General features: G+C 46.5%; 112 protein-coding genes, 3 tRNA genes and 3 pseudogenes (1 of these 118 cut by a window edge). 60 read left to right on the top strand and 58 right to left on the bottom strand.

What is annotated here, in order from left to right:
• Positions 1-166 precede the first annotated feature (166 nt).
• The 14 genes from flhD (at position 167) to AACH44_RS07290 (ending at position 14,962) form a co-directional block, all read left to right on the top strand.
• Positions 167-517, top strand: coding sequence for a flagellar transcriptional regulator FlhD (gene flhD, locus AACH44_RS07225; RefSeq protein ID WP_014915924.1), 351 nt, complete (start codon positions 167-169; stop codon positions 515-517).
• Positions 518-520: 3 nt separating this feature from the next.
• Positions 521-1,099 carry a flagellar transcriptional regulator FlhC gene (gene flhC, locus AACH44_RS07230; RefSeq protein WP_261847898.1) on the top strand — a complete coding sequence of 193 codons (579 nt, stop codon included), beginning with the start codon at positions 521-523 and terminating at the stop codon, positions 1,097-1,099.
• Positions 1,100-1,235: 136 nt separating this feature from the next.
• A complete protein-coding gene (gene motA / locus AACH44_RS07235; protein WP_261847899.1) occupies positions 1,236-2,123 on the top strand; it encodes a flagellar motor stator protein MotA in 888 nt (295 codons plus the stop codon).
• Entirely contained in the window at positions 2,120-3,172 is a 1,053-nt protein-coding gene (motB, locus tag AACH44_RS07240; protein WP_261847900.1) for a flagellar motor protein MotB, read from the top strand. The genes motA and motB overlap by 4 nt, the downstream gene beginning before the upstream one ends.
• A 39-nt stretch (positions 3,173-3,211) precedes the next feature.
• Positions 3,212-5,197: a chemotaxis protein CheA gene (gene cheA / locus AACH44_RS07245; RefSeq protein WP_261847901.1), complete on the top strand. Its 1,986-nt coding sequence runs from the start codon at positions 3,212-3,214 to the stop codon at positions 5,195-5,197.
• A 31-nt stretch (positions 5,198-5,228) separates the two neighbouring features.
• A complete protein-coding gene (cheW, locus tag AACH44_RS07250) occupies positions 5,229-5,726 on the top strand; it encodes a chemotaxis protein CheW (RefSeq protein ID WP_010279509.1) in 498 nt (165 codons plus the stop codon).
• Positions 5,727-5,861: 135 nt separating this feature from the next.
• Positions 5,862-7,547 (top strand): methyl-accepting chemotaxis protein, encoded by a 1,686-nt coding sequence (locus AACH44_RS07255; RefSeq protein ID WP_261847902.1) that lies wholly within the window; start codon positions 5,862-5,864, stop codon positions 7,545-7,547.
• Positions 7,548-8,066: 519 nt separating this feature from the next.
• A complete protein-coding gene (gene cheR, locus AACH44_RS07260) occupies positions 8,067-8,939 on the top strand; it encodes a protein-glutamate O-methyltransferase CheR (RefSeq protein WP_261847903.1) in 873 nt (290 codons plus the stop codon).
• Positions 8,939-9,991, top strand: coding sequence for a protein-glutamate methylesterase/protein-glutamine glutaminase (locus AACH44_RS07265; protein ID WP_107167792.1), 1,053 nt, complete (start codon positions 8,939-8,941; stop codon positions 9,989-9,991). The genes cheR and AACH44_RS07265 overlap by 1 nt, the downstream gene beginning before the upstream one ends.
• A 38-nt stretch (positions 9,992-10,029) precedes the next feature.
• Complete coding sequence (gene cheY, locus AACH44_RS07270) at positions 10,030-10,419, top strand: chemotaxis response regulator CheY (protein WP_261847904.1); 390 nt, start codon at positions 10,030-10,032, stop codon at positions 10,417-10,419.
• A gap of 10 nt (positions 10,420-10,429) precedes the next feature.
• Positions 10,430-11,074 carry a protein phosphatase CheZ gene (gene cheZ, locus AACH44_RS07275; RefSeq protein ID WP_261847905.1) on the top strand — a complete coding sequence of 215 codons (645 nt, stop codon included), beginning with the start codon at positions 10,430-10,432 and terminating at the stop codon, positions 11,072-11,074.
• A 243-nt stretch (positions 11,075-11,317) separates the two neighbouring features.
• Positions 11,318-12,469: a flagellar biosynthesis protein FlhB gene (gene flhB, locus AACH44_RS07280; RefSeq protein ID WP_261847906.1), complete on the top strand. Its 1,152-nt coding sequence runs from the start codon at positions 11,318-11,320 to the stop codon at positions 12,467-12,469.
• The gene (gene flhA, locus AACH44_RS07285) at positions 12,462-14,543 is read left to right on the top strand and encodes a flagellar biosynthesis protein FlhA (RefSeq protein ID WP_261847907.1); all 2,082 of its coding nucleotides are present in this window, start codon (positions 12,462-12,464) and stop codon (positions 14,541-14,543) included. Before flhB ends, flhA begins: the two co-directional genes overlap by 8 nt.
• A complete protein-coding gene (locus tag AACH44_RS07290; RefSeq protein WP_261847908.1) occupies positions 14,543-14,962 on the top strand; it encodes a flagellar protein FlhE in 420 nt (139 codons plus the stop codon). Before flhA ends, AACH44_RS07290 begins: the two co-directional genes overlap by 1 nt.
• 60 nt (positions 14,963-15,022) lie before the next feature.
• On the opposite strand, the gene AACH44_RS07295 is transcribed toward AACH44_RS07290, so the two are convergent.
• The 3 genes from AACH44_RS07295 to flgA all read right to left on the bottom strand — a co-directional run bounded on the left by AACH44_RS07295 (position 15,023) and on the right by flgA (position 16,572).
• Positions 15,023-15,460, bottom strand: coding sequence for a flagella synthesis protein FlgN (locus AACH44_RS07295; protein WP_338659544.1), 438 nt, complete (start codon positions 15,458-15,460; stop codon positions 15,023-15,025).
• 5 nt (positions 15,461-15,465) lie between these two features.
• Positions 15,466-15,762 (bottom strand): flagellar biosynthesis anti-sigma factor FlgM, encoded by a 297-nt coding sequence (gene flgM / locus AACH44_RS07300; protein ID WP_261847910.1) that lies wholly within the window; start codon positions 15,760-15,762, stop codon positions 15,466-15,468.
• A gap of 141 nt (positions 15,763-15,903) precedes the next feature.
• A complete protein-coding gene (flgA, locus tag AACH44_RS07305; RefSeq protein ID WP_261847911.1) occupies positions 15,904-16,572 on the bottom strand; it encodes a flagellar basal body P-ring formation chaperone FlgA in 669 nt (222 codons plus the stop codon).
• Between the two features lie 163 nt (positions 16,573-16,735).
• Here flgA and flgB point away from each other — a divergent pair, with 163 nt between their 5' ends.
• The 11 genes from flgB (at position 16,736) to flgL (ending at position 26,983) form a co-directional block, all read left to right on the top strand.
• Positions 16,736-17,152: a flagellar basal body rod protein FlgB gene (gene flgB / locus AACH44_RS07310; RefSeq protein ID WP_015840802.1), complete on the top strand. Its 417-nt coding sequence runs from the start codon at positions 16,736-16,738 to the stop codon at positions 17,150-17,152.
• A 28-nt stretch (positions 17,153-17,180) separates the two neighbouring features.
• Positions 17,181-17,585, top strand: a complete 405-nt coding sequence (gene flgC / locus AACH44_RS07315) for a flagellar basal body rod protein FlgC (protein ID WP_015840801.1) — start codon at positions 17,181-17,183, stop codon at positions 17,583-17,585.
• Between the two features lie 15 nt (positions 17,586-17,600).
• Positions 17,601-18,275, top strand: coding sequence for a flagellar hook assembly protein FlgD (gene flgD / locus AACH44_RS07320; protein WP_261847912.1), 675 nt, complete (start codon positions 17,601-17,603; stop codon positions 18,273-18,275).
• A gap of 73 nt (positions 18,276-18,348) precedes the next feature.
• On the top strand, positions 18,349-19,608 hold the full coding sequence (flgE, locus tag AACH44_RS07325; protein ID WP_261847913.1) for a flagellar hook protein FlgE: 1,260 nt from the start codon (positions 18,349-18,351) through the stop codon (positions 19,606-19,608).
• Between the two features lie 21 nt (positions 19,609-19,629).
• Positions 19,630-20,385: a flagellar basal body rod protein FlgF gene (locus AACH44_RS07330; protein ID WP_261847914.1), complete on the top strand. Its 756-nt coding sequence runs from the start codon at positions 19,630-19,632 to the stop codon at positions 20,383-20,385.
• A gap of 27 nt (positions 20,386-20,412) precedes the next feature.
• A complete protein-coding gene (gene flgG / locus AACH44_RS07335; protein WP_039359858.1) occupies positions 20,413-21,195 on the top strand; it encodes a flagellar basal-body rod protein FlgG in 783 nt (260 codons plus the stop codon).
• Positions 21,196-21,372: 177 nt separating this feature from the next.
• On the top strand, positions 21,373-22,086 hold the full coding sequence (locus AACH44_RS07340) for a flagellar basal body L-ring protein FlgH (RefSeq protein WP_107167781.1): 714 nt from the start codon (positions 21,373-21,375) through the stop codon (positions 22,084-22,086).
• Positions 22,087-22,102: 16 nt separating this feature from the next.
• Positions 22,103-23,212, top strand: a complete 1,110-nt coding sequence (locus tag AACH44_RS07345) for a flagellar basal body P-ring protein FlgI (protein ID WP_261847915.1) — start codon at positions 22,103-22,105, stop codon at positions 23,210-23,212.
• A complete protein-coding gene (gene flgJ / locus AACH44_RS07350; RefSeq protein WP_261847916.1) occupies positions 23,212-24,174 on the top strand; it encodes a flagellar assembly peptidoglycan hydrolase FlgJ in 963 nt (320 codons plus the stop codon). Before AACH44_RS07345 ends, flgJ begins: the two co-directional genes overlap by 1 nt.
• A gap of 126 nt (positions 24,175-24,300) precedes the next feature.
• On the top strand, positions 24,301-25,995 hold the full coding sequence (gene flgK, locus AACH44_RS07355) for a flagellar hook-associated protein FlgK (RefSeq protein ID WP_261847917.1): 1,695 nt from the start codon (positions 24,301-24,303) through the stop codon (positions 25,993-25,995).
• Between the two features lie 31 nt (positions 25,996-26,026).
• Positions 26,027-26,983 (top strand): flagellar hook-associated protein FlgL, encoded by a 957-nt coding sequence (gene flgL / locus AACH44_RS07360; RefSeq protein ID WP_261847918.1) that lies wholly within the window; start codon positions 26,027-26,029, stop codon positions 26,981-26,983.
• A 285-nt stretch (positions 26,984-27,268) separates the two neighbouring features.
• Here flgL and fliR read toward each other — a convergent pair whose 3' ends face one another.
• From fliR to fliF, 13 genes are all read right to left on the bottom strand, one after another.
• Positions 27,269-28,054 carry a flagellar biosynthetic protein FliR gene (fliR, locus tag AACH44_RS07365; protein WP_261847919.1) on the bottom strand — a complete coding sequence of 262 codons (786 nt, stop codon included), beginning with the start codon at positions 28,052-28,054 and terminating at the stop codon, positions 27,269-27,271.
• Positions 28,055-28,056: 2 nt separating this feature from the next.
• Complete coding sequence (gene fliQ / locus AACH44_RS07370; protein WP_039273449.1) at positions 28,057-28,326, bottom strand: flagellar biosynthesis protein FliQ; 270 nt, start codon at positions 28,324-28,326, stop codon at positions 28,057-28,059.
• 12 nt (positions 28,327-28,338) lie between these two features.
• Positions 28,339-29,115 (bottom strand): flagellar type III secretion system pore protein FliP, encoded by a 777-nt coding sequence (gene fliP / locus AACH44_RS07375; RefSeq protein ID WP_261847920.1) that lies wholly within the window; start codon positions 29,113-29,115, stop codon positions 28,339-28,341.
• Positions 29,112-29,534: a flagellar biosynthetic protein FliO gene (gene fliO / locus AACH44_RS07380; RefSeq protein ID WP_261847921.1), complete on the bottom strand. Its 423-nt coding sequence runs from the start codon at positions 29,532-29,534 to the stop codon at positions 29,112-29,114. The genes fliP and fliO overlap by 4 nt, the downstream gene beginning before the upstream one ends.
• The gene (fliN, locus tag AACH44_RS07385; protein WP_005970667.1) at positions 29,534-29,947 is read right to left on the bottom strand and encodes a flagellar motor switch protein FliN; all 414 of its coding nucleotides are present in this window, start codon (positions 29,945-29,947) and stop codon (positions 29,534-29,536) included. The genes fliO and fliN overlap by 1 nt, the downstream gene beginning before the upstream one ends.
• A complete protein-coding gene (gene fliM / locus AACH44_RS07390) occupies positions 29,940-30,953 on the bottom strand; it encodes a flagellar motor switch protein FliM (protein WP_261847922.1) in 1,014 nt (337 codons plus the stop codon). Before fliM ends, fliN begins: the two co-directional genes overlap by 8 nt.
• 5 nt (positions 30,954-30,958) lie before the next feature.
• Positions 30,959-31,438 carry a flagellar basal body-associated protein FliL gene (gene fliL / locus AACH44_RS07395; protein WP_261847923.1) on the bottom strand — a complete coding sequence of 160 codons (480 nt, stop codon included), beginning with the start codon at positions 31,436-31,438 and terminating at the stop codon, positions 30,959-30,961.
• Positions 31,439-31,593: 155 nt separating this feature from the next.
• Positions 31,594-32,886 carry a flagellar hook-length control protein FliK gene (locus AACH44_RS07400; RefSeq protein ID WP_261847924.1) on the bottom strand — a complete coding sequence of 431 codons (1,293 nt, stop codon included), beginning with the start codon at positions 32,884-32,886 and terminating at the stop codon, positions 31,594-31,596.
• Positions 32,883-33,329, bottom strand: a complete 447-nt coding sequence (fliJ, locus tag AACH44_RS07405; RefSeq protein ID WP_107167769.1) for a flagellar export protein FliJ — start codon at positions 33,327-33,329, stop codon at positions 32,883-32,885. The genes AACH44_RS07400 and fliJ overlap by 4 nt, the downstream gene beginning before the upstream one ends.
• A gap of 8 nt (positions 33,330-33,337) precedes the next feature.
• Complete coding sequence (gene fliI, locus AACH44_RS07410; RefSeq protein ID WP_107167768.1) at positions 33,338-34,708, bottom strand: flagellar protein export ATPase FliI; 1,371 nt, start codon at positions 34,706-34,708, stop codon at positions 33,338-33,340.
• Positions 34,708-35,430 carry a flagellar assembly protein FliH gene (fliH, locus tag AACH44_RS07415; protein ID WP_261847925.1) on the bottom strand — a complete coding sequence of 241 codons (723 nt, stop codon included), beginning with the start codon at positions 35,428-35,430 and terminating at the stop codon, positions 34,708-34,710. The genes fliI and fliH overlap by 1 nt, the downstream gene beginning before the upstream one ends.
• Positions 35,423-36,415, bottom strand: coding sequence for a flagellar motor switch protein FliG (fliG, locus tag AACH44_RS07420; protein WP_261847926.1), 993 nt, complete (start codon positions 36,413-36,415; stop codon positions 35,423-35,425). Before fliG ends, fliH begins: the two co-directional genes overlap by 8 nt.
• The gene (fliF, locus tag AACH44_RS07425; protein WP_261847927.1) at positions 36,412-38,121 is read right to left on the bottom strand and encodes a flagellar basal-body MS-ring/collar protein FliF; all 1,710 of its coding nucleotides are present in this window, start codon (positions 38,119-38,121) and stop codon (positions 36,412-36,414) included. The genes fliG and fliF overlap by 4 nt, the downstream gene beginning before the upstream one ends.
• 259 nt (positions 38,122-38,380) lie before the next feature.
• Between fliF and fliE the strand changes: the two genes are divergently transcribed.
• Positions 38,381-38,695 (top strand): flagellar hook-basal body complex protein FliE, encoded by a 315-nt coding sequence (gene fliE / locus AACH44_RS07430; protein WP_261847928.1) that lies wholly within the window; start codon positions 38,381-38,383, stop codon positions 38,693-38,695.
• A 271-nt stretch (positions 38,696-38,966) separates the two neighbouring features.
• Here the strand turns inward: fliE and fliT are convergent, their stop codons facing one another.
• From fliT to fliD, 3 genes are read right to left on the bottom strand one after another with little or no spacing between them, the layout of a single operon-like run.
• On the bottom strand, positions 38,967-39,332 hold the full coding sequence (fliT, locus tag AACH44_RS07435) for a flagella biosynthesis regulatory protein FliT (protein WP_261847929.1): 366 nt from the start codon (positions 39,330-39,332) through the stop codon (positions 38,967-38,969).
• The gene (gene fliS, locus AACH44_RS07440; protein ID WP_261847930.1) at positions 39,332-39,742 is read right to left on the bottom strand and encodes a flagellar export chaperone FliS; all 411 of its coding nucleotides are present in this window, start codon (positions 39,740-39,742) and stop codon (positions 39,332-39,334) included. The genes fliT and fliS overlap by 1 nt, the downstream gene beginning before the upstream one ends.
• A 30-nt stretch (positions 39,743-39,772) precedes the next feature.
• Positions 39,773-41,161, bottom strand: a complete 1,389-nt coding sequence (gene fliD / locus AACH44_RS07445; RefSeq protein WP_261847931.1) for a flagellar filament capping protein FliD — start codon at positions 41,159-41,161, stop codon at positions 39,773-39,775.
• Positions 41,162-41,486: 325 nt separating this feature from the next.
• On the opposite strand from fliD, the gene AACH44_RS07450 reads away from it, so the two are divergent.
• From AACH44_RS07450 to ltrA, 6 genes are all read left to right on the top strand, one after another.
• Positions 41,487-42,314, top strand: coding sequence for a flagellin (locus AACH44_RS07450; RefSeq protein WP_338659545.1), 828 nt, complete (start codon positions 41,487-41,489; stop codon positions 42,312-42,314).
• A gap of 184 nt (positions 42,315-42,498) precedes the next feature.
• Positions 42,499-45,936, top strand: coding sequence for a methyltransferase regulatory domain-containing protein (locus AACH44_RS07455; protein ID WP_261847932.1), 3,438 nt, complete (start codon positions 42,499-42,501; stop codon positions 45,934-45,936).
• Positions 45,937-46,036: 100 nt separating this feature from the next.
• A complete protein-coding gene (locus AACH44_RS07460) occupies positions 46,037-47,146 on the top strand; it encodes a DegT/DnrJ/EryC1/StrS family aminotransferase (RefSeq protein ID WP_111778795.1) in 1,110 nt (369 codons plus the stop codon).
• Positions 47,147-47,188: 42 nt separating this feature from the next.
• Positions 47,189-47,836, top strand: coding sequence for an acetyltransferase (locus tag AACH44_RS07465; RefSeq protein WP_261847933.1), 648 nt, complete (start codon positions 47,189-47,191; stop codon positions 47,834-47,836).
• A 41-nt stretch (positions 47,837-47,877) separates the two neighbouring features.
• The gene (locus tag AACH44_RS07470; protein WP_261847934.1) at positions 47,878-49,293 is read left to right on the top strand and encodes a hypothetical protein; all 1,416 of its coding nucleotides are present in this window, start codon (positions 47,878-47,880) and stop codon (positions 49,291-49,293) included.
• 505 nt (positions 49,294-49,798) lie between these two features.
• Positions 49,799-51,187, top strand: coding sequence for a group II intron reverse transcriptase/maturase (gene ltrA / locus AACH44_RS07475; protein ID WP_338659228.1), 1,389 nt, complete (start codon positions 49,799-49,801; stop codon positions 51,185-51,187).
• 67 nt (positions 51,188-51,254) lie between these two features.
• On the opposite strand, the gene AACH44_RS07480 is transcribed toward ltrA, so the two are convergent.
• Complete coding sequence (locus AACH44_RS07480) at positions 51,255-52,310, bottom strand: tetratricopeptide repeat-containing glycosyltransferase family 2 protein (protein WP_261849953.1); 1,056 nt, start codon at positions 52,308-52,310, stop codon at positions 51,255-51,257.
• A gap of 459 nt (positions 52,311-52,769) precedes the next feature.
• Between AACH44_RS07480 and AACH44_RS07485 the strand changes: the two genes are divergently transcribed.
• From AACH44_RS07485 to phoH, 3 genes are all read left to right on the top strand, one after another.
• Positions 52,770-53,492 (top strand): RNA polymerase sigma factor FliA, encoded by a 723-nt coding sequence (locus tag AACH44_RS07485; RefSeq protein WP_137741665.1) that lies wholly within the window; start codon positions 52,770-52,772, stop codon positions 53,490-53,492.
• A 204-nt stretch (positions 53,493-53,696) separates the two neighbouring features.
• On the top strand, positions 53,697-54,212 hold the full coding sequence (gene fliZ, locus AACH44_RS07490; protein ID WP_261849954.1) for a flagella biosynthesis regulatory protein FliZ: 516 nt from the start codon (positions 53,697-53,699) through the stop codon (positions 54,210-54,212).
• 531 nt (positions 54,213-54,743) lie between these two features.
• Positions 54,744-55,532 (top strand): phosphate starvation-inducible protein PhoH, encoded by a 789-nt coding sequence (gene phoH / locus AACH44_RS07495; protein ID WP_005970633.1) that lies wholly within the window; start codon positions 54,744-54,746, stop codon positions 55,530-55,532.
• A 90-nt stretch (positions 55,533-55,622) separates the two neighbouring features.
• Here phoH and AACH44_RS07500 read toward each other — a convergent pair.
• The 3 genes from AACH44_RS07500 to AACH44_RS07510 form a co-directional block, all read right to left on the bottom strand.
• Positions 55,623-55,712 (bottom strand) — tRNA-Ser (locus AACH44_RS07500).
• A gap of 218 nt (positions 55,713-55,930) precedes the next feature.
• Positions 55,931-56,569 carry an RpiB/LacA/LacB family sugar-phosphate isomerase gene (locus tag AACH44_RS07505; protein ID WP_261849955.1) on the bottom strand — a complete coding sequence of 213 codons (639 nt, stop codon included), beginning with the start codon at positions 56,567-56,569 and terminating at the stop codon, positions 55,931-55,933.
• 217 nt (positions 56,570-56,786) lie between these two features.
• A complete protein-coding gene (locus AACH44_RS07510) occupies positions 56,787-58,820 on the bottom strand; it encodes a choline transporter (protein ID WP_261849956.1) in 2,034 nt (677 codons plus the stop codon).
• Positions 58,821-59,171: 351 nt separating this feature from the next.
• Between AACH44_RS07510 and betI the strand changes: the two genes are divergently transcribed.
• From betI to AACH44_RS07530, 4 genes are all read left to right on the top strand, one after another.
• Positions 59,172-59,759 carry a transcriptional regulator BetI gene (betI, locus tag AACH44_RS07515; RefSeq protein WP_261849957.1) on the top strand — a complete coding sequence of 196 codons (588 nt, stop codon included), beginning with the start codon at positions 59,172-59,174 and terminating at the stop codon, positions 59,757-59,759.
• Between the two features lie 68 nt (positions 59,760-59,827).
• Positions 59,828-61,300 carry a betaine-aldehyde dehydrogenase gene (gene betB / locus AACH44_RS07520; protein ID WP_261849958.1) on the top strand — a complete coding sequence of 491 codons (1,473 nt, stop codon included), beginning with the start codon at positions 59,828-59,830 and terminating at the stop codon, positions 61,298-61,300.
• 19 nt (positions 61,301-61,319) lie between these two features.
• Positions 61,320-62,999, top strand: a complete 1,680-nt coding sequence (gene betA, locus AACH44_RS07525) for a choline dehydrogenase (protein WP_261849959.1) — start codon at positions 61,320-61,322, stop codon at positions 62,997-62,999.
• Between the two features lie 146 nt (positions 63,000-63,145).
• On the top strand, positions 63,146-63,799 hold the full coding sequence (locus AACH44_RS07530) for a tellurite resistance TerB family protein (RefSeq protein WP_261849960.1): 654 nt from the start codon (positions 63,146-63,148) through the stop codon (positions 63,797-63,799).
• A 98-nt stretch (positions 63,800-63,897) separates the two neighbouring features.
• On the opposite strand, the gene fabA is transcribed toward AACH44_RS07530, so the two are convergent.
• Both fabA and AACH44_RS07540 read right to left on the bottom strand, forming a co-directional pair.
• Complete coding sequence (fabA, locus tag AACH44_RS07535; RefSeq protein ID WP_261849961.1) at positions 63,898-64,416, bottom strand: bifunctional 3-hydroxydecanoyl-ACP dehydratase/trans-2-decenoyl-ACP isomerase; 519 nt, start codon at positions 64,414-64,416, stop codon at positions 63,898-63,900.
• Between the two features lie 91 nt (positions 64,417-64,507).
• Positions 64,508-66,277 (bottom strand): Lon protease family protein, encoded by a 1,770-nt coding sequence (locus tag AACH44_RS07540; protein ID WP_261849984.1) that lies wholly within the window; start codon positions 66,275-66,277, stop codon positions 64,508-64,510.
• Positions 66,278-66,454: 177 nt separating this feature from the next.
• On the opposite strand from AACH44_RS07540, the gene matP reads away from it, so the two are divergent.
• Positions 66,455-66,913, top strand: a complete 459-nt coding sequence (gene matP, locus AACH44_RS07545; protein ID WP_261849962.1) for a macrodomain Ter protein MatP — start codon at positions 66,455-66,457, stop codon at positions 66,911-66,913.
• Positions 66,914-66,991: 78 nt separating this feature from the next.
• Here the strand turns inward: matP and ompA are convergent, their stop codons facing one another.
• Both ompA and sulA read right to left on the bottom strand, forming a co-directional pair.
• Positions 66,992-68,071, bottom strand: a complete 1,080-nt coding sequence (gene ompA / locus AACH44_RS07550; RefSeq protein WP_261849963.1) for a porin OmpA — start codon at positions 68,069-68,071, stop codon at positions 66,992-66,994.
• A gap of 362 nt (positions 68,072-68,433) precedes the next feature.
• Positions 68,434-68,940, bottom strand: a complete 507-nt coding sequence (gene sulA / locus AACH44_RS07555; RefSeq protein WP_261849964.1) for an SOS-induced cell division inhibitor SulA — start codon at positions 68,938-68,940, stop codon at positions 68,434-68,436.
• A 222-nt stretch (positions 68,941-69,162) separates the two neighbouring features.
• Here sulA and AACH44_RS07560 point away from each other — a divergent pair, with 222 nt between their 5' ends.
• A complete protein-coding gene (locus AACH44_RS07560) occupies positions 69,163-69,783 on the top strand; it encodes a TfoX/Sxy family DNA transformation protein (protein WP_261849965.1) in 621 nt (206 codons plus the stop codon).
• A gap of 15 nt (positions 69,784-69,798) precedes the next feature.
• On the opposite strand, the gene yccS is transcribed toward AACH44_RS07560, so the two are convergent.
• Both yccS and AACH44_RS07570 read right to left on the bottom strand, forming a co-directional pair.
• A complete protein-coding gene (gene yccS / locus AACH44_RS07565) occupies positions 69,799-71,934 on the bottom strand; it encodes a YccS family putative transporter (protein ID WP_261849966.1) in 2,136 nt (711 codons plus the stop codon).
• Between the two features lie 20 nt (positions 71,935-71,954).
• Positions 71,955-72,401, bottom strand: a complete 447-nt coding sequence (locus tag AACH44_RS07570; protein ID WP_261849967.1) for a YccF domain-containing protein — start codon at positions 72,399-72,401, stop codon at positions 71,955-71,957.
• A gap of 186 nt (positions 72,402-72,587) precedes the next feature.
• On the opposite strand from AACH44_RS07570, the gene helD reads away from it, so the two are divergent.
• Complete coding sequence (helD, locus tag AACH44_RS07575; protein ID WP_261849968.1) at positions 72,588-74,645, top strand: DNA helicase IV; 2,058 nt, start codon at positions 72,588-72,590, stop codon at positions 74,643-74,645.
• 78 nt (positions 74,646-74,723) lie between these two features.
• On the opposite strand, the gene AACH44_RS07580 is transcribed toward helD, so the two are convergent.
• Both AACH44_RS07580 and AACH44_RS07585 read right to left on the bottom strand, forming a co-directional pair.
• Positions 74,724-75,182, bottom strand: a complete 459-nt coding sequence (locus AACH44_RS07580; protein ID WP_261849969.1) for a methylglyoxal synthase — start codon at positions 75,180-75,182, stop codon at positions 74,724-74,726.
• A gap of 137 nt (positions 75,183-75,319) precedes the next feature.
• Positions 75,320-75,844 (bottom strand): DUF2057 family protein, encoded by a 525-nt coding sequence (locus AACH44_RS07585; RefSeq protein ID WP_261849970.1) that lies wholly within the window; start codon positions 75,842-75,844, stop codon positions 75,320-75,322.
• Between the two features lie 196 nt (positions 75,845-76,040).
• Here AACH44_RS07585 and AACH44_RS07590 point away from each other — a divergent pair, with 196 nt between their 5' ends.
• Positions 76,041-76,454 carry a CoA-binding protein gene (locus tag AACH44_RS07590; RefSeq protein WP_261849971.1) on the top strand — a complete coding sequence of 138 codons (414 nt, stop codon included), beginning with the start codon at positions 76,041-76,043 and terminating at the stop codon, positions 76,452-76,454.
• 80 nt (positions 76,455-76,534) lie between these two features.
• Here the strand turns inward: AACH44_RS07590 and hspQ are convergent, their stop codons facing one another.
• Positions 76,535-76,843, bottom strand: a complete 309-nt coding sequence (gene hspQ, locus AACH44_RS07595; protein ID WP_261849972.1) for a heat shock protein HspQ — start codon at positions 76,841-76,843, stop codon at positions 76,535-76,537.
• Between the two features lie 230 nt (positions 76,844-77,073).
• Between hspQ and yccX the strand changes: the two genes are divergently transcribed.
• Positions 77,074-77,352 carry an acylphosphatase gene (yccX, locus tag AACH44_RS07600; protein ID WP_261849973.1) on the top strand — a complete coding sequence of 93 codons (279 nt, stop codon included), beginning with the start codon at positions 77,074-77,076 and terminating at the stop codon, positions 77,350-77,352.
• Positions 77,353-77,362: 10 nt separating this feature from the next.
• Here yccX and tusE read toward each other — a convergent pair whose 3' ends face one another.
• On the bottom strand, positions 77,363-77,692 hold the full coding sequence (gene tusE / locus AACH44_RS07605) for a sulfurtransferase TusE (RefSeq protein ID WP_261849974.1): 330 nt from the start codon (positions 77,690-77,692) through the stop codon (positions 77,363-77,365).
• A gap of 155 nt (positions 77,693-77,847) precedes the next feature.
• Positions 77,848-78,507 carry an FtsH protease modulator YccA gene (yccA, locus tag AACH44_RS07610; protein WP_103860384.1) on the bottom strand — a complete coding sequence of 220 codons (660 nt, stop codon included), beginning with the start codon at positions 78,505-78,507 and terminating at the stop codon, positions 77,848-77,850.
• Between the two features lie 288 nt (positions 78,508-78,795).
• Between yccA and AACH44_RS07615 the strand changes: the two genes are divergently transcribed.
• Together AACH44_RS07615 and AACH44_RS07620 are read left to right on the top strand one after the other, a co-directional pair.
• Positions 78,796-78,883: transfer RNA gene (locus AACH44_RS07615), tRNA-Ser, on the top strand.
• A gap of 539 nt (positions 78,884-79,422) precedes the next feature.
• The gene (locus tag AACH44_RS07620; protein ID WP_261849975.1) at positions 79,423-80,295 is read left to right on the top strand and encodes an alpha/beta fold hydrolase; all 873 of its coding nucleotides are present in this window, start codon (positions 79,423-79,425) and stop codon (positions 80,293-80,295) included.
• An 878-nt stretch (positions 80,296-81,173) separates the two neighbouring features.
• Here AACH44_RS07620 and AACH44_RS07625 read toward each other — a convergent pair.
• Complete coding sequence (locus AACH44_RS07625; RefSeq protein ID WP_261849976.1) at positions 81,174-81,479, bottom strand: NAD(P)H-dependent oxidoreductase; 306 nt, start codon at positions 81,477-81,479, stop codon at positions 81,174-81,176.
• A 110-nt stretch (positions 81,480-81,589) separates the two neighbouring features.
• On the opposite strand from AACH44_RS07625, the gene AACH44_RS07630 reads away from it, so the two are divergent.
• Positions 81,590-81,955, top strand: coding sequence for a winged helix-turn-helix transcriptional regulator (locus tag AACH44_RS07630; RefSeq protein ID WP_261849977.1), 366 nt, complete (start codon positions 81,590-81,592; stop codon positions 81,953-81,955).
• Positions 81,956-81,961: 6 nt separating this feature from the next.
• The gene (locus tag AACH44_RS07635; protein WP_261849978.1) at positions 81,962-82,516 is read left to right on the top strand and encodes a histidine phosphatase family protein; all 555 of its coding nucleotides are present in this window, start codon (positions 81,962-81,964) and stop codon (positions 82,514-82,516) included.
• Between the two features lie 314 nt (positions 82,517-82,830).
• On the opposite strand, the gene AACH44_RS07640 is transcribed toward AACH44_RS07635, so the two are convergent.
• Positions 82,831-83,433, bottom strand: a complete 603-nt coding sequence (locus AACH44_RS07640; protein WP_261849979.1) for a class I SAM-dependent DNA methyltransferase — start codon at positions 83,431-83,433, stop codon at positions 82,831-82,833.
• Between the two features lie 257 nt (positions 83,434-83,690).
• Between AACH44_RS07640 and AACH44_RS21215 the strand changes: the two genes are divergently transcribed.
• Complete coding sequence (locus tag AACH44_RS21215) at positions 83,691-83,909, top strand: hypothetical protein (protein WP_425606634.1); 219 nt, start codon at positions 83,691-83,693, stop codon at positions 83,907-83,909.
• 518 nt (positions 83,910-84,427) lie between these two features.
• A pseudogene (locus AACH44_RS07650) lies at positions 84,428-85,047 on the top strand (HD domain-containing protein).
• Here AACH44_RS07650 and AACH44_RS07655 read toward each other — a convergent pair.
• From AACH44_RS07655 to AACH44_RS07670, 4 genes and pseudogenes are all read right to left on the bottom strand, one after another.
• The gene (locus tag AACH44_RS07655; protein ID WP_261849980.1) at positions 85,001-85,927 is read right to left on the bottom strand and encodes an AEC family transporter; all 927 of its coding nucleotides are present in this window, start codon (positions 85,925-85,927) and stop codon (positions 85,001-85,003) included. The pseudogene AACH44_RS07650 and the gene AACH44_RS07655 overlap by 47 nt on opposite strands.
• Complete coding sequence (locus AACH44_RS07660; protein WP_338659546.1) at positions 85,924-86,220, bottom strand: hypothetical protein; 297 nt, start codon at positions 86,218-86,220, stop codon at positions 85,924-85,926. Before AACH44_RS07660 ends, AACH44_RS07655 begins: the two co-directional genes overlap by 4 nt.
• A gap of 41 nt (positions 86,221-86,261) precedes the next feature.
• Positions 86,262-86,859, bottom strand: a pseudogene (locus AACH44_RS07665) (transposase family protein).
• Positions 86,860-87,816: 957 nt separating this feature from the next.
• On the bottom strand, positions 87,817-88,071 hold the full coding sequence (locus AACH44_RS07670; protein WP_261849982.1) for a biofilm/acid-resistance regulator YmgB/AriR: 255 nt from the start codon (positions 88,069-88,071) through the stop codon (positions 87,817-87,819).
• Between the two features lie 480 nt (positions 88,072-88,551).
• Here AACH44_RS07670 and AACH44_RS07675 point away from each other — a divergent pair, with 480 nt between their 5' ends.
• Positions 88,552-88,974 (top strand): NUDIX hydrolase, encoded by a 423-nt coding sequence (locus tag AACH44_RS07675; RefSeq protein WP_261849983.1) that lies wholly within the window; start codon positions 88,552-88,554, stop codon positions 88,972-88,974.
• A gap of 277 nt (positions 88,975-89,251) precedes the next feature.
• Here AACH44_RS07675 and AACH44_RS07680 read toward each other — a convergent pair whose 3' ends face one another.
• Positions 89,252-90,286 (bottom strand): IS110 family transposase, encoded by a 1,035-nt coding sequence (locus AACH44_RS07680; RefSeq protein WP_261850241.1) that lies wholly within the window; start codon positions 90,284-90,286, stop codon positions 89,252-89,254.
• Between the two features lie 154 nt (positions 90,287-90,440).
• Here AACH44_RS07680 and AACH44_RS07685 point away from each other — a divergent pair, with 154 nt between their 5' ends.
• The 3 genes and pseudogenes from AACH44_RS07685 to AACH44_RS07695 all read left to right on the top strand — a co-directional run.
• Positions 90,441-91,472, top strand: coding sequence for an IS630 family transposase (locus tag AACH44_RS07685; RefSeq protein ID WP_338659344.1), 1,032 nt, complete (start codon positions 90,441-90,443; stop codon positions 91,470-91,472).
• 90 nt (positions 91,473-91,562) lie between these two features.
• The gene (locus tag AACH44_RS07690; protein ID WP_261850253.1) at positions 91,563-92,087 is read left to right on the top strand and encodes an isochorismatase family protein; all 525 of its coding nucleotides are present in this window, start codon (positions 91,563-91,565) and stop codon (positions 92,085-92,087) included.
• A 4-nt stretch (positions 92,088-92,091) separates the two neighbouring features.
• A pseudogene (locus tag AACH44_RS07695) lies at positions 92,092-92,265 on the top strand (GNAT family N-acetyltransferase); the annotation flags it as partial.
• 83 nt (positions 92,266-92,348) lie between these two features.
• Here the strand turns inward: AACH44_RS07695 and AACH44_RS07700 are convergent.
• The gene (locus tag AACH44_RS07700; protein ID WP_338659257.1) at positions 92,349-93,386 is read right to left on the bottom strand and encodes an IS630 family transposase; all 1,038 of its coding nucleotides are present in this window, start codon (positions 93,384-93,386) and stop codon (positions 92,349-92,351) included.
• Positions 93,387-93,539: 153 nt separating this feature from the next.
• On the opposite strand from AACH44_RS07700, the gene AACH44_RS07705 reads away from it, so the two are divergent.
• Complete coding sequence (locus AACH44_RS07705; RefSeq protein ID WP_261850241.1) at positions 93,540-94,574, top strand: IS110 family transposase; 1,035 nt, start codon at positions 93,540-93,542, stop codon at positions 94,572-94,574.
• A 242-nt stretch (positions 94,575-94,816) separates the two neighbouring features.
• On the opposite strand, the gene AACH44_RS07710 is transcribed toward AACH44_RS07705, so the two are convergent.
• The 6 genes from AACH44_RS07710 to AACH44_RS07735 all read right to left on the bottom strand — a co-directional run bounded on the left by AACH44_RS07710 (position 94,817) and on the right by AACH44_RS07735 (position 101,101).
• Entirely contained in the window at positions 94,817-95,341 is a 525-nt protein-coding gene (locus AACH44_RS07710) for a DUF2857 domain-containing protein (RefSeq protein WP_338659547.1), read from the bottom strand.
• 119 nt (positions 95,342-95,460) lie between these two features.
• Positions 95,461-95,652, bottom strand: coding sequence for an AlpA family transcriptional regulator (locus AACH44_RS07715; protein ID WP_261848514.1), 192 nt, complete (start codon positions 95,650-95,652; stop codon positions 95,461-95,463).
• Between the two features lie 142 nt (positions 95,653-95,794).
• The gene (locus tag AACH44_RS07720) at positions 95,795-96,721 is read right to left on the bottom strand and encodes a hypothetical protein (protein ID WP_261848602.1); all 927 of its coding nucleotides are present in this window, start codon (positions 96,719-96,721) and stop codon (positions 95,795-95,797) included.
• A 670-nt stretch (positions 96,722-97,391) separates the two neighbouring features.
• Positions 97,392-98,369 (bottom strand): alpha/beta hydrolase, encoded by a 978-nt coding sequence (locus AACH44_RS07725; RefSeq protein ID WP_425606635.1) that lies wholly within the window; start codon positions 98,367-98,369, stop codon positions 97,392-97,394.
• Between the two features lie 80 nt (positions 98,370-98,449).
• Entirely contained in the window at positions 98,450-99,472 is a 1,023-nt protein-coding gene (locus tag AACH44_RS07730) for an NADP-dependent oxidoreductase (RefSeq protein WP_261848515.1), read from the bottom strand.
• 84 nt (positions 99,473-99,556) lie between these two features.
• The gene (locus tag AACH44_RS07735) at positions 99,557-101,101 is read right to left on the bottom strand and encodes an MFS transporter (RefSeq protein ID WP_261848516.1); all 1,545 of its coding nucleotides are present in this window, start codon (positions 101,099-101,101) and stop codon (positions 99,557-99,559) included.
• A 133-nt stretch (positions 101,102-101,234) separates the two neighbouring features.
• On the opposite strand from AACH44_RS07735, the gene AACH44_RS07740 reads away from it, so the two are divergent.
• Both AACH44_RS07740 and AACH44_RS07745 read left to right on the top strand, forming a co-directional pair.
• Positions 101,235-102,221 carry a LysR family transcriptional regulator gene (locus tag AACH44_RS07740; protein ID WP_181498317.1) on the top strand — a complete coding sequence of 329 codons (987 nt, stop codon included), beginning with the start codon at positions 101,235-101,237 and terminating at the stop codon, positions 102,219-102,221.
• Positions 102,222-102,279: 58 nt separating this feature from the next.
• Positions 102,280-103,227 (top strand): ketopantoate reductase family protein, encoded by a 948-nt coding sequence (locus AACH44_RS07745; protein ID WP_261848517.1) that lies wholly within the window; start codon positions 102,280-102,282, stop codon positions 103,225-103,227.
• A 302-nt stretch (positions 103,228-103,529) separates the two neighbouring features.
• Here the strand turns inward: AACH44_RS07745 and AACH44_RS07750 are convergent, their stop codons facing one another.
• Together AACH44_RS07750 and AACH44_RS07755 are read right to left on the bottom strand one after the other, a co-directional pair.
• Complete coding sequence (locus AACH44_RS07750; RefSeq protein WP_261848518.1) at positions 103,530-104,306, bottom strand: SDR family NAD(P)-dependent oxidoreductase; 777 nt, start codon at positions 104,304-104,306, stop codon at positions 103,530-103,532.
• Between the two features lie 46 nt (positions 104,307-104,352).
• Positions 104,353-104,670: an NIPSNAP family protein gene (locus tag AACH44_RS07755; protein ID WP_261848519.1), complete on the bottom strand. Its 318-nt coding sequence runs from the start codon at positions 104,668-104,670 to the stop codon at positions 104,353-104,355.
• Between the two features lie 116 nt (positions 104,671-104,786).
• On the opposite strand from AACH44_RS07755, the gene AACH44_RS07760 reads away from it, so the two are divergent.
• Positions 104,787-105,692, top strand: a complete 906-nt coding sequence (locus AACH44_RS07760; protein WP_261848520.1) for a LysR family transcriptional regulator — start codon at positions 104,787-104,789, stop codon at positions 105,690-105,692.
• A 151-nt stretch (positions 105,693-105,843) separates the two neighbouring features.
• Here the strand turns inward: AACH44_RS07760 and AACH44_RS07765 are convergent, their stop codons facing one another.
• The 5 genes from AACH44_RS07765 to AACH44_RS07785 form a co-directional block, all read right to left on the bottom strand.
• Positions 105,844-107,112 carry a tyrosine-type recombinase/integrase gene (locus tag AACH44_RS07765; protein WP_261848521.1) on the bottom strand — a complete coding sequence of 423 codons (1,269 nt, stop codon included), beginning with the start codon at positions 107,110-107,112 and terminating at the stop codon, positions 105,844-105,846.
• A 161-nt stretch (positions 107,113-107,273) separates the two neighbouring features.
• Positions 107,274-107,349 (bottom strand) — tRNA-Asn (locus AACH44_RS07770).
• A gap of 110 nt (positions 107,350-107,459) precedes the next feature.
• The gene (mtfA, locus tag AACH44_RS07775; protein ID WP_261848522.1) at positions 107,460-108,257 is read right to left on the bottom strand and encodes a DgsA anti-repressor MtfA; all 798 of its coding nucleotides are present in this window, start codon (positions 108,255-108,257) and stop codon (positions 107,460-107,462) included.
• A 238-nt stretch (positions 108,258-108,495) separates the two neighbouring features.
• A complete protein-coding gene (locus AACH44_RS07780) occupies positions 108,496-108,882 on the bottom strand; it encodes a lysozyme inhibitor LprI family protein (protein ID WP_261848523.1) in 387 nt (128 codons plus the stop codon).
• 49 nt (positions 108,883-108,931) lie between these two features.
• Positions 108,932-109,915, bottom strand: coding sequence for a hypothetical protein (locus AACH44_RS07785; RefSeq protein WP_261848524.1), 984 nt, complete (start codon positions 109,913-109,915; stop codon positions 108,932-108,934).
• 484 nt (positions 109,916-110,399) lie between these two features.
• Here AACH44_RS07785 and AACH44_RS07790 point away from each other — a divergent pair, with 484 nt between their 5' ends.
• Positions 110,400-110,567, top strand: coding sequence for a YqaE/Pmp3 family membrane protein (locus AACH44_RS07790; protein ID WP_010280855.1), 168 nt, complete (start codon positions 110,400-110,402; stop codon positions 110,565-110,567).
• 87 nt (positions 110,568-110,654) lie between these two features.
• On the opposite strand, the gene AACH44_RS07795 is transcribed toward AACH44_RS07790, so the two are convergent.
• Entirely contained in the window at positions 110,655-112,076 is a 1,422-nt protein-coding gene (locus tag AACH44_RS07795; protein ID WP_261848525.1) for an anion permease, read from the bottom strand.
• Positions 112,077-112,222: 146 nt separating this feature from the next.
• The gene (locus tag AACH44_RS07800; RefSeq protein WP_261848526.1) at positions 112,223-113,572 is read right to left on the bottom strand and encodes a class-II fumarase/aspartase family protein; all 1,350 of its coding nucleotides are present in this window, start codon (positions 113,570-113,572) and stop codon (positions 112,223-112,225) included.
• Positions 113,573-113,798: 226 nt separating this feature from the next.
• On the opposite strand from AACH44_RS07800, the gene AACH44_RS07805 reads away from it, so the two are divergent.
• Positions 113,799-114,533, top strand: coding sequence for a GntR family transcriptional regulator (locus tag AACH44_RS07805; RefSeq protein ID WP_261848527.1), 735 nt, complete (start codon positions 113,799-113,801; stop codon positions 114,531-114,533).
• 93 nt (positions 114,534-114,626) lie between these two features.
• Here AACH44_RS07805 and AACH44_RS07810 read toward each other — a convergent pair whose 3' ends face one another.
• Positions 114,627-115,343, bottom strand: partial view of a sensor domain-containing diguanylate cyclase gene (locus AACH44_RS07810; RefSeq protein WP_261848528.1) — the end only. The gene runs 756 nt beyond the window's last position; the window shows 717 of its 1,473 coding nt (coding positions 757-1,473); its start codon lies off the right edge, out of view; it ends in the stop codon at positions 114,627-114,629.

Below are 115,343 nucleotides of genomic sequence, written 5' to 3' on the forward strand. Positions count from 1 at the left end.
AAGGTTGGCAAGTAGCGATTGCCCGAATAAGAAATGATGAAGTAGTAACTTGCAGTATCTGGCACCGATAGTTTTTTATGCCATCAATGGAGAGTGATTTTCGAATTGGGCGATATGGTCTATCACCTAACTTATGTTTTAAACATAGCCTGTCGGGATGGGAAATATGGGTACCTCTGAATTACTCAAACACATTTATGACATTAATCTGTCTTATTTGTTACTGGCGCAACGCTTAATTAATGATGAAAAAGCTTCTGCGATGTTTCGTCTAGGAATCAATGATGAGATGGCAGATATCTTGATGCAATTGACTCTGCCGCAGATGGTGAAACTGGCAGAAACTAACCAGTTGATATGCCATTTTCGTTTTAACGATCACAATACAATCAAAGTGTTGACTCAGGAGTCGCGTGTGGATGATTTACAGCAAATTCATACTGGGATTTTGTTGTCGAGCCACTTATTACAACAGTTAACTTCGAAAGAAGAAAACCTGCCTAAGAAAAGGGCATAAGTGATGGCGGAGAAAAGTATTGTTCAGGAAGCGAAAGATATCCAGTTGGCGATGGAGCTCATTTCGCTTGGTGCTCGTTTACAGATGTTAGAAAGTGAGACTCAGCTAAGTCGCGGGCGTTTGATCAAGCTGTATAAAGAACTTAGAGGAAGCCCGCCACCAAAGGGAATGTTACCTTTTTCAACGGATTGGTTTATGACTTGGGAACAGAATATTCATTCATCAATGTTTTACAACGCTTACAATTTTTTAATTAAAAATGGGCCGTGTAGCGGTGTTGAAGCAGTCATTAAATCTTATCGATTGTACTTGGAACAGTGTGCACCTCAGAGTGATTCTCCACTGTTGGCATTGACTCGGGCTTGGACATTAGTCCGGTTTGTTGACAGCGGTATGCTGCAACTGTCGTCATGTAATTGCTGTAAAGGGATGTTTATTACTCACGCTCATCAGCCTAAAAACAGTTTTGTTTGTAGTTTATGCCAACCGCCTTCCAGAGCGGTAAAAAGGCGTAAACTTTCGCAAAATCTTGCCGATATAATACCTCAACTGCTGGATGAACAGGTAAAACACGCAGTCTGAGCCTGTAGCGCGATTTGTGAATCTATCACTGTTGGTTGTGAAAGCAGTGATAGGTTTTTTCCTCAAGAACGTCTTGGCTATGGCTCCGCAGTTTTATCTCACCTTCCGCCCACCTTTTTTATTATAAGGATTTCTTGTGCTGGTTATATTGGGTTATATCGTAATTGTGGCCTCGATACTCGGCGGTTATCTCATGGTCGGTGGGACCTTGGGTGCGCTTTATCAGCCTGCGGAGTTACTGATTATCGGTGGTGCTGCGCTGGGCGCTTTCATTGTCGGCAACAATGGAAAGGCGATAAAAGCAACACTGCGAGCGTTACCTCTTTTGGTCAAAGGTTCCAAGTACAATAAAGCGTTGTATATGGATCTTATGGCCTTGCTCTTTCGTGTGATGGCCAAATCTCGTCAGCAAGGGATGCTTTCGTTGGAGTTTGATATTGATAATCCTCGCGATAGCGAGATCTTCTCAAGCTATCCGAACATCCTTTCCGACAACAATATTGTTGAATTTATCACCGATTATTTACGTTTGATGGTCAGTGGTAACATGAATGCGTTTGAGATTGAAACGTTGATGGACGAAGAGATCGAAACGATTGAACATGAAAGTGAAGTACCCGCAAGTAGTTTGACAATGATGGGCGACGGCCTCCCCGCATTTGGTATTGTCGCTGCAGTTATGGGGGTTGTTCACTCATTAGCTTATGTTGACCGACCTGCCGCTGAGCTAGGGATGATGATTGCCCATGCCATGGTGGGAACTTTTCTTGGTATCCTACTGGCTTACGGTTTCGTCTCTCCATTAGCAGCCTTACTGCGTCAAAAAAATGCAGAAAAAATCAAGATATTGCAGTGTGTTAAAGTGACTTTACTGTCGAGTCTTAATGGCTATGCACCGCAGATTGCTGTGGAGTTTGGACGTAAAACGCTGTACTCAACGGAGCGGCCTTCTTTTACCGAATTGGAAGAACATATTCGTCGTGTAAAATCGCCGACCCAGCAAGCGTCGGATAGTAACGCATGAAACATCAGCATCCCATTATTCGCAAAAAGCGCAAATCCGGGCATGGGGGTCACCATGGTGGCTCTTGGAAGATTGCCTACGCTGACTTTATGACAGCAATGATGGCATTGTTTCTGGTTATGTGGCTCATCGCCATCTCTACACCTATGCAGTTGGCCCAAATCGCGGAGTATTTTCGTACCCCTTTAAAGGTTGCATTAACTTCAGGCTCTAAATCAAGCGACAGTTCCAGCCCAATCCCTGGTGGGGGAAATGATCCAACTCAACAAGATGGTGAAGTGAAGAAAGACATCAAAATAGATAGCGTAGAAAAGAAACTTGATCAGGCTAGACTTAACAAACTGCGTGAGCGCCTGGATCAGTTAATTGAGGCAGATCCCCGATTACGCGCACTCCGTCCACATTTGCTAATTGAGATGATTGAGGAAGGGTTGCGTATCCAAATCATTGATAGCCAAAATCGCCCTATGTTTAAAACCGGGAGTGCACAGGTTGAGCCTTATATGCGGGATATTCTGCGTGCGATAGCCCCTATTTTGAATGACTTTCCCAATAAACTGAGTATTTCAGGTCATACCGATGATGTTCAGTATACGACAGGGGAACGCGGTTATAGCAACTGGGAATTATCTGCTGATCGCGCCAATGCATCACGCCGAGAGCTGATTTTCGGTGGTTTGTCTGATGGAAAAGTTCTGCGCGTTGTGGGCATGGCTGCGACAATGAGCCTCAAACAAGCGACAAGCGGAAATGATGCGATTAATCGACGTATCAGCCTCTTGGTACTGAGCAAACAAGCTCAGAAGGATATTGAAGAAGAAAATGCAGAAAGCTCTGCTGTAAATATAGATAAAGCAGAAAATTTACAAAATATGGGGTTGGATAAGCCTAAACCTACCACGCCGACTGCCGAAAATAGTGATAACAATACGGGTGAAAGTGGTGAGGCATTGCCACAACCAACAAATGGAGTTCCTGCTCCAGAGCGTCAACAGCCAACTACTGCGTTGCCTGCTGCGCCGGATAGCCAGGCGACGCCTTCTCAATAAGTCGCGATTCACAGCTGAGGTGACCACGTGAGCATGGACATGAGTGCTTTCTATCAAACTTTCTTTGATGAAGCAGATGAATTACTGGCAGATATGGAACAACATTTATTGTTGTTGGATCCTTCAGAGCCTGATATCGAACAATTGAATGCGATTTTCCGTGCAGCTCACTCCATAAAAGGAGGTGCGGGTACGTTCGGTTTTAAAATATTGCAGGAAACTACGCACCTTTTAGAAAATCTACTCGATGGGGCAAGACGTAGTGAAATGCGTCTTAGCACTGATATCATTAACTTGTTTCTGGAAACAAAAGACATCATGCAGGATCAGTTGGACGCTTATAAAACCGCACAGGAACCCAATGCTGAGAGCTTTGAGTACATCTGTCAGGCTCTGCGCCAGCTCGCACTGGAGTCTAAAGCAGATGGCGACACAACCCAGTCTGACACATCGTCTACAACCCCGCACTCTGTCAGCCCTGTAAGTAAAGGTGAAATGCGTATCGCATTAACCGGCCTGAAATCTCAGGAAATACCTCAGATGCTGGAAGAACTTGGTAATCTGGGAACCGTTAAAGACGCTCACCAGACTGACACTAGCGTAGAGGTGACATTAGTCACTTCTGAAAGTGAAGACGATATTAGTGCTGTGCTGTGTTTTGTTCTTGAGCCAGAGCAAATCAGTTTCAAGTCGGCCGTAGCCAGTCAACCCGTTGTCGCTGAGATCGCAGAGACGTTAACTGTTGTTGAAGCACCCGTTGTGCCAATAGCACCGTCGGCGCCCGTTGCAGCAAAACCGCACTCTGCCCCGGAAAATGGAAAAAATAAAGCAAAAACCGGTGATACCAGTATTCGTGTAGCGGTTGAGAAAGTTGACCAACTTATCAACCTTGTTGGTGAGTTAGTGATTACGCAATCTATGCTGGCACAGCGCTCAAGTGAGCTTGACCCTGTGGCGCACGGCGATCTGCTCAATAGCATGGGACAGTTGGAACGCAACGCCCGCGACCTGCAAGAGTCGGTTATGTCCATTCGTATGATGCCAATGGAATATGTATTTAGTCGTTTCCCTCGTTTGGTGCGTGATTTGGCTGCCAAGTTGGATAAGCAGGTTGAGCTAACGCTGATGGGGAGTTCGACCGAATTGGATAAGAGTTTGATCGAACGTATTATTGATCCTCTGACACACTTGGTGCGCAACAGCCTTGATCACGGTATTGAGTCTCCAGATAAACGCGTTGCTGCCGGTAAGTCTGCCGTGGGTAACCTGACGCTTTCTGCGGAACATCAAGGCGGTAACATCTGCATTGAAGTTATCGACGATGGGGCAGGGCTTAACCGTGAAAAAATTCTTGCCAAAGCCCTGTCTCAAGGGTTGGCAGTGAGCGATGCCATGTCTGATGAAGAAGTGGGCATGTTGATTTTTGCTCCTGGCTTCTCTACCGCAGAGAAGGTCACAGACGTTTCTGGCCGTGGTGTCGGCATGGATGTCGTGAAGCGAAATATCCAGGAAATGGGGGGACATGTCGAAATCCACTTCCAGGCTGGAAAAGGTACAACGATAAGAATCTTGTTACCATTAACGCTGGCCATCCTTGATGGTATGTCCGTTAAAGTTAACAATGAAGTCTTTATCCTACCACTTAACGCCGTGATGGAATCTTTGCAACCTCAGTCCGAAGACCTGTACCCGCTAGCGGGGGGGGAGCGTGTGCTACAAGTTCGTGGTGAATATTTACCTCTCGTTGAACTATTCCATATCTTTGATGTGGACGGCGCTAAAACGGATGCTACTCAGGGTATAGTCGTTATTCTACAAAGCGCAGGTCGACGTTATGCCTTGTTGGTCGATCAGTTGATTGGACAACATCAAGTCGTCGTCAAAAACTTGGAAAGTAATTATCGCAAGGTACCAGGCGTTTCAGCCGCTACCATTCTTGGTGATGGTAGCGTTGCGCTGATTGTGGATGTTTCAGCGTTGCAAGCGCTTAATCGTGAAAAGCGTGTGGTTGAAACTGCTGCTTAATAAAACAGATCGTTAATAAAGGGTGGAAAACATGACTGGACTTGCAAGCGTCACCAAATTAACTGGCGAAACCGTGGGACAGGAATTCCTGATTTTTACGCTGGGTGACGAAGAGTACGGCGTTGATATTTTAAAAGTACAAGAAATTCGCGGTTATGATCAAGTAACACGTATTGCCAATACACCTTCTTTTATTAAGGGTGTGACCAATCTACGTGGTGTTATTGTCCCTATCGTTGACTTGCGCATTAAATTTGCCAAGCAAGATGTTGAATATGATGACAACACAGTTGTTATTGTTCTGAACCTTGGCCAGCGTGTTGTCGGCATCGTTGTCGATGGTGTGTCTGATGTATTGTCATTGACAGCAGATCAAATTCGACCAGCACCAGAATTTGCCGTAACACTGTCAACAGAGTACCTGACTGGTTTGGGTTCTCTGGGTGAGAGAATGCTGATTTTGGTTGATATTGAAAAACTGTTGAGCAGCGAAGAAATGGCGCTGGTTGATAGCGTATTGAAAGTCTAATTCATCGGCCTTCAGGGGCTACGAAAGTGGCCCCGAAAATCTTCCTTAGCCATATCCTTGTCAGTTCAGAAATTCGTAAAGATATCCAGAATAATGCCGATATCATCGGTGGTTGGTCTACTCAAAAGGCGTTGTATGTTTAACCGTATAAAAGTTGTCACAGGTTTGATGCTTGTGCTGGTGTTGTTTGGAGCCCTTCAGCTTATTTCTGGTGGTTTATTTTTTAATGCATTAAAAAATGATAAGGATATCTTCAGCTCAACGCAGGTTATTAACCAGAAGCGTTCTGAACTGGATTCAGCATGGTCATATTTGTTACAGACCCGCAATACACTTAACCGTGCTGGCACGCGTTTTGCCCTTGATGTCAGTGGTACGGGCACGGGGGCCGGGGGGAAAGAGCTTTTGGCTTCTGCTCAAAAGCAACTGTCTGTAGCAAACGATTTTTTCTCACAGTATGAGAAAGTGCCGCAGGATTCACGTCAGGGTGAAAGTGTTGCTCGGAGCGTAAAAGAGAATTATGTTGCTCTGAATGGCGCGTTGATTGAATTAATTCAATTCTTGAACGCTGGGGAATTTAAGAAATTTATTGACCAGCCGACACAGCGTTTTCAGGATAACTTTGAAAAAGCGTATTACACCTATAAAGCCGAAAGTGACAAACTTTATCAGGCTGGCATAACTAAAAATGATGAGGCTTACGATTCGGCACTTTGGATACTTGGCTTCATTACCGTGCTGGTTTTTGCGTTAGCCTTGATTTCGTGGATTGGTATTCAACAATTATTAATGAAGCCGCTAAATAATATTGTTGAACATATTCGTCATATTGCGAAAGGTGATTTGACAAAGACGACCAATTTTCATAGCAGCAATGAGATGGGGATTCTCGCTGACAGTATTCGTCATATGCAAAACGAGTTTGTTGCAACGGTCAGTGCGGTTCGACAAGGTGCTGATGCTATTTATACTGGTGCGACGGAAATAAGTGCCGGGAATAACGATCTTTCATCGCGTACAGAACAACAGGCTGCTTCGTTAGAAGAAACGGCTGCCAGCATGGAGCAACTGACGGCAACGGTTAAACAGAATGCGGAAAATGCCCGCCAAGCCAGTCAGTTGGCACTAAGTGCGTCAGAGACTGCGCAGAAGGGCGGCAAGGTTGTCGATAATGTCGTCAAAACCATGCACAATATTGCTGGAAGTTCGAAAAAAATTGCCGATATTACTAGTGTGATTGATGGCATCGCTTTCCAAACCAATATCCTTGCGCTGAATGCGGCGGTTGAAGCTGCCAGAGCCGGGGAGCAGGGGCGTGGGTTTGCGGTTGTTGCAGGAGAAGTTCGCAATTTGGCACAGCGTAGTGCTCAGGCTGCGAAAGAAATCAAAAGTCTGATTGAAGATTCAGTCAACCGAGTCGATGAAGGTTCTGTACTGGTTGAAAGTGCGGGCGAGACGATGGGAGAAATCGTCAGTGCAGTCACTCGTGTAACAGATATTATGGGCGAAATTGCCTCGGCCTCTGATGAGCAAAGTAAAGGCATCGATCAGGTTGGCCAGGCGGTTACTGAAATGGATCGCGTAACGCAACAGAACGCCTCCTTGGTTGAAGAATCTGCTGCGGCTGCGGTTGCTTTGGAAGAGCAAGTTAAAGTGCTAAACCAAGCTGTTGCGGTATTCCGGCTGTCTGAAGATGTGAGTTCATTTAGAAGAACAACATCGGCAGCAATTGATCAAAAGCCTGCATTGTTGGCTCCATCAGCAAATGGTGGTAAGAAAGCGAAAGAAGGTTCTTCAACCGATAATTGGGAAACGTTCTGATAAAAATCGTGGTATAGCGGCTATAAATAAGCCCAAGATGTAAAATATTTCTAGTAAGCCAATGCCCAGCCACTTGTGTGTTGGTGGCTGGGTGATTGTTTGCCATATTAATTTAAAAAGATCAGCGTGAAGGTCATTTATTTGTGCACATTTGCCGTTTACGGTGATGTAGCGCTTGGCGCTTTGGAGTAGGGTAATTCATGGTATTGTTCAATCTGTAACTTATGTTATGGATATGATGGGTGACGTTGACTTTGGTATAAAAGCCAGAGGGTAAAGCAAGCAGGTAGCACAGCTGTAACGAGAGGGACAATGCCACCCTACAGCATGTGGCTTTGGTAGAACAGACACGCTGGCCGTTCTGCTTTCAGAACTTGCGGGAGTGTATTACCAATACAGTGTCAATTTTAATCGCAATGCGATGCAATTGGCGAATGACAATAAAAACCTGCGTTAGCTGTAAAGGAACGTTCAGATTGAAAAACACCATAGCAAAACACACTATTCGAGCGGTTTGATATGAAAAGTATACCATCGCAAAATCGCCCCGAATCTGCGTCTATTCTGACGCAGATGGTTGATCGGTTGCCGTTGTCGGACACACATTTTCGACGAATCAGCCAATTAATATATCAACGTGCTGGAATTGTCTTAGCCGATCACAAACGCGAAATGGTTTATAACCGTTTGGTTAGGCGTCTCCGTTTACTTGGAATCAATGATTTTGGCCAATATTTAGCACTCTTGGAGTCAGATCCTAACAGCGCGGAATGGCAAGCTTTCGTTAATGCGTTAACCACTAACCTGACTGCATTTTTTCGCGAAGCTCACCATTTTCCTATATTGGCAGAACATGCTAGAAAGCGCCCAAATGGCTATACGATTTGGAGTACAGCGGCTTCCACGGGAGAAGAACCTTATTCATTGGCGATGACACTTGCTGAGGTTTTAGGTAATAAAGCGAGTGGATGTCAGGTGTGGGCCAGTGATATCGATACTCAAGTGTTAGAAAAGGCAACGGCTGGCATCTACCGTCAGGAAGAATTACGTTCTCTTTCTCCACAGCAGCTACAGAAGTTTTTTTTACGCGGTACCGGGCCGCATAGTGGTTTAGTTCGTGTTCGCCCGGAACTTGCCTCTATGGTGCATTTCCAGCAACTCAATCTGCTCGCCCCCGATTGGTCTGCCCCTGCGCCATTCGATGCTATTTTTTGTCGCAATGTAATGATTTATTTCGATAAAGAAACCCAAGAGCGTATTCTCCGTCGATTCGTCCCGATGCTCAAGCCGGGCGGATTGCTATTTGCTGGACATTCAGAGAATTTCAGCCAGATTAGTCGAGAATTCTATTTGCGTGGGCAAACTGTATATGGGCTGGCTAAGGAAAGATAATGAGCAAAATAAGAGTATTATGCGTTGATGATTCTGCCCTAATGCGCCAGATCATGACTGAAATAATTAATAGCCATCCTGATATGGAAGTTGTAGCGACCGCACCAGACCCATTAGTTGCTCGTGATTTGATTAAAAAATTCAATCCTCAGGTGTTAACGTTGGATGTTGAAATGCCGCGCATGGATGGATTGGATTTTCTTGAAAAACTGATGCGCCTGCGCCCGATGCCTGTTGTCATGGTATCGTCGCTGACGGGAAAAGGATCAGAAATTACGCTTCGCGCATTGGAGCTTGGTGCTATTGATTTTGTCACCAAACCGCAACTGGGTATTCGCGAAGGAATGCTGGCATACAGTGAACTGATTGCGGAAAAAATTCGCATGGCGGCGAAAGCGCGTCTGCCGCAACGTAGCACTGTAGCAGAGCCGACAAAAATTATTCAACACATGCCACTGCTCAGTAGTGAGAAGCTGATTGCGATTGGTGCATCCACGGGGGGAACGGAAGCGATACGCCATGTATTACAGCCTCTGCCGCCAACAAGTCCTGCACTATTGATTACACAACATATGCCCCCTGGTTTTACGAAGTCTTTTGCCGAACGCTTAAACAAGCTATGTCAGATTACGGTGAAAGAAGCGGAGGATGGGGAACGCGTGCTTCCTGGTCATGCTTACATTGCTCCAGGGGCTCGGCATCTTGAATTGGCTCGTAGTGGGGCAAACTATCAAGTACGTTTAAATGATGGGCCTCCAGTTAATCGGCATCGTCCATCAGTTGATGTGTTATTCCGTTCGGTTGCGCAATATGCCGGGCGAAATGCCGTAGGGGTAATCCTTACTGGAATGGGGAATGATGGGGCGGCCGGCATGCTGGAACTCCATCAGGCTGGTGCTTATACGCTGGCTCAAAATGAAGCAAGTTGTGTGGTTTTCGGAATGCCACGCGAAGCGATAGCGATGGGTGGTGTCGATGAAGTGGTGGATTTGCACCAGGTGAGCCAGCGAATGTTGGCACAAATCTCTGCCGGACAGGCATTACGTATATAAGCAGCTCTCGGTGAGCAATAAATATTTTAGGAGTAGGTATGGCCGATAAAGAACTCAGATTTCTGGTAGTGGATGATTTTTCGACAATGCGCCGAATTGTCCGTAACCTGCTTAAGGAACTGGGCTTTAATAACGTAGAAGAGGCAGAGGATGGTGCCGATGCACTGAATAAGCTTCGCTCCAGTACTTTTGATTTCGTTATTTCTGACTGGAATATGCCCAATATGGATGGACTTGAGCTGTTGCAGACTATCCGTGCTGACGGCGCGCTTTCCCGCCTCCCTGTGCTGATGGTAACGGCTGAAGCGAAGAAAGAGAACATTATCGCTGCAGCACAAGCGGGTGCTAGCGGCTATGTAGTTAAACCATTTACTGCAGCTACCCTCGAAGAAAAACTGAGTAAAATTTTCGAAAAACTGGGTATGTAAGGGGGATCTTATGACGCCACATATGCCGTCAGTTAACGACACAGCTTCAGTAACCGAGATCATTTCGCGCATTGGCCAATTGACTCGTATGCTGCGTGACAGTTTGAAAGAGCTGGGTCTGGATAATGCGATAGCAGAAGCTGCAGAGGCTATTCCTGATGCCCGCGATCGTCTTGACTATGTTGTCCAGATGACCGCGCAAGCGGCGGAGCGAGCCCTGAACTGTGTAGAAGCTGCGCAACCTCGCCAGAATCAACTAGAATCAGGCGCAAAATCCCTGAAGGTTCGTTGGGATGAATGGTTTGAAAACCCAATCGAACTCGCGGATGCGCGCGAATTAGTGACGGATACGCGTAGCTATCTTGAAGATGTGCCACAACATACCTCATTTACCAACGCTCAACTGTTGGAAATTATGATGGCGCAAGATTTCCAGGACCTTACTGGCCAGGTAATCAAGCGTATGATGGATGTTGTTCAGGAGATCGAAAAACAATTGCTGATGGTATTGCTGGAAAATATCCCAGAAAAACCTGATGCACCTAAGCGTGCCAATGATGGCCTTCTGAATGGACCACAATTGAACAAAGGTGCAGCAGGTATTGTAGCCAATCAGGATCAGGTTGATGATCTTCTGGATAGTCTCGGGTTCTAATAAGCCTTGCTTTAAGAAAAAGAATCATTTTCTTTTTTAAAAAGCTAGAGTGTTGCTGTTTCGGTTATTTATGGTCAGATTTATGGCCATAAATAGCTACTCTTGATTTCCCCTTTCCCCCTCATTCTCACTATGCGTTAAAGAAGCGCTGGTTTTTCTCGTTGTTCCAGCCATAAAATTTTTCTGTATTTGTCATGCTAGGTAGCAAATTCCTATCCCGGAAGTCGTAACAGGAACATCGCCGTGGCTGAAGATAGCGATCTGGAAAAAACAGAAGCCCCCACTCCCCAAAAGGAGGAGAAGGCGCGAGAAGAAGGCCAAGTTCCACGTTCTCGAGAGTTGACTTCCGTTTTGATGATGGTCGCAGGATTGGCTATTTTATGGATGGGGGGGGATGCAATGGCTGGTAGGCTGACCAAAATTGTTGCACAGTCACTAAATTTTGATTATGCAACGATTAGCGATGATACCCAAATGCTACGCCATGTCGGTTCATTATTGCACCAGGCTGCATTCACATTGATACCGATTATGCTCGGGGCGGTGTTGGTGGCGTTGTCTGCTCCGATGCTGCTGGGGGGAGTATTATTTAGCACTAAGTCATTAAAAGTTGATTTCAAAAAGCTAGATCCTATTTCTGGTTTAAAACGTTTGTTTTCTGCCCAGTCATTGGCTGAACTTTTCAAGGCGATATTAAAATCGGTTATGGTTGGGATCATTAGTACCTTGTTCCTGATTCATAACTGGCCGAAAATATTGCATTTGGTATCTGAAGCGCCGATTGCAGCGTTAGGTGATGCATTGGAATTGGCCGTAATGTGTGGCTTTCTTATCATCATGGGCCTTATTCCCATGGTTGCATTTGATGTGTTCTGGCAAATCTGGAGCCACATCAAGAAACTACGAATGACGAAGCAGGAAATTCGTGACGAGCATAAGCAGAGCGAAGGCGATCCTCATGTTAAAGGTCGTATTCGTCAGCAACAAAGGGCATTTGCCCAACGTAGGATGATGGCGGATGTTCCTAAGGCTGATGTAATAGTCACTAACCCGACACATTATGCGGTGGCATTGCGATATGATGATAAAAAAATGAATGCGCCGAAAGTGTTGGCTAAAGGGGCTGGTGAAATCGCTTTGCGTATTCGTGAGCTGGGGACCGAGCATCGCGTTCCTATTTTAGAAGCGCCGCCGTTGGCGCGAGCGTTATTTCGTCATTCAGAGATCGGAGAACATATACCTGCTGCGTTGTATGCTGCCGTTGCAGAAGTCTTAGCTTGGGTTTATCAACTGAAACGCTGGAAGCGGGAAGGGGGATTAATCCCTAGAAAACCGAAACATCTACCGGTGCCCGATGCACTGGATTTTGCTAAAGAGAATACTACTGATGGCTAATTTGGCCTCTTTGCTTCGTTTACCAAGTAATATGAAAGGTAGCCAATGGCAAATATTAGCCGGACCTATACTGATCCTGCTGATACTTTCTATGATGGTATTGCCGCTGCCACCATTCATTCTGGATCTGCTATTTACCTTTAATATCGCACTATCAATCATGGTCTTGCTGGTTGCGATGTTTACGCAACGGACGCTGGAGTTCGCTGCATTCCCTACAATCCTGCTGTTTTCTACATTACTGCGCTTGTCACTTAACGTCGCCTCTACCCGTATTATTTTGCTGGAAGGGCACACGGGGACTGCCGCAGCAGGGAAGGTTGTCGAAGCATTTGGACACTTCCTTGTTGGTGGGAATTTTGCCATTGGTATTGTGGTATTTATCATTCTCGTTTTAATCAACTTCATGGTTATCACTAAAGGTGCTGGTCGTATTGCCGAAGTTGGTGCCCGCTTTGTATTGGATGGTATGCCAGGTAAACAGATGGCGATCGATGCCGATCTTAACGCTGGGATAATTGGTGAGGAAGAAGCGAAAAAGCGCCGTGCAGAGGTAACTCAGGAGTCAGACTTTTATGGTTCTATGGATGGTGCTAGTAAGTTCGTGCGTGGTGACGCTGTCGCTGGGCTGATTATCATGGTCATCAACATTGTTGGTGGATTGATCGTGGGTGTCGTTCAGCATGGGATGCCAGTAGGGCAGGCGGCGGAAAGCTATACCTTGCTTACTATCGGTGACGGCTTGGTTGCTCAGATCCCTGCTCTTATTATTTCTACCGCTGCCGGTGTTATTGTTACTCGTGTGAGTACCGATCAGGATGTTGGTCAGCAAATGGTCACTCAGCTATTCAATAATCCACGGGTTATGGTGCTGAGTGCGGCAGTAATTGGGCTTATTGGACTGGTTCCTGGAATGCCTAATTTTGTCTTTTTGTTATTCACTGCATCTTTGTTGGGGCTTGCTTGGTGGATGCGTGGGGAACAGACCAAAGAACCCGCTATGCAGCCTATACCTGCATCAGTGGATAAGCATCAGGTTATTGAGGCTAGTTGGTCTGACGTACAACTTGAAGATCCGCTAGGTATGGAAGTGGGTTATCGCTTGATCCCAATGGTTGACGCACAGCAAGATGGCGAATTATTGGCCAGAATTCGTAGTATCAGGAAGAAATTTGCTCAGGAAATGGGATACCTGCCACCAGTGGTTCATATTAGGGATAACCTAGAGCTCCAGCCTGCCAGTTACCGCATATTAATGAAAGGTGTTGAGGTGGGGAGCGGTGAGGCTCATCCTGGCCGGTGGATGGCAATAAATCCGGGGAATGCGGTCGGTTCTTTATCTGGAGATATCACACAGGACCCTGCGTTTGGGCTACCAGCCGTTTGGATTGATAATGCTCTGAAAGATCAGGCTCAAGCTCAAGGATTCACTGTTGTAGAGGCCAGCACGGTGGTGGCAACGCACTTGAACCATTTAATTGCACTACATGCTAGCGAGCTGTTTGGCAGACAAGAGGCTCAGCAGTTGATGGAGCGTGTGGCGCAGGAAATGCCAAAACTGACAGAAGATTTTATTCCAGGCGTTGTGACGCTAACCACATTGCACAAGGTTTTGCAAAATCTGCTCAGTGAGCGGGTTTCTATTAGGGATATGCGTACCATCATGGAGACATTGGCTGAGCATGCGCCTGTGCAACCAGATCCCTATGAATTGACCACAGTGGTCAGGGTTGCATTAGGACGTGCTATTACTCAGCAGTGGTTCCCGGGAGACAGCGAACTTCAGGTTATTGGTCTGGAAGGGGCGTTGGAACGCCTTTTACTACAGGCTCTTCAGGGAGGCGGCGGTCTCGAACCGGGGCTTGCCGATCGCCTGCTTGAACAGGCAAAACAAGCGCTACAGCGGCAGGAAATGCTGGGTGCTCCACCGGTTCTGCTGGTGAATCATGCTTTACGTGCTTTACTCGCTCGATTCCTGCATCGTAGTTTGCCCAATATGGCTGTACTTTCTAATTTGGAAATCAGCGATCATCGCCAAATCCGTATGACATCGGTTATAGGGGAAGCTCAATAATGAGAAAGTTGTTTTGTTCTCTAGCCGCAACAGTGCTGGTTCTTCCGCTTTGTGTCAGTGCAACGCCGGGGAGTTGGAACGGGAGTCAGCCTGGGGTAAAACTTGATTACCGTGGTGAAATGATTACGACATCGGCCTTTGTCCCTAACATTACAGTTAAGCCAGATGAAACCATTACTACAATATATTGGCGGCATCTTATTGATTCAGAGATACCGACAGGGCTTGTGGTTAAACTCTGTTCACAATCGCCGCAGCGCTGTGTTGATTTAGGCGGAAGTGGTGATGGACAAACTCAGGCATTTGAAGGGCTGGCAGCTAACAATGAGTTTCGCTTTGTCTACTACATTGCAGGGAATGGACGTATTAATCATACGTTCAGCATTCGTACGATAGATATTGCGGTCAATTATAAATAGTTATTTTAAATAAGACGTCGTCATTAAAGAATGAGAAGTCTCTGCTGAAACGCAGAGACTTTATAATGTGATTTTCCTACCACCCACGATAACACTTTTAGATTGACCATCAGGACCATACAGTCCTTGACCATGACGAGGCCTCAGTATATTGATGGCTTCATTGGTATAGGCAATATGGCGGTTAAGCAGAAGGCCATTATGCTTATTCTGATCGTTTAAACGTCTAGTTAGGTCCTGGACTTGCTGCCAGTAATCAGATAGCTTTTCAACACTGTCGTAAGGTGCCTGCAATTTGAGTGTTGATTCTGTTGTGTGGCGTCGAACCTCCAAATGCTGCATAGTTGCCAGCAAGGATGTCTTCTTCTCTGTTACCTGTTGCAGAGCAACGCTATTAATATGACCCGCGCAAAGTAAGGTTTGCTCTTCAGACATAACCACATCAAGCTCACGCAGATTGTTGAGTAGTTGTTCTAAGATCGATTGTAGATTTTCCATACGTGCTAATTACCTGCTAAAAAATCCTGCGTTTCTTTAAGTAACGCATCAGCAATTTTTCCGGCATCAATTTTAAGTGAGCCATCACGAATTGCTTGTTTCAAGGTTTCAACGCGAGCCATGTCTATATCCTGCGTACCAGGCTGCATCAATTTTGCCTGTGCGTCACTCAGTTTTACCTGTGTTGCGCTGACTTCAGACTGCGCTTCAGCCTGTTTGCGTTTAGTCTTAACGATATCGCCAGATTCGCGTTGTTGCACTTGACTGACCGGCTTCAGTGATTGTGTGCGATCAATGCTCATAATACATCCCTCTGATTTGAGGATAAATAGTTAGTTACCAACGTGTCATGAGATGTTAATCACATTGGTATTCAATTTTAAAACGTCGTCAGTAATGACTCTGTAGCTATCATCGGCAAACATGCGCAAATCTTTAATTAATTACTGTGAGATCAGAATAATCCCATCTTCGCTCGTAATTCCGCTGATTATTTGTCCATTTGCCGTTCTGACTCTAACTGCTTGCCCAGCGGCCGCGTTGTTCATGGCTTTCCCTTCGCCATTAATCATGAAACCGTCACCTTGGGCGATAATTTGCACCGACTGACCTGCCTTTACTACCCAAGCGCGTCTGATCATGGAGGCGGTAATAACCTGACCGGGTGTTAAATCGCGCAAAAGAACCGCACCCTGTGCACTTTGTAACGTCAGTACAGGGCGCAGCGGTAATAAATCGAGCCTGCCTTTTGTCAAACCAATGTCTTTTTCCGTCAGTGTTGTCCCACGATTTATAGGCCGTGAACTGGTGACATAGTTCCCTGTCACTTGAACTTCGGTTTGAATGAAGCGACGCTGCTGCTCACAACGTACGGACAGGCTCACATTTCCCCACATTTTTGTATTTCCGGGCAGCGTGATTTGGGGGGCTTCACACTGTGGCCATTGCGATTCTGGCGATTTTATCAGAACGTTAACGGTATTGGTGCTTTCCTGGAAGCGTGAGGCAAAAAATTGATTGATCTGTGCTGGAAGGTCGTTCGCATTGATTGGGGCACATAAGATGAAAAAACAGGGCGTTGCCAGGCAGAGATAATAATATATTTTTTTCATTCCAGTTCAGCTCTCCTGATTCCGATCGTGTCGACATAAGTGTAACGGTGTCAGCGTAAGGTTAAGGCAATAAATAGCGCTGCATTTGGTGCCTATTCGTTCGATGGTATAGCCATAATGAGAATTATCCTACTCACTCCAAATTCTAACTTGCGGAGGGAGCATGCTTGATAAATTAGACGCCTCATTACGGTTTCAGCAGGAAGCGTTGAACTTGCGTGCCCAGCGGCAGGAAATTCTGGCCGCGAATATTGCTAATGCGGATACACCAGGCTATCAGGCCAGAGATATCGATTTTGCCAGCCAGCTCAGTAAAACGATGGAGCAAGGGCGAGTGAATGGTACGGGTATCGCGCTGAAAACTACATCTGTACGGCATATACCGGCACAGAATTTTCAGCCGCCGGAACTAGATTTGCTCTATCGCGTACCCGATCAGCCAGCATTAGACGGTAATACAGTCGATATGGACCGGGAACGCACTAATTTTGCCGATAATAGCCTGAAATATCAAACCAGCCTGACCGTTCTGGGTGGACAGATTAAAGGCATGATGTCGGTCTTGCAGTCAGGTTCATGATCGTAGCGCGATGGGAAGGTAAAGATTCATGTCGTTATTAAATATATTCGAAATCTCAGGCTCAGCACTTTCAGCGCAATCACAGCGTCTGAATGTGAGTGCCAGCAATCTGGCTAATGCAGACAGCGTAACAGGTCCAGATGGTGAACCTTATCGCGCCAAGCAGGTTGTATTCGAAGTGAATGCGGCTCCGGGGCAGTCAACTGGCGGTGTGCGCGTTGCTAATGTGATCGAAGACCCATCGCCTGCTCGTCTGGTTTATGAACCGGGCAACCCGCTGGCTGATGGACAGGGATACGTTCGCATGCCGAATGTTGACCCAGTGGCAGAAATGGTGAACACCATTTCTGCATCGCGTAGTTATCAGGCAAACGTCGAAGTCTTGAATACGACAAAATCGATGATGCTGAAGACATTGACGATCGGGCAATAATCGGGAGACGAATAAATGTCTGTAACAATTAATGATGCTTCCTCTGCGAATAGCATCCAAAGTACCTCGTCGACAACGGCGATAGAGAAGAACAGCAGTGCCGACCTACAGAATCAGTTTCTGACACTTCTGGTAGCGCAGTTGAAGAATCAGGACCCAACGAATCCGATGAGCAACGATCAGCTGGTAAGCCAGCTTGCTCAGCTCAATACGGTCAGCGGTATTGAAAAATTGAACACCACGCTCGGTTCTATCTCCGGCCAGATCAATAACAATCAATCTATGCAAGCAACAACGCTGATTGGCCACAGTGTCATGATTCCAGGAAAAGAAATCCTTGTTGGTAAGGAGATTAGCACCCCCTTTGGTGTTGAACTGGAAAAAGCAGCGGAAGTTGTCACCGTCACCGTCAATGATGCAATGGGTAAAGCGGTTCGTACGATCGAACTGGGGACGCTTTCTGCTGGCGTTCACTCATTCAACTGGGATAGTAAGCTTTCTGATGGCTCAGTTGCGCCTGATGGTGCTTATACCTTCACAGTTGCTGCCAGCACGGGGGGGGCGCAACAGGTTGTTCAGCCATTGAGTTATGCGGTTGTAAATAGTGTTGTTCGCGGCGATAGCGGTGCATTGCTGGATTTAGGGCTGCGCGGCAGAGCCACCATGGACGATGTCAGGCAAATTCTGTAACGGTATAAATTTCATAGTATTCCAGTGAATTCACTATCTGGAATATGACTTAATCAATACTTTGGAGAGCGACATGGGTTTTTCTCAGGCGGTCAGTGGTTTAAACGCGGCATCTAATAACCTAGATGTTATCGGTAATAACATCGCTAACTCAGCGACAGTGGGTTTTAAATCTGGGGCCGTCACATTCGCTGATATGTTTGCGGGTTCTAAAGTCGGTATGGGTGTGAAGGTCGCATCGGTATTGCAGGATTTTGGTAACGGTACTGTAACTTCATCCTCACGAGACTTGGATGTTGCGATTAGCGGCGGTGGTTTTTACCGTCTGCAAGATACCAACGGTTCTACCTATTACAGCCGTAATGGTCAATTTATGCTGAACGGCCGTAATATCGTCAACGCGCAAGGCATGCAACTGACGGGGTATCCGGTTGCGGGTACGCCGCCAACGGTTCAAACGGGGGCTGACCCAGTACCGTTGACGATTCCTGATGGCGATATGTTGGCGAGCCAAACGACGATTGCCTCACTCAAGGCTAACCTAAAATCCTCAGATGCTATTCCAACAAACTCTTGGGCTACAACGCCTGGTGCAGAAGGCACGTATAACAGCAAGACAGCGCTGACAACTTATGACAGCCAAGGTAACGTGCATAACTTTACCCTGTATTTTGTTAAAACAAATGATAATACTTGGCAGACTTACGCCAAAGATGACTCAATCAGCCCTGCTGTGTATCAAAATGCGGGGGCGCTGAATTTTGGTGCGAATGGCGCATTGTTATCACACTCGGTAACGACACCACCTGTTCCTCCAGCAACGGCACCGACCACGACACAGGTTCCATCATTCACGCTCAATCTTGTTGGTGCGAATGGTGCGGCGACTAATGGTCAATTTACTCTCGATTTCACTGGCAGCGTGCAGCAAAACACAGAATATAGCTATAAGAGCCCAACTCAGAACGGTTTCGCTCCAGGCTCGCTGACTGGTTTTGCTATCAATGACGATGGCACGATCGAAGGTAGCTACAGCAATGGTCAAAAGCAGGCGCTGGGTCAGATCCTTCTGGCTAGCTTTGCCAACCCAGAAGGTTTATCGCCTGAAGGCGATAACGCCTGGTCTGAAACGGCGAGCTCTGGTCAGGCGGTGGTTGGTCTGGCAGGTACCGGAAGTCTGGGTAAACTGATCGGCAAATCTACCGAAAGTTCAAACGTTGACCTGAGTAAAGAGTTGGTCAACATGATTGTTGCGCAGCGTAATTACCAGTCAAACGCGCAAACCATCAAAACGCAGGATTCCATTCTGCAAACGCTGGTTAGCCTGCGTTAATTATCCTAACGGGGACATTGCATGGATCACGCAATTTATACGGCAATGGGTGGTGCGAGCCAGTCATTGGAAAAGCAGGCGATTACTGCGAACAACTTGGCTAATGCCTCAACGCCGGGTTTCCGTGCACAGCTATCAGCTCTGCGTGCTGTGCCGGTAAATGGGTTGACCTTGCCCACCCGAACGCTGGTTGTCGCTTCAACGCCTGGCGCTGATATGACCGAAGGCGTGATGAATTATACTGGTCGTGCAATGGATGTCGCTTTACCGAAAGAGAGTTGGTTGGCAGTGCAAACAGCTAATGGCGGTGAGGCGTACACTCGTAATGGTAATATGGAGATCAGCGCTGATGGGCAGTTGACCATCCAGGGGCGTGTGGTGATGGGCGATGGTGGACCAATTGACATTCCCCCTCAAGCCCAAGTCAGTATTTCTCCTGATGGCACTATTTCTGTACTGAATGCTGGTGACCCGCCGAATACTATTGCCCAGTTGGGGCGCCTGAAGCTCGTTAAGGCGACGGGACAAGAAGTGGAGCGGTCTGATGACGGATTATTCCGCTTGACGCAACAGGCTCAGCAACAACGTGGTAATGTGCTGCAAAACGATCCCACCGTGCGAATTATGCCGGGTGTAATTGAAGGCAGTAATGTGAACACGGTCGATACTATGGTCGATATGATTGCCAATGCTCGCCGCTTTGAAATGCAGATGAAAATCATTAGCAGCGTTGACGATAATGCACAACGTGCTAATCAGATATTAGCAATGGGTTAAGCGCCGAGTGCGCACAGGAGTGAATAAATGATCCGTTCTTTGTGGATTGCAAAAACCGGCTTGAACGCTCAGCAAACTAATATGGACGTTATTTCCAATAACTTGGCAAACGTCAGTACTAATGGTTTCAAGCGTCAGCGTGCGGTATTTGAAGACCTGATGTATCAAACCGTTCGTCAGCCCGGAGCTCAGTCTTCAGAACAAACCATGCTACCGTCTGGTTTGCAGTTAGGTACCGGGGTTCGCCCGGTATCAACAGAGCGTATTCATACTCAAGGAACGTTTTCCGAGACGGGCAACTCGAAGGATGTTGCGATTAAAGGTCAGGGATTCTTTCAGGTTCAACTGCCTGATGGTACGACTGCTTACACGCGTGACGGTGCTTTCCAGCTTGACGGTAACGGCCAGTTAGTGACGTCCAGCGGCTATCAGGTTCAGCCAGCCATTACGGTTCCAGCGAATGCAACTGAACTCAATATTGGTCGTGACGGTATTGTCAGCGTTAAATTGCAGGGACAGGCGGCAACAAACCAGATTGGCCAGTTGACGCTGACGACCTTTATTAATGATAGCGGCCTTGAGAGTATGGGTGAAAACCTGTATTTGGAAACGGCCAGCTCTGGTGCGCCGAATGAAACGAACCCAGGTTTGAACGGTGCGGGTCTGCTATATCAAAAATATGTCGAAACCTCCAATGTCAATGTGGCGGAGGAACTGGTATCGATGATTCAGACTCAGCGTGCTTATGAGATCAACAGTAAAGCAATTTCGTCTTCTGACCAGATGTTGCAGAAATTGACTCAGTTGTAATGTTGTAATCCGCTAATTTCAGTAATGAGGGCAAACGCTCTGATGGTTTGGCGGTGGCAGCATAGATAGTGTTTAACGGGGTAATGAAGACCATAAGCAACCGGAATGGGGATATGGTTTTGATTTACCCCGTGAATATGTGAAATAGATTAATTTAAGGCGATATCCGCAGTGATAATGAATGCAAAGTCGGTTATCAAACCACTCCGCCGACCTCGTCTGTTGGCATTGATCGCGATGTTAGCACTTAACGGCTGCGCCTATATTCCGCATGATAAAGTTGTCACTGGGCCTACAACTGCCCAGCCGGGATCGCCAGTACTAGCAGGTCCTAATGGTTCTATTTTTCAAACCGTGCAGCCGATGAATTATGGCTATCAGCCGATGTTTGAGGATCGTCGCCCACGTAATATTGGCGATACATTGACGATCGTGTTGCAGGAAAACGTCAGTGCCAGTAAAAGCTCATCAGCGAATGCTGCTCGTAATGGTGCGTCGACGTTTGGTGTGGCTACGACACCACGCTACCTCGAAGGGCCATTAGGCAATAATCGTGCAGCGCTGAATGCTACGGGCACAAATGATTTCACAGGTCAAGGTGGTGCCAATGCCAATAACACGTTTAGCGGAACGATTACGGTTACGGTAGGTCAGGTGTTAGCAAATGGTAACCTGAGCGTCGTTGGTGAAAAACAAATTGCAATTAATCAGGGAACTGAGTTTATCCGTTTCTCTGGGGTTGTTAATCCGAGAACCATTAGTGGTAACAACTCGGTGCCATCAACTCAGGTTGCGGATGCGCGCATTGAATATGTCGGTAATGGCTATATTAACGAAGCGCAAAACATGGGCTGGTTGCAGCGGTTCTTCCTCAATGTTTCTCCGTTCTAAGTTTAAGAGGCCTGTCATGCGGATTACATCATTTTTCACTGTACTACTGATGTTACTGACGCTGAATATTGCTCCTGCGTCGGCAGAGAGAATTCGCGATCTGGTTAATATCCAGGGCGTACGTGGTAATGCGTTGATTGGTTACGGTTTAGTTGTTGGATTGGATGGTTCTGGTGATCAGACCATGCAAACACCGTTTACTACACAAAGCTTAACCAACATGCTTTCCCAGTTAGGGATCACCGTTCCTGCCGGAACGAACATGCAATTGAAGAATGTCGCGGCGGTGATGGTAACGGCGGAACTTCCACCTTTTGGTAGAACAGGCCAAAATATTGATATCGTGGTGTCTTCACTCGGTAATGCGAAGAGCTTGCGTGGTGGGACGCTGCTAATGACTCCACTAAAAGGGGTCGATAATCAAGTGTATGCTTTGGCTCAGGGGAACGTTTTGGTTGGCGGTGCAGGCGCTTCTGCTGGTGGAAGCAGTGTTCAGGTTAACCAGCTTGCAGGCGGCAGAATTAGCAACGGTGCCGTGATTGAGAGAGAATTGCCAAGTACGTTTGGCACATCAAATACGATAATGTTGCAACTGAAGAACGACGATTTCTCGATGGCGCAGAAAGTGAGTGATGCGATTAACCGTTCTGGATACGGCGGTACCGCAAGCCCAGTAGACTCACGGACTATCCAGGTACTTGCCCCGCATGGCAATAGCTCTCAGGTTCGCTTTTTAGCGGATATCCAGAATATTGACGTTAACATCGGTATTCAGGACGCCAAGGTTATTATCAACTCTCGCACTGGTTCTGTCGTGATGAATCGCGATGTTACCTTGGATAGCTGTGCTATTGCCCAGGGTAACCTTTCTGTAACGATTAATCAGCAAGCTAATGTCAGTCAGCCGAACACGCCATTCGGTGGCGGTCAGACGGTAGTGACTCCACAAACTGAGATTTCAGTTCAGCAAGCAGGTGGTGCGTTACAGCGAGTCAATTCCAGCGCCAATCTCAACAATGTTGTGCGTGCACTGAACTCCTTGGGTGCAACGCCGATGGAACTGATGTCTATTCTGCAGGCGATGCAAAGTGCCGGCTGCTTGCGTGCCAAACTGGAAATTATCTGATGAGTGATATGCAGACGCTGAATAACGCGGCCTATGATGCACAGTCCCTGAATACGTTGAAGCGTGAGGTTTCAGGTAACCCTCAAAGTAAAGAGGGTATCAGGGCCGTGGCGCAACAAATGGAAGGCGTGTTTGTACAATTAATGATGAAAAGTATGCGCTCTGCGATTCCGCAGGACGGGCTCTTCAGCAGCGATCAGACGCGTCTGTATACCTCAATGTATGACCAGCAAATTGCTCAAGAGATTTCAACGAAGGGCAAAGGACTAGGGCTCGCGGATGTCATGGTTGAGCAATTGACCCGACAATCCCCAGATGCTACGGCGGCTAAAGTTGCTGTGCCCTCGGTTCCATTAACATTCGATGGTGACGTACTTAAAAGTATGCCAACTGCGGCTGTGGAGCAAATGGTGCGTAAAGCGCTCCCCAAATTGCCAAATACTGGGTCAGCGCTGCCGCTATCCAATAGTAACTTTGTATCTCAGATTTCCTTACCGGCTCAGATTGCCAGTCAGCATAGCGGTATACCTCATCACCTTATCATCGCCCAAGCCGCGCTTGAGTCTGGCTGGGGGCAGCGTGAAATTCCTACCGAAGATGGGCGACCAAGCCACAATCTATTCGGTATCAAAGCCGGTGGCAGTTGGAATGGGCCGACAACTGAGATAACCACGACCGAGTATGATCAAGGCGTGGCTAAAAAGGTAAAGGCCAGTTTCAGGGTTTACGATTCCTATATTGAAGCGGTTGGCGACTATGTGAAATTGCTGACTAATAACCCACGCTATTCTGCGGTGATGAACGCAGGAACGGCTGAGCAAGCGGCTCATGCGTTGCAAAAAGCAGGTTATGCAACGGACCCGCAATATGCTCAGAAGCTGGTCAGTATGATCCAGCAAATGAAGAGTTCAGGTGAGAAAGTAGCGAAAGCTTATACCCACGATTTGAGTCGGCTATTTTGATTTTTTTATTCAAGATTTGCACTTTCTGACCGATAAAGTAATTAACTTATGTAGCAGACTTGCTGCTTTCAGCATTTAGTTAACTGCGCAGAGCGAAGAGAGCCTGTGTAAAAGGAACAACACCCTATGTCCAATTTAATTAACACCGCGATGAGTGGCTTAAAAGGTGCGCAGGTTGCGCTGAATACCGTGAGTAATAACATTAGTAATCAGGCTGTTATTGGATATAGTCGGCAGAATACGATAATTGAACAAGCGATTAGTAGCAGCACATCTGCTGGGTATATGGGCAACGGTGTTAATGTTGTTCGTGTCGATCGTCAATATAATGACTTTATTAACAACCAATTACGTTCTGCACAAACGACAAGCAGTTCGATTTCTGCGCACTATGATCAGATATCTAAGATTGATAATTTGCTGGCCAGTAGTACCACCAGTCTTTCATCGGCGATACAAGAATTCTTTTCTAACTTACAGAACCTCACCAGTAATTCCGGCGATAGCTCTACTCGCCAAACCGTGCTAGGTAAAGCTGAAGGGCTGGTAAACCAATTTAAAGTCACGGATAAGTATTTGCGTGACATGGACAGTGGCCTGAATACACAGATTCAAAGTACTGTTGGCCAAATTAATACGTATACCGACCAAATTGCATCGTTAAACAACGAAATCACGAAACTAATGGGCGCAAATAGCGGTACGATGCCTAATGATTTGCTCGATCAGCGCGATCTTCTTGTCGATCAACTTAACAAATTGGTGGGCGTTGAGATTACCGTTCAGGATGGAACCGTCTATAACGTAGCATTGAAAAATGGTACCAACTTGGTTCAGGCTGGAACAAGCAATGAGCTAGTAGCCATCGGTTCAAGCAATGATCCAACGCGTCTGACTATAGGATATAGAGACCAGACAAACGATGTCGTCTCGCTGAATGAGAGTACGTTAACAGGTGGGTCTCTAGGCGGCTTACTTTCTTTCCGCACTGAAACGCTAGATGAAACACGCGGCCAGTTAGGGCAGTTAGCACTGGCATTTGCTGATACGTTTAATACTCAACATCAGCAAGGTTACGATCGTAATGGTGTCAAAGGCGGCGATTTCTTCTCTTTTGGTAAGGCTGTAGTTCTGAACGACAGCAAGAACGGGGGAAATGCAGTGTTAACTCCGTCTTACACCAATACCAAAGACGTGCAGGCAACTAATTATGCGATTAAGTACGATGGCGCTAATTGGCAAGTAACCCGTTTGTCTGATAATTCAAAGTTCACGGCGGCGGTGGATACCTCTGATAACAGTCTGAACTTTGATGGCATCAAAATGGCTATCACAGGGACGCCTGCAACGAATGACGGCTTCCTGCTTAAGCCGGTTAATGACGTCATTATCGATATGGCCGTGGCTGTTTCCGATCCTAATAAACTTGCAGCAGCATCCGTTAAATTAGATGAAAATGGTGCTCCGGTTTTGGATGGAAGTGGCAATCCCGTGTTTGGTGGTGTGAGCGATAATACCAATGCTAAGGCTCTGCTTGCCCTACAAAATGAGAAAATTGTGGGCGGAAAGGCCAGCGTTTCAGGGGCATACGCCAGTCTGGTTGGCGCGATTGGTAACCAGACTAGCACACTGAAGATCAATAACACATCGCAGCAAAATGTGGTTAAGCAACTGACGGCAGAACAGCAGTCTGTATCTGGTGTGAATCTAGATGAAGAGTATGGTGATCTGATGCGTTATCAACAATATTACATGGCAAATGCACAGGTCATCAAAACAGCACAATCCGTATTTGATGCCCTTTTAGCAGCCCGTGGCTAATCTGACCCGTTAAGAAAGAGGAATTGATACCATGCGCTTAAGCACTAGCATGATATACCAGCAAAATATGCAAGGCATTGTTAATGGTCAGGCAACGTGGCAAAAAACAGGTGAGCAGTTGTCAACTGGTAAGCGCGTCGTTAATCCGTCGGATGATCCGATAGCGGCTGCGAATGTTGTTATGCTTGGTCAAGCCCAATCAGAAAACAGTCAGTACACGTTGGCACGTACGTTTGCTAAGCAAAGCATGTCCTTAGAAGAATCTATTTTAGGTAAAAGCATTACGACGATCACTTCCGCATTAAGTGAGGTTATTAAGGTTGGCGGGACAAATAACGATGATAACCGTAGTTCAATTGCGATCTCATTACGTGGGATGAAAGCTGAATTACTGAATATGGCTAACAGTACTGACGGCAATGGTAATTATATCTTTGCTGGATATCAGACAGATAAACCCCCTTTTGTTGAAGGTGCTTCTGGTGTCGAGTATCAAGGTGGATATCAGGCTATTTCACAACAAGTTGATTCGGCTCGTTCTATGACTGTAGGACACATTGGTTCTGACGTTTTCATCCGTGCCACAGGGGGCGCAAAAACAGAGCCTGATGGTAGTGTGCAAGCTGATTTATTTGAAAGTCTTGATCTTGCTATCCAAGCTCTTGAAACGCCGCTCGATGGTGCTGATGATGCAACAAAAGCCAGTGTCGCTGCTGCAATAGATACTGCAAACCGTGGTTTAAATAACTCGCTGAGTAATATTTCCTCCGTCCGTGCAGAGCTGGGTATCCAGCTCAATGAAATTGATAATCTTGATGCTATTGGTAAAGATCGTGATGTAGCGAACAAAACGACGCTGTCGCAATTGCAAGATACCGATTGGGTTGAGGCGATTTCGTCTTACATGATGCAGCAATCTTCTTTGCAGGCGTCTTATACAGCATTTCAGAATATGCAAGGCATGTCGTTGTTTCAGATAAATCGGTAATAAGTGAAACTGATCGATACTCTTTGCATTCAAATTTGAATACGCTTAAACCGGGCGTATTTTTTTGGCATGTCACTCCTTCATTATACTGAAGGGTGACATGCCGTTTTTTATTAATCATGAATTTAACCTCTTTCTGCTGTTCCTCTTTATGTAATTCCTAGCACTTTTAGTGCATCGACACTGATGTCTTTATTATCTGAATATTGTTTATCTCAATCACCGTCTGTATAGCCCCATATAACGAATACGGCTATCGGTGCGGAATTTGTGTTATAGGTATCTCTACGAACCTGATAGCTGGCTAAGAATATCAGCGAGTAAATCGAATACCTCACTGAATAAATGCTCTGCGAATGGTGGAATGAGCGGGAGTAATAAACCTAGCGTCATGATTCCAACTGTTAGGGTAATCGGGAAGCCAACAACAAATATTGAGAGTTGAGGTGCCATGCGGTTAAGCATGCCTAACGCCAAGTTGATAGTTAGCAAGAGGGTTATGATGGGTAGCGCCAGCATCAATCCGTTAATAAAAATCAATCCACCGGCGCGAGCAAGCGCGAGGAAAGCATGGCTATTAATGGGAGCAGTACCGATGGGCAAGGTATAGAAGCTATCTGCCAATAACGAGATCAGCCAGAGGTGTCCATCAAAGGTTAAGAACAATAATATGGCGAGAATATTCAGAAAGCGTGCTATTACTGGCATATTCGGGCCGCCAGTCGGATCAAAGAAAGTCGCAAAGGCGAGACCCATCTGTAGACCAATGAGTTCCCCGGCATGGCGAATAGCAGCAAATGCCAACTGCATTGACAAACCGAGAGTGACACCGATGAGGATTTGCTGTATCAGCAGCCACACGCCCGCAACAGAAAAAATGGGCGTTGTATTTAGTGGTAAATAGGGTGCGACGAGTAGGGTAATCAGCACTCCCAGACCTATTTTCACTCGGTTTCCGACTGCTCTTTCGTTAAAGACTGGCGCAGTACTGATCAGTGCGAGGATCCTGACAAAAGGCCAGAAAAACTGGCTAACCCAATTCACCATATCCCAACTGTTAAACGTCAGCATGTTTACCCAATAATATTAGGTAACTGGCCGAATAACGTACGCATATAATCCAGCATCAGGTTTAACATCCAGGGACCAGCGATCACTAAGGTGAAAAATACGGTTAGGATTTTAGGAATAAACGATAATGTCATTTCGTTGATTTGGGTTGCCGCCTGCAAAAGGCTAATAGTCAGACCGCTTAGCAGCGCCGCCATCAGAGGAGGTGCTGCTAGTGCTAATGCGACTTTCATTGCTTCATAGCCAAGTGCCATCACCGATTCTGGTGTCATAGTCGCATTCCTCTAACTGTAAAAACTTTGGGCTAATGAACCAAGTAGCAGTTGCCAGCCATCGACTAATACGAAAAGCATGAGCTTAAAAGGCAAAGAAATGGTAGCCGGAGGAACCATCATCATCCCCAGAGCCATCAATACACTGGCAACAACGAGGTCGATGATAAGAAAGGGAATAAAAACGGTGAAACCAATTTGGAAAGCTGTTTTTAATTCACTTGTCACAAACGCGGGGAGAAGTACGCGCATAGGTACCGCTTCAGGTCCCTGAATCTCTGGGATTTCTGCGAGCTTTGTAAACAGTGCCAGATCGGTTTCCCTCGTTTGTCGCAGCATGAATTCACGTACGGGTTCCGCGCCGCGTTCGATGGCGACCTCCATGCTGATTTTATCCTGGCTGAATGGAAGATAAGCTTCGTCATAAACACGGTTTAATACGGGTGACATGACAAAAAATGTCAGGAACAGCGTCAATCCTAGTAACACTTGGTTTGGCGGTGCAGTGGGTGTACCCAACGCATTACGTAACAAACTTAGTACAATGATGATTCGGGTAAAGCTGGTCATCATTAGCAATGCGGCAGGAATAAACGTTAAGGACGTGAGGAACACCAACGTCTGTACTGATAGCGTCCAGCTCTGTCCACCATTAGGTAACGGTTGGGTCACAATACCGGGAAGCTGAGCCCATACTGATGGTGCGATGAATAATAAACTGATAGCTACGCTATAGCGCAGTGTATGAAGCAAGGTAATGATACGAAAATATTTAGACAACGCTCTCATTCCGATTTTTCCGGACGCTTTAAAACTCTCTTTAACAGTTGATTGAAATCTGCTGGCTTGCTATCGCTTACAGATGAACTGTTATCGGTTGGTTGTGCCGGGAGCGTATGCAGTGGCGTGATTTGCTGAGGAGTAACACCTAACACTAACCAGGTATCATCAACTTCGACAATAACGACACGCTCACGTTGGCCAACTGAGCAACTGGATACAACTTTTAGCAACTTGTTTTGCTTGGTTTGCGGAGCAAAGCCGAGTTTACGGGCAAGCCAGGCAATCAGTAGAATAAATAATAAAATGCCAGCAAGTACGCTACCGACCTGTGTCAGTAGCATGCTGCCAGTAAGTGGTGGCTCAGTAACAAGAGTTGATTGTTGGCTTGCTACTGAAGTAGGAGACGATACCGAAACTGTTGCCATTAACGACTCAAGCGGCGCATACGTTCGGAAGGTGTCATGATATCGGTAATACGAACACCATACTTGTCAGAGACGACGACGACTTCCCCCTGAGCGATCAAATAACCATTGATCAGAATATCCAGCGGTTCACCAGCTAAGCCATCAAGTGCAACAACCGATCCCTGAGTCAGGCGCAGGAGTTCCTTTATCGTCATTTTGGTCCGACCAAGCTCAACGGTGAGTTTGACTGGAATATCCAATATCAGATCGATATCTTGCAGCGCGCCCAGCGGGTCATGACCGTCTAGCGACTTAAAAATACCTTCCGTTGTTGCGGCCGGTTTTTCTGCTGCCTGCTGCTCGTTAAATGCATCAGCCCACAGATCGTCCACTGATTCCTTATCGTCGGACGGCTTCTTGGTGTCACTCATGGGGCTGTTCCTCGTTATCCAGAGAATTCAATATAGGGTTAATCAAATGTTCAACACGTAGAGCATATTGCCCGTTCAATGTACCATATTGGCTGGTCAGCACGGGTACACCGTCAACATGGGCAACGATCTTTTCAGGTTTGTCGATTGGTAACACATCGCCGGGTTGTAACTTCAGAATTTTGGAAAGTCGCAACGGAATATCTACAAAATTTGCGACTAATTCCAGCTCGGAATGTTGTACCTGCTTGGCTAAGGTATCTCGCCAACTCTGATCTTCTTGTCGTGAGTTTTCCAATGGTGGATTTGCGAGCAGCTCACGTAGCGGCTCTATCATTGAAAAAGGAATACAGATATTAAACTCACCAGTTAATGAGCCGATTTCAACATGGAACGGCGTGTTCACGACAATATCATTAGGCGACGTCGTAATGTTGGTGAACTTAACCTGCATTTCTGAACGTACGTATTCGATATCAAGTTTATAAATCGCATTCCAGGCTTCACCATAGGCTTCCAGTGCCAGACGTAACATCCGTTTAACAACACGCTGCTCAGTATGGGTAAATTCACGCCCTTCTACTTTTGTCGGGAAACGTCCATCGCCACCGAAGAGGTTATCTACAGCGATAAATACCAAACTTGGCGAGAAGACAAACAGCGCAGTGCCACGTAGTGGTTTTAAATGAATCAAGTTCAGGTTCGTCGGTACCGGAAGGTTCCTGGCAAACTCGTGGTAAGGCTGTATTTTTATCCCCCCGACAGTAATGTCAGGGCTACGGCGCAGTAGGTTAAACAGCGCCATACGAAACTGGCGAGCAAAACGCTCATTAATAATTTCTAATGCTTGTAAACGCTCACGGATAACGCGGCGTTGGGTATTCGGATCATAGGGCTTTATATCCCCATCCGTTTTTGATGATGCATGTGCCTCAGCGTCACTATCACCGCTGTCGCCATTTAATAATGCATCAATCTCTGCTTGTGAAAGAATACTATCGCCCATAATGGTTACCGCAGTATAAAGGCCGTGAACAGAACATCAGTGACGACCTGGTTAGGTTGACCAGGAACTAATGGTGGGCTTAGCACTTGCTTGATTTGCTCTATCAGCTTCTGTTTACCTTGCTCATTGGCAAGCGCGATGGCGTCCTGACGAGAAAGTAACAGTAATAGTCTGCTGCGAACTTCAGGCAGGTAATTCGTAAACCTCGTGCGAGTTGCTTCATCTGGCAAACGCAGCGTGAATCCTACATACAATACACGGTCAGGGTCATTATCTGCATTGACGAGATTAACGGTAAAGGTATCCAGTGGCATGAAAACAGGCTCTGGCGGTGGCGGTGCTTCCTGCTCAGCCGTAGCTGCATTTTTCTGACTTAATAGCCACCAAGTAGCGCCCGCAGCAGCACTTGCCGCGAGAGCAACGATTATCAGTAGTATTAGCCAAACAGACCGTTTACGTCCTGGTCGGACTTGCATATCAGACATAGCCAAAGATAGTTCCCGTTACTTATCGATATTTATTGCAGGGAGAAATTAACAATAAATAAATGCGTAATGTCGATGATTATCCTGCCTATTGCAATGTTCAATACAGAGAATAGACAGGGAAAACCGTGCTAACTTATTCGTTTACTTCACTTTCAAGCAAAAATATCAACGCCGTTTACTGATGATGCCATTGATTTTAGCTGTTCTGGTACGTTTAATGATTCATTTGTGCTTTCTGCTGAATGACCAAATTGTTGCTGGTAAGACGGGCCGCGGTTGTTGCCATCATGGTTATTACTCGCCATTTGCTGCTGCCAGGCCGATGAGTCACTGCCGACACTGCTCTGCCCAAGGTTAATGCCGCTCTCTGCCATCGTATTACGTAAATGTGGCAATGCAGCCTCCAACGCTGAGCGAACCTGGCTGCTTGCGGAAGCTAGGTGAATTTGCGCCTGGTTATCATCGATTTTTAGGCTGATGTGTAGGGGGCCGAGTTCTTGTGGATTCAAACGCAGTTCTGCGGTCTGCTGACCATTACGGCTGAACATAACGATTTGCTGACCCAATGCGTCTTGCCACTGTGGGGAGCCAAACGGTGCGTTCAGTTGCATGTTTGCTGTCTGAGGGGCTGGAGTAGTACTTCCCACGGCTGCCGGCTGAACGTGCATAGCCTGAACTACAGGCGACGTTGTTTGAGACGTGCTATTGCCTAAAGTGGAAACCGATTCAGAGGCATCACGATCGCCAGTAAAGGAATGTAGTGCAGTCAGTGAAAATTTTGCCACATCATCCTTAGACTCGGCCGGAGTCGCTTGCTTAGCTACATGAGGAAGATCGCGTGATAGGTCAGCACCTTTATCTGACGCGATTGATATGCCTGGCAGTGTTGCCAGAGTACTTTTGGCATTTTCATCTGCACTGCGTAGTACCGATGTGGAGGCTTCATTCTGGCGGTTAGCATCTATAAGTCCTGGAATAGCTAACCTATTATTAACGGCCGTAGCTTCGATACCATCAGGGATGGTCTGCTTAGGCAGTGGCGCAGTTTGCAACATGGCAAACAGTGTCTGTATTGCAATCGCGTCGTCTGCGGTATTGTCATCCTCTTTTTGGTTCAGATTTTTCAACTTCATCTGATCTGCAATTTCTGAGGGGGGTTTATTAGACGCAATAGCTACCCCAGTCAGAGAACTGAAGGAAGAAAGAAAGGCGTTTAAATTGTCACGACTGAGCAAGGTATTATCCTTACCCAAGGCATTTAACAAAGCATCTTCATCCACTTTGTCAAGCGTCTTTTTATTTGATGTATCAGCTGCTTGTGATATGCGTTTGCTCAACAGATCAACAAAATCTTTTGGCAGCTCACCCTGTGTCAGCAAAGAAGCAGAGGAACCGCTCGTATCACTGGCAGCGGTCGCAGCTATAGGTAATGCGGACAGATTCATGATTCTGTTTTCCTCTGTGAGGCCCGTTGGGCAAATTCATCCATTTGTTTTTGTTCTATTTTATTCTCTTTGGCAAGCTGCCTTGTCAGTTCACGATCTTGCAGTTTTTCAAAAGCGTTCAATCTCTGCTGCTTTTCTTGCCACGTCTTCATTGCTAAATCTAAACGTGATGTCCACTGAGAAAGCTGTTGCCTGTGTTGTTCAATTGCACTGTCCAACGTTCGGATGAACTGCTGATAATTTTGCCAACTATTATTCGCCATGCCAGAAGACATCGTCGAATTTAATTTTTGACGATAGTCATCCTGATAGTTTAACAGCATATCGAGCTGTTGCTCAGCCTGTTGATGAGCCTGACGCACCTGACCCAACTGACCTGCGGCTTTCTCAACGTCCTTCTGCGCCAGTTCGCGTAGTGTAACCAGCGGTGACTGGGTTTTCATCTGCTCTCCTACTCGTTACGAGGGAAAATAGTGTGCAACGCCTGGCAGGATTCATCATAGTCACTTTGTTCAAACATACCCTGTTGCAAGAAGGCTTCCAAATAGGGATAGAGCCGAATTGCTTTATCGAGCATAGGGTCACTGCCTGCGGCGTAGGCACCCACACTGACTAAATCACGGTTACGTTGGTAACTGGATAGTAACTGTTTAAACTGCCTTACAGAAGCATAGTGACTTTCATCAATCAGTGCTGTCATCGCACGACTAATCGATGCTTCAATATCAATTGCCGGATAATGGCCAGACTCTGCGAGTTGACGAGATAACACGATATGTCCGTCAAGGATAGCTCGAGCGGAGTCGGCTATAGGATCCTGCTGATCGTCACCTTCTGTCAGAACAGTATAGAAGGCGGTGACAGAGCCTCCTCCATGAATACCATTTCCTGCGCGTTCTACCAGAGCAGGTAATTTGGCGAAGACAGAAGGTGGATAACCCTTGGTTGCCGGTGGTTCACCAATTGCTAAGGCAATTTCACGTTGCGCCATAGCATAACGCGTGAGTGAATCCATGATTAGCAGTACGTGATGACCACGATCGCGAAAATCTTCAGCAATACGTGTGGCATATGCCGCCCCTTGCATCCTTAATAATGGAGAAACATCCGCCGGGGCAGCGATAACGACAGAGCGTGCCCGTCCTTCCGTGCCTAGGATATTCTCGATGAAATCTTTCACTTCTCGACCACGTTCGCCGATAAGGCCAACGACAATGACGTCAGCCTGAGTATAGCGCGCCATCATGCCCAACAGCACGCTTTTACCAACACCTGAACCTGCAAACAAGCCCATTCGCTGCCCTCGACCTACGGTGAGCAAGGCATTGATGGCTCGAACCCCCACATCAAGAACACTCTCGATTGGCGTTCTTTGCAATGGGTTGAATGGTGGCGTAATCAGTGGTGCACGATAGCCTGTATCGGGTGCGGGTAAACCATCCAGCGGTTTTGCGCTACCGTCTAACACTCGGCCTAGTAATTCAGGGCCTAAGGGTAATTGCTTTCCTTGGCTGCTGCTGTCTTGGCCAACGCGAGCGTAAACACGCGCACCAGGGGTAATACCTTCAACTTCTTCCAGCGGCATAAGAAAGAGTTTTTGCCCGTTGAAACCGACAACTTCGCTTTCGATTTCTTCAACTTGAGAACCGTTCTGCCGTTCGATGAGACAGGTTGCGCCCAGCGGCATATGTAGCCCTGTTGCTTCCAATACTAAACCTGTTGCCCGGGTTAAGCGACCATAGCGACGCACTGAAGGGGTGTCGTCAATACGCTTCTCAAATGAATCGAGAGAAGAGAGCCAGCGCCCAAGGCGTGAAGTCATCATAGTTCTCCCGGTGCAGCTAAACGGCAAAGTTCATGCCAGCGCGTCGCCAGGCTGGCATCCAGATCGCCTTCCTCAGCGCTGACCTTACAACCACCAGGGTGGAGTTGCCCATCAGCCAGCAATCTCCAGCCGTGTAAGCTGAGTGTTGGACCCAAATATTGTTCAACGCGTTCTAAATCTGAAGGATGAACGCGCAATTGTGTTTTACCTGAAAACATCGGTTCTTGTTGGATCAATTGCTGTATCTGAGCAAGTAAAGCGTTACCATCGCATACCGGAGGCTGCCCTAGAATCTGTTTGGCTGCGGTCAGTGCTAGCTGCATCAGGCGGGCAGGGATAACACTGTCAAGCGTATCCAACGTCTGCTGGAATTCAGTGACCATATTTTGCATCTGTTCAATCATCGGTTGCTGCTGTAGCAAGGCATTCTGCAAGCCTTGCTGTTGACCTTGAGCTAAACCTTCTTGATAACCTGCGTCATACCCTTGTTGATGACCTTGTGCAAAACCAGTTTCTCGAGCCTGTTGCATTGTACTTTCGCGCAGAGACTCCAGTTCATCCTCTGCGGAGAATAAGGAGTTCTCTTCACTTGAACTCGCTACATCAGGAAAATCTGGCTCATCATTTACCTGGTATGTTGGGGCTGCTTTTGACACGGGGTCAGCCAGCTCGTTGAGCTGCCAGGGCTGCCAGGCTAGATTTTTTGAGGCGTTAGACATAAGCATCCTCGCCGCCACCGATAATCATCTCGCCACTGTCTGCCAGTCGACGAACGATAAGCAGGATCGCTTTCTGTTCGTTTTCGACCTGCGACATACGCACTGGACCACGTGTAGACAGATCGTCGCGAAGGATTTCCGCCGCACGCTGGGACATATTGCGCAGGAATTTCTCGCGCAAAGGTTCTTCGGCACCTTTCAATGCCAACAATAGCGACTCGGACTCGACTTCTTGCAGAAGGCGCTGGATGCTGCGATCGTCCACGTCCACCAGGTTTTCGAACAGGAACATTTCGTCGATGATTTTTTGTGCCAATTCGCCATCGAACTCGCGTACAGCATCGATAACGGCTTCTTCTTGCTGACTTTTCATCAAGTTGATAATTTCAGCCGCAGTGCGCACACCACCCATCTTGCTGCGTTTGATATTTTGCCCATCCAGCAAGCCATTCAGCACGTCAGTCAGTTCTGCCAGAGCTGAAGGCTGAACGCCGCCGAAGGTTGCGATACGCAGCATGACATCATGGCGAAGACGTTCGTCAAACAGGGCTAAGATATCGGCAGCCTGAGCGCGTTTCAGATGCACCAAAATGGTTGCGATAATCTGTGGATGTTCATCGCGAATAAGATCTGCGGCAATCTGCGGCTCCATAAAGTTGAGCGTTTCCATACCGCTGGATGTTTCGCGACTTTCCAGAATATCTTCCAGCAGGCTAGACGCGCGCTCTTCACCCAGTGCTTTGACAAGCACGGCGCGCAGGTAGTCACTAGCATTAACACTCAGTGCTGCATATTGCTCAGAATCAGCTTCAAATTCCTTGAGAATATCTACTAATTGTTGATGTGAAACCTGGCGCATATTAGCCATTGCCGCACTGAGGTGTTGTACTTCTTTGGTTGAAAGATGAGTAAACACCTCTGCAGCACGGTCTTCACCGATTGTCATCAATAAGATGGCGCTTTTTTCTGTTCCTGTCAGGGTCATAGTTCACTACTCATCCATTGGCGAATCACCAGAGCAACCACGCGCGGGTCATTTTCGGCCAGTTCACGTATCCGGTTACTTTGCATTTCCGCACTAACGCGTTGTTGAGATTTCCGTTGTTGCTCAATTTCAGAGGTACTGAGATTCACAACGACATCATCATTACCCTTATTCAGGGCGGCCGCCGCCAATGCCGCTTCTTGTTGCTGAGATTTTCTCTGTAGTTGCGGACGAACTAACTTACGCCACAGAATCCAGGCAACAATCAGAACCAACAACCAACGACCCGCTTCCATCAGGAGATCGAAGAAAGCTTGTTTTTGCCAGAAGGGGAGTTCACTAGAGCCTTCGGCACCGTCCATAAATGGCGTGTTAACGACATTCAATGTATCACCACGCTCAGCAGAGAACCCCATCGCTTCGCGTGCTACCGTTTCAATCTGTTTGATCTGATCTTCCGTCAGCGCAACGGGTTTACCATCCTCACCTGGAGGCTGATAGTTAACGATAACAGCCGCAGACAAGCGTTTCACACCACCCGTGCTATGTTTGGTATGTAAAATCGTCTTGTCGACTTCATAGTTGGTCGTTGCATCATTGCGAACATTTGATGTCTGAATGACTGCATTGGCAGAATTAGCTGGTGTACCCGCGGCATTGTTTGGGTTCTGCTGACCAGCCTGGTTGTTTGCATTGGCATTATTTGGCGCGGTTGCAATAGGGGCTGTCGGGGCTGGTGCCGGCTGATTGGTCAATGCCCCAGGAACACCACCGACATTCGGACCTCCTTTCTGCTCACTCTGGCTGGTTTGTTGGGAGCGAACAGCTGCTTTATCCGGCGGTTGATTGGGTTGATATTGTTCGTCAGTTTGTTCGCGAGCAGAAAAATCGATTTGCGCAGTGACCTGAGCATGTACGTTGCCCATACCGACCATTGGCGCGATGATTGACTCTATACGGCGCTGGTACATTGCTTCGACTTCGTTGCTGTACTTAAGCTGCGCAGCATTCAGATCTCGGCCGCTACCACCCGCCTGAGTTAATAGGCGTCCGGTTTGATCGACGACAGTAACATTATCCGGCGGCAGACCCGCAACGCTACTGGAAACCATGTAAACAATAGAGTTGATTTGACCTTCATCTAAAGCACGACCTGGTTGCAATGTCAGGGTGACAGAAGATGAGGGAGATTTTTGCTCACGAACGAACAGTGAAGGCTTCGGTATGGCAAGGTGAACTCGCGCGTTTTGTACGGGGCCCAGTGTTTCTATCGTTCTGGATAGTTCACCTTCTAGCGCGCGTTGGTAATTAATTTGTTCGCTGAATTGGCTGATGCCAAATTTTTCCTTATCGAGCAATTCAAAGCCAACAGCGCCGCCTTTTGGTAGTCCCAGTTGGGCAAGTCGGAGTCGAGTCTCATAGACATTTGCGGCGGGAATCATGATCGCGCCACCACTTTCTGCAAAGCGATAAGGGATATTCAGCTTTGTTAATTCGCTGACAATCGCTCCGCCATCCCGATCGTTTATATTGCTATAAAGTACCCGATAATCTGGGCCTTTAGCCCATAACGTCAATGCGACAACAATGGCAATTGTCGCTGCTGCTGCGATGAGTAGCGGAATCTTCGGATTGGCGCGTAACCGGCTGAGTATTTCGCCAAAGCTATTTTTACCGGTAGCGAAGCCGGTTAATGAGGCGTTCATACTCTATCTCTGCTTGGTTGTTGAACGATATACTTAACGTTGTGACGTGACAAAACAGAACTCCCTGATTGCGCAATCAATAAAACACTTCGCCCACATTTGTCGGCATGTCATTATTTTCCGTAAAAGAAAAATCGATGGGTCGATAAGGTGGCATTTTTCACGCTAATTACCCCATTAAGACTAAATGGGGTGTGGTAGGGTATCGCTGTCATAAATGTGCATAGAAAGCCTAATTAGTCAGGTTTAGCGAGGTAACATGTCGATTCAAGGTATTAATGGTGTTCTACAACAAATGCAGGTGAACGCTCTGCAAGCTTCGGGTACGCCAATAGCCAGACCGTCGGTAGAACCTGGTTTTGCCAGTGAGTTAAAATCGGCGATTGATAAGATCAGCGATACACAACAAGTCGCTCGTGCGCAAGGTGAAAAATTCACTATGGGCGTACCGGGTGTAGCATTGAATGATGTAATGGTGGATTTGCAAAAGTCATCCATTTCAATGCAGATGGGCATCCAGGTGCGTAATAAACTGGTATCGGCGTATCAGGAAGTAATGAATATGTCTGTTTGATGTCGTTTAATGGCGTCTTACTGTAATGATTAAAGTTATTGCACGTCATCTCACTGTTAAGCAATAGGATGACGTGCGATATTTATTTGTGCCAACTTCTGCTTGTCTATTTCTTGTCTTCACGTCCTTTACTCTTTAAATTCTTAACGTGTACTGATTTCGTTATGCCGATAGTTTGAGTATGCAGAGTAAAAGCACCGTTTGTGGGTAAAAAACGTGCCCGTATCAGGCGGAGATAGGGCGCGGAGTGTCGTATATAACGAGTATAAAATTATGAATTTGGCTCACCTGGAAGCAGTCGCTGCCCAGCAAATTCGCTATAAGTTGTATTAATGGACTTTTGCTTCAGTGATTGCCCCATTAACGAACTTAACTCATCCATCCGCTTCTGTAGAAGTTGTTTTACTTTCGCTTCATTATCCATCACTTCCTGCAAAATCTGTCGCAGATGCAAACGCATCACGCTGTCGATTTCGTCAGGAATTGGCGTGTTAACTAAGCCTTCAACGGACTGAACATAAAAAATCTCTTGCTCAACCAACGTATCCCATTGGCCGCTGACGGCCAAATGAAGAATTTTTTGACTCAGAGACAAAAGCTGTTGGTAATCTTTTAGAAGCCGATGGGGGGAGGCCATTAACGTACTTCCTGCTCTGGTTTGTAATTAGGGCCGATTTGCCGCCAGGCATCAGCGATATTTTCCAGTAACACTTCGACTTCTTCTATCGCTTTGGCATCGTTATGTAAATTAGCAATTAACAAACGCTGAGACATGTAGTCATACAGGGCGGACAGGTTTTCAACCAGTTCACCACCTCTTTCCATATCTAGTCCAGCTTTGAGCCCATTATTAATAATGTCGATTGCTTTAGATAACGCCATGCCTTTGCCGGGGATATCACCTTGCTCCATGAGGATGCGTGCGCGCACCATTGCACTGCGCGCACCATCAAACAGCATAACAATAAGCTGGTGCGGGCTTGCGCTCATCACACTGCTTTCAAGGCCTACCTGAGCATAGGCCTGACTGCCTTTCATATTGTACATCTCGTTACCTATCTACTTAATCTGCAAACTTTAGAGTTTGGAGAACATGTTGGTCAACTGGTTGACTGTACTGCTCATATCAGACATGGCTTTATCTAATTCAGTAAATTGCTTTTGGTATCGAGCAATCGTCTGCTCGATACTATCACTGACCCTAGTGTATTGAGTATCTAACGATTTCAATGTGTTGTTTATGCTATCTTCTTTCGTCTTAATCGTTCCCTCTTTTGTATCGAGAACTTCTTTCAAATAGCTTCGGGTCTGTGTTGCAAAACCGGTTTTATTATTGTCCCCTACGAAAAACGCTTGCACTTTTCCTGGTTCTTCTTTCAGCGCTTTGTCGAGAGTGGTATTGTTTATTTCAAGCTTGCCTGTCTTAAAGTTTTGCGTAATACCTAAGTCAGCAAGAATGCGGAATTCGCCACTTGCGCTCTGAACGGTCGTCAACTGGGCTTTGAGTTCATCCTGAATACCTCGGACGGTTGAGTCGCCTATTAAAGCGCCGTTGCTACTGGACTGTTCTTCTCCCGCCTCAACTGAGGTGTATTTAGTTTGTGATATAATGGTGTCTTGCAAAGCATTATAGGCATCAACCCATGCCTTAACCGCGTCCTGCATTGCAGTAATATCTTGATCGATGGTCAAGGTTTCAGGTTTGTCAATTTCTGTTTTTGCTTGCAATGTCAGTGTTACGCCCTCGAATGCATCATCGATCGTATTACTTTGGCGTTCAATTTCGATACCGTTTGCTATGATTACTGAGTTTTGTGCCGCGACTTTCTCGGTCGTTGAACCCAAAACACTGTTGCTATCAGTTAATGTAATCTCACCTTTTTCACCACTATTTTTAGCGGTTATCATCAAATAGTATTCGTTGTCTTTCGCCTTCACTACGCTAGCGATGACTCCACCATTCGCTTTGTTAATCGCATCACGGACATCATTGAGCGAAGTTTCTCCCCCTTTAATATCAATGGTTAGTGATTTTCCGTCAGCTTGAGCAACCTTTAGCGTAGTATCCGTTGCGCTTAATGCAGTGGTTGCACTGGTTTGAACTGAGGAAGTAATTGAGTGTGCTTGCGCTAATTGTTTGACTTCTACGCTATAGCTACCTGCAACTGACTTGCTAGCCGTTGTCGCTGTAAAAGCCTTATTGGTGCTGGAGACTTTGGTATTAGTAATGCCGTCAATAGAACCCGTTACGGTACCAAAAGATTCAGACTTGGCTAAGGTATTGTTAGCGGTATTGAACTTGTCGAGGGCACTTTTAAGTGAGCTAACACCTGTAAGCTGAGCTTTATAACTGCTTTGCTGAGTAGTAATTGGGGTCAGACGCTGGTTTTCAGCAGTTCTTAGATTAGTTAGCAGTGTTGATAAATCCAGACCTGAGCCTACACCTAATGAGGAAATACTTGCCATGATCGAATCCTTTTATTCCGAGTTTAGCTGTCTATGTGGAAGTTATCGGCAGTATCAATAATAAGTTTAGCAGGTAAGATGATGTAACTTTTACTGTGCCATACCTTCCCTTAGTGGGGCCTCCTCATCATGTCGTAGTTCTGACTGTGGATGAAGCAAAATTACAAGATGACTTGGGCACTTATTAGAAGATGAGAATCTGTTTAAAAATAAATTTGGCAAAAAAATTAAAGCTTCTGAAAAGCGTTCCGATAAATGTTAGCGACGGGGATGAACCCGTGGGTCTAACCCGAAACTTACATCTCATCGATTAAGGAAATTTATTATGGCCGGTATTAACACTAACGTAATGTCTCTGATCACTCAGAACAACCTGAACAAATCTCAATCTTCTCTGGGTACTGCTATCGAGCGTCTGTCTTCTGGCCTGCGTATCAACAGTGCTAAAGACGATGCTGCTGGTCAGGCGATTGCGAACGGCATGACTGCACAGATTAAAGGCTTGACCCAGGCTGCCCGTAACTCTAACGATGGTATTTCTCTGGTTCAGACCGCTGAAGCTAACCTTAACGAAATCAATAACAACCTGCAACGTATCCGTGAACTGTCAGTTCAGGCAGCAAGTGACACCAACACCACTGAAAACCGTGAATCAATCGCACTTGAAATCTCTCAACGTGTTTCTGAAATCGACCGTATCACCAATACCGCTAAATTCAACGGTATCGAGCTGCTGAAAGGTGGTGCTGACATTTCTATTCAGGTTGGTGCGAATACCGGACCGGACGATGCCATCGCTATCGGTTCAAGCGCGCTGATTGCTTCTTCTTCTGGCGATCTGGGTGTTACTGGTCTGGATGTTTCAACCGCTGCAGGTGCAACAGCATCAATCAGCGCGGTTGATGCTGCTCTGAAACAGGTTGACACTGCACGTAGTAACTTGGGTGCGATTCAGAACCGTTTCGAATCTACCATTACTAACCTGAATAACACGGTTAACAACCTGTCTGCTGCTCGTGGCCGTATCGAAGATGCTGACTATGCAACTGAAGTGTCCAACATGAGCAAGGCTAACATCCTGCAACAGGCTGGTACTTCTGTATTGTCTCAGGCTAACCAGGTTCCACAAAACGTCTTGTCTCTGCTGCGTTAATTTTTCGACGCACATCCTTATCAGGATAATGATAATGCTGAACCAGCCCTCGGGCTGGTTTTTTTATATGTATTGCAGTGATGCTGATAATTGCCCTGCTAAGGCAGCGCTGTTCTTTCGATTGTTATTCCTGATTTTTGTTAGGTTAATAGGCTATTGTGAATAGAGATAGGTCTGCTCCCTAATGGTTCGTAATACGCCCTCATCTGTTGGTATTCCTCCATCTGCCAATAACGCTGCTGCTTCTAATATCCTTCCTTATACCTCGCCGGCGCATTTACAAGCCGTCGCATGGTTACACGGCGTAAAATGTGCTGTACCTGAAAACGCAAGGGTGCTAGAGCTTGGGTGTATGGCTGGGGAGAATCTTTTTCCTTTTGCACTGGCCTATCCCCAGAGCTCGTCTATCGGCATCGATTTGGACGTGGAAAAGGTTGAAGAAGGGCAACAACTGCTGATTGAGTTTGGCGTTGAAAATCTTCAACTTGCAGCGATGGATTTAAACACCCTGCTGGAAAGCGAGTTAGGGCAGTTCGATTATATCATTGTGCATGGCATTTTTGGCTTAGTGAGTGGTGAAGCTCGAACTGCATTACTGCAATTTTGCCAGAAGCATCTTTCTCCTGTTGGCACGGTAAGCTTCAAATACGCTACGTATCCCGGTGGGAAAACAGCGGAGGTATTGAAGGATGCATTAAGCCTTCATACAAGCTTGGCCGAAACAGTGGAACAACAGCAAGAAAGTGCCAGAGCTATGCTGACTTATCTGTCATTAGGGTTGTCTCCTCATAATACTCAGGAAAAGGCGCTACGGAAATGGGTCGAGCAGGCTGAACAGCAGAGTGATGTTCAGCTAGCGCTGAATTATCTACAGGGCCTGAATGAGCCATGCTATCTGTTAGATTTTAACACATTAGCCACTGGGGCCGGCCTGGCCTATGTTGGCGATATTCAGCCACATACAGAATTAGCTGAACATTATGGTGAAAATGTTTCTAGCATGCATCAGGTCATTTGTGCGTCGATGCACAAAGTGTTGAAGCAACAATATCTTGATTTTGCTGTCGGAAGAGAAAGTAGATTTAGTTTACTTGTGTCACAAGAACGTTTAGAAGAAGTTTTACCCGAGCCGGATTGGTCGCGGTTAGCCGATTTTCACTGGGCTGGCAGTTTCCTTCCGTTTTATACAGAGCAGGGTACAAGTACTAATAGGTGGCGTTCTGCCTCTGGCGTCATGGTTACAACCAGCCATCCTCTGACGCAACGTGTGTTAACTACGTTAGGTGAATCTTGGCCATTAGCTCAGTCTTTTCAGCAACTTTTATTTAATACTCGTGAACCAGAAAAACCTGAAACCGATGAACGAGTTAACGTGCAAAATGCATTGAAGGCTTTGTTTATCAAAGGATTAGGTGAGTTGCATTTTAGACTTGGTGGATGTGTTTATCAGAAGAGCTCATCGCCTGCGCTTTGCCTGTTGCCTGGTGTCCTAAAGGCAAAAAACAACTTTAACTTCTGGCATGAGCCCGTATCGCTAGAGTTGTCGGATGCTGAAAAAATATCTCTGGCTTCTTGGGATTTGTGGAGTGGTCAGCAAGATGAAAATTACTTCCCTCTTATGCGGCGTTTACATCAGCATGGTGTTTTACAAGGGAGGGTTCGTGCATGGCATCGCTACTTCCAGAATGCATTACTAGCAAGTTCCGGCATAAAGGAGATTATGTCGTATATCGGTGCATTAGTGTTTTATGTCAGCGATCCTAAAACTGGTGGTGTGTACAAATCACCCTTACTCACAAATGGATATGCGGTAAAAGCGGTTAAGATTGCTGAAAAAACGGTGCAGGAGATCGCTTGGTTAATTTCCAATGGTGACTTTATTCAGGCAAGGTATATTGCAGAGCGATTGACACAAAAAGATCCTGAGAATATTGAAAACTGGAACCTGCTCGCCGACACATTAAGAAAAACAGGGGACGCAGAAGGCGCTTCCTTAGCATTAGTACAAATTATCTCCCGACATTTGTTCAGTTGGAGTGTCTATTACGATCTGGCAACCCAAAGCCAGGACGCCGGACTAAAGCGTGAAACATTAAATCTGGTACGAAAAATTATCCGATGCGACCCTGAAAATGCGCAGGCCTGGAATCTTTTAACCGTTATTCATTTAAGTCTCTATAACTTAGAGCAAGCAGAATTTTGCGGAAAAAAAGCTATTGGCCTGAATGAAAATGATGTATCTATATTGAATAGCATGGCGGCTATTTACGAATCACATTCTCAACAGGATGAAGCAAACAATTATTATCGGCGTATTATGGAGCTCTCTCCTAACGCTTCGAATCTGCATAGTAACTTTCTCTTTGGCCTAACGCACAGTAGTACGATTTCACCAGAAACCCTTTTCCAGGAACACCGGGAATTTGGTCTGCGTACTGAGGCGAGAGTAGAGAAATTGAAGCTACAACTCCCTGTGCGCCAGTATGATAAAAATCCTAATCGGGTTTTACGTATCGGTTTTGTCTCTGGGGATTTAGGGTTGCACCCGGTGACTAATTTTCTTGAACCGGTTTGGAATTCAATTAATCTCGACTGTTTTTCATTATATGTCTATGCGACATCAACATTGCATGATGAAGTAACCCAGCGTTTAAAAGAAAAAACAGCTGCTTGGCATTTTGTAAGAGATAAAAGCGATGTTGATCTGGCAAAGCTGATTGGTGAAGACAAGATAGATATCTTATTCGATCTTTCGGGCCATACTGCGTATAACCGTTTACCCATGTTTGCATTGAAGCCAGCGCCAATACAGATTAGCTGGATCGGTTATCCAGGAACAACAGGGTTACAGGCAATGGATTATTTTATGAATATTAACCATGCCCCGCAGCCTGAAATTTTCGATCATCAGTTTATTGAAAAAATACTTTATGTACCATTTACCCAACAGTTTCAAGTAATCACAGACAGTCCTGATGTCGGGAAGTTACCCGCTCTTGATAAGGGCTACTTTACGTTTGCCAGTTTTAATCGTCCAAAAAAAATCAACGATCAGGTTTTAACAGCATGGTCAAAGATTCTGATGGCGCTTCCTACTAGTAAGATGATTATTGGTGCACTTTCAGGGCAACAGGTTATCGATAATATTCGCAATAAGATGGTGTCTATGGGGGTGTTAGCTGAGCAATTAATATTCCGTGAAAGAACCAACATAACGGGATATTTAGCCATGCATAATGAAATCGATCTCCTATTGGACACCTTCCCTTATACTGGCGGAACGACGACAAACTATGCTTTGTGGATGGGAGTTCCCACGCTGACGATAGCAGGTGATACACTTGCTACCCGTCAAGGTGTAGCGACATTGAATGCTGCAGGATTATCCGAGTTTATCGCAACCTCTGAAGAGGATTATATCCAGCGGTCAATCAACTGGAGTCTGCGTCTCGACGAGTTAGCGTTAGTTCGTGCTAACTTACGTGCTCGGTTAGCTAATGATTATAATGAAAAAGTAACCCCTGCAACCTATTTTGAGCGTGCTTTGCAGATAGCTTGGCAGCGTTATTGTGCAGGAGAGGCGACGATAAGTTTTTCTATTGAGCGCGATTCGTATAATTAAAATGTATTGAGCACAGCTTTGCTGTGCTCTTTGCTCGTTACTTGGTCGGTTATATACCTTTGTGTTGTAACTACGGATGTTAATTTCTGCGAGAACGATAATGAAAAATCCGATATATGTAACAAGCCCATTACTTCCGCCGTTGGAGGAGTTTACGCCATATTTGGAAGAAATTTGGAAAAATAAATATTTGACAAATAACGGCGCATTCCATCAACGCTTGGAAAATGAATTGGCCCAATATCTGGGGGTCGAGTATCTGAGCTTATTTAGTAATGGCACATTGGCACTGCTTACTGCGCTGCAAACGCTCCGCATCACTGGAGAAGTTATTACAACACCTTATTCTTTTGTGGCAACATCACATAGCTTGTTGTGGAATGGACTAAAACCAGTATTTGTCGATATCGACCCTGTTACCTGTAACCTTGATCCAGATAAAATAGAAGAAGCGATTACCCCCGCAACTTCTGCTATTTTGCCTGTGCATTGCTACGGTATCCCCGCTAACGTCGAAAGAATTCAGCAACTCGCTGATAATTATGGTTTACGTGTAATTTATGATGCTGCGCATGCTTTCGGTGTTAAAAAGGATGGTGTCAGTGTTTTGAATCATGGTGATTTGTCTATTCTCAGTTTTCATGCAACTAAAGTATTTAACACCATTGAGGGGGGGGCAATTATTTGTCCTGATGCTAAAACCAAAAAACGTATCGATTATTTAAAGAATTTTGGTTTTGCAGATGAGTTAACAGTCGTTGCCCCTGGTATCAATGGTAAGATGAATGAAGTACAGGCTGCTTTTGGCTTATTACAGTTAAATTATATTGATAGCGCTTTGCTAAATCGTGAAAAAATATACAATCGTTACTGTGAGCGATTGATCGATATTCCGGGTATCCGACTGATTAATGTCCCTAAAAATGTCACATGGAATTATGCATATTGCCCAATATTCGTCGATTCGTCGTTTCCTGTCGATCGTGAAGTGCTATATGAAAAATTGAAAGAGAAGAATATTTATACTCGGCGTTATTTTTATCCACTGATTAGTTCATTTCCTATGTACCGAGGTTTAGAAAGTGTGATAAAAAATGATCTTTCTGTTGCTAACTATATTTCTAATATGGTTTTATGCTTGCCAATATACTCTGACTTGGCAGAGGATGAGCAAGATCAGATTATTAATGAAATTCTATCTTTTCTATAATGTTATAATAATCGGGTTTTCTGAACGTTTGAGGTGACATGAATGATACTAGGTATTTATGGAGCTGGGGGGTTGGGGCGTGAAACACTAATGCTAGCTCAACTTATCAACGCGAAAGAAAAACGATGGGAAGAGATTCTCTTTATCGATGATATCAATCCTGAACGTGTATTGAAAAACATCTCGGTTAAATCGTTCGATCAGGTAAAAAATATAAAATTTCTAGAAGTAGTTATTGCAATTGGCGAACCTGCAATTAGAGCTTCGATGGCTGAAAAAATCAGGGGTAGCGGAGTTAATTTAGCCACACTGATTGATCCATCTGCTTATATTTCACCGTGTAGTAAGATAGGGGAAGGCGTTGTTATTTATCAGGGAGTGAATATTTCATGTGATACCTGTATCGAAGATAACGTGATCATGCAGGCTTTTTCTAGTATTAGTCATGACTGTCACATTGCCGCTCATTCAATAACGTCTACTTATTCTGCTATGGCTGGGGCTGTTTATGTTGGCACCAGAACATTTATTGGCATGGGAGCGTTGATTAAGGAAAAAATTCGTATCGGTAATGATGTTATTGTCGGGATGGGAGCTAACGTGGTTTCATCAGTACCTGACAAAATGGTAGTTTTAGGGAACCCTGCGAAAATAGTAAGAGAAAATGACAGCAATAGAGTGTTTAGGTAGTTTTCTTTTTAATGAAGGATCTTCATCTAGGAGTATGATGTATGACTGAGTATAAACATGCAAAATCGATGCCTCAGTTTTATCGTGATGTTTTTTCCCGTGAATTGGATCTAGGGGATATTGGGAGTTTACCCCAAGAATTTGTTACCGCTATCATAGAGGGAAATACAGATACTCTGTTAATTAATAAAAAAATTTATGGTTATGATAGTGGATTAGAAACAAGTCATGATGAAGCTTTAAAGCAGCTGTTACTTACTATATCACTGGCAAATATAGCATTTGATGGGAAATTTGAAGGGAAGAACGTAAGATTACCAGTGGATTATATTGCGAATATACGAAATTCATTGGTGGAGATAATAAACCTTAAACCTTGTGTAGAATATCTTGTTGTTGCTATTCAATTACTATTTCGCATTGGTGATGTAGAAGCTGCAGTCACACTAATCAATAATAATTTCTCCGTCCTGAGCGATTCTCCCGCTGCATTTAGAATACTGCTCATGATTTGTATGATCGAAGAGGATTATGATCTGGCACTTCCATTAGTGCAAGAAATGACAACCAAGCAACACCTCATTGGTGAACATTGGTTTACATTATTAATGGTGACTTGTGCCATTTATAAACTAGGCGGGCACCCTGAATCTTATATAGATTTTCGTCCACTTTTAAAAGGTAATAAATTTCCTTCCGATGATAATTATAAATGGCTAATCAAGCAGGAGGGAAATAATGGAAAGATAACTGTAATTATTTCGTGTGACGTAAAATATTATTATGAACATGCGATATCAGCGTTGTATTCAATATACGAGACTAATAAAGATAATTTTAATGTACATTTTCATGTCTATAATATAGATGATGCAACCTATAATGATATATTAAAGAAAAAATCCTCTTTCCCAGAGTTAAATATTTCGTGTACAACTGAATATTTTTCTGGAATGAAGGGGATGAATGTTCACTATGCGTCAAGGCGTTTTGTTTTTTCTCGTCATGCGTTGTCAGTTTTAAATTCACCCGTTTTAATACTTGATGCTGATTGTTTATTTAGAAAAAATTTTTCAGAAACCATTAAGCAATGGCAGTCAACTGATCTTGTGTTAACAGAAAGTGAAAGTGCTCCATTTTGGGAGAAAGCTTTGGGAGGGTTTATTTATCTGGGTGGTGGACTAACCTCAAAAACATTTATCGATAAGACGGCCTCTTTTATTCATACTAATCTGCTGAGTGATAATAGTGTCTGGTTTTTAGATCAGGTTGCGCTCTCTGCTGCTATTGATGCTGTCGGTATGCCTGGTGATATTTCCAGAATAGACCCTGCTATCGTTTGTGATGTAAGTCATGTGAGTTATTCATTACTATGGATGGTGACGACTGTGAAAAATGCAGAAGGGAAATACTCCGATTATAAAAAACGGCTAATCGAAAAATATCATATCGTTTAAAACTTTTTGTGTAAAAGTAAGGCGAATTTTGCCTTACTTATTTCTATTTGTGCGCCGGGCATGGCGCGTAGCGCCTTGACGGGCGCTGTCCGTTGACTGTAGTGGTCAAGGGGCGACTTGGCGGTGAAAGTCCTCTACACACCCGGCAAGGGGAAGTGTTAGCCGAACGGCAAGGGTGCCCACCGCGAGGTGGGATCTGAAGGAAGCTGAAGGCAAAATGCTGGCCTGACGAACAGGAAGCAGTTTAGGCGGCACAGCGGGGTAAGGTGGCAAATATCATCAAAGCCCAATACTTGCACAGAACGCTGTGACGTAAAGCTGACAGGCATAAGCAGGAAGGTCGCGCGAATTACCCCGGGAGGGCTGCACGTTTGCTTCAGGGCTACCGAGCGTCGAGAGGCGACGGGATGAACGTGCAGCAGTCAGCCGAAGCCGTAGTAGTGCTGCATAACTGGCAGCATGAAGGGCTGAACATGATTAACCGTGATTAGGACACCGATACTCGATGGGAATTAATGAGGCACAAGCGCAGAGCACTGCGGCCAGCGGCAGAGGAGACGGACAGTATCCGTCAGTGCTGCATGAGGGTGCTGAAATCCCCACGGCGGTCGGTGGGCAAACGAAAGCGGAAATGCCGTTGACGATGGAAACGGTGATAACGAGAGAGAACCTGATGCTGGCCTATCAGCGCGTGGTGGAAAACAACGGCGCGGCAGGGGTAGATAACCTGAAAGTGACGGAGTTGAAGCCGTGGCTGAAACAGAACTGGGCGAGTATCAGGCAGGCATTGATTACGGGCGCCTACCAGCCGCAGGCGATACGCAGAGTGGATATCCCAAAGCCGGACGGCGGCGTGAGAACCCTGGGTATCCCGACGGTAGTGGACAGGCTTATCCAGCAGGCGATAGCACAACAACTCAGTCCGGTCGTGGAGCCGCACTTCTGCGAATCGAGTTACGGGTTCAGAAGTAACCGCAATGCGTGGCAGGCAGTGCAACAGGCACAGCGCTACATACAAAGCGGGAAACGCTGGGTGGTCGATCTGGATCTGGAAAAGTTCTTTGACCGGGTGGATCATGACATTTTGATGTCACGTCTGGCGAGGCATGTCAGGGATAAACGGCTGTTGAAACTGATACGTCGCTACCTTGAAGCGGAAATGACGAACGGGTGCGAGACAGAGAAGCGAGGTAAGGGAATGCCGCAGGGCGGACCGTTGTCGCCGCTACTGTCGAACATTCTGCTGGATGAACTGGATAAAGAACTGGAGCGTCGAGGTCACAGCTTCTGTCGCTATGCGGATGACTGCAACATTTACGTGAGCAGTCGCAAAGCAGGCGAGCATATCTTTAGGGCAATCAGGGTGTACCTGAGAGACATACTGAAGCTAAAGGTCAATGAGCAGAAGAGTGCGGTGGCGCGACCGTGGGAGCGTAAGTTCCTGGGATACAGCGTGACACGGCACAAACAGACCCGACTGAAGATCGCAGGGAGCAGTGTCGAGAGGCTGAAGGAGAAGATCCGTAGCCTGACGACAGGGCACGCGACGAAATCAGTGAAAGGCGTAATCAATGAACTCACACCGATACTGCGAGGCTGGATGAGCTACTTCAGATACACGGAAGTAAAAGGAGTTCTGGAGAAGATTGACGGCTGGGTCAGGCGTAAACTGCGCAGTCTACTGTGGCGGCAATGGAAACGAACGTATACGCGAGCCCGAATGCTAATGCGAGCGGGCTTGTGTGAAAAGCGAGCGTGGAGGTCGGCGAGTAACCAGCGAGGAGCGTGGTGGAACGCGGGGTCGAGTCACATGAATGATGCGATAAAGACGGCGCAGTTCAGACGACTCGGCTTGATATCACTAGTGGAGCAGCAACGGCAGTTCCAGAGTTAACATGAACCGCCGTATGCGGAACCGCACGTACGGTGGTGTGAGAGGACGGCGGGAGTAATCTCGCCTCCTACTCGATTAGGAGGCGAGCTATTCCTGCTTTTGCTGGTGTATAATTCCCACATTTTTCATAAAATGCAACAGCCTCATCAAGCATGTTATGACACTCTAGTATTACTGCAATATTGTGGTTGGCTTTGTAAGAATTGACGCCGCTTTTTCTTCCTGGAGGCATACTAATACATTGCTGAAAATTATCTAATGCTCCCTGAAAATCAGAGTTATTCATAAGGATTAAAGCTTTTAGAAAAATAAAATCAGTAGATGGGTAATATTTTTCATATTTTAATACATCTAATGATTCTTTATATTTTCCAGTGTTTATAAGGCTATATCCATAGCATTCAATTAAGTTTTCATTATAGGTAAGAAAGAAGTTACTTTGAAGTTTAATTGCTATGGAAAAGCTATTTATAGCTGAAATATAATCTTTTCTCAGGTAATGACTTTTCCCTAATTGATAATGAAGATAAGGTTCTTTTGGCGTATCACTGATAGCTTTTTCTAGCATGCTAATGTTTCTTGCTATCTTATTTGTTTGACGAAGAACCTCTTGCTGGTAACCAATATGGTTTAATACTATTGGCGCAGTAAAACGTTTTGTTGTGTGCGTGTTAGTTGTTCTTGGAACAATCTGCTCGTGAATGCTTCCTTCATAATAATAGAGATCTTTCCGGAAAAGACGACTGAAATTTTCTTTAACAATACTATTTTCACCGTCCTCATCTATATGATCCAGTCTTTCGATGTTGCCGATTTTAGTAGCATGCTGGTGAAGGAGTTTGGATAATTCAGCCATATCAATTAATTCAATTTCTTCATCAGCATCAATGACCAGTACCCAGTCATGTTTTGTAAATTGTAGGGCGTAATTTCTTGCGGCGGAAAAATCGGCTATCCATTCAAAGTCATAAACTTTGTCAGTAAAAACCCTGGCGATATTTTTTGAGTCATCGGTCGAACCAGTATCTACGACAACAATGTCGTCGAAATATTTTACAATCTCTTTCAGTGCGTTGCCTAAGTGTAAAGCTTCGTTTTTTACGATCATGCAGACTGATATCATTTATGTACCACATTTTTAAAGGTTTGATATTACTCAATACTATATGATTTTATCAGTGATAACAATTTGATACTTGCTCGCCATCGCTGATGATAAAAGGGTGAATGAGTGACCGTAGACTTTCATATTATTGATTGTAATGCTTCTGGCATCATTAGCGTTTATATTTATCTGTACTAAAGGTTTCACACTGATGTTGACTTCTAAAGGGGAAAGTACGATTTATCTATTTATGTCTGCGCTAAAACATGTCCCCTCTAGAGAGATATACATCACAGATTTTGTGTCGCATTGAACCCTCTGTACGGGCCATTTGTGTTTCTCTCCGCAGACTCCTTACTCAATCCTGTCATACATGGCATGAATAACCTCCTTTTTTTGACGCTATTCAGGCGATTGGCTACCCTACCTAAAAGCATAATAGTGTCGATAACACTATCATCGTAGGTATTTGTCACTGTGAGCGATTTGTATACCGCCGAAGGCACAATGGATAAAAATTCCCTTTGGAAGCGCTATGTTCCACTAGTGCGCCATGAAGCCTTGCGTTTACAGGTTCGTCTCCCCGCGAGTGTTGAACTTGACGATCTGCTACAGGCCGGCGGTATTGGCCTGTTAAGCGCCGTTGAGCGTTATGATTCGTTACAGGGTACGGCGTTTACCACCTATGCCGTTCAGCGAATTCGTGGCTCGATGTTGGATGAATTACGCAGTCGTGATTGGGCTCCACGCAGCGTACGGCGTAATGCGCGGGAAGTGGCACAAGCAATGCAACAAGCTGAACAGCAGCTCGGTCGTACTCCAACGGAACAGGAAGTTGCGCAGACCCTGAATATCACGCTTGAGGATTATCGTCAGATATTGCTGGATACGAACAATAGCCAGCTTTTTTCTTACGATGAATGGCGTGAAGAACATGGTGATAGCGCAGAGGCGTTACTGGAAGGCAATGAAGATGCGAATCCATTGCATCAATTGATGGAAGGCAATTTGCGTCATCGAGTGATGGATGCGATTGAAAGCCTGCCAGAGCGTGAGAAATTGGTGTTGACGCTCTACTATCAGGAAGAGTTGAACCTGAAAGAGATCGGTGCCGTTCTTGAAGTGGGGGAGTCGAGAGTCAGTCAGTTGCATAGCCAGGCGATAAAGCGCCTGCGCGTGAAATTAATGAATGATATCTAATTGCGTCGCGTAGGAATATTGTTATCAACATATATCTTCAGCTACTGAAGTTGTAAGCCATAGCAATTTTTGAATATTGATAAGTGTCTTGCACCAGTATTCAACTGATTAATGCTACCTGTTTTCAGTTCGCCAGGTTCCTCTGGCGTCATGAAAAATGCTACTGCTTCACGTTGAGATTATGTATTGTCATGGAATGGATTCATGCACTCATCAATTCGGAAGAAACAGCTGTTAAGCCGTTATCTGAAAGACTTCAAACATAGACAGACCAACTGTTCCCAGTGCGATAAAGAGCTTGATCGTGTTTCACTGGTATTTCGCAATCAGCTTATTAATAAAAAATCGATTGGCAGCATCGATAGGCTTATCGATGACGAAATATGGTCTGGCCTGCAACAGGAGTTAATCCCTCTTTGCCGCTTTTGTAGCGAAATATTATGCAATACCACTGCTAGCTATTTCGATATAAAAGCTTTCACGCAATATCTGATCGAGCAAACTGAAGTTCGCCACAGCACGATGCGCGAGTATGTCATTCGTCTGCGGCGCTTAGATGAGTTGTTGGCTGCCAATAATTATCCCGCAGAAACCTTTTCTCGGCACCGTGATGGAGTGCAGCAGCGCGTATGTGATTATCTTCCCAGCATTGAGCAAAATATTTACCGTAGCGCCTTACGAAAATACGATCAATATCTGGATTGGCAGCGGCATTTCTGACGTGTATCAAGCGTCGTTCTCGTGCTGACATTGCCAAATCATGGGATACTGACTATACGTAAATATTATGACAGTGTAAAAAATGCTTGCATTGCAGGAGCAAATTATTGCACTGTCATACAACTGAAATCATTCGACACTAATTTTTAGGTAAGGGTTAGCAGTAGTTCTACGATGCGATCAATCATTATTCAGTGGAATAGTTGTTGTCACAGTGAGGAACGCGAATGGTAATGTCCTTTTTTGGACTTGGTAGTCGATGTCAAGATTCTACGTTGCTGACTCGCCGATGCGAGGGATTTTTCTCCCACCTATTTTCTATACTGCGCCACTCTCTTTTTACCCAAGTTCTTCGTTTATTTTCTTTTTTTATCCATGAATGCTCGACCCGTTTTTTGCTCGGTTCGTGGGTGACTCGTGTATATTCTCCGTCCGCTATTGGCTTAATAAGGAAGCCTAACCTCGTTAGTGAGTTAAACGTCACGCGCTGCAAAGCAGTGCGGTAAGTGAAACAAACTGTAAGGTGCCACTATGGGAAGACAAAAAGCAGTGATCAAAGCTCGTCGTGAAGCCAAACGTGTTATCCGTCGTGATTCGCGTAGCCATCGTCAGCGTGAGGAAGAATCGGTCACTTCTCTGGTACAGATGGGCGGGATTGAAGCAATCGGAATGGCGCGAGAAAACCGTGATAATTCCGTCATTCAAGCTCGTACCGCCGCCCAGGAACATTACTTGTCTGCGATAGAAAACAAACAGTTGATTTTTGCCACAGGCGAAGCTGGCTGCGGTAAAACGTATCTGAGCGCTGCGAAAGCGGCGGAGGCACTAATCCATAAAGAGGTTGAGCGTATTATTGTTACGCGGCCAGTCTTGCAGGCTGACGAGGATCTTGGTTTTTTACCCGGAGATATTTCGGAGAAGTTCGCGCCTTATTTCCGACCTGTTTATGACATACTCTTGCGGAGGCTGGGATCGTCTTTCATGCAGTATTGCTTACGGCCGGAAATTGGCAAAGTCGAAATCGCGCCTTTTGCCTATATGCGCGGACGGACATTTGAAAATGCGGTTGTGATTCTGGATGAAGCGCAAAACGTGACGGTGAACCAAATGAAAATGTTCCTGACGCGTTTAGGAGAGAATGTCACCGTTATCGTTAATGGTGATGTGACGCAGTGTGATTTGCCAGCAGGGGTTAAATCCGGGCTGCGTGATGCACTGGAGCGTTTTGTTGAGGATGACATGATTGGCGTGGTCTCTTTCGGTAAAGAGGACTGTGTGCGTTCGGCGCTGTGCCAGCGTACGCTTCATGCCTATGGCTGATATCTGCGTAGCTGGGAAATGAACATTCCTGTGCTATAGCCATATAAAAGAAAACGCCCCTGACTTGCGTCAAGGGCGTTTTCTTTTATATGGCGGTGAGGAAGGGATTCGAACCCTTGATACGTTTTCACGTATACACACTTTCCAGGCGTGCTCCTTCAGCCTCTCGGACACCTCACCGGGGTTGCCTATAAGAGGCAACGGGGCGCTACTATAGGGAGTCACTTAGCTCCGGTCAAGCAGTATTTAGCGTGAACGGTGCGTCTGGCTAAGCATTGAACGGTAATGGATAGTCCGCATGACGGTGTCGTGAAAAGGCAGGTAAAATAGACAGGGAATGAGCATAAAAAAAACCACAGACCGCGATGGCCTATGGTTTTTTTGCAGCTATCGGACGATTACGCCAGCAGCGTTTTGATGTAGCTGGTCAGTGCTTCGTCTTTGCTGTTAGCGAAGAAGTATTCCTGGAATTTAGGACCAGCAATCGCGCCTTTAACCAGATCCTGATCGAGATTTTTCAGGATGGTGATCAGATCGTTGTAGGTTACGGCTTTTACCGCATCCAGGATTTTCTTGTTACGTTGTTGAGGAGCAACGCGATCGCTCGGATAGCCTCTGCCACCTTCTTCTTTGAACAACTGGGTAAACAGGTTTTCCAGGTTCAGTTCAGCGCCCCAGCCAAAGCCTTTAGCGTAAGGAACGGATACCGCATTACCGTTGTTGATCTGAGAGAACAGGTAAGCATCAGATGGGTCAACAACCAGACCACAAATTACGCCAGGGAAAGAGTTACAAGCCAACATTGCGCCCTGGCCAGTACCACAACCGGTCACAACGAAATCAGCCGCGCCAGAGTTTAGTAGGATAGCTGCCAGAATACCGTTTTGGATGTAAGTCAACTGCGCTGCATCTTCAACGGCGTATTGGCCGTAGTTGTGTACAGTGTGGCCGAACGGTACAACCGCTTTAGTTAGCGACTCGGCGATGATAGCGTTTTTGGCAGCCTGGCTGTTTTCATTAATCAGTGCAATTTTCATGTTCGTTCCTTTTCTGTGACGGACAAATACATTTTTTAAAACTGTATTTCAAATTGATGTGAGCAGTATACCGTTTCAAAAATAAAGCGCAAATCGTCGAAGCAAAGAATGCGGCACAGCCCATAAATTCGGGAAAAGCACGATGAAGAAAAAATGAATGATGTGGAGATAATTAATTGAAAAATGGCGCTATATTTCAGCGCCATCGGGTTGGAAGTCATGCATCAGGGAAGGTGAGCGTATTGCCCGGCGCTTCTCGATTAAGATGAAGAAAATTCAGGTGTCGTTCGTACTGATCCAAAATGTCGTTAATCACCTGTTCTTTGCTGTAATCCATAAGGTCATTCCCCTGGCTTCCTTCCAGCAGGAAGGTTTCAAGCCGGTAATAATCTGATTTTCCTGACCGAGCACGGTAAGTAAACGCCGGGACGCTATAACGCTGTGGCCAAATTTGATAAAGAAAGTTCTGTTCATCGCCTAAATCCACCAGCAGTTCAAGGTGGTTCAAGCGTTCATCTTCGACAGGCGGCAACTCGTTGACTACAACGCTGGCACCTCGCAGGCGCAGTTCACGCGCGACGTCATTCATCGCGGCTTTACAGACGTTCTCCAGCATTTTCTGTGTATGCGTTGTGCCGGGGAAATTCATGACGCGTGAGATGCGTTGTTTCCAGTTCAGGCGATCGTCGCCTGAGATTGGCATCGGAGCTGGGGTTTGCAAGGAACTGGCTTTACGGTAATCCTCAACCCGCAATGATTTATATAATCCCGCCATGATAAAGAACATCACAAAACTAAACGGTAACCCCATGATGACGGTGGTGTTCTGTAATGCTGAGACACCGTTTGTCATCAGCATGCCCAACGTCAGCAGGCCAATGGCAACTGACCAGAAAATCCGCAGCCAGTTTGGTGCATCATTGTTGATATCGCCAAGGCGAGAGGTGAAGTTACCCAATACCAATGAACCGGAATCGGCAGACGTGACATAAAACAACAAGCCGGTAATGGTGGCGACAGATGCGCTCAGGCTGAAGCCAGGATACTGAGCCAGCAGGCTGTAGAAACCACGTTCAGGGTGTTGCATGACTTCATTAGCAAAGTCCAGATTACCGTGGATCACCTGATAAAGCGCGCTGTTGCCGAAAATGGAGAGCCACAGCAGCGTAAAGACAAACGGGATGATCAGCGTGCCGACGACGAACTGGCGAATCGTTCTGCCGCGTGAAATTCGTGCCAGAAACAGCCCGACAAACGGTGCCCATGCGACCCACCAGGCCCAGAAAAATAGCGTCCAGCTATTCATCCACTCTGTCGGGCGATCAAACGCAAAGCTGTTGAGCGTCATGCCCGTAAAGCGATTGATGTAATCCCCCACGTTAAGTACCAAGGCGTTTAGCAGAAACTCAGTATCACCCCAGAAGAGCAGAAAAAGAATCAAGCCCAGTGCGAGCAGAACGTTAAGTTCGGAGAGGAAGCGAATACCGCGATTGACACCGGACGTCACGGAAACCGTCGCCATGATCACGGAAAGCAGGATGAGCGAGGCCTGAACGGTGAGATTTTCTGGGATCTGGAACAGCACTTTCAACCCATAATTAAGCTGAACGACGCCGATACCCAGTGTGGTCGCGATACCGAAAATGGTTCCGAGCACGGCTGCGATATCGACGCTGTGTCCAATCGGGCCATTGATGCGTTTGCCAAAGATGGGGTACAGGGCAGAGCGAATCGTCAGCGGCAAATTATAGCGGTAGCTGAAGTAGCCCAGCGCGATTCCCATCAGCGCGTACATTGACCAGCCGGTTAGTCCATAGTGAAACAGCGTCCATACCATAGCCTGTCGTGCCGCTTCCATCGTCTGGCCTTGTCCCTCCGGCGGCATCATATATTGCGTAATCGGCTCCGCGACGGAAAAAAACATTAAATCGATACCGATCCCCGCCGCAAACAGCATTGCTGCCCAACTCATCAGGCTAAATTCAGGCTTCGACTGCTCTGGCCCGAGCTTAATTGAACCGAATCGAGACGATGCGATGAAGATGACGAACACGATGTAGAGCGTGGCGGCGAGCAGGTAGTACCAACCAAAGGTGGCGGAAACCCAGTTGAGTGCGTGGGTAATCCAGTCGTTCGCTTCTTTGTTAAACAGCATGGTCATCAGCGAGAAGGTCAGAATGAGCCCCGCTGATGTGTAGAATACGACAGGATTTAGGCGATCCTGTTGGGGCGTAGTTTCTGTGGCTGGCATGGTTATCCCTTGCATTATGTGAACCGATACTCTGATTTCTTTCTCCACGAAGCGTGCTTAGCGCATACCAAGAACAGGCGCAGGATATCCGCTGAGTACACTTTCTGTTGAAGCTAGTTATCAGAACAAAAAAGAAAATATTGCTTTTAAGTTAGAGTTAACGTCTGAGCTCAAACCGTTTTTCATGATAATTGATACAGATTTTTAACCTTTCAGCAATAAAAGATATTCATTTTTTATTGAACGTTCAATCAAAAAAAAGTTTAATGGGATAAATCGGATCATAAGTCATCGTCTTTTACCGTGATTTATCATGCAAAAATGAAGGGGAGAAAATGAAGAGGAAGTGCCGTGCCTAAAGTCGGAATGCAGCCCATCAGACGGCAGCAACTCATCGAAGCGACGCTGGCAGCGATTAATGACGTGGGGATGCACGATGCCTCGATCGTACAGATTGCCCGACGTGCCGGTGTTTCTAATGGGATTATCAGCCATTACTTCCGCGATAAAAATGGCTTACTGGAAGCGACGATGCGCTACCTGATTAGTCATCTGGGGCTGGCGGTGAAATCAAGATTGCTGAACCTGACAGAAAACACGCCTCGTGCACGTTTGCGGGCGATTGTTCAGGGGAATTTTGATGATAGCCAGACGAATAGCGCAGCGATGAAAACCTGGCTGGCGTTCTGGGCCAGTAGCCTGCATTCCCCCATGCTCCATCGGCTACAGCAGGTTAACGATCGGCGGCTTTACTCCAACCTGTGTGTCGAATTCAGCCACTGCTTGTCGAAGGACAACGCGCGTATTGCGGCAAAAGGGCTGGCAGGTCTGATCGATGGGCTATGGCTGCGTGGTGCGCTCAGCCATGACGCCTTCAACCGCGAAGAAGCGCTGGGCATTACCTACGCCTATATTGAGCAGCAGCTCGTCCGCGCGTAATCCTTCTTTATCATTTTGCCTTCACTGCCTGGAACCTGTGTTTGGGCAGCCATCAGACAGGAGAATTTATGTCTCACTACGGTTTACAACAGCTTTATATCAACGGCACTTATGTTGATAGCACGGGTGACGAGACGTTTGATGCGGTGAACCCTGCAAATGGCGACATTATTGCCCAGCTTCAGTCGGCCACTGCTGCTGACGTTGATCGCGCCGTCAGCGCCGCTACCGCAGGGCAGAAGATATGGGCGGCGCTGACGGCGATGGAGCGTTCGCGAATTTTACGCCGCGCCGTGGATATCCTGCGTGAGCGCAACGATGAACTCGCGTTACTCGAAACGCACGATACCGGCAAGCCACTCTCGGAAACACGCACTGTTGATATCGTGACTGGCGCGGATGTTTTGGAGTACTACGCGGGGCTGATTCCGATGCTAGAAGGGCAGCAGATCCCCCTGCGCGATACCTCATTCGTCTATACCCGGCGCGAACCGCTTGGCGTGGTCGCGGGTATCGGTGCCTGGAACTATCCCATCCAGATTGCATTGTGGAAATCGGCGCCCGCGCTGGCGGCAGGTAACGCAATGATTTTCAAACCGAGTGAAGTCACGTCGCTTACCGCGCTAAAACTGGCGAAAATCTACAGCGAAGCTGGATTGCCGGCTGGCGTATTCAACGTGCTGACGGGAACGGGGAAATCCGTTGGTCAGGCGCTGACCACACATCCGGGGATTGCCAAAGTTTCTTTCACCGGTGGGGTCGCCAGTGGGAAAACAGTCATGGCCAATGCAGCAGGCTCGACACTGAAAGAGGTCACAATGGAACTGGGAGGGAAGTCGCCGCTGGTTATCTTTGATGATGCCGATCTGGATAAGGCCGCGGATATCGCCATGATGGCGAATTTCTTCAGCTCCGGTCAGGTGTGTACTAACGGTACCCGCGTCTTCATTCCGCAGGTATTGCAGGCGCAGTTTGAGGAAAAAATTCTGGCGCGTGTTCAACGCATCCGTATCGGCGATCCAACTGACGAACAGGTGAATTTTGGTCCGCTGGTCAGCTTCCCGCACCGGGAATCCGTACTGCGTTACATCGAAAGCGGGAAACGCGAAGGCGCTCGTGTGCTGGTGGGCGGCGAACCGATGACTGACGCAAAGTATGCACAAGGCGCCTACGTTGCGCCTACGGTGTTCACTGACTGTCGGGATGATATGAAGATTGTCCGAGAAGAAATCTTCGGCCCGGTCATGAGCATTTTGACGTATCAGGATGAAGATGAGGTTATCCGTCGTGCTAATGATAGCGAATACGGTCTGGCGGCTGGCATCGTGACCTGCGATCTGAATCGAGCTCATCGGGTTATTCATCAACTTGAGGCCGGGATTTGTTGGATCAACACCTGGGGAGAATCTCCGGCTGAAATGCCTGTGGGCGGCTACAAACATTCGGGTGTCGGACGTGAAAATGGCATAACAACGTTGGAACACTACACGCAAATTAAATCTGTACAGGTTGAACTGGGTGAATTCCACTCGGTATTTTAAACGAAGGGGAGAAAGCCTAATGGAATATGATTACATCATTATCGGGGCCGGTTCCGCTGGTAATGTGCTGGCAATGCGCTTAACAGAAGAAAGTGATGTGAGTGTGCTGCTGCTTGAAGCGGGTGGCCCGGATTATCGGTTGGATTTTCGTACGCAAATGCCTGCCGCGTTAGCTTTTCCATTACAGGGGAAACGTTATAACTGGGCGTACGAAACCGATCCCGAACCTCATATGAATAATCGCCGTATGGAATGTGGCCGTGGTAAGGGATTGGGCGGATCGTCGCTGATTAACGGCATGTGTTACATTCGTGGTAATGCAATGGATTTTGATCACTGGGCGACGATGCCAGGTCTGGAAGACTGGAGCTACCTTGATTGCCTGCCGTATTTTCGTAAAGCGGAAACGCGCGATGTAGGGTCGAATGACTACCATGGTGCGTCGGGTCCGGTTTCGGTGGCAACGCCGAAGATGGGAAACAACGAACTGTTTCATGCGATGGTCGAAGCGGGCGTCCAGGCGGGTTATCCGCGTACGGACGATCTCAACGGGTATCAGCAGGAAGGCTTTGGGCCGATGGACAGAACCGTTACGCCAAAGGGGCGTCGCGCCAGTACCGCGCGAGGCTATTTGGATCAGGCGAAAGGCCGTAAAAATCTGACCATCGTGACACATGCGTTAACCGACAAGATTCTCTTTGACGGAAAACGTGCCGTTGGCGTCGCTTACTTTAAAGGCGAAAGCACGCAGACAGCAAGGGCACGCCGCGAAGTGCTGTTGTGTGCAGGGGCAATTGCCTCGCCGCAAATCCTACAACGTTCCGGCGTGGGACCGAAAGCGTTGCTCCAGGGGCTCGAGATTCCTGTGGTGCATGATTTGCCAGGAGTCGGTGAGAATTTACAAGATCACCTGGAAATGTATTTGCAATACGCCTGCAAAGAATCGGTATCGCTGTATCCGGCGTTGCAGTGGTTTAATCAGCCGAAAATCGGTGCGGAATGGCTGTTTAATGGCTCGGGTATTGGTGCCAGCAATCAGTTCGAAGCTGGTGGTTTTATTCGCAGCCGTGATGAGTTCACCTGGCCGAATATTCAATACCATTTCCTGCCCGTTGCGATTAATTACAACGGTAGTAATGCGGTGAAAGAGCACGGATTTCAGGCGCACGTCGGTTCCATGCGCTCACTCAGTCGAGGACGTGTGCAGGTGCGGTCGAAAGATGTGCATGAACATCCCAGCATTCTGTTCAACTACATGTCGACGGAACAAGATTGGCAGGAGTTTCGCGATGCTATTCGTATTACGCGTGAAATCATGGCACAGCCAGCGCTGGATAAATATCGTGGGCGAGAGATCAGTCCTGGCCTAGAGGTTCAGACTGATGAGGAATTGGATGAATTCATCCGTACTCACGCTGAAACGGCATTCCATCCTTCCTGTTCCTGCAAGATGGGAGAGGACGATATGGCGGTTGTCGATGGGCAAGGTCGTGTCCACGGTATAAACGGATTACGCGTGGTGGATGCCTCCATCATGCCACAAATTATTACCGGTAATCTGAATGCGACAACCATCATGATTGCCGAAAAAATCGCTGACCGAATCCGTCGGCGTCAGCCGCTGCCGCGTAGTAAGGCGCGTTACTATGTTGCTGGAAATACACCAGTGAGAAAACCCCCGCTGAAACCTGCCTCGTGACGTTCCCTGCATAGCCAGATGGACCGCATAGAAACTGCGGTCCATACTTTTCATTGTTATACACAATCTGACAAACAAACGCCTTCCGCACCATTACTATAAGTGACAACACCATTAGTGATGTCACTTTTCCTTGAGGAATGAAAATGAATAATTGGCTGCAACAAATTCAGGGCTTATTAGGTTCCGCTAGCAAGCAGGGGAGCCATCATCAAGGGGGAAAAAACGGTAATTTGGGTGACATGCTGAAGCCCGCAGCGCTGGGTGGTTTGGCTGGCGTCTTACTGTCAAATAAGTCCACGCGGAAAATCATCGGTTCATTGGGTAAAAATGCCCTGATCATTGGTGGCAGTGCGGCGGCGGGTGTCGTGTTGTGGAACCAATATAAGAAACGCATTCGCGACACACATCAGGATGATCCGCAGTTCGGTACCGAGTCTTCTACTGACAATATTCGTGCACGGCGTTTGATTCAGGCTCTGGTCTTTGCTGCCAAGAGCGATGGTCATATTGATACAACGGAAAAGCAGCGTATTGATGACAATATTCAGCAACTGCAATTGGGCAGCGAGGCGCAACGCTGGGTACAGGAAGCCATAGAACAACCACTGGATCCGATTTTGCTAGCGAAAGACGTTAAGAATGAAGAAGAGGCACTTGAGGTCTATTTCCTCAGCTGCGCGGTCATTGATGTTGATCACTTCATGGAAAAAAGCTATCTGGATGCGTTAGCGACAGCGCTGAAGATACCGCAAGATGTGCGCCAGTCGATCACCAATGAACTTAAAAGCCCAATATGATGGGGCTGAGAGTTTAAGCTGCGGTGAGATAACATCGGAGAAATAAACGGATACGGATAAAGCGGGCGAAAATCTTCGCCCGCAGTGCTATCTGGTGCTTAGAAAGCGCTGGTGTCTTTGAACAGACCGACTTTCAGTTCGTCAGCAGTATAGATCTGTTGACCATCAACCAGCACTTCACCATCAGCAATACCCATTACCAAACGGCGATTGATCACGCGTTTGAAGTGAATGCGATAAGTGACTTTCTTAGCCGTTGGCAGAACTTGCCCAGTGAATTTGACTTCACCCACGCCGAGTGCGCGGCCTTTGCCTTCGCCACCCAACCAGCCCAGATAGAAGCCGACGAGCTGCCACATGGCATCCAGACCAAGGCAGCCCGGCATCACTGGATCGCCAATGAAATGGCAACCGAAGAACCACTGGTCAGGCGTGATATCCAATTCGGCTTCCACATAGCCTTTGCCGTATTTACCGCCGTCTTCGGTCATTTTAACGACGCGGTCCATCATTAGCATGTTAGGGGCGGGCAACTGAGGGCCTTGGGGGCCGAACAGCTCACCACGACTGGAGGCAAGGAGGTCTTCTTTTGTATAGGATTCGCGTTTATCTACCATGGTCTCTGTAAGCCTTGTTTTAATGAAGGACGCAGGTTAGCGTACACCTGTACGCTGGGCAAGTCTGTTGCGTCTGGTTGAACCAGTTGGGTTAACGAAAAAACCAAGGAAAGCGTCTACGCTCCTGCGGTAAAAGTTGTCCAATGCGTTCACGAATCGCCGCTAACAGATTGGGCTGCTGCTCATCGTCATAAGCAAAATTGGTCAGTAATGACACCGCTTCCGGTGCGGTTTCTACTGGGAACAAGTGGAATTTTCCTTCACGTACCGCCTCAACCACATCCTCCTGTAAACAGAGGTGACGTAGGTTAGCCGCAGGTAAAATCACGCCCTGAGTTCCCGTTAGTCCACGACGCTGACAAACCTCAAAGAACCCTTCGATTTTCTCATTCACGCCGCCAATTGGCTGTACGCGACCAAATTGATCGACGGAACCGGTGACGGCGAACTGCTGATTGATTGGTCGCAAGGACAAAGCACTAATCAGCGCGCACAGTTCTGCCAGTGAGGCGCTGTCACCATCAACTTCGCTGTACGATTGCTCGAAGACCATGGAGGCTGAAAAAGGAAGCTGTTGATCAAGTTCCAGTTCGGTAATCAGGAACGCCTGCATGATCATCATGCCCTTAGCGTGTAAATTGCCAGCAAGTTCAGCTTTGCGTTCGACATCAGTGAACTCACCGTCGCCGGCATGAACGACACAAGTGATACGTGTCGGTTCGCCAAAAGCAACGGGATAGCCAGGGAATTCTAATACGGAAAGCCCGTTAACCTGACCAACAACGTCGCCTTCCGTTTCGATCAGGATCTGGCCGAGTTCTATTTCATCCTGCATGCGCTCACGAAGATAGCCTTCACGCCATTGGCGTGCGGCAATCGCGTCGACCAACGCCTGTTCTGTGATCTGACCGTCTCTGGCGTATAGCGACGCATATTTTAACTGGCTGATTAGCCAGCGTGGGCATAATGGCAAATTACCCTGATCGCCGCTGTAACGTACCGCACTGTTTACGAAGGCTGGCCAGGCATCTGCATCCAGTAGCGGCAGTTGATTTTCGCTGCATAATGCATTGATGTAAGTACACCAGCGCGCCATGTCATCGGTTTCAATCAACTGTAGTTGCGACTCGAACTCACCGTAAATGGCGTGTTCGCCTAATTCCGGCTCCATATCATGAATGTCCGCCAGGCTTTCCCGATCCCCGAGAATAATCAGACGAATATCAAGTGGCATCGGTGGGACATCAACGGGAAGTGGTTTACGCTCGTCTGGCGATAGCCAACGATAGATTCCCTCAGCCATAATCTGCTTCAGACGCAGCCACATTAACGGCTGAGCCAGCAGTGCTCTGGCGGACAGGATCAACGTCCCCCCATTAACCTGATGAATCAACCCTGGATGCAGTGTGATTTCATCGTGAAAATTGCGCAGACAGCCGAAGAGTTGCTCAGGTTCAATCCATTCCTGATAGCCACAGAGCTGCTGGGCAGCAAAATTATCCGCAGACTGTGTGGCGGGTTCGACCCGGATATGACGACCCTCAATGATATATTTACTGCCATGTATCGCCCCGGAGTCTGGCCTGATGGCGCTCAGCGCACGGGCGACCAATGCCATATATTCATCGTTCTCTTGCGCTTTTAACAGCATAAAGCGAGAAGGGGAACGAGGGTGGCAAAAGAGCGTCAGACTGTCTGCCAGACGCGACTGAATAGCGGAAAATTCAGCAGGAGCAAGCTGAGCTGCCTGGGTGAATAGCGTTTGATAAGGCGTATTATTGGGCAGTAAGTGCTGCCATGAGAGTCGGTTACTGGTCAAAGTATCAATGTAATCGTCTAAAGGAAAAGCGTGATTATACAAGAATAATACGGACTGCACATAAGGAGAGTCATCTCTCCGTCATCTTTCACTCGTCGAAGATCAGAACCTGTTTGGCTAATCGTCTTAAAAGCCACGAGAAAACCGCCAGAAAGCGGCTAAAATCAGGGAAAACTGTTATGCTGGAAGCAACGTTACGCGGTCACTGAAGAATTTAATATGAAATATCAACAACTAGAAAATCTTGAGTGCGGATGGAAATGGAAATACCTGGTGAAAAAACATCGCGAGGGAGAAGCGGTTACGCGTTTTCTGGAGCAAAGTGCGGCGGATGATGCAGTGCAGGCATTGCTTAAAATGGAAAACCAGCCAGTGAAAGTGTTGGAGTGGATTGCGCAATGTATGAACCCCACCTTAGAAAATCGAATGAAGCAAACGATCCGCGCACGGCGTAAGCGCCATTTTAATGCGGAACACCAACATACGCGCAAGAAATCAATCGATTTGGAATATTTGGTATGGCAGCGTCTTGCGGCTCTCGCTCAGAGGCGTGGGATCACCTTGTCAGAAACGATTGTGCAGTTAATTGAAGATGCCGAGCATAAAGAGAAATATGCCAGCCAGATGTCGCTGCTCAAGCAGGATCTTAAAGCTATTCTGAATGAAGGCGAAAAATGATTGGTATTTGTCATTTATCTTGCCGAAAAACAGGCATAAAAAAACCTCGCCGAAGCGAGGTTTTTTTTCGTTAATAACTTAAGCCTGAGGCTGAGTTACAACGTCTTTGATGCCTTTAACTTCGATCTCTACGCGACGATCCGGTGCCAGGCAGTCGATCAGCGCAGCACGAGGTTTCACGTTGTCACAGGTAGAACCAGTAACTGGTTGAGATTTACCCAAGCCACGAGCAGAGACTTTATTCGCAGGGATACCTTTAGAAATCAGGTAATCCACTACGCTCTGAGCACGTTTTTCAGACAGAGCTTGGTTGTATTGCTCTGAACCTAAACGGTCAGTGAAGCCCAGAACAACAACAGAACCGTCTTTCGGATCCAGAGAGCTCAACTGGGTGTACAGCTGATCCAGTGATTGTTGGCCTTCTGATTTCAGTGTTGCTTTGTTGAAGTTGAACAGGACGTCAGATTTCAGAGTGAAACGCTTGGTTTCAACAACTGGAGCGGGTGCTGGAGCTGGGGCAACAACCGGTGCAACACGGTCATCTTGGCCGAAGCGATAAGACAGGCCAACGCTTATCAGCAGGTTGTCTGGACGGGCACCAACGGTACCAGCATCACCAATGTTGCTTACCCATTGGTAGTCAACACGGGTAGCCCAGTTTTTGTCGATCGCATATTCAACACCGATTGCTGCCAGCGGGGAAACGCCAGTGTCGTTGTTGTTGACATCGCCACCGTTGATAGCCGCGTGGCTGTCAGTACGCCATACCAGACCACCCAGACGGGTATAAACGTCCAGCTCAGGTGCAACTGGGTAGCTCAGTTTAGCTGCCAGTTGGATGCCCTGTGCTTTGAAGCTTGCGCTGTCAGTGCCGTTATTAGCAGAACCAGCATACTTCAGACGGCCTAGCCAGTCGTAGCCCAGTTCAAAGCCCAGGTACGGGTTGGCTTGATAACCAACAAATGCACCAGCGCCTAACTTGCTTTTGATTGGGTTGTTGTTTACACCAGTGTAACCATTTCCGTAGAAACCAGTATCGTGGAATTGAGACACGCCCAGTTTACCACCGGTGTACCAGGTATTGTCTTTAGGAGCTGCTTGCGCGACGGTCGCGAAGCTAGCCAGTGCCACTGCAACTGCGATAGCTGTTTTTTTCATTTTACGCCTCATTATCATCCAAATCGGCAATTAACCTGGAGGGCTAATAAACCTTTGGTTAAAATCCTTTGGTTGGAGACTTTGCCCTTATTTATGACTCACTGTCAGTCAACTGACGTTATAAAAGAGCAACTCCAGCGAGTTAAAGTCTACAACGTGATGAGAAAGTTACAAGTATGATGTGACTTACGTCATAGGAAAAACGCACGAATCATACACACTTGCTAACAAATAGTAGATGGTTTTGACAGATCTAACGTCTTTTGTTTGTATTAAATATAACCAAAAAGCCCGCAGAATACCGCTTTGCGGCGATCCATTGGACATATGACGTAATTGAGCTGAGAAAAATCTTAATTTACTTAATGATACAATGTCGAATGAATTTTAAGGCTAGGAAACAGTCTATAGGCGTCCCCATTGGCACTTTCTGGCCGCATAATAAAGCCGTATGTATTCCCCACCTGTGCAGCGTCCCGTAACCGAACCTTCTCCTCTTCCGTTAATTCGTGCGGCAACCAGCACAAAACGGCGCTGTAATTCCCTGTCAGTAACGCTCTCTCCATGGCATCAACGGTAAACAAGGGGTTGATATGGTTGAGCTGTACTATTTTATCCAGCGGCAATCCAGATTGCTGTACCCAGGGGCGACTCAATTTTTGCTGAGGAGAGAGCCATAGCAACCAACGAGACTGTGTGCCTAGCTGCTGTAAGAGCGGCAATAGTAGGTGTGTGACTATGGGTTGATCGGCGTTGTACACGACTTCGCTGATAATACCGCCTGTGGCCACCGAAGATCCTACTGTGTGTTGATTGGCAGAAAACGATGATGACTGAACGTTGTGAGATCTGATTGATTGCGTACGCATAAGGAGTTCTACCCATAGTGTTACTGTATGAATATACAGTAGCTGCTGTGTGCGCGAAAATCAACCTGATTTTTTGAAAGCGCTTCGCATATTCTTTATGCAAGAGACAGTAAACACATTTACTGTTTGAAGCCACCTCGGGGGTGTGGTTAATTAGTTGTTCCTGCTACGAATATTTTAACCGTTCAGGAAGAGATTATTTCAATACTAAGGATTATAGCAATGAAGCAATTATGCAAAAAAAGGATTTTGCAATCTCAGCATTCTTTTTCGTCTTTAGGGGATATCACATCGCGTTCCCAATTTGGTGGCTATAGCATCGCAGCAAATAAAACGATTTTTGGATTGGTGTCGGAAGGGGAGCTTTATCTTCGCGCCAGTAAAAAAGATGAAAAATATTTTCAGCAGCGCGATATGCCGCATCTGATTTATACCAAACGCGGTATGCCACTACCGCTGAACTACTTCCTTGTCGATGAAGTATTATGGCAAGAACCTCTACAGCTATTATATTTTGCTCGACTGGCATTGGCAGGTGCGCAGCATGATTTGGCTCTCAAATGCATGAGCGGGCGTTTAAAAGATCTCCCTAATCTTAACCACGACATTGAAAGGTTGCTGTGGAAAGCGGGGATAAAGAATATTGATGAATTACAGCATTATGGTGCGAAAAATAGCTATCTTGAGTTGCGAAAGGTGCGCGCTAATTTAAGCGTGAACGTGTTATTAGCGCTTGCTGGCGCAATTTGTGGTACGCATCAGGCTGCGCTTCCCCGCGGTGTTCGTAATGAGCTTTTAGAGTGGTATAAAAACAATGCCGTTTCCAAAGGGCCAAAACACTAAGAAAGCGTCCCTGTTTTACTGGGAGATCATGTCATTTTTTAGCTGTATGAGTTCAGGTAAAAGGCCGATCAGCAGGCCGATCTGCTGAATAATTAATGATTCTTTACTGTCTGACTCAAGTGAAAGGGATTGAATGCTGGTGGCAATAGTTTTCAATCCCTGATTGATTCGTAGGCTGTCCTCTTCTCGACAGTGCAGCGCGTCATCAACATGACACACGGTATCATCCAGAAATTGCAGCGTTTCCGATGAAGTAATTTTCCCTCGGTGTGCGCCGAGCGTCGAAATATAGCTTAGCAACGTATGATTCAGGCACATGAAGCGGAATGCTCCGTCCAGCTTGCTTCTGGTCGCATGAGGCTCTGAAGACATATTCGACACAACGGATGCCAGTTCAGCATCGCAGTTATGCGCATCTCGGCGGGCAATGCGGTAGGGCAGGCTATTATCTTTTCCCTGATGATATTGAACCATAATTGCATCAAGATAGCGGCAGTTGGCGTCTAGTGTCTTATTGATGACGATAGGCAGGCCGCGGAAACGCCAATCTGGCCAGATAAAGCTCACGGCAGCCCATGCGATGGCGCACCCCAACAAGGTATCAAAAATACGCGGTACCGCAACTTCAAATCCCTCGCCCAAAAGGTTGAAACAAAGTAGGACAAGTAGCGTAATAAACATGGTCGCATGTGCGTATTGCACGTTGCGAAAGGCAAAAAACAGTACGCCGCTAATGACGATCAGCGTCAACTGTCCTTCCAGCGAAGGAACAAAGTATAAGATAGGCAAGCCGAGTAAAATACCGGTTAATGTCCCGATAATCCTCAGCGTCAGCCGCCGTCGAGTCGCATTATAGTTAGGCTGACAAACGAACAAACTGGTCAGCAGGATCCAATAACCGTGTTGTAAGCCTGTAACCTGAATCAACGCGTAGCCACTACAGAGCAGCACGGACATACGAATGGCATGGCGAAACAGCGCTGACTGAGGTGTCAGGTGGCGGCTAATGCGCAACCGGATATCGCTCCACCCCGTGATTTTGTCATCGGCCAGCGTGTTTTCTGGGTTGTTTTCTTGCTCAATGGCTTGTTCGGATTCGATGGTCGCTAATTGCGCATCAATAGCACGCAGATTGTTCAATAGATAAGTGAGTGCCTTAATTTGTGCGGGATCTGCCATGTTGTTGGCTGCGATGCGTGCAATAGCAGATTCAAGATGCACAAAAGCCCGCTCAATGCGGTTGTCGTGCTGATATTTTTGGTGCAACAGAATGGATTGCGATAACTGCTGGCAGGCTTTGGCCTGCATGCTCAGCAGACGTTGAAAGCGAAATAGGACGTCGCTATAACGCAGTTTCTCACGCAATTGTGGATAGTAGACATGCGATGAACTGGCACGTTCGTGAATATCCTGAGCGACAAAATAGTAGTGCAGTGTCTGGCGTGTTCCGCGTTGTCCGCGATCGCCACGCAGGCGCGTTAACAATGATGATTTGGTTTGGTTGAGCGTCGCAACCAGTTGGCTGTTTGCCATCGCGACGTCAATCAAGGGTTTATTGGTGTCTTCTTCAATATCGGGATCGAATAGATTGGCTTTTGCATCCAGATAGCGAGACAGCTGTAGATAACACTGTGCGAGATTATCCTGCAACGGGCGGATCGGGAAGAGCAGGTGCCCGAATAGCGTCAGCAGATTGTACCAAGAGGCTCCGATCAACAGCATGATGGGCTGCTGATACCAGTTGTCGTAAAGGGATATCCCGAGCATGGTGTAAATCGCGATCAGCAGTGCGCCGAATGCGATCGTCGCATAGCGCTGCCCCAATGCGCCGAGCAGGATAAAGCCGCAGGTTGAGACCGCCAGACCAATGCTGAACAGCCAAGGATAAGGAAAAAGCAATTCGATCGAAACGGAAGCAACAAAAAAACAGGACAGCGTAATAAACAAATTACGTAGCCGCCCAGTGAGGCGATCGTCGAGGTCGGTAAGCGCAGCGGCGACAACACCCAGAGTAACCGGAATCGTCGATGTTGGTTGACCTAGCCACCAGGGAACAGCCGCCGCGCCACTGAGTGCAATAAGAATGCGGATGCTATACAGCCAGCTACTGTTATAGACATAGCGGCGAATTCCTGGGGCGACGGTGAGCAACGTAATATCCTTAGATGCTGTTAGCGATAGTGACGGCGGGCGTTATTTTCCCGCGCAGCCTGCGCGAGTTCGACGGAAACCACGCGACGTCCGACAGGCCATAGCGCAATGGCTGCAATTTTAAAATTAGCGATGCCGACTGGAATGCCAATGATCGTAATACACTGCGCGATACCGGTAATGATATGTGACAGGCAAAGCCACCAGCCAAAAAAAATGAACCAGAAGATATTGAGTAGGGAACCGCCAGCGCTGAGAATGACGCTCTTTTCATCGGGGCGTAACTCATCAACATGGATGGCTTCATTGCCATAAGGAAAAAGCGACAATTTGGTAATTTCCCAACATGAGCGCGTTAGCGGCAACGTGAAGATCAGCAACACGCTGACGATGGTTGCCAGAAGCCAGGCTAGTGTGGTGAAAAAACCACCCAGTACGAAATTAAGGATGTTCAACGCAGTACGCATAGTTTCTCCTGTGCTTGCAAGGTAACCAAACTTGCTGATGGTAAAAGAATTATCACATTAAGCATCAGGATATCCTAACCTGTTTTTAAGGCTAGAGTGTGAAGTCTGATAACGGGTAAACTAGGAAGCTGAGAAACGCTAATAAATGTACCAATGTCCCTCTCACATAGTCATGGCGCGAACATCATGGAACTGAAATCTACCTCATTAGGTAAATATCTGGCTCAGCATCCTTACAACCGGGTGCGGTTACTGAATGCCGGTGTCGAAGTGAGTGGCGATAAGCATGAATACCTAATCCCTTTTAATCAGTTGCTGAATATTCACTGTAAAAGAGGGTTGGTGTGGGGAGAGCTAGAGTTTGAATTGCCAGCCGGAAAAGTGGTGCGTTTGCATGGCACTGAGTGGCAGGAAACGCAGGCTTTTTACCGCCACCTTCTCAAATCCTGGCTTGGCTGGAGCGAGGAGATGAGTCTGATCTGTGCTGAGGTTTTGCTGCGGCAAATGGACAGCATTCATACGCTGACACAGCAGGATAAATGGTTTAGCCGTCAGGCTCTGTTGACGTTGCAGAACGCGGTTCGCGATTCGCTAGCGTCTCTGCCTCTCCCTGTTGCTCGTCTTGATACCTTTGATAACTGCCGTGATAGCTATCAACATTGCTTGCGTTGGCTTGAGCAGGGTGACGAGATGCGTACTGCGGCGAATCAGGCATGGATGGATCGCACGCTGGCGGCAGAGCAGCCTTTCTTTGAAACGGTAGAGAGTTCGCCATTAAATGTGTCTCAGAGTAAAGCCGTGATTAATGGCGAAGAGGGCGTACTGGTGCTGGCGGGGGCTGGCAGTGGTAAGACTTCCGTGCTGGTGGCGCGTGCAGCCTGGCTAATGCATCGCCAAGAGGCAGCACCCGATCAGATTTTGCTGCTGGCATTTGGTCGTAAAGCGGCAGAAGAGATGAATGAACGCATCCATGAGCGGCTCCATACGGATGAAATTCAGGCTAAGACATTCCATGCGCTGGCATTGCACATCATTCAGCAGGCTAGCCGCAAAGCTCCGATGATAAGCCAGCTTGAAAGTGATGCAAAACAGCGCCGCGAACTGTTGATTTCACACTGGCAACAGCAATGTGCCGAGAAAAAAACGCAGGCTAACGGATGGCGACGTTGGTTAACGGAAGAGTTGGAGTGGGATGTACCAGAAGGCGATTTCTGGAATGATTCGACGCTGGCGAGTCGGCTGGCTGGGCGACTTGAGCGATGGCTGGGGTTGATGCGTATGCACGGTGGTAGTCAGAGCGAAATGATTGAACAAGCGCCAGAATCGATTAGGGCTGAATTTCAGCAACGTATTCGCCTGATGGCACCGTTATTGAAAGCCTGGAAAAAAGCGCTCAAGGACGAAAACGCGGTCGACTTCTCCGGCCTTATCCATCAGGCCGTGAACTTGTTGGATAAAGGGCGTTTTGTCAGTCCCTGGAAACATATTTTGGTCGATGAATTTCAGGATATTTCACCACAGCGCGCGAGTTTGCTTGTTGCACTGCGGCGACAAAATAGTCGTACCTGCCTGTTTGCCGTAGGAGATGACTGGCAGGCAATTTATCGTTTCAGTGGTGCGGAGTTGGCGCTAACGACGGCATTTGAACAGCATTTTGGCGTAGGCGAACAGTGCGCGCTAGATACGACCTATCGTTTTAATGAACGTATTGGTGAAATTGCCAACACGTTCATACAACAGAATCCGTATCAGTTAAAGAAACCGCTTAATAGCCTGAGTAAGGGGGATAAAAAAGCGGTGACTATCCTACCTCAGGATCAACTTGAACCACTCTTGGATAAGCTGAGCGGCTTTGCTAACGCCGATGAGCGTATTCTCGTGCTTGCCCGCTATCACCATTTACGCCCTGCTATTTTAGAGAAGGCGGCGACCAAATGGCCGAATTTACACATTGATTTCATGACGGTGCATGCCAGTAAAGGTCAACAGGCTGAATATGTCATTATTGTAGGGATGCATGAGGGCAAGGATGGATTCCCCGCTCCGGCAAGAGAATCTGTGATTGAGGCGGTACTGTTACCTGAACCGGAGAATTTCCCCGATGCGGAAGAGCGTCGCTTGCTGTATGTCGCGTTGACGAGAGCAAAGCATCGCGTCTGGCTGTTACAGGACGTGATGACCCCCTCAGTGTTTGTTGAGTATCTTCGGCGTTTAGGCGTGCCAGCACAGCGTAAGCCTGGATAACGAAAAATAGAGAAGTTGAACAGTAGAGACCAGTGCCGAGTGTGCAACTCGGTGCTGGTCTATTTTTATGTGTTCTTGCTATTTGAGGCGGTCTTGCAGGTAGCGCTGATAATCAGGAATAGTTATCTGAACAGGTTCTTTAAATAGCGCAGAATTAACCAGGAAATCCGCCGTTGCACGATTGGTGGCAACAGGAATATTCCAGACAGTAGCGAGTCTCAGTAGCGCTTTTACATCGGGATCGTGCGGCACGGCATTAAGTGGATCCCAAAAGAAGATCATTAAATCAATTTTCCCTTCGGAGATGAGTGCACCAACTTGCTGGTCGCCCCCCATCGGCCCACTCAGCATGCTTTTTACGGGCAGGCTCGTATTTAACTGAATCAGGTTCCCGGTAGTACCGGTGGCGTAAAGCGTGTGCTCTTTGAGCTGTTCTTTATTCGTACCAACCCAATCCAGCAAGGATTGTTTACAGTGGTCGTGTGCTACCAGCGCAATATGTTTTTGCGCGGCGATGGTTCGGGTGGTGAACTCCATGGTTACGTCCTTCAATCTGGTGTAGTAAAGCTGACGCTAGGGTACAGACAGATTACGGAAACGCTGTTTCAGTGCAAAGCGATAAAAGCAGGAAAAGACGAACGGGTATCAAAAATCTGATGTGACTGCGCGTTAAATCACCAGGTTACGGATTCATTCAGTGCGCTAGCAAAACCAGCAACGGAAGCCCCTTTTGCTGCTGCGTTGTATTCCGACATTTTTCGCTCTATATCGAGTAGCTCATTGCCTGCGATGACAAACGCATCGGTACGCATGGGGATAGCCTGATTTTTTTCATCAAGCAGTTGATATTGAGGAAGCGCCGTGAAGTTTTGGCGATCCTGAAGGGTTTGTAGCGGCGGCAGCTTAAATGACACCGACGCCACTTTTTCGGTGTTGAAGGTCGCAATAAACGTTGAGGGAAAATAGGTCGCTGGCGCGCCAGTCTGCGCATCGACAGTATCGACAACTTTGAACAGGATCTGGTGTTGTCCACTGCCAAGTTCGAGGCTATCGGCACCTTTCAGCAACGAGCCTGACATCTTTTGCCCGTCAACCATCAGGAGATCGATTTTCTGATCTAATTTCAACGTTGTTGCCGCAATTGCCGAGGTACTTAAACCTGCAATAAAAAGGCAGACAGTGATGAAGCCGAATTTCATAATTTTCTCAGATGGTACGTAATTCGGGTATTGTTGAGGAATTGTCTGAATGTGTCAAAGGTTTCAATTTGAAACAGGCTGTTATGGCATTTTTCGTGTCATGCTGCATGAGCATCGTGGGTGCTGTAAGCCATTTCCCGCCATTCGTCGAATGTGAGATACACTGTAATCAATCACGCAAGAGAGGCTGAATAGCATGAATGACAGTGATATTGAATCGGTACTGAAAACGGTAAAAACCATTGCGTTAGTGGGCGCCAGCGATAAACCGTCCCGTCCAAGTTATGGTGTAATGGCCTATTTACTTGAGCAGGGCTATAACGTCATACCCGTCAGCCCTAAGCTGGCTGGGCAGACACTTTTAGGCCAAAAAACGTATTCCAGCTTGGCGGATATTCCTGCCCCTGTTGATATGGTTGATGTTTTTCGTCAGCCGGAAGCGGCCTATGAGGTGGCTAAAGAGGCTATCGCCATCGGCGCGACGGTTCTGTGGTTACAGATTGGCGTTATTAATGAGGAAGCGGCAATTTTGGCCCATGATGCGGGGTTGAAAGTTGTGATGGATCGTTGCCCGAAAATTGAAATCCCACGGCTGGGTTTGGATAAATAAACGGTAGGCATTGGGCGATGCTGACTATCACAACATCACCGATGCCTGACTGTAGTGCCAATATCCGTTTTTGATGACAGTTAGTGGCGCAACTGTGGTGCGCGACGTTGAATGACCTCGGCTAACTCATTTAGCGTAGGATGATCGTGTTCAGAAAGCTCTTCCTTCATCAACTGTGCTTCTGCCAAATAAGTATGTATCGGTTGGCCTTCGTCATCTTCCATCACAACGTGATACCACGGTTCGGATCGCGGTGTGCCATTGCCACTAATTTCTTCCCAGGTGGGCGTTTCTAGTGAATATTCGGGATCGATATCGATAATGACGCCTGGAAACCCTAGAAGCCTATGACGAATCTGTTGCCCGATGCCAAATTTGCTGATGATCATATAACCCCCTGGAAATTGATTATACTTTCTACTCGCTGCAGATTTTGCGGAGAGGGGATAACTGTATCCGATAACGTTTTTTCGCGCTGAGAGGTTTTTCAAGTAATGATGCCATGTGCTCGTTAGTGCATCACCGACTGAACACATTATTAACAGTATGGTGTAAATTTTTAGAAGATACAGTCCCGCTAATAAATGTTGCCTGGCGGTTTGGGGGGAAGGTGGAGAAGATGCCAACGATAGCGACGGCGGCCTATGTTTATGGTGTGGTTCAGGGGGTTGGTTTTCGTTACAGTACGCAACGTCAGGCAATGCAACTTGGCCTCAATGGGTATGTACGCAATTGTAATGATGGCAGCGTGGAGGTGGTGGCAAGTGGCGAACGTCATGCGGTAGACGCGTTGATTGAGTGGCTGAAGCAAGGTGGCTCACGAAGCGCCAGAGTTGATAAGGTGCTTATTGAGCCACATGGTAAGACAGGCTACGAAGGCTTTACGATCCGTTATTGACACGGGGAAGCTAGATGCATTTCACGGGTTTAGGTAAACCCGCGATTTTGGTGGCCTGCTTTGCTGGCCCTTTTGGAAACAGTTTATACAGATAGCGGCTATTTCCTTTCTCTTCACCGTATTTTTGTGCCATCGCTTTAACCAGCATGCGTATAGCGGGGGAGGTATTAAACTCCTGATAAAAATTTCGCACGAACCGGACGACTTCCCAATGTGGTTCTGTCAACGCGATGCCTTCCTGTTCAGCTAACACGAGAGCCAATGCTTCACTCCACGTTGTGCTGTCCATCAGGTAACCCTGTGCGTCTGTTGCTATCATTCGCCCTTCAAACTCCAACATCTTCTCTCCGGCTGCGATATCTCCGCCGCAGTTTAACAAACTTTTCTTTATGTACCTGAATAAAAAAACACCCTGTCAGCGTTCTGCTCGCAGGGTGGAGTGATTATCTCATTCGTGCACCCGCTGGTTTTTCTCAGTGCGGGGACTCACTAACTTTAGTCGTTACGCATGATGCCCAAGATGCTCAACAGACTAACGAAGATATTGTATATTGCGACATACAGGCTAACCGTTGCACGGATGTAGTTGGTTTCGCCGCCGTGGATGATGTTACTGGTTTCCCACAGAATGGCGCCTGCAGAGAACAGGATAAACAGGGCGCTGATTGCCAAATGCAATGCCGGAATCTGTAAGAACAGATTAGCAATGACGGCAACAACCAGAACAACGAAGCCAGCCATCATCATGCCAGACAGGAAGGACATATCCTTACGCGTTGTTAAGACATAGGCTGAACAGCAGAAGAACACCACAGCCGTACCGCCAAGCGCGAGCATGACAATGTCACCAGCACCGGAAGAAATCAGCGAACTTAAGATCGGGCCCAGCGTATAACCCATAAATCCAGTCAGTGCGAATGCCGCCAAAATACCGGCAGGGCTGTTCGCGAGTTTATGTGTCAGAAACATCAGACCATAAAACCCAACGAGCATCAGAATTAAACCAGGAGCTGGTAGGTTAAGTACAGTACTTGCGGTTGCGGTAACGGCGGAAAAACCCAGTGTTAGCGACAGCAGGAAATAGGTATTACGCAACACTTTGTGAGTGCTGAGTAACGAACTTTCACGGGTAGAAGAAACAACAATACGATCCATATCAGCGACTCTCTCTTCAGGGTGCTATTATTCAATGTCAAAGAATAAATAGTTTCAAGACGTTATTAAAGATGGTTTACCCTTCTTTACGCTGTAAATTCGTCATACTCCGTACCTGCGTTCGTGTTTTACCCTGTCCTTCTTATGATGGTGAGGATAAATTGCTCTATTTTGTGTATTGTGTGACGATTTTACGCGCAATCACGTTGCGTTAGATTGTTTTTCAAGCAATTGAGCGCTGCGATGCTTTACAAGATCCCCCACACTGTTTATAGTTCGCGTCATTGCGGAGGAGTGGCCGAGTGGTTGAAGGCACCGGTCTTGAAAACCGGCGACGCGAAAGTGTTCTAGAGTTCGAATCTCTACTCCTCCGCCACACATTCAATAGAATCAATGGGTTATGAGTTTTTTTTGATTCTGTCCTGCATAAAGTGCAGCATAAAAGCTTCCTTAACCGGAGGCTTTTTTTGTATTTGGCCTACCTGTTTTTTCATCTTATTTCTCCCAATCTCCTCTTGTCCATATCGTCAAAAATTCCTCTTTAGCTGTTGCCAAGCGTTGAAATCGATAGAAAATGGATTGATATATTTCAGCTAACAGCAAAGAAGGGATGGCGGTGAAAGCAAGCGAAGTCATAAAGCGGTAAAACGTGATTTTTTCATAAGAATCTCCTGCGTTTAGATTACGAGAAAATTCTACTTATGAATACTCTGCTTTTTTTGGGGTATTACCGTTTGTGAACGGCCTAATTTTTGGCTGTTCATATAAAGAATTTCTGTGAATCTTAATATTTTCATATTTTAACTATCGTGCTTATATGTTATTTTGTGATAATAAAGTATTTTTCACACACACTAATTTTGAAAAATGTATTTTTGTGATATGGTTTATATCTACTAAAAAATAGGAAGTGGTATGGAAAAATATATTAAAACAGATGATGGCTTATCTTTGTGGTCGGAATGTTTTGGAGATGCCAGAAAACCAGCCATATTACTTATTATGGGGGCAATGAATCAGGGAATACATTGGCCTGATGACTTTTGTAAAAAATTAGATGATGCCGGTTTTTTTGTTATTAGATATGACCACCGAGATACGGGTAAGTCTGATGGTGTTGATTTTTTATCTAAACCATATGACTTAAAAAGACTTTCTCAGGATGCTATATGTGTCCTTACAGAGTATGGCATTAAACGAGCCAATGTTATAGGCTTCTCTATGGGGGGGTATATATCCCAAATTATCGCTATCCACTATCCTGATTTAGTTGAAAATTTAGTTTTAATATCAACTACTGCTGATCATCGTCCACATATTCAAGCGATCACTGGGGGAGACCATAAAAATTTTATTCTTCCGTCGCCTGATGAAGGCTATCTGAGAAAATTAACCGAGTTAATAAAGAAACAACCACGAACGAAACCAGAGTTTCATGAATATTTTGTTAAACTTTGGAAAATCGCTTATGGAGGGACTCACCCTTTTCCATTAAAAGAGATTAGCAGTATTTTGCATTCCTCGGAAGAAAGAGAGTCTACCACTTTATCACCCATTAACCATGTATCAGCAATGGTTAAATCTGAAGATAGGCTAAAAGAAATAGAAAAAATAAAAGCAAGAGTATTGATTATACATGGTAAGTATGACCCATGCCTGCCATTAGAACATGGGGAATATTTAGCTAACTGTATTCCTGATTCACAAATTAAACTATTAAATATGGGGCATTTCTTTCAATGGTCATTGTCAGATGATATTTTGTCCGAAGTGATTAGATTTATTTGATGACTGATTCGATAAATTTCTAACAATTATATTTAATAATAGATGATTAATTGCATTATCATCGATTAGAGCTTACAATTATAGATGCTCCCAGCATTTCTGATTATCTACACCATGATATTTCATTGCGTGTTTTCAGATGTATATGGCAGTGGATACGTGCTTAATGGATAAATGTGATATGGATATCTTCCTGTTTGTCAGTCTGTTGGCTTATCTCTGTTGCACTGGGAGTAATACTTATGCTGGCTCTCTTGCACCATCAGCAAGCCCATAAACAGATTATTATCAGCCTACCAAAGAATATGAAACACAATCACAAATTGACTACGACTTTGCTGTGAAGAGACCAAGTGTTCTGTCTGATCCCAGTCTGAGCATCGTTGAGCAACAGCGTTATAGGAATGCAATTAGAAATAGAGCTGGTGGTTAGTCATACGACTATATTATTATAAATTAAAGCCGGGGTTCCAGCTTTAATTTATAATAATATTTTAAAAATATCCTTTACTAAAAATCAACAAAGTGTCCGTGAATGAACCTCATTTCATATATTCTCTGGGTGAGATATGAAATTTACAGTTTTGTATTATATGGCTGTTAATCCAAAGCTTCTATTGTACACATAAAAATGATTCTTATTTTACCATGTGGTTAATAGTTTCTATTAATTTTTTACTATGGTTTTTTGCTTTATCTCTAATTTCTAATTCAGTATGGCCCGATACTATTGAAATGTCATACAAAATAACGGGTTCAATATAGTTCATTTGAGCATATTCAGCAGATTTTTTTATCGGCATCAATAAACTGTCAATTAATGGACTGTGATCCTCTTTTTTGAAATTATATTCTGGTTGACCTACTGTAAGGCTTGGCTACAGGCTTTTATTTTTAAGCTTATCTCCCTTTGAACCATAGGCAAACTGATAAGTAAATACCTGATCGAACCAGATTTTCAAAATGGCAGGTGTATTATACCAATACATAGGGTATTGTAGAATAATAAGATTATGACGTAATAAAGCGGCTTGTTCTTCTTTTACGTTAATCTTGTAATTTGGGTTTAACTGAAAAATATCACGGATTTCTATATCAGAAAGACTATGTTGTAATTCAGTTGTGATAGACTTATTTGCTATAGAGTTTTCGATGTTAGGATGTGCCAATATAACTAACGCCATAAGATCTCACTTAATAACAGTCGATAACTATCAAAATGATAGGTGGTGTGGTAAGTTTACCGCATAGCTTGTCATTGACAATAACTATCAAGATCGATAGTGGAGATAGCATGAAGACAAAAATCACTAAAAATGCAGCTTGTCAGGTTTTTTTGAATGAAAAAATCTATCCATGTCCGGTTAGTCTGGTTATGGATTTAATCGGTGGAAAATGGAGAGGCGTTATTCTCTACTATTTAAAAGATAGAAATAAAAGATTCAGTGAGCTACGCAAAAATATTCCACACATTACTGAAATGACGTTAAGTTTACAGCTTAAAAAACTGGAAAAAGATGGGCTTATTACGCGAAAAGTTTTCGGTGAAAAACCACCATTAAAAGTTATTTATTCCCTTTCTGAGTTTGGGCAATCATTCAAACCCGTTCTTGAGGCTATTTCATCGTGGACGGATACTGAGATAATAGAGAGAGTGTGAAGTATTATGAAGATAATATTAATTCGACATGGTAAACCTGATGTTGACATAACGAAAAAATTATCCTCAAATGAGATGGCATTATGGATAGATGATTATGATAAAAGTGAGGTAAGTGAAAACCCTCCGCCATACCTTTTTATAAACGGCAATGTTGGTAAGAGTTTTTTCATCGCTAGTTCATTACCAAGAACATTAACGTCGTTGGAAATGATGGGCATTAATCCTGATATGATTGACCCAATATTTCGTGAGGCTCAATTACCTTCATTTAACCGTTCTTTGTTGAGGTTATCACCAATGACATATATTTTTATATTTCGTATGTTATGGTTGGTAGGGTTTTCTAAAAATGTCGAATCATATTATTCAGCTAAACTTCGTTCTAAATTGGCTGCAACAAAATTAATAAACTTTACCCAAAAAGAAAAATCGGTTTCTTTAATGGGACATGGGATTATGAATCGTATGATTGGCTCCCAGCTTGAAAGGAAAGGATTCAGAAAAACAAAAACATTAGGTAAAAACTACTGGGAACTAACTATTTATGAGAAACGCTGACTGGTAGGTTATTTTTGTGGAATACGATACCAATTCGACCATTATTTAATAATGGTATTTTATATATAATAAATATCACGTTTGCAATCATTAGTGTTGAGTTTTGTTCGTTTTTCATACTCAGTGCGTGGCATATAGATACCTTACACTTCGTCAAAAAGTATACGCTTATCGTATTTAACATCAGTGCTAACAGGCTTCTTTTTACTTTTAACAGGAGTGCGCTTTAGTTATAAAACATCTGAAGTCAGATGAAAAATATCAAGTGAAATGATGACATGGATTTTATATTTTCGATATACATGATTAATATTTTACCGAAATTTTGCTAACCAGATCGTTCTATCACAACTCGGATCGTTTTGGACATGTTCAACGACAGTGAAGTCATTACTATCTAATAGGTTGCGATATTCTTCTGGCGATAAACTCGCATGGTATAGATCATCACCAAGAAATTTTCCGATAACTTCTCCATCATGGGTTCCGCTGGTAAACATTAACATAGCTCCTTTGCGAGAATGTGCCTTAAAGACCGAAAACATTTTCCTTTGGTAATCTTGAGTGAGATGAAAGAAACTATCCCAAGCAATGATGCCATCAAAGGATTTATTCAGTGATAGCGTGCGCATGTCGCCAATAATCCAGTTATGGGAAGGATGGCGTTTTATGCAGAGTTCAATTAATGGTGAAGATGAGTCAATCCCTGTAAGATTATATCCTTGATTGATTATATATCCGCCTAGCGGATTACCAGAGCCACAGCCTATATCAAGTATATCGCTATTCGGTGGCGTGCCTGATAAAAACCGATCTATCCAAGGTTTCTCGTGGAAATGTTTTTTCCTTATTTCATCAAATTTATGAGCATGTTTTTTATAAAATTCAATGGTGGTTTCTGATATAGGGTTTGGCATAAAACCTCAGTTGGCAACAAGATTTATATATACTAAATACCATATTTTTTCTGTTCAATCCAATCGTTTGTTTTACATTCAATCGTGATGATAACCTGGCGGTTTCAACAGTGGTGCTGGTGATTTCCTATCCCCCGAAAGAGTAGGTATGTAGTCCAGAGTGTTATCTGGTTACTCCTGTCTGGAGCGACTTGGAAGACAGGTGATTTAGTCGGGGGTAAGTCAGTTTTGTTTTTCAATTGGTTGTAGTAAAGAATATGGTTTTATCAATAGATGATTACGAAAAATTTTGGCAAGGAGCTATCTTAAAAAAATTCTCATTTGTTAACGATGCCGCTGAAAGGGAATACAAAGCACCTCCTGCTGATGTGCAAGATGAGATAATTGGCGTAAAATCCCTGTTTTTATCTAATACTGGTTGCTCCTGTCTGGGACGACTTGGAAAGCGTCTAATCTCATCAGGTGTTGGCTTGTAGCCATCAGTGTTAAATTTTACTCGCTTCTTAGTAACCGAACGGTGAGCTCGCGTTGTGTGATTAAAATAATGTAATAAGCTGAGGGTGACAACAACCTTGACACTGATCGTAGTCGTGTGGCATGAAAACAGACTCATCACTTTCGACAGCACATGAGATTTAGATCATAGAGGATGGTGATTTTCAAAAAAGAGGTTAGTGAAATAAAAAGGAAAGCTTCGAAATAAAAAATACACCTTGTACATAATAACAACCAATCATTTTTAATGTTGAAACCCTGTATGGCGATCATAACAATCGCCCGGTTTCTTTTAATCCTCTTAAATATTATCTCTTACTTCTTGCAAAATTAAATTAAGAAATAATCAGCCTGTAGCCCTTACAGTATAAGGATTAGGAGGAAAATATGCGACTGACTGTACGGTCAGTGTTCCGGACTCTATACCCAATAAACCTCAAACCTGCGTCTTGAGGTTTATTGGGTATAGAGTGTATATTAAAATTTTTAGGGCAAATGTATGAAACTAAGCGAACGAGCCAGAATCTTTGCAACGCAGGCTCATACCGAAGCAGGGCAAACGAGGAAATTTACAGGCGAACCCTATATTGTTCACCCGACAGCCGTTGTCGAACTATTGAAGTGTGCAAATCCTACCGAAGAAATGATCGCTGCCGCATGGCTTCATGATGTCGTTGAAGATACAGATATTACACTGGATTTAATTGGCGTCCAGTTTGGTTCTCTGGTGAAACGATACGTTGAAATGTTAACTGATGTTCGTCCCAGAAGAAGCGGTGGCGAACGTATTACCCGCAAAAATGCTAATCTTATTCACAGTGCTCAGGCAAATCCAGAAGCCCAGACGATAAAGTTGTGTGACCTTATTGATAATGCCGGTTGTATTGTAGACAGAGATCCTGTTTTTGCCTGTAAATATCTTATTGAAATGAAAAGATTATTAAGTGTTATGACTGCCGGTCATTCAGGATTGTATTTACATGTGATGAAGGCATTGCCCGGTTACACCAGCAGCAGGGCAATGATAAGTGGTTTATTCAAAGCTGGGAACAATATGAACAACATACGCAACTTAGTTCGGTGACAAAGTTGTCAGGAACAGGATTGCTGGAATCGTGACAGCTGCCAGCACTGTCTGGACAGAGATAATACCCGCAGATAAGCGATAATCACCGCCAAGTAGTTTGGACATGATATAAGCAGAAGGTGTACAGGGAAGTGCATTAAATAGCACGACCGTTGCCAGAACAGGACCACTAATACCTGAGCATATTCCAATAATTAATGTCATCAGAGGAACCAGAAGTAGCTTTACAAATGTGGACTGCAACACGGCTCCATGAGAAGCACGGGCAGCACGGAGATCCAGTCCAGTACCAACAGCCAGCAAACCCAGCGGAAGTGAAGCGCCACCCAGTATATGCAAAATATCTCGTACTGTCTGCGGCAGGTTCAGATGCGAGGCATTAAACAGAAGTCCCGCAAGCACTGAAATAATAACAGGGTTACGCACTAATGCCCGCACTATCTGCGATGCGGCTGGTTTTGTTCCCTGACCGTAATACATCAATATAATAATAGATGCTACGTTGAGCAGAGGAATTGCAACTGCGATGCTGATAGAAGTTACAGTCAGGCCGATATTGCCATAAGTAGCTACGGCAGCAGCTACACCGATATACGTATTAGGGCGCAACGCGCCCTGAATAACAGAAGAAAATACTGGACCGGACTGTTTACTCACCCCCCGCCAAATCCATAGAGACAATGCACCCATGATTACAGCCCCCAGAAGAGACCACGCAATGGGTTTTATCGGAAATTCTCCAAAATCTGCTGTGGCAACCTGCGAGAACATCAGAGCAGGAAACAGCCAGAAATAATTGAGTTTTTCACAGGGTAGCCAGAACTGCATATCAATAAGGTTACGTGAGCGTAATACATAACCCAATACGATAAGAAACATGACTGGAATAAGTGCCAGAAGAGTTGTCATCATTGTTGCCAGATATACCTCTTAGTCAATACCACAATACCATATACCACAATAAACCCTGTCAGCAGGCCTTCATATACGGTAGCACTGGTACGACGAAACAAAATTTTCCCCACGGCCCAGTAAATTAATAAAGCAAGTGGTGCGGCGAGAAAACCAGAAACACTAATAGACTGAGGTTTAAGGATAATAAGTGTCATCAACTGGATGATGCCAAACATCAAATAATAACGAGATACAACATTGCGTATGGCTGTTTTCTCACTTTGTGTTGTGGATGCGTAGAGGGCAAGCAAAGCCCCCCCCATACAGGGCGGGATTCCACTTTGTCGATAAATTAACCAAATATAACCTCGCTGCGAAAATCTCCTGACCACCCAGCACATTGCCGTTTGCCCGCTCTGCTATCTTTTCTGCCTTGATGCTGTTTCAGGACACTCAACGCGACTCTCTGTGTACCGTTTTTCCCCGTTCGCCACGCTCACTCACTACTTCTATTAACGTACGGATTGTTGGCCAGCGTTGTGTTAGTTCGTCGGGAAAGTCCGCACTTATCTGCATTATCTGACGATGCTCCGCCCGCCCATGAGCCTGATTATTTTCCGTATGCGTCGCCAGCCCCTCATCGTCATAACATGAAGAAAAACGTTGCTTAACAAATTCATACAGCTTAACAGTGCCGATATCAGAGACTCGCTATCTAATGCCTTGATAATATTGGCGATACAATGACGTTTGGGAATGCCGTTAATAAAAGGGGAATGCAGCCTTAGCCACGGGAGCTGACACTCGCCGAACTGCTGTATGGCTTTCCATCCCGATGCGCCACTGAGCACGGCAGCAAAGGTGAGGAAGATGACGTCCATCAATTCATGCTTTTTGTTCGTTTCGCAACGTGGGTCGGGTATTTCGTTGATATAATTAAAGAGCGACATTATCTTTCACTGTGTTTTTGGGGATAAAGCTCAGATCAATGAAATCGAAATAAATTCTCTATTTCAATAAGTAAAGTGGGATCCCGCACTGGGACCAATAGTGGCAATAACACGAGAATATGTCATAAACAACTCCTTTGTAAGTTAATTTTTTTATGACATCATGATAAATATTTTTTAGGAATTGAATAGATGAAATAACTATTAAGAAGAAAATCACGTGTAGAGACTAGTAATAGCAACATTCCCATTATCATACTTTTTATATGCGAATTTTTAATAACTAAGAGATATGGCTTCCCCTGATATGTAAGTTACAGGGAGAATAAATACGATTGAACTTTATGTAATGAAAGTGTTATAAATTTTTGTGAAAAAAGCAAGTTCATGTGAACTCTGGCTTACTGGTGAATATTTATGACACGGAAACGTTATGGATGTTCGGTGCTCGCTCTGTTGTGCTCCGCCTCAGCTATGATGTTTCCGCATTGCTAAATAGCCGCACGGAATAGTAGATCCCTTTGAGGGAACTCAGCTCGGATTGTGCAATTTGATCAATCTCAGCATGGTCTGGCTAAAGTGGAGCGGTATTAGGCGAAGTTATTTATCCCGTTTTCGTTGCTGTAGTCGAATCTAATATCGTCTTTTTATTGTGGTGTTTTTATTTCTGCCAGAGTCGGCATGCGCTAAGTGGCTTAAATCTGGACGAGTGCCGCGCGAGAGTTTTTCATCGCGTATTTATTTGGAAATGGTCACTAACGATTAGCAAAAAATAAATATATGTCATGTCGGGATTTTAATGTATTCATTCGTGATGGAGGAAAATATGACAATGAATATATTTTCATTTTCCCGACTTAGTCTATTCATTATCGATGGAACCGTTAATTAAATAAAATAGTATCTTGGTAATACGTAAATCTTACCGGGGTGATGGTCGAATGTCTTGACGGGGCATTAAATCAGGAAATCGTCCTGAGTTTTAGAAACCACCAACTCCAGCAAGGCGCGGTACTTTTCCTGAAAAACGCTATTGGCCTCCTTTTCAATTTTGTTAACTAATTTAGCAATGATGGCCTTGTTACTAACGGAATGACCGGATTGAATGATTTCTTCCACAATGTTGCCGAGTATCTCGATATCACTAGCCTGAGAATCAAGACCACGATCACCCGATGTGGGGTGCTCGTTTGGGGACACCTCTGGATGCATTGCCTCTCCTCACTTTCACGTTTTGGATTGAGTTTACGCACACACTGCCAGACAGTGCTAATACACCATCCACCAAATGTGAAGAAACGGTTAGTTAACTTTAGCGCATCACGTGCATAAAACCAGTCAATAGGATAAATAAACACAGCATTACTCGGCAGCTTGTACGATCGTGAAAGGATGATGGTGATCAATGGTCAGGTGAATAAATATGAATTTGCTATTTCTCACCAATAATATGTCTGGAATAATTATATGAGATGACATGGCTTCAATAAGTTAAACATGGCGTGATGCTCGGAGGTTGAGAGATTAGCTGAACATAAAAACTGTTAATGTATTTGGATCACGTCCTATAGACCTTTATCTGTACAAGAACGTGACATTTTTCTGTGGCACATATCATTTTATCAAAAATGTCTTTTTATCAAAAATGTCTTTTTATCAAAAACAGTACGGTAGTTTACCTGGAGCGTTGGCATGCAAAAGATCAGAGCAAAAGCCGTTTGTCTTTTCCGGAACCATAACAAAATTCTATTAGCTGAAGGGTATGACCCCATAAAAGATGAGCATTATGTGTTACCACTCGGCGGTGGCATTGAATTTGGCGAGTCGTCACAGGCGGCTGCGGAGAGAGAAGTTCAGGAGGAAATTAGTGCTGCGACCCAGGGCTTTTCGCTATTGGGCGTTTCAGAAAATATCTTTTCCTACAATGGCAAGGCAGGGCATGAAATTGTCTTTGTCTATGAAGCTCGTTTTCAGGATGAGTCGCTTTATCAGCAAGATATCATTCATGGTATCGAGACAAATGGTGTTCCGATCGTTACCCGCTGGTTTGATATTGATTTGCTGCGCTCCGGGAAAATCAATTTTTATCCTCATGGTATAGTGGATATGATCTAGCGGGTGTAGAACGACTAAATAGCTTTCCGAAATAATAGATCATATATGGACGTCCCGTGGCGTACAAGTACTGACGTGATACGGTTTGCTGTCATATATCCGGCGTCTTTTTGGGAAAATTTTCCCGCGCCATGATGTCATCCGCACCCTGTTTCCTTATCACTTGACCGGTATTTTCTACCTGGATCTACTTCAGGTTATTACAGGGTTGGTTTACCGTTTTCTCATCAGTGCCTGCAAACTCAGGAAATCTTTTACTTTGTGCCGAACTAAATCATTACTTCATCGCAAATGCCTTATCCATATTGAAATCAACCGGTTCAGACAGCAACCGCCAGACAATACGTGTTAACTTATTTGCCAGCGCCACGGTGGCTTTCATTTTTCCCCGTCGCTCAGTGACATGATTAAGCCATCTTCCAAGACGGTCATCCCGCTTTTGGGCACAGCGCATGACCGCTCTGGCTCCATGAATGATGAGTGTCCGAAGGTCGCAGTTACCATTTTTAGTCATCGAAGTGAGGATGTGTTTCCCGCCGGAACTATGTTGCCGGGGAACCAGACCACACCAGGCGGAAAGTTGTCTTCCGTTAGCAAATTGTTCTGCATCAACCTCACTTAAAAAAGCGGCGGCGATGAGCGGGCCAACACCCGGTATAGTCATCAGTGCTCGATACCGGGGTTGCTGTTGACACAATGCTGCGATTTCATATTCTGTTGAACGAATATATTCATTCAGTGTGTGGATGTTTTCCAATAAAGTGGAAAGCAAATGGCGTAATACCGGAGACACAGGCTTTTCCGCATCTTCAATCAAATCGGGTAATCGCTGTTGCAAAGTGTGTATCCCAACCGGGAACTCGAAGCCCTGCTCAGCGGCCAGAGCACGAATTTGATTGGCGGCGGCGGTGCGCTGTTCGACCATCAACTGACGGGCACAACGCAGCGCTTTGATATCTTGCTGCTCAAGAGTTTTTACAGCAACAAAGTGAATCCCCGGACGAAATGCCGTCTCACATATTGCTAGAGCATCATTGGCATCATTTTTCTGATGACGAGTTAACGCCTTTACATGTTGGGTTGGAATGAGCCGGATGGCGTATCCCATGGATTGGAAAGTCCGCCCCCAGTAATGCGAGGTTGCACAAGCTTCCATTGCGATAAGTGTATCCGGCGGGAATTGACGAACAGTATCTAACAGCTTGCTGCGAGAAACTTTTCGATTCCAGGCAACGGTCCCATCATTCATCCAGACACAAAGCTGAAAAACGGATTTAGCCAGATCGATACCGACGACTTTTATCGTGTTCATGATGTTGTTCCTCTATAAATGGGACGGCTCAACATAAGTGTGGCAGGATTATGTTGAGGAGGGACGTCCATCACATCACTTGGGGGGGAACTCAGTCCAAGTTGAGCGATCTGATCAATCGCTGAATATCCCAAATCACCAACCGGACTGAGTCATGCCGATCATAACACCTATCCAACCCGACGAGCGTCAATTGATGCAGAAAACCATGCAGACGACACGCGACAAGAACCATTATCGCAGGCTTGCCGCTCTACTAATGCTTGATGATGGCATCTCCGTTTCCGATGTGGCTAAACACCTTCAGGCTGCTCGTTCCACCGTCGGACGCTGGATAAACTGGTTTACCCAAAGTGGCGCCGAAGGACTGGAAAGCCGACCCGCAGGACGACCGCCGAAATGGTCGCCAGAGCCTGTATTGCCGCTGCTATCTCATCTGGTTGATTACTCGCCACAGGATGTCGGATGGCTACGCTCGCGCTGGAGTCTGGAATTGCTGACCATGGAGATAAATGGTTTTTTCAACATTAATGCCTCACGAAGTACCCTGTATCGCTGGGTTAAGATGGCCGGTCTTGTCTGGCGTCGGGCTGCCCCCACACTGAAGCTCTCCGACCCAGATTACGATGAAAAAATGACCGCTATTCAGGCCGCGCTGGCTGTCAACAGTTCGGAACATCCCGTGTTTTATCAGGATGAGGTTGATATTGCCCTCAACCCGAAAATCGGCGCTGACTGGAGCCAGAAAGGTAACCAAAAACGGATAGTGACGCCGGGCCAGAATCAGAAACATTATCTGGCTGGCGCACTGCACGCGGACACAGGAAAGGTGACCTATATAGGCGGAATAAAGAAGACATCAAAATTGTTTATAAATCTGTTGGTTAAACTGAAACGCACATACCGGCACGCCAGCATTATCACACTGATAGTAGATAACTACATCATTCATAAAAGTAAGGAAACCCAGCGCTGGCTGGCAGAGAATCCGAAGTTCAACCTGCTGTTTTTGCCGACTTACTCGCCCTGGCTGAACAGAATAGAAGGGCTCTGGCATAAGTTGCATGAAACGGTAACACGAAATCATCACTGTCATTACATGTGGCAGTTATTGCAGAACGTAGCCCAGTTCATGGAGGCTGCTTCGCCTTTCCCTGGAAATGCACCGGGAAAGGCAAGGGTGTAGCAGTATTATGAAAAGCTATTTAGGATGATGGTTTGCTACTGCCTCCGTGATGATGAGATGCTGATATTAAGCGCCGAAAAAGGAAAGAAAATGCACGTGCTGATAGTCATTGATATGCAGAATGCCGTTTTCGCAACGCCGAGAGCGCGAAAGGCGCAGACGGTCGCATTGATAAACCAACTTTCAGACGCAGCAGACCAGACGATTTTTATTCAGCATGAAGAGGACGGTATATTGTCAGGCAGTGACGGATGGCAATTGTTACCTGAACTCCATCAACCCGAAGGCAGTGTGTTTGTCACGAAAACGGCATGCGATGCGTTTTATCGTACGCCGTTAGCTGATGTGTTGACTGAATTGAATGTTAACCACCTTACGATTTGCGGGTGTGCGACGGATTATTGTGTTGATGCGACGATTAAAAATGCAGCTAGCCGAGGCTATGCGTTGACGATCGCAGCAGATGCCCACACGACGGCCAATCGTGGCGAACTGAATGCAGAACAGTTAATCACACACTACAACGAGGTGTGGCAGAATTTTATTATTCCTGGCAACACGATTACGCTCCAAACAACGGAACATATCGTCGCGTCATGGAAGAGGCATCGCTAACCTCATGCTGAATATCATTTCGATCCGAAATCGCCCTGAATACAAAGAACGGGCGATCCATTATTTCCAACGCCACTGGGCATCAGAGGAAACGCTGATGCTTTATGAAAACTGCATTAGCCATTGCATTGATGCCGAAAACCCATTGCCTGATTGGTATTTGTTGGAAGAGAATGGGCTATCATCCTTGGGGGGAATCGTCACGTATCTATACCCGAGCGCTTTAAAGCAACTCGGCAGTTAGCTAAATAGCTTTGCATATTACCGCTCCACTTTGGTCAGTCCGTGCTGATTACCCGGAAACGGTGAGGCGGCCTTCATAAACTGAGTAACACGGTTGAGTAATTGCCACATATACCGACATTGATGATTACGCGTTACCGTTTCATGTAACGACAACCATAGCCGCTCTATCGGGTTTAGCCACGGAGAATAGATTGGCAAAAACAGTATCCTGAACTTTTTATTACCTGCTAACCATCGTTCGACCTTGCGGCTTTTGTGAATGATATAATTGTCAACCACCAACGTTATCGTTCTGGCCCGCCGATATGTTCGTTTCAATATTACTAACAGATTGATAAATAAGTCAGAGTTCTTACTGCTGCCGCTGACATAATGGACTTGTCCTGTCCCTGCATGCAGCGCGCCCGCCAGGTAATGTTTTTGATTTATCCCCGGCGTGGCGATGCGTTTTTGCTGTCCTTTTAGACACCAGTCCGAGCCAATTTTCGGGTTTAAATCGATATCGACTTCATCTTGATAAAACACCGGATTATCAACCGAGTTTTGCACCAGAGCTTGCTCGATGGCTGTCCGTTTTTCCTCATATTGAGGGTCTTTTATCTTCAGTGTCGGCGCGGCTCTGCGCCAGACAAGGCCAGCCTGTCGCAGGTAGCGGTGCAATGTGACGGGATGAAGCGAGATATCAAAAAGCCGATTAACGACAAGCGCCAAAAGTTCGGTACTCCAGCGGGAGCGCAGCCAGCCGAAATCCTGTGGTGAACGCTGCACAAGAAGCGGCAGAATGCGCAAGATATCATCAACCGGCCACTGTGGCTCACGACCGGGCTTGAGACTTTTTAATCCATTAACACCATATAAAGTAAACAAATTAATCCACCGACCTACCGAGGAACGAGCCGCACACAATATTCTGGCGACCTCAGTAACGGTCATTCCTTGATGCAACATGAGCATCGCCATCAGTCGGCGAGCGTGGTTTTTATCATGAGTTTGTTGAGCTTCTCTTTTCATAAGACGTCGTTCTTCATCAGGGATAAATGCTATGATCGGCATAACTCAGTCCGGTTAGTGATGTGGGATATTTGGCGATTGATCAGATCGCTTAAATCGGACTGAGTTCCCTTCGAGTGATGTGATGGACGTCCCTCCTCAACATAATCCTGCCACACTTATGTTGAGCCGTCCCATTTATAGAGGAACAACATCATGAACACGATAAAAGTCGTCGGTATCGATCTGGCTAAATCCGTTTTTCAGCTTTGTGTCTGGATGAATGATGGGACCGTTGCCTGGAATCGAAAAGTTTCTCGCAGCAAGCTGTTAGATACTGTTCGTCAATTCCCGCCGGATACACTTATCGCAATGGAAGCTTGTGCAACCTCGCATTACTGGGGGCGGACTTTCCAATCCATGGGATACGCCATCCGGCTCATTCCAACCCAACATGTAAAGGCGTTAACTCGTCATCAGAAAAATGATGCCAATGATGCTCTAGCAATATGTGAGACGGCATTTCGTCCGGGGATTCACTTTGTTGCTGTAAAAACTCTTGAGCAGCAAGATATCAAAGCGCTGCGTTGTGCCCGTCAGTTGATGGTCGAACAGCGCACCGCCGCCGCCAATCAAATTCGTGCTCTGGCCGCTGAGCAGGGCTTCGAGTTCCCGGTTGGGATACACACTTTGCAACAGCGATTACCCGATTTGATTGAAGATGCGGAAAAGCCTGTGTCTCCGGTATTACGCCATTTGCTTTCCACTTTATTGGAAAACATCCACACACTGAATGAATATATTCGTTCAACAGAATATGAAATCGCAGCATTGTGTCAACAGCAACCCCGGTATCGAGCACTGATGACTATACCGGGTGTTGGCCCGCTCATCGCCGCCGCTTTTTTAAGTGAGGTTGATGCAGAACAATTTGCTAACGGAAGACAACTTTCCGCCTGGTGTGGTCTGGTTCCCCGGCAACATAGTTCCGGCGGGAAACACATCCTCACTTCGATGACTAAAAATGGTAACTGCGACCTTCGGACACTCATCATTCATGGAGCCAGAGCGGTCATGCGCTGTGCCCAAAAGCGGGATGACCGTCTTGGAAGATGGCTTAATCATGTCACTGAGCGACGGGGAAAAATGAAAGCCACCGTGGCGCTGGCAAATAAGTTAACACGTATTGTCTGGCGGTTGCTGTCTGAACCGGTTGATTTCAATATGGATAAGGCATTTGCGATGAAGTAATGATTTAGTTCGGCACAAAGTAAAAGATTTCCTGAGTTTGCAGGCACTGATGAGAAAACGGTAAACCAACCCTGTAATAACCTGAAGTAGATCCAGGTAGAAAATACCGGTCAAGTGATAAGGAAACAGGGTGCGGATGACATCATGGCGCGGGAAAATTTTCCCAAAAAGACGCCGGATATATGACAGCAAACCGTATCACGTCAGTACTTGTACGCCACGGGACGTCCATATATGATCTACTATTTTGCAAAGCTATTTAGTCCTTTTGTCGGCGATATAAGCGTTTCAGTAATCTGCATCATGGCCCCCAGCGCTTCCGCAGATGCCAGATTCTGCACTCGGCACTTTTGCCATTGCCGCCAGATAGCCGCATCGGTCTCGTCATCCGGTTCAGGTGTCCGGCCATTAGGCACGCTAACACCTAGCATCCGGCGACGAATACAGACGTCGTTGGAGGTGAGTCCAAAATACTGGTTGAGCAGAGCTATCGACCCGCCTAGTCGGATCGCCCGGTTAATCTGCTCATGTCGTTCGTGCTCCTGGCGGGCCTGCTCCAGTAAATAATGCAGAACATCATGGCGGATACTGACGGAAACAAAGTGAGCCGCAGCCCGGCTAAGCAAAAACAGTTCATCAAGCGATAAACAATTAAGAGCGTTCATTTCGTCAAACGTGAATCCCAGAGACTCACAGTAACGAATGTCGCCTCCATTGAGAGCATTTAAAGCATCGGTTAAGACGGCATAATTCAGCGACGGGATCATTCAATCATCTCCTCACGCTTATATTTCAAGATAAAAATAAGCGAATAAATACTGGAAGCCAAAGTGAATTTAGATGAAAGTACTTTCCATAGAACGTATTCATTATCGTTCACGATTTTTTATTTCTGGCGGTCAGCTAATTTGATGTTGATCCACTCATCAATTTCAGATTCCAGCCATGCTACGCTGGAAGGGCCGATCTTAATTGAATGAGGGAACATGCCATTTTTCATATACAGGTAGATTTGAGAGCGTTTCAGCCCCGTTTTTTTCTCTACTTGTTTTAGACGCAATAACTGATGTTCTTCCATTTCTTTCTCCTGTGGACGATGTAGGGAAATACCGGAGGAGACAAAAAAACATAGAAAAGTGCAGAATTGAAGTCGATGAACCCTTATTAAGGGTCACACAACTCATAATAAGGGTTTCAAGTCAAAAAATATAAGGATGGTATTAGTTTGATGAGGATGTCGAAGGTGGGGAACCACGTTTTAATGCTGTTTTCAGTGTCTCACTACTCAGGTGATCAGTAATACCGTCAGCAGAGGCCCACTCTTCAAATATGGACAGAAGTTTATAGGGTTGTTGGATCAGCGGGCTTATGGTGACATTATGCTTGCAGGCCAGCCATAGAAGGCGGGATAAGGGTGTGGAAATTCGTGTTGAAGTTGATAATGTTGATGGAGTATTTTTTGTACTGGTGCTGATGAGTTTTTCCAGTTCAGAATGGCGAATAACAAACCAGGCATCAGGTGGTAAATCATGAACCGGAAAATAGTCTTTATCACTGTACCTTTTTATCCCCTGAGTGGAAATAGAACTGAAAATATCTGGTGCGGCCCTTTCAGGGAGTTGCCGCATCTGCTGTTCTACTCTATCTTTCCATGTGGTCCTATTAAAAATTTGGTACAGTTCGCCATCAATACTGACTGTAATACCATAATTTATCCCTGGCGTTCCAGTAATGGGTAAGGGAATTTTGAGTACACGGGCTAGTAACCGCTGTATCAGAACATACTCATATCCTGCTAAAGATGTATCAATAATCCTCTGTATAGGTGTAAAGTATTTACCTGATGTGCTTATGATTAGCTCCCTTTCATTGACAAAGCAACTCTTCTCAAGGAAGCATAACCGGGTAATTAGAGATGCCCCTACAGGTCTGAGTTTAATTTTATGACCAGACATCTTGATTTTTCGTAAAGTTACCGGGGACTGAAAATAGATAGAAAGTGTAATCACGCCAAACAAAGCGTAACGGTAAATATCACTATCTTTTATTTTTTCGCCAGATGATTTACGTGTCATCTTAACTGCCTCATGTATAGTAACCCAATCGGAGGTGATATTTTTATTTAAACTATGATTATTTTTAAGCATCATCTATCTCCATTCACACAAACAAAAAACACAACTCAATAAAAGAAAGTTGTGCGGTTTTTATTTAACCCAAAAGAATGGGGGTGAAGTCACACCCCAAAAAATGTGGTCGCTGTGTTGTGATTATTTACAGAGCACAATATGATAGTTAAAAAGTGGCGTTACTATTCGCCTGGGAACAATAACGCTAGGATGTATAAATGCTAGGTTTTTGTTGAAATAAAATAGATGTGGTTGTTTCTATACGAATAGATGGTCAATTGATTACTGGCCTCTTTGATTTATCTCTTAGTAAAGTTATATTTCCAATTAAAAAGTGAGTTTGGAAAGTTATCCTATCTATTATTATTCAACATCCCCCAGCCTCATTAGGTGAGACTTCCTGGAGTTCATTTTTTTTGGTGGGCATTTTCCCAATCTTTTTTTCATGTATCCGAGATATATTTTTTCCACGGTAGAAGTAGTTAAAATATCTTAATGGTATAGCTAATAAATTAGCTCGTTTCATTAGTTTTTTCAGTGATGCCCTTAGGCTATTAATATATCCAGTCGATGTTTTATCACTGATATAATTAAGCCTTATTTTAACCCCCCTGCAATTATACCCTTTTTAGTTCCTCACACTTTTTAAGTTTCCGGAAGGGGAACAGTATTAAGCGCTACTTAACTTTTACGCATTGACACGAGACAAGACCCCTTCGAGCCAGGACACTGCATTACCCAGCGCCTCGTCTGCCTCGGGTAAAACACCGGCAAAGAGATGCCAGACATGGAACATCCCCGGCCAAACCTCAAGAGAAACGCGCACACGATTTTCTCCAAGGTGCGCCGCCAGCCGAATGGCATCACTCAGCATGAGCTCATTTTCGCCGATATGAATCAGAACCGGAGGCAATCCACAGACATCTGCGTAGACAGGAGAAGCGTCAGGATCTGTAGGCAACGCGTTGCCGAGGAAGTTTTGAGCAAGCAGTGTCAGAAATTCTGGCGTGCACGCCGGATCCAGATGCTCACGTGTCCGCATGGAACGCCCGGTATGCGTCAAATTGGCCCACGGCGACATGGCAAATCCGACAGCCGGTAGTGGCAGCCCCCCGTCACGTAATTTCCGCATCAGAGTCACAACCATTGCTCCACCTGCGGAATCTCCTGCAATAATAATCGAACGCGGGTCGTGCCCAAGATCGATAACAGCCCTATAGGCGCGCACGACATCGTCAATAGGAATGGGGAAGCAATGCTGAGGCGCAAGGCGGTAATCAGGTATGTAAGCTTTGGCGCGTAATAACAACGCAAGACGCCCTGCAAGCCCCAGGTAACCTTTTGGCGATCCGCTCGCATAGCCGCCCCCATGAATATAAAAGAGCGTGCGATTCTCTTTAATCTCATCTGGCGTGATGCTACAGGCTGGAATATCGTTCAAAAGGGTTTCTGCTATGCTTATGCCTTCTGGAGCAGGGAAAAGCTCTGCCATCGCGCGGTCGTATGTGGATCTGGCTTCGTTCCAGTCCACCGCTTCTTTACCTTGTAGCGCTTCTACAAGTCCCGTTGCACTCTGGGCCCAGGCCGCCAGGTGTTCACGAACTTTTTCGGGAGGGGTCATTTTCATCTCCTTGATTAGATTTTCAGGGCTGCCGTTGACCGGCATCGTTCACGCTTTATCAAATGCAGGTGACTTCTCTGAGAAGGTCACGGATGATTAAGCGCTGATATGTCATGGAAGCAGTGTCACAAGCGAACGATCAATTTACCGACGTTGCTGCCATTAAGCATTCCAGTGAGCGCGGCCGGTGCATTGTCCAGGCCATCAACAATATTTTCGATGAATTTGACCTGGCCTGATGTCAGCCAGCTTTTCATATTTTTCCGGAAAGACGCGCCCATTTCTTCTTCGAACTCTGTTTGCAGGAATCCCCGAATCGTCACGCTCCTGAATAGCATGCTGCGCAAAAAATCTGGCAAAAGACTTGCCCGGTTGAAAGCATTGGATTCATTGTAATGAGCAACCAGACCACACAGTGGTATGCGAGAAAAATCATTGAGAAGCGGCAAAGCTGCTTCGAGGATTTTCCCGCCGACATTTTCGAAATAGATGTCGATCCCCGAAGGACACGCCAGGCGGAGATCGTCTGCGAAGGTCGCAGAGTGGTGATCCACGGCAGCGTCGAAGCCAAAATAGTCACGCAGAAGCGCACATTTTTCTGCGCCTCCCGCAATGCCCACTGTCCGCGCTCCGTGCAGTTTTGCAATCTGCCCGACAACGGATCCCACCGGCCCGGTGGCGGCTGCCACCACAACTGTTTCAGCAGGTTTTGGTTTACCGATAGCCAGAAGGCCGCAATAGGCAGTAAATCCGGGCATACCGTACACACCCAATGCCGCAGTCAATGGCTTCAAATCCGCATCAAGCTTACGGACCGACTCGCCAGCGGTGATGGCATGACTTTGCCAGCCGGCATAGGATAAGACGATGTCGCCAGGCTTAATATTTGGGTGTCGACTCTCCAGAACGCGGCCGATAGTATGCCCTGGCATCGTTTCACCGGGCGCCAAAGGTGGCGCGTAGGAAGGCACGTCACTCATGCGAACGCGCATATAGGGATCCAGTGAAAGATACTGAATTTCCTGAAGAATTTCACCTTGATTAAGTGTCGGCAATGTAAAGGATTCAACACGAAAATTGTCCGCTGTTGGTTCGCCAGCTGGCCGCGATGCCAGCACAACACGCGTTGATGTTTCTTTTAAGATCATCAAAATAGCTCCTGAATACGCATTCGTCGGCTGCACGGATTTCTACTGGCAACTGACATATAAAGAATCAAATCAGGCCAGTATCTAGCTCTGCTTATCCACAGCATTTCTGTTCGAATTTATTATCTCTGGCGCTGACCCTCGAAGTGCCACGAAGATCACGACAGCGGTCAAAAGCGTTATTCCTGACAAGATAACCAGCAGACTGCTGAAGGCTGAGTGATAGCTATTGAAAATGGCCTCACGGGCCGAGTTAACGAGAATCGACTGAACAGAAGACAGGTCACCGGCAACAAATCGCTGGGCAACGTTGCCTGCGTTCGCTGACGCATCCGGAAAATCCAGTTTGATATGCGTGGTCACTAACGCGGACAGGACGGCACTCACGACGGCGAGTGCGACTCCTTCACCGGCGACCCGGGTAGTGTTAAATATTCCGGTGGCCATTCCGGCACGTTCCCGGGGAACGACACTGACAGCCAGTCCATCCATTAGTCCCCACGGCAGGCTAATTCCTGCGCCAATGACCAGAAGCGGTCCGATAAGTGCCGGGGTCGCTTCACCTCCGGGCCAGCGGCTCAGCCAAAGAAGACCTGCGGCCGCCACAATAAATCCGAGACCGCAAAGCGTTGCCGCTGACAGCCACCGTGTTAATGAGCCGGCGATTAAGGGGAGGAACAGCAGCGGGCCACACAGCACTCCCATGTTCCAACCCGCGTCCAGTGTACTCATACCATCAATCCCGACAAAGCGGACGGGCAGCAGTATCAGGAGAACGACAAAGGCATATGCTGGCGCAGCAGCAAGCATCTGCACCGCCACAAAGCGCGGAAAGCGGAAAAGGGAGAGGTCCAGCATCGGCTGTTTTGCCCGTATCTCAATGACCGAAAAGAGCGCGAAAAGCGAGATGCTTACTATCAGATACACCAGCGTCTCGACATCCCGCCAGCCTTTTTCAGGTGCGATAAGAATGGCATTGGTAAACAGTGCCAGTGCCGCAGTGAAGGTAATGCTGCCTTTCCAGTCGATACCCACCGCGTCAGGATCTCGCGACTCGCGGACAAATGCGGTTCCCAGAGCGTAAGCCAGCGCCGCAAGCAACGCGACGAGAGCAAAGATCGACCGCCAGCCGAAAACGTCGATCAGGAAGCCTGAGCTGATTGGCCCGAAGGCAAGACCGACGCCAAAACTGGTCCCCACGAGGCTGAAAGCGCGCATGCTACCCGGCCCCTGGAATTCCTGGGCCAGCGCAGCCATGATGCCTGCAAACGCCGCTGCCGCTGCGATGCCTTGCCCGGCTCTCAGTATGTTGATGACCAGAATATTGGGCGCGAAGCAAAGGGCAAGGGAAAACAGGAAAAGCAATCCGACGCCGACAAGGAAGACGCGCCGCCGGCCCAGATAGTCGGCAAGTGACCCTGCTGTCATGAGGCAACTGCCAAACGTCAACATAAAGGCGTTGGTCACCCAACCAAATTCAACGGCGCTCCCCTCCAGCGCCTGACCAATGATTGGCAGCGCGACGGCAGGGCCGGTAAACGCCAGCGGATTGGTGATGGCGACAACACATGCCGCCAGCAAAACCAGACCACGGTGAGTGGTTCCGGAAAATGAAGTTGATGCGTTCAACGTTCGCTCCTTCTAAAAATAATGATGAGGAGCACATAAATTTGTCTCCTGTAGTGATTCAATTAATAATATATAATATCAATTGGCGAATGTATTTCGCCTCACTGGCGACGTATAAGAAACGGAGTGATATATGCGGGGAACGAACATCGGAGACATCATCGCTTTCACGACGACAATAGAAGCAGGCACTTTTGCTGACGCGGCCCGCACGCTGGGTCTGTCACGTTCAGCAGTGGCAAAAGCCGTTGGGCGGCTGGAGACTCGTTTGGGAGTCAGTCTCTTCAGGCGGACAACCAGAGCACTCAGTGTGACAGAAGAAGGCCGGCGGTTTCACGAGCAATGTGCCGTCATACTCGATGACCTGGAGGCAGCCGAGAACAACATCGCCGGCCGGGATGCACAGCCGAAAGGTCTGCTGCGCATTACGGCCCCGGGGGCCTTTGGTCAGTTGCACGTTATGCCTGTGGTGCGTGAATTTCTTAAAAAATGGCCACAGGTAACGATTGAGATGAATCTGACCGACCGGGTCGTTGACATCGTCGAAGAGGGTTTTGATCTGGCAATACGTATCGGCGGAGTGACCGAGCCACACCAGTACCTGATCTCGCGCGTGATCGGCCGGTATCGCACGATGTTTTGTGCGGCTCCCGAATACCTTGAAAAATATGGTATGCCACAGACTATCGAATCCTTGCGCGACCATCTTTGCCTTCCCTATGCGAACTCGAGGACGCATACCTCCGGGCAACACGCATGGCGCATTCTGGCATCAGATGGGGGATGGCATACGATCCCTGGACGAATTGCGTTTACGGCCAATCGTGGCGAGGCCATACTCGACGCGGCCTTGTCTGGCATGGGAATAGCCTATTTGCCATCCTTTTTGTTTGACCGTCATGTGGCGGAGAGACGACTGGTGCCGGTCCTTCCTGACTATGACACTGCTGAGTTACCTGTCATGGCGTTATATCCTACGAAGCGATACCTGCCCGCAAAGGTTCGCGCTTTTATTGATGATCTGATCAACGCAGTGCGGGCAGAAAAAGAAAAACTTAACATCATCCATGCCGGGAACATCATGCCAGGGGCGAAGGAATCAGGAGGGACTTCTGTATGAGGATATTCAGGTCATTGTTTGGGACAAACGTTCAGTAGATAAATCAGAGGTATTCCAGATGAAAATATTGATGTTCGGGCGTGGTGCTATCGCCACACTTTATGGTTGGGCATTCACCAGGGCAGGCCACCAGGTGGAATATTTTGTTCGTCCAGGTCGCGCGGCTGAATATGGCAGTGTCCTGCAGGTGGACATTCTCGATTGTCGTTATAAAAGACGAGGTGAACGTGTGTCGGAGAACCTGCAGACGTCTTTGAGAGAAGACCTGCCGAAGAACCATGACTTCGACCTGATTATTGTTAGCGTCCAGCATTACAATTTCAACAGTGTCGTTCAATATCTCGCATCTCGAGTCAGTAATGCCACCGTGCTGGTATTTAACAACTTCTGGGATGAACCTTTGGAGGCCGCCTCGCCACTTCCTTTATCTCAACTTACCTGGGGTTTTCCTGGCGCGGGTGGCGGCTTTCCAGGGAAGGGAATGCGTGGTGTCCTGCTGAAAAAGGTGAACTTTGGCACGTTAGGTCCTGGCCAGGACAACCGTAAACTTATGGTCAGAAACCTGTTCCGAAAAACAGGTTTCGATATTGTTGAGCATGAAGATTTCCGTGGCTGGCTTTTGATACACTTCATATTGAATGGCGGCTTGCACGCTGAGAGTATGAATGCCGGGTCGCATGTGAGGCTATATCAATCTGTTTCGCACTGTCGCAATGCCATTCGCATTATGCGTGAGCTATTGTGCTTGCTACGCGAGCGGGACGTTGACTTTAGTGCTCACCGGGCAGATTTAATATTGATTAAGCTACCTGGATGGATCGGCGGTAGTGTCCTTGCGCTTGCATGGAAATTCTACAGGCCACTACGACGCATTGTCGAAAGCCATTCGATGCCAAACGATCCTCTTCAAACCGTGAGGGATCTTGTCGAATACGCGAAAGTACGGGGTATTGCTACACCGTTACTTGACAACGCCTATGCCTCCTCGGTACGGCAGGATCGTTGAGTAAGCAGTAAAAACAGCAACATTACAGTTATCAGCCTTGGTTCTGTCGCATTAAGGGGATATTGGTAACGTGCTGTTTTTTTATAATGTTTCCTGAGTTTATCTCTAATCAAAAAAGCGATTAAACGCCTGCATTATCCCTCATTAATATTGCCCATTGTGTACGCTGGTATCAACGTTCGATTGACAACGGCAGCAGCTCTGAGGGCTGGTTCGTTACTTTAAGCTACAAAAGCTGTCCGGAGATGGCGGGTCAGGATCGTCAGTTCTTTATTGTCCCTTGTGTGTGCTAGGCAATACACTCAGGTTCTTATATGTTTCCATACTTCACCGTAAGTACCCAGTTCGCTGAAACCGCCATCGACGGCCAGATCAATGCCGGTAATAAAGCTGGCATCATCACTGGCGAGGAACAGCGCTACGGCAGCCATTTCTTCTGGCTGTGCTGCGCGTCCCAACGGCGTCATATTCTTCAGTTGCTTAAATACCGGACTGGATGCATCCAGCATCGGTGTTTCCACCACACCGGGGTGCATGGCGTTAACCCGAATATTCGCGTCAGCAAACTCGATAGCCGCAGCTTTGGTCAGCCCCCGAACGCCCCATTTTGACGAAGAATAAGCAGCAATAGGATGGCCCATAATGCCTGCTGTTGAGCCGATATTAACGATACTGCCTCCGCCACTGCGTTTCATTAACGGAGCGCATGCCTGAATCCCCAGAAACGCACCGCTTAGATTGACATTAAGCAGCTTATTCCACTGATCAAGGCTGGTATCAGTAAGCGTATTTCGTACGTTGATGCCAGCGTTGTTAATCAGGATATCGAGCCATCCGACTTCGGCATCAATTTCGCTGACGATCTGCGTCCAGTGATCTTCTTCCGCCACATTCAGAAATTTAAAGCTGGCTTTTCCTCCGCAGGTTCGAATGTTTTCCGCCAACGTATTGCCTTCATTTTCCAAAATATCGCACAAAAAAACATGGGCACCTTCACGGGCAAAAAGACGAGCTTCCGCTTCCCCCTGACCACGGGCTCCGCCGGTAATCAGCGCTACTTTTCCATTCAGTCTATGCATGGTCTTACTCCGGTTAATATGATTAAAAGTATGAAGTTGCATATATTCAGTACAAAGGCGAGTTGGTATCAGGAGTCAGCAACAGGGTTTCCACTCTTTCCATTTGCAACATGTCAAAACCTGACATATCAGCCTTGAATTCTTCGCTTTTCATATATGCTCCGATCACATCGTCAGGATTCGCTCCAGACGGATAACTGACCAGTGCAACCACACGATTGGGCTCTTTTGAGGCGGAGAAAAATCCGTGGGTTTCGACATTAAATATTTTCAGACTGTCAACATGGAGCCGCCAGCGCAGAAGATAATCCGCCGCTGCGGATGATGATGAAAAGTAATAGTTGCGTAGCTGATATTGGCGCACGGTTTTTTTCCTCTTTTTACTGGGAGTGGCGCAATATTATGCGGATACTTGTATTGATAAAATCAAATTATATAGAATCCAGCTATCGATTACGTGAATGCAACATGGAGGCGGAGATGCGCTATAAAGGCCTTGATCTCAATTTACTGGCAGCGCTTGAGGTGCTATTGACTGAGCAAAGCGTTAGCCGTGCAGCGACAAAAATGCATTTAAGCCAGTCTGCGATGAGCAACGCATTATCACGTCTGCGTGAACGGTTTTCTGATGAATTGCTGGTACCTGCCGGGCGTGGATTTCATCTTTCACCTCGGGCACATCGCCTCCTCCCCGAAGTTCGTGCGATTATGGCGCGCATTGACGGGGGCGTTCTGAGTCGATGCTCTGCCAGTCCGGCGATGGCCAAAAGGCATATTCGGTTGATGGCTTCAGACTATGTCTCTCTGACCGCACTGGCTGAGGGTTTAAGCAAATTGTCGGTTGAAGCACCCAATCTGACGTTTGACATTATTAAAATGACCGATCAACCATTCAGATATATCGAACAGTATGATATTGACCTGCTGATTACATCCGACCTCTATATTTCGCATAAACATCCGTCGCAACCGTGGTTTTGCGATGATTACGTTGCGCTCGTCTGCTCTCATGGGAAATGGACATCCCAAAACTTTGACAGAGATTCCTTTACAGTTGCTCCACAGATTGCAGTCAGATTTGAACCTCGGGGAAACCAGACCCATGACGAAAACTTGTTGAGCACTTTGGGAATTATGAAGAACACGGTACTGACGATATCCAGTCATGCGCTTATCCCCTATTTTCTGGTAGGTACAGACAGGGTCGCCACACTGCAACGCAGACTGGCAGCAATCTTTATGCAACAGTTCCCCTTACGACTAATTGAATTACCAGTCGTTGTGCCACCGATTAAAGAAGTATTTCAGTGGCACCAGAGTAATGATGGTGATCCAGTTTTGGATTTTGTGCGTCACAAGCTTTTGTCCCTGATGGATGGCTGTTAATGATGCTTATCTAATAAAGGAAGAATCAATATCACTACTCATGCATATTCCGATGATTCCGGTCATTGATTTCGCCGATTTCGACTAAAAAATAAGCCGTATCAGCAGAGGCTGATACGGCTTTGAGGTTTCCGGGCGAGTAATTTAAAAGTCAGGCGGCGATGTGACGCTTTTTACTACCCTGAATATAGGGTGGTATATAGTATTCACGGCACATATCCAGATAATCGGACCACCACTGCATCATCGCCGTACGGGCTTCCAGATGTTCTGCCTTGTGAATATAAGCCATACGCACGGTATTGCGCTCCTGATGACTCATCTGGCGTTCTACTGCGTCCTTTGCCCATAAACCCGATTCCATTAACGCACTGCATGCCATCGCACGAAAGCCGTGGCCACAGATATCCTTTTTCGTGTCGTAGCCCATCACCCGCAATGCCTTGTTGATCGTATTTTCACACATTGGCTTATACGGGTTATGGTCGCCAGGGAAGACCAGTTCATTATTACCGGTGATATCCTTAATCTGTTTCAAAATGGTGATGGCCTGTTCTGAGAGGGGGACAATATGCGGCATTCGCATTTTGGCCCCGCGCCCGGAATAACGCACGCCAATAATGGGTTCTCGCGTCGCGGGTATCGTCCAGACTCTGTTCGTGAAATCAATCTCTGACCAGCGGGCAAAACGCAATTCACTGGAGCGGATGAACAGATGCAGCGTCAGCAGGACTGAAAGCCGGGTCAGTTCCCGTCCCTGATGATAACTTTCAATGCGTTCAAGCATTTCAGGGAGGCTCTCCAGCGGCAGGGCCGGATAGTGGCGTCTAACAGGTGGTATTGTGACGCCCTCAAGGTTTACTGCCGGGTTTGTGTCGATTAACCCCTGATGGACTGCATGACGCATGATGTTATTGAGGTACTGCCGCGTGCGGGAAGCGACCTCCAGCAGCCCTTTTTCCTCAATCCCTTTTAGCAGGTCAATAAAATGACGGGGTTTAAGTTCTGATACTGACTTGTGTCCGATAACCGGAAAAACATGATTGTTCAGGCTGGCGAGCAGGCGGTCAGCGGTATTCTGCGACCACTTTTTATTGCTCTTGTGCCACGCCAGCGCCACGTTTTTAAACACTGTTTCCGGTCTGCGTGAGCTGCGCTCAGTGGCCCGCTGCTGTGCCGGGTTAATGTTCAGCGCCAGCATCTTACGGATACCTTCACGTTGCTGTCGCGCATCAGACAGGGAAACGACCGGATAGGGCCCCAGTGCAATGCGGGATTCGTTACCGTTGATTCGATACTTGAGATACCAGTGGCGGGAACCGCCCGGTTTGACAAGAAGATACAGACCGTGGGAATCGGAGACTTTAAAGGGCTTATCAGAAGGTTTAAGAGTGCGGATTTTCGCGTCGGTAAGGGACATATGGGGGTCACTCCATTATCGAACTAACCTGACCCCAGATTTGACCACCAATTTTTCCCGATGCGGAGGGTTAAATCAAAATACATCGGGAAGACTTTTCACGCTAACCTCTTGAATCATAATCAGATAAGGATTCGTAAGGAGGCATGAAAATAAAAAATTGGCTCCTCTGACTGGACTCGAACCAGTGACATACGGATTAACAGTCCGCCGTTCTACCGACTGAACTACAGAGGAATCGTGTGAACGGGGCGCATGATATCCGCCACCCGCGGTGCTGTCAACGGCAAAATCAGCTTTATCGTCTGACTGTTTAGGCTATGTACAATTCGCTGTTTTTTTATGAGTTAGTAAATCGATGGTGCATGATAATTGGTGCTGTTTTGCCAGTTTTTTAGCCGAACGAGCGGATCTTGGCGATAGAATTTTTGGAAGCAGCGGTACAGATCTGGGAAGCGCTCTTCAAGAAGCTCGGGGGAGCTGAAGAAATATTCCGATAATACCGCAAAACACTCAGCTGGATCGTGGGCGGCGTAGGGGTCCATGCTGGCGGCGTCTTCTCCCACCAAATCGATTTCTTCCTGTAAAGCATCCATTGCACCATGTAAATGCTGCTCCCAGGCGGCAATATCGCGCAGTGGAATCAGGGGAACGCCCGTTGCTTCACCGCTGCTGCGAATGTCCAGCTTGTGGGCGACCTCATGAATGATGAGGTTGAAACCGGAGAGATCGAAGGAGTCCTGTACTTCCTGCCAATTGAGGACAATCGGCCCCTGATCCCAACTTTGCCCAGACTGTACCATTTTCCCCTTATGCACGAGCCCGATGTCATCCTGCCATTCTTCCTCTACAATAAATGGGCTGGGATAAACCAGAATTTCATGAAAGCCATCCAGAGCGTCAATGCCCAGCGATAGCACCGGCAGGGAAAACAATAAGGCGATACGTTGCTGCATGAGTTCCGTTAACACCAGATCCTGCAATGGAATCAGACGCTTTTGTTTTAGAAGCAGTTCAGCAAGCGTGACCAACTGCTGAAGTTCCTCATCGTTTAAAGGCGCAAGGAGCGGGATAGAAATCGCAGCTTGCCAGTGTTCCAGAGTCTGCACCTGAGGTTGAGTGTTTTTCCACGGCCATTTAATCATTGTTATTGCTCGTTAAGTCGTCACTTGAATTTAAAGGCGAGGGCGGGTGTTGTTAAAATGCCGTAAAAGTGAGCATCATGGCAACTGCTAAACGAAGAGATACCGGAGCGGCTAAACGACCCGTCTCGAAAACTGGGGGTAGGGCAACGCTACCAGGGGAGTAACCCCCTCTCTCCGTCAACTATTCAAACAGTTACCACGCGTTTAGTCTGTGACGCTTCCCACACTTGGCTTTGGCTTAAAGTGGGCAGCTTAAATCCCCTTCTTTACAACTTAACATGTTTTTGAGTTCTTTTACGCGCTCAGCGGTTTTCTGTGTCAAGCATTGGGAATACACCATGCCATGAACCGATCCTCCGGTTGTTGGAAAGGTCTGAAATTCACAGTCAGCGTCGCGATACGCGATCCACTTTCTCTGTGCTGACCTGAGCAAGGTCGTATGTTCTTCAAGAACCATGCGCTTTACGACGTCCTGATAAAGTCGATTAAGTTCACCATCCACTTTTTTATATTCATCAGCAGCGCACTGGTTCATCTCCAACTGTGTGTTGGCATTACCACAGTCTGCGGCTGTGGCTTGGGTGATGGGCAGTAGAACAAAGACAGCAATAGCGAGTTTTTTCATTATTTATCCTGGGTAAACAAATACTATGCATGAGTATACCCGTCATACTTCAAGTTGCATGTGCGTTGGCTGCGTTTGTTACTCGACTCATATTCATTTCTTTTTCATTAGGTGATTCCTGGCTATAAATCAACTGCTGGAAAGCAGGGCGTTTGGGCGTGTTGGCTAACGCTTCCTCAACTACATTAGCGACTTCTTTGATAAGGGGGAAACTTTTCAGGTACGAAGGATCGTTCTGTTCAAAATTAGGTAAAATTAGTTGGTCATCGGCTGGTTTTTTATCGCGAAGTATTAAGGTTTCAGGGCTTTTAAGTTGATGGATATCGCGAATGGCGCAAAGTTTTTTGGATACCTCAGCCTTTTCTTGATCGAAGGGAGTGAATTTAATCTCGGCCGTAGTCGTGTGGTCTGTAATATTCCCTTGGTTATCTATGGAATAACGACTGACCTCTTTACCTTGATGGTTTTTACAATCCAGAATCAGGTCTTGAATCTTTATAGAATATGGCGCGGCATATTTTTTATCTTTATAGGTTAAGGAATAATCGGTTGCCAAACGTATTTTAAGTATTTCGCCTTCGCGTTTACTCTTACTCACGTCAATAAAATATTGTTCTTTCAGGTTATTTCTAAGGGGGAGCGCAGTCCATGTTGGGGCTGAAATCGTTTGCTGGCACACATTCAATACGGGCTTTGTCTTGAGCAGACTGTCTTCATCGGGCTCAAAAGGGACGCCAGGAATATAACGGAGAATTGAGTTTGCGCCATAGACTCGAATATCAGATCGGGTAGCCGCTTTAATGGTAGAGAATAGCAGCGTCTTTTTATCCGTCGCGCAGTCTACATTGAGCCATAATTCGTTCACTTCGCCCGTATACATTGCTATACGGTAAAGCACATTAATGCTTTTCCCTACCTGAACCGTGCTATCGGGAATCCAGTCTATGCTTTTGAACATTTCTTGTGGTGAGGAGAGGGCGAAAGCGGAGGAAGAGAGCATCAACCCAACTGAGAATGCGGTTAACCGATTCATTTTAATTCCTTTTCAATAACCTATAAACAGGAAGATGTTACCCGAAGAGTAAATTTAAAAGCCAATTATTCATCCATTTGCCCAATTTCAGACGCACATATATGGGTGATCAGGGGTTGTGGAAAGCAGATTACAGAATGCGACATTACTGTTTGAACGGCTTCGCGCAATTTTCAGCCAAATGTAACAATTCGGCGGCGAGTGCGATACCCTTCGATCCTCTTCTAATTAATGGATAGCTGGAAAACGGACGCCAGTCTGGCGTATTCCTAGGCGAAGGTAAATGTGACCTTCTGATTACGTTGTCATGGATAAACCGCACCGTAGCCTGGCTCTGATGGATTACGGTGCGGTTTTGGGAGCGATAGCTTGCGTGAAACACGCCCTTTCTCTGCGGAGATTAGTCTCAATTATTCCGACGAATGCTGACAAATCGTGAACGCTGAACTATTTTTATAAGTAATTATCACGTACGGAGGTTGATATGGGATTTTGGCGCATTGTTCTGACTATTCTTCTGCCACCGTTAGGCGTGTTATTGGGGAAAGGGATTGGTGGGGCGTTTATTCTGAATATTATTCTGACGCTATTAGGTTATTTTCCCGGTTTGGTGCATGCATTTTGGGTGCAGACAAAAGATGATGGAATTTAATGGCTGAAAAAGCTGAATAACGGTCATGACGAAATAACGGGAGGCAAGTTGCCCCCCGTTATTTTTACGGATGTATAAGGCAGTGGATCAATAATAGCCAATCAGTTTCCACCACACTAAGCCGACGATAAAAATCAGGGCGACGTTAAATGTGACGATGCAGAAATTGATTTTATAGAAACGGTGGCGTTCAAAATATCCCTGAGCAAAGTAAATAGGGCCGGGGCCACCGCCGTATTCGGTATTTCCCCACATCAGATTGCTAAAAATCCCAAAACAGATGGCGACCATCATGGGTGGCGCGCCCGCGGCTATGGCGGTGGCAGCGAAGGGCGCATAGAGTGCGGCGACGTGACCAGAGGCGGTAGCAAACAGATAATGCACATAGATATAGAGAATGCCGAGAATAACGAAGGTTTCCATTGCGCCGAAACCCTGTATGGAAGCACCTAGCTTAACGGTCATCCACTCAATGAAACCAAGGTCAGACAATCCGGCGGCGAGGCTGATAATGACGCTAAACCAGATGACGGTATCCCAGGCTGCGCGATCGTTGAGGACCTCTTTCCACTGTACGGCCTGCGTAACAAACAGGTAGGCTACTAATGCCAACCCGACGGACGTGGCAGAGAAACCCGTGATCAGGCTGGTTCCCCAGCCAAGCAGCGCGAGCACGAAGCCAAAGGCCACTTTTTTCTCTGCCGGTTTCATGTTGCCTAATTCCGCTAGCGAGCGGCGTCCCATCTCCTTGGCTTCTGGCGTTTTTTTCAACTCTGGGTTCAGTATTTTATAAACCAGTAACGGCATTAGACAGAAACAGCACATTGCTGGCACGACAGCCGCAATAAACCAGCCGCCCCAGGTGATATCGACGCCTAGTGACGTTTTTGCCAGGCTGCCAACGAGCGGGTTGGCGGCCATGCCCGTGAGGAAGATGGCACCCGTGATCGGCGTAAACTGAAAGCAGACCATGATCAGAAAGTCTCCGATCTTTTTACCGCTGATGCCGGGTGTTGAGCCTAAGACTTCATTAATCGAACGCGCGATAGGAAAGATAATTCCCCCTGAACGCGCCGTGACGGAAGGCATGGCGGGCGCCATGATGAGGTCGGAAACGCCCAGTGAATAGGCGATCCCCAAGCTGCTCCCACCGAATAGTGACAGCATTTTGTAGGCGATGCGTTTTCCCAATCCAGATGTCACAAAGCCCAGAGAAAGGATATAAGCACAAAATATGAGCCAGACGGTGCCGCTGGAAAAACCCGCTAATGCTTTGGCTTCGGTTAAGGTTCCCGTGAAAATGGTGATGCAAAGAACAAGCAGCATAATTGCGCCCGATGGCAGGGGCTGCGTCAATATCGCTGCGATGGTGGCGGCAAAAATCGCGAACATATGCCATGCCTGCGGCGTAAGACCATCAGGAACCGGAGAAAACCAGATAATCAGACCCAGCAGGAGAGGAATAATAACCGCGACTATTTTTTTCTTGGTGGAGGATTCGGATGACATAATGTCTCCTTAATCGTGCAAGTAATGGTTATCCGCCATCTTTCCCGGCAACAGAGATCCTGCCCAGACGCGTTATTATCTTGCGTCTGGGACGTATCGATCTCAGTTTGTTAATTAGGGCGATATCGGATAATTACCGATGATGACTATTTTCTTTCCGTTTTATTGACTACCTGGTCAACCATTTCAGGGGCACTGCCCAAATAATTGACGGGGTTGGTCAGATCTTCGATTAATTTAGGCGCGAGTCGGCTGGCGACGCTGGGCATGGCATTAAGAACATCGGCCAGCGTGCCGCCTTTCTCATTAACGATGCGACAGGCATCGTAGACGATGTCATGCGCTTCCTGACGACCAATATACGGTGCCAGCCCCATCATCACGGCTTCAGCCACAATCAGGCCGTTTGTCATATTGAGGTTTTTCAGCATCATTTTCTCATCAACAATCAGGCCGTTTAGCATGAACTTGGCTTGATGAAGTGCGCCGGCAGAAAGAATGAAACTTTCCGGAATGGCGATCCACTCCGCATGCCACGGGCCTGTGGCGCGTTCCAGATCCTGCACCATCGCATCCAACATTAACCCTGCCTGTTGGCGAACGCCTTTGGAACAGGCCAGCATCAGTTCGCTGGAAATGGGGTTACGCTTTTGCGGCATGGTGCTGCTGGCTCCACGGCCTTTAACAAACGGTTCATACAACTCGCCGAACTCGTTGGAGGCCATCAGCATGACGTCATAGCCAATTTTCCCTAACGAACCTGTAATCACTGCCAGCAGGTTGACGGCTTCGGCAAATCCATCACGAGCGACATGCCAGGTTGACGTGGGAACGCCCAGGCCAAGCTCGGCCATCAGCGCTTTTTGTACCGCAAGCCCTTTATCGCCTAATGAGGCCAATGTCCCCGCAGCGCCTGCGAATTCGCCCACCAGCACGCGTGGGCGCAACTGCGCAAGGCGCTCGGCATGGCGGTCGAACATGTCCAGCCAGATGGCGGCTTTGTAGCCGAATGTAATCGGTAGCGCCTGTTGTAAATGGGTACGCCCAGCCATTGGCGTATTACGGTAACGCACGGCCAGTCCGGCCAAAATAGAACGCAGTGCGTCGATATCTGCTTCAATTAACGCGAAGGCATCACGGATTTGCAGCACCACGGCTGTATCCATAATGTCCTGTGTTGTTGCGCCCCAGTGGACATAACCACCAGATTGGCCAGCCTGTTTGGAAATTTGGTGCACCAGAGGCAGGATGGGGTAGCCCACAATTTCTGTTTCGTGGCGCAGCAGCTCAAAATCGAGCGTGTCAGCGTTACAGCTGGCGGTGATTTCTGCGGCCGCCTCTTCTGGGATCACACCACAACGTGCTTGTGCATTGGCGAGTGCAATCTCTACTTCTACATACTTACGGATGAGTTCCCGGTCATCGAAGATCGCCCGCATTTCTGGGGTACCAAATGAATCACGGAATAGAACTGAATCAAGCACATTCGAAGCCATAACGCCTCCTGAAGCGAGTGTATTAGTGATAAGATGCAGGCCATATCCGCAATAAAATGAAGCGTGTTTCCCTTGATAATCGATATGGCCTGAAAGGTTAAATATACGGACAGGTTTAAATGTCCGTACATGTTGTGCTTATGACAACATGTACGGACAAGTTAGGGGAGCACTGAAATGTTATTTTGTGATGCAGGGCATCAATATTGATTAAGAGCGTGAGCCGATGAAAGAACCTTTGTATAAGCGCATTGCCCGTGAACTCAGCCAAAGTATTACGCTAGGCCAGTATCCGGCAGGGTCGTTGATCCCCTCCGAGCTGGAGCTTTGTGAGCAGTATCAGGTTAGTCGGCATACCGTCAGGGAGGCGTTGCGTGATCTAACCGAAGCGGGGTTGCTATCCCGACGCAAGGGCGTGGGTTCCGTTGTTGTCGATAATGATGAAAAACGTGAACGCAACCATCCTCTGGCTAGCCTTGAGGATCTGTTCGTGCTGGCAAAAACCAATCTGCGCGTCGTGAAGAAGATTGATGAAATCGTGGCGGACGTTGAACTGGCACAAATTATCGGTGGTAAGCCGGGCGATCGCTGGCTGCATATTGCCAGCATTCGTGAAGACAGCGAGAAAAAGGACGCGCCAATCTGCTGGACCGATAGCTACGTTAGCCCGGATTATGCCAAGGTTAAAAGTCTGGTACGCAGCGATCCGTTTGCGTTGATTAGTGATTTGATTGAAAAGCACTATGGCGTGCAGGGTGAAGAGGTGCGTCAGACCATTTCTGCCGTTGGTGTTCCGGCCAAAATAGCGAAAACGCTGGGCGTTGATGTCGGTTATCCGGCATTAAAAATCATCCGCCATTATCTTGATCGCTCGGGAAACGTCTTTGAAACCACGGTGTCGATCCATCCGGCAGACCGATATACCTGCTCTATTACACTAAAACGCCAAACGGGAAACTGAACGTAGTCTGGTTGATATCTCATTGAAGCCAGCTGGTTTCCCATCTACATATGCCTGCATCATGCATGCAGGCACGATCTTTTTTCCTTGTCGCTATTGTGCGCGTACTACCTGATTACGCCCTTGCTGTTTGGCCTGATAAAGCGCGATATCGGCGCGGTTAATCAGCATATTGAGCGTCTCGCCAGCCCGATATTCCGCGACACCGCAGCTGACCGTCACCTGAATAGCCCCTTCACGGTAGGAAAGGGGCGTTATTTCTATATTCTGGCGTAGTGCCTCGGCGCGTTGTTGTGCGGCGTTGATGTCGCAATCGTCGAGTAGAATGACGAACTCTTCACCTCCCCAACGGCAGGGCTGATCGCTGGAGCGGGTATTGGCCGACAAGCGTGCGGAAATTTCTTGTAAAACCAGATCCCCAACGTTGTGACCGTACTTGTCATTGATTTTCTTGAAATGGTCAATATCAATGAGAAGAATGGAAAGCGATTTGTGCTGTAAGGCATTTTTCGTACCAAGGCGGCGGAATAAATAGTCAAATGCCTGACGGTTCATGAGGCCTGTTAATTTATCTGTTGTTGCCATTTGTTCCAGACGGCGTTGATATCCACCAATAGTCAGCCATAGCAGAAATAAGAAAAGGACGCTAACGAACGTACTGATACCCAGGTTTTTCAGCAGCGTGGCGAACAGTCGTTTTTCACTGGGGTGGCTGGTCTGTTCTACCATCAAATACCAACCGAATTCAGGGATTAGTCGGGTGTTAAGGAAAATACGTTCCCCGTCTGATTGATATTCATAAGCGCCGCC

It is taken from the genome of Pectobacterium araliae (assembly GCF_037076465.1).
GTDB lineage: Bacteria > Pseudomonadota > Gammaproteobacteria > Enterobacterales > Enterobacteriaceae > Pectobacterium > Pectobacterium araliae.

Excerpts from the sequence above, each read along its gene's own strand:
- flhD (WP_014915924.1), top strand. The coding sequence starts at position 167 with ATGGGTACCTCTGAATTACTCAAACACATTTATGACATTAATCTGTCT.
- flhC (WP_261847898.1), top strand. The coding sequence starts at position 521 with ATGGCGGAGAAAAGTATTGTTCAGGAAGCGAAAGATATCCAGTTGGCG.
- motB (WP_261847900.1), top strand. The coding sequence starts at position 2,120 with ATGAAACATCAGCATCCCATTATTCGCAAAAAGCGCAAATCCGGGCAT.
- cheA (WP_261847901.1), top strand. The coding sequence starts at position 3,212 with ATGAGTGCTTTCTATCAAACTTTCTTTGATGAAGCAGATGAATTACTG.
- cheW (WP_010279509.1), top strand. The coding sequence starts at position 5,229 with ATGACTGGACTTGCAAGCGTCACCAAATTAACTGGCGAAACCGTGGGA.
- AACH44_RS07255 (WP_261847902.1), top strand. The coding sequence starts at position 5,862 with ATGTTTAACCGTATAAAAGTTGTCACAGGTTTGATGCTTGTGCTGGTG.
- cheR (WP_261847903.1), top strand. The coding sequence starts at position 8,067 with ATGAAAAGTATACCATCGCAAAATCGCCCCGAATCTGCGTCTATTCTG.
- AACH44_RS07265 (WP_107167792.1), top strand. The coding sequence starts at position 8,939 with ATGAGCAAAATAAGAGTATTATGCGTTGATGATTCTGCCCTAATGCGC.
- cheY (WP_261847904.1), top strand. The coding sequence starts at position 10,030 with ATGGCCGATAAAGAACTCAGATTTCTGGTAGTGGATGATTTTTCGACA.
- cheZ (WP_261847905.1), top strand. The coding sequence starts at position 10,430 with ATGACGCCACATATGCCGTCAGTTAACGACACAGCTTCAGTAACCGAG.
- flhA (WP_261847907.1), top strand. The coding sequence starts at position 12,462 with ATGGCTAATTTGGCCTCTTTGCTTCGTTTACCAAGTAATATGAAAGGT.
- AACH44_RS07290 (WP_261847908.1), top strand. The coding sequence starts at position 14,543 with ATGAGAAAGTTGTTTTGTTCTCTAGCCGCAACAGTGCTGGTTCTTCCG.
- AACH44_RS07295 (WP_338659544.1), bottom strand. The coding sequence starts at position 15,460 with ATGGAAAATCTACAATCGATCTTAGAACAACTACTCAACAATCTGCGT.
- flgM (WP_261847910.1), bottom strand. The coding sequence starts at position 15,762 with ATGAGCATTGATCGCACACAATCACTGAAGCCGGTCAGTCAAGTGCAA.
- flgA (WP_261847911.1), bottom strand. The coding sequence starts at position 16,572 with ATGAAAAAAATATATTATTATCTCTGCCTGGCAACGCCCTGTTTTTTC.
- flgB (WP_015840802.1), top strand. The coding sequence starts at position 16,736 with ATGCTTGATAAATTAGACGCCTCATTACGGTTTCAGCAGGAAGCGTTG.
- flgC (WP_015840801.1), top strand. The coding sequence starts at position 17,181 with ATGTCGTTATTAAATATATTCGAAATCTCAGGCTCAGCACTTTCAGCG.
- flgD (WP_261847912.1), top strand. The coding sequence starts at position 17,601 with ATGTCTGTAACAATTAATGATGCTTCCTCTGCGAATAGCATCCAAAGT.
- flgE (WP_261847913.1), top strand. The coding sequence starts at position 18,349 with ATGGGTTTTTCTCAGGCGGTCAGTGGTTTAAACGCGGCATCTAATAAC.
- AACH44_RS07330 (WP_261847914.1), top strand. The coding sequence starts at position 19,630 with ATGGATCACGCAATTTATACGGCAATGGGTGGTGCGAGCCAGTCATTG.
- flgG (WP_039359858.1), top strand. The coding sequence starts at position 20,413 with ATGATCCGTTCTTTGTGGATTGCAAAAACCGGCTTGAACGCTCAGCAA.
- AACH44_RS07340 (WP_107167781.1), top strand. The coding sequence starts at position 21,373 with ATGAATGCAAAGTCGGTTATCAAACCACTCCGCCGACCTCGTCTGTTG.
- AACH44_RS07345 (WP_261847915.1), top strand. The coding sequence starts at position 22,103 with ATGCGGATTACATCATTTTTCACTGTACTACTGATGTTACTGACGCTG.
- flgJ (WP_261847916.1), top strand. The coding sequence starts at position 23,212 with ATGAGTGATATGCAGACGCTGAATAACGCGGCCTATGATGCACAGTCC.
- flgK (WP_261847917.1), top strand. The coding sequence starts at position 24,301 with ATGTCCAATTTAATTAACACCGCGATGAGTGGCTTAAAAGGTGCGCAG.
- flgL (WP_261847918.1), top strand. The coding sequence starts at position 26,027 with ATGCGCTTAAGCACTAGCATGATATACCAGCAAAATATGCAAGGCATT.
- fliR (WP_261847919.1), bottom strand. The coding sequence starts at position 28,054 with ATGCTGACGTTTAACAGTTGGGATATGGTGAATTGGGTTAGCCAGTTT.
- fliQ (WP_039273449.1), bottom strand. The coding sequence starts at position 28,326 with ATGACACCAGAATCGGTGATGGCACTTGGCTATGAAGCAATGAAAGTC.
- fliP (WP_261847920.1), bottom strand. The coding sequence starts at position 29,115 with ATGAGAGCGTTGTCTAAATATTTTCGTATCATTACCTTGCTTCATACA.
- fliO (WP_261847921.1), bottom strand. The coding sequence starts at position 29,534 with ATGGCAACAGTTTCGGTATCGTCTCCTACTTCAGTAGCAAGCCAACAA.
- fliN (WP_005970667.1), bottom strand. The coding sequence starts at position 29,947 with ATGAGTGACACCAAGAAGCCGTCCGACGATAAGGAATCAGTGGACGAT.
- fliM (WP_261847922.1), bottom strand. The coding sequence starts at position 30,953 with ATGGGCGATAGTATTCTTTCACAAGCAGAGATTGATGCATTATTAAAT.
- fliL (WP_261847923.1), bottom strand. The coding sequence starts at position 31,438 with ATGTCTGATATGCAAGTCCGACCAGGACGTAAACGGTCTGTTTGGCTA.
- AACH44_RS07400 (WP_261847924.1), bottom strand. The coding sequence starts at position 32,886 with ATGAATCTGTCCGCATTACCTATAGCTGCGACCGCTGCCAGTGATACG.
- fliJ (WP_107167769.1), bottom strand. The coding sequence starts at position 33,329 with ATGAAAACCCAGTCACCGCTGGTTACACTACGCGAACTGGCGCAGAAG.
- fliI (WP_107167768.1), bottom strand. The coding sequence starts at position 34,708 with ATGACTTCACGCCTTGGGCGCTGGCTCTCTTCTCTCGATTCATTTGAG.
- fliH (WP_261847925.1), bottom strand. The coding sequence starts at position 35,430 with ATGTCTAACGCCTCAAAAAATCTAGCCTGGCAGCCCTGGCAGCTCAAC.
- fliG (WP_261847926.1), bottom strand. The coding sequence starts at position 36,415 with ATGACCCTGACAGGAACAGAAAAAAGCGCCATCTTATTGATGACAATC.
- fliF (WP_261847927.1), bottom strand. The coding sequence starts at position 38,121 with ATGAACGCCTCATTAACCGGCTTCGCTACCGGTAAAAATAGCTTTGGC.
- fliE (WP_261847928.1), top strand. The coding sequence starts at position 38,381 with ATGTCGATTCAAGGTATTAATGGTGTTCTACAACAAATGCAGGTGAAC.
- fliT (WP_261847929.1), bottom strand. The coding sequence starts at position 39,332 with ATGGCCTCCCCCCATCGGCTTCTAAAAGATTACCAACAGCTTTTGTCT.
- fliS (WP_261847930.1), bottom strand. The coding sequence starts at position 39,742 with ATGTACAATATGAAAGGCAGTCAGGCCTATGCTCAGGTAGGCCTTGAA.
- fliD (WP_261847931.1), bottom strand. The coding sequence starts at position 41,161 with ATGGCAAGTATTTCCTCATTAGGTGTAGGCTCAGGTCTGGATTTATCA.
- AACH44_RS07450 (WP_338659545.1), top strand. The coding sequence starts at position 41,487 with ATGGCCGGTATTAACACTAACGTAATGTCTCTGATCACTCAGAACAAC.
- AACH44_RS07455 (WP_261847932.1), top strand. The coding sequence starts at position 42,499 with ATGGTTCGTAATACGCCCTCATCTGTTGGTATTCCTCCATCTGCCAAT.
- AACH44_RS07460 (WP_111778795.1), top strand. The coding sequence starts at position 46,037 with ATGAAAAATCCGATATATGTAACAAGCCCATTACTTCCGCCGTTGGAG.
- AACH44_RS07465 (WP_261847933.1), top strand. The coding sequence starts at position 47,189 with ATGATACTAGGTATTTATGGAGCTGGGGGGTTGGGGCGTGAAACACTA.
- AACH44_RS07470 (WP_261847934.1), top strand. The coding sequence starts at position 47,878 with ATGACTGAGTATAAACATGCAAAATCGATGCCTCAGTTTTATCGTGAT.
- ltrA (WP_338659228.1), top strand. The coding sequence starts at position 49,799 with ATGGGAATTAATGAGGCACAAGCGCAGAGCACTGCGGCCAGCGGCAGA.
- AACH44_RS07480 (WP_261849953.1), bottom strand. The coding sequence starts at position 52,310 with ATGATATCAGTCTGCATGATCGTAAAAAACGAAGCTTTACACTTAGGC.
- fliZ (WP_261849954.1), top strand. The coding sequence starts at position 53,697 with ATGCACTCATCAATTCGGAAGAAACAGCTGTTAAGCCGTTATCTGAAA.
- phoH (WP_005970633.1), top strand. The coding sequence starts at position 54,744 with ATGGGAAGACAAAAAGCAGTGATCAAAGCTCGTCGTGAAGCCAAACGT.
- AACH44_RS07505 (WP_261849955.1), bottom strand. The coding sequence starts at position 56,569 with ATGAAAATTGCACTGATTAATGAAAACAGCCAGGCTGCCAAAAACGCT.
- AACH44_RS07510 (WP_261849956.1), bottom strand. The coding sequence starts at position 58,820 with ATGCCAGCCACAGAAACTACGCCCCAACAGGATCGCCTAAATCCTGTC.
- betB (WP_261849958.1), top strand. The coding sequence starts at position 59,828 with ATGTCTCACTACGGTTTACAACAGCTTTATATCAACGGCACTTATGTT.
- betA (WP_261849959.1), top strand. The coding sequence starts at position 61,320 with ATGGAATATGATTACATCATTATCGGGGCCGGTTCCGCTGGTAATGTG.
- AACH44_RS07530 (WP_261849960.1), top strand. The coding sequence starts at position 63,146 with ATGAATAATTGGCTGCAACAAATTCAGGGCTTATTAGGTTCCGCTAGC.
- fabA (WP_261849961.1), bottom strand. The coding sequence starts at position 64,416 with ATGGTAGATAAACGCGAATCCTATACAAAAGAAGACCTCCTTGCCTCC.
- matP (WP_261849962.1), top strand. The coding sequence starts at position 66,455 with ATGAAATATCAACAACTAGAAAATCTTGAGTGCGGATGGAAATGGAAA.
- ompA (WP_261849963.1), bottom strand. The coding sequence starts at position 68,071 with ATGAAAAAAACAGCTATCGCAGTTGCAGTGGCACTGGCTAGCTTCGCG.
- sulA (WP_261849964.1), bottom strand. The coding sequence starts at position 68,940 with ATGCGTACGCAATCAATCAGATCTCACAACGTTCAGTCATCATCGTTT.
- AACH44_RS07560 (WP_261849965.1), top strand. The coding sequence starts at position 69,163 with ATGAAGCAATTATGCAAAAAAAGGATTTTGCAATCTCAGCATTCTTTT.
- AACH44_RS07570 (WP_261849967.1), bottom strand. The coding sequence starts at position 72,401 with ATGCGTACTGCGTTGAACATCCTTAATTTCGTACTGGGTGGTTTTTTC.
- helD (WP_261849968.1), top strand. The coding sequence starts at position 72,588 with ATGGAACTGAAATCTACCTCATTAGGTAAATATCTGGCTCAGCATCCT.
- AACH44_RS07580 (WP_261849969.1), bottom strand. The coding sequence starts at position 75,182 with ATGGAGTTCACCACCCGAACCATCGCCGCGCAAAAACATATTGCGCTG.
- AACH44_RS07585 (WP_261849970.1), bottom strand. The coding sequence starts at position 75,844 with ATGAAATTCGGCTTCATCACTGTCTGCCTTTTTATTGCAGGTTTAAGT.
- AACH44_RS07590 (WP_261849971.1), top strand. The coding sequence starts at position 76,041 with ATGAATGACAGTGATATTGAATCGGTACTGAAAACGGTAAAAACCATT.
- hspQ (WP_261849972.1), bottom strand. The coding sequence starts at position 76,843 with ATGATCATCAGCAAATTTGGCATCGGGCAACAGATTCGTCATAGGCTT.
- yccX (WP_261849973.1), top strand. The coding sequence starts at position 77,074 with ATGCCAACGATAGCGACGGCGGCCTATGTTTATGGTGTGGTTCAGGGG.
- tusE (WP_261849974.1), bottom strand. The coding sequence starts at position 77,692 with ATGTTGGAGTTTGAAGGGCGAATGATAGCAACAGACGCACAGGGTTAC.
- yccA (WP_103860384.1), bottom strand. The coding sequence starts at position 78,507 with ATGGATCGTATTGTTGTTTCTTCTACCCGTGAAAGTTCGTTACTCAGC.
- AACH44_RS07620 (WP_261849975.1), top strand. The coding sequence starts at position 79,423 with ATGGAAAAATATATTAAAACAGATGATGGCTTATCTTTGTGGTCGGAA.
- AACH44_RS07625 (WP_261849976.1), bottom strand. The coding sequence starts at position 81,479 with ATGGCGTTAGTTATATTGGCACATCCTAACATCGAAAACTCTATAGCA.
- AACH44_RS07630 (WP_261849977.1), top strand. The coding sequence starts at position 81,590 with ATGAAGACAAAAATCACTAAAAATGCAGCTTGTCAGGTTTTTTTGAAT.
- AACH44_RS07635 (WP_261849978.1), top strand. The coding sequence starts at position 81,962 with ATGAAGATAATATTAATTCGACATGGTAAACCTGATGTTGACATAACG.
- AACH44_RS07640 (WP_261849979.1), bottom strand. The coding sequence starts at position 83,433 with ATGCCAAACCCTATATCAGAAACCACCATTGAATTTTATAAAAAACAT.
- AACH44_RS21215 (WP_425606634.1), top strand. The coding sequence starts at position 83,691 with ATGGTTTTATCAATAGATGATTACGAAAAATTTTGGCAAGGAGCTATC.
- AACH44_RS07655 (WP_261849980.1), bottom strand. The coding sequence starts at position 85,927 with ATGATGACAACTCTTCTGGCACTTATTCCAGTCATGTTTCTTATCGTA.
- AACH44_RS07670 (WP_261849982.1), bottom strand. The coding sequence starts at position 88,071 with ATGCATCCAGAGGTGTCCCCAAACGAGCACCCCACATCGGGTGATCGT.
- AACH44_RS07675 (WP_261849983.1), top strand. The coding sequence starts at position 88,552 with ATGCAAAAGATCAGAGCAAAAGCCGTTTGTCTTTTCCGGAACCATAAC.
- AACH44_RS07680 (WP_261850241.1), bottom strand. The coding sequence starts at position 90,286 with ATGAACACGATAAAAGTCGTCGGTATCGATCTGGCTAAATCCGTTTTT.
- AACH44_RS07685 (WP_338659344.1), top strand. The coding sequence starts at position 90,441 with ATGCCGATCATAACACCTATCCAACCCGACGAGCGTCAATTGATGCAG.
- AACH44_RS07690 (WP_261850253.1), top strand. The coding sequence starts at position 91,563 with ATGCACGTGCTGATAGTCATTGATATGCAGAATGCCGTTTTCGCAACG.
- AACH44_RS07700 (WP_338659257.1), bottom strand. The coding sequence starts at position 93,386 with ATGCCGATCATAGCATTTATCCCTGATGAAGAACGACGTCTTATGAAA.
- AACH44_RS07705 (WP_261850241.1), top strand. The coding sequence starts at position 93,540 with ATGAACACGATAAAAGTCGTCGGTATCGATCTGGCTAAATCCGTTTTT.
- AACH44_RS07710 (WP_338659547.1), bottom strand. The coding sequence starts at position 95,341 with ATGATCCCGTCGCTGAATTATGCCGTCTTAACCGATGCTTTAAATGCT.
- AACH44_RS07715 (WP_261848514.1), bottom strand. The coding sequence starts at position 95,652 with ATGGAAGAACATCAGTTATTGCGTCTAAAACAAGTAGAGAAAAAAACG.
- AACH44_RS07720 (WP_261848602.1), bottom strand. The coding sequence starts at position 96,721 with ATGCTTAAAAATAATCATAGTTTAAATAAAAATATCACCTCCGATTGG.
- AACH44_RS07725 (WP_425606635.1), bottom strand. The coding sequence starts at position 98,369 with ATGCCGGTCAACGGCAGCCCTGAAAATCTAATCAAGGAGATGAAAATG.
- AACH44_RS07730 (WP_261848515.1), bottom strand. The coding sequence starts at position 99,472 with ATGATCTTAAAAGAAACATCAACGCGTGTTGTGCTGGCATCGCGGCCA.
- AACH44_RS07740 (WP_181498317.1), top strand. The coding sequence starts at position 101,235 with ATGCGGGGAACGAACATCGGAGACATCATCGCTTTCACGACGACAATA.
- AACH44_RS07745 (WP_261848517.1), top strand. The coding sequence starts at position 102,280 with ATGAAAATATTGATGTTCGGGCGTGGTGCTATCGCCACACTTTATGGT.
- AACH44_RS07750 (WP_261848518.1), bottom strand. The coding sequence starts at position 104,306 with ATGCATAGACTGAATGGAAAAGTAGCGCTGATTACCGGCGGAGCCCGT.
- AACH44_RS07760 (WP_261848520.1), top strand. The coding sequence starts at position 104,787 with ATGCGCTATAAAGGCCTTGATCTCAATTTACTGGCAGCGCTTGAGGTG.
- AACH44_RS07765 (WP_261848521.1), bottom strand. The coding sequence starts at position 107,112 with ATGTCCCTTACCGACGCGAAAATCCGCACTCTTAAACCTTCTGATAAG.
- mtfA (WP_261848522.1), bottom strand. The coding sequence starts at position 108,257 with ATGATTAAATGGCCGTGGAAAAACACTCAACCTCAGGTGCAGACTCTG.
- AACH44_RS07780 (WP_261848523.1), bottom strand. The coding sequence starts at position 108,882 with ATGAAAAAACTCGCTATTGCTGTCTTTGTTCTACTGCCCATCACCCAA.
- AACH44_RS07785 (WP_261848524.1), bottom strand. The coding sequence starts at position 109,915 with ATGAATCGGTTAACCGCATTCTCAGTTGGGTTGATGCTCTCTTCCTCC.
- AACH44_RS07790 (WP_010280855.1), top strand. The coding sequence starts at position 110,400 with ATGGGATTTTGGCGCATTGTTCTGACTATTCTTCTGCCACCGTTAGGC.
- AACH44_RS07795 (WP_261848525.1), bottom strand. The coding sequence starts at position 112,076 with ATGTCATCCGAATCCTCCACCAAGAAAAAAATAGTCGCGGTTATTATT.
- AACH44_RS07800 (WP_261848526.1), bottom strand. The coding sequence starts at position 113,572 with ATGGCTTCGAATGTGCTTGATTCAGTTCTATTCCGTGATTCATTTGGT.
- AACH44_RS07805 (WP_261848527.1), top strand. The coding sequence starts at position 113,799 with ATGAAAGAACCTTTGTATAAGCGCATTGCCCGTGAACTCAGCCAAAGT.